Raw genomic sequence first — 112226 nt, forward strand, 5'->3', positions numbered from 1 at the left:
GAGCCAGAACCCGGCATCGCGTCCGAGGACCGGCCCGGGCGCGCCGTCGCGCAGCTCCAGCTGCACCCGCCCACGGGTGACGACGCCGAACGCGTCGTACCACTCAGATGCGATCACCGCGACACGCTCGCCACCGCGCAGCGCGAGCGTCCGCACCGGGACTACTCCGAGCCGTCCGCCCGCAGGCGCTCCGGTAGCCCGAGCCGCGGGAACTGGTCGTCGTGGAACGTGACGATCTCGGTGATCGCCCCGCCGGTGACGCGCAGGACGTCGATCGTCAGCGGCAGGTACGCGCCGTCCTGCTCCCGCCAGTGGTAGAAGGCGACGGCGGGCTGCCGGTTCACGAAGGTGGGTACGGCGCGCAGGCCCGTCATGCCCTCGAAGCCGCTCTCGAGCCAGTCGTGCACCACCGCGTCGCGACCGACGTACAGGCCCGGCGTGGGCGGCATCGAGCAGCGGACGTCATCCCGCAGCAGTGCGGCGACCCCGTCGACGTCGGTGGCGACGCTGGCCTCGGTGTAGCGGCGGACGAGGTCCAGGGTCGCCGGGTCGTCCGCACCGTCCGCCGTCCACTCCCGGCGCTCGGCGGGCAGGTGCTCCCGCATGCCGGCACGGGCCCGCTGCAGCGCGCTGTTCACGGAGTTGACGGAGTCCCCGAGGAGCTCCGCGACGTCCTTCGCCGGCCAGCCGAGCACGTCCCGCAGGATCAGCACGGCCCGCGGGCGCGGCGCGAGGTGCTGGACCGCGACCAGGTAGGCCAGCTCGATCGTCTCCCGCGCGACGGCGACGCTCTCCGGCTCGTCCGCGTCGCCCGCGGGCAGCTCGTCGAGCAACCGGTCCGGGTAGGGCTGCAGCCACAGCACCTCGCCGCCGGTCGCGGGCTCCGGTCGACGCTTGGCGAGCAGGTCCAGGCAGGCGTTGGTGGCGATCCGGTACAGCCAGGCCCGGAACGTCGACCGCCCCTCGAAGCTCTCCCGCCGCCGCCAGGCCCGCAGGAACGTCTCCTGCACGGTGTCCTCGGCGTCCTCGAACGACCCGAGCATCCGGTAGCAGTGCACATGCAGCTCCCGCCGATGCCGCTCCGCCAGCCCCGAGAACGCCGGCTCGTCAACCTCGCCCAGCCCGCTCACACCCAGTTCCTCCAGCCGCAGATCCGCACTCATCACGTCATCCTTCCGCCTCGTCATGTCCGTTCGTAGGTATGACGGGCGCAGACCCGACAACTCATCACTCAGGCGGTGGCCTCGACCTGGAGTCCGGCGGCCAGGCGGTGAGGGTGTCGCCGCGGCGCAGGTTGGGCAGGGACGCAAAGCCCCGGCGGCCGGGGTCGCGAATCATCGCCCCACTCGTGGACGGACGCCGCCAAGCCGTCGAGCGCGGGCGGTAGCCCGCAGGCCGCGGGGCGGCAGCACCGCACACCGCAAACCACGGGGCGACAGCACCGCACACCGCGGGCGGCAGCCCGCAAGACCGCGGGCCGGTAGGCCCGCTCGGCGCCGGCGTAAGCCCGGCCCGGAATGCACCGGCGCTGAGCCGGGGGGTGGGTGGGAGCGGGCGTAGCGGGCTCGACGAGGAGCGGAGCGACGAGGAGGGGCTGCGGAGCACGCGTGGGGTGGACCCACCTACCAGGTGCGGTGGAGGATTTCGGTGGCTTCGGGGAGGCTGAGGCCGGCGCGGTGGGCGGCTCGGGCGAAGACGGTGGCGGCGGCTCGGGTTTCCTCGTCGTCGACGCGGCTGCGGGAGGCCAGGACGAAGGTGCCGTTGCGGCCGCGGGTTTCGACCAGGCGGTCGGCTTCCAGCTCCTTGTACGCGCGCGCCACGGTGTTGACCGCCAGCCCGAGATCGCCGGCCAGCTGCCGCACCGTCGGCAACCGGGCGCCCCGGGCCAGCTCGCCGGCCCGGATGAGCCCGTCGATCTGGTCCTTCACCTGTTCGTACGGCGGTTTCGCGGCAGACGGGTCCACCGAGATGATCACCCCGACCAGCTCCCTCCGAGTCTTTGTAGCAAATGTATTGATACAAAGACTCGGAGGTCAAGCGAAGTCGGCCGCGGTGTACGGCTTCTGCTCGACCAGGACCAGCCAGTTGCCGGAGTTGTCGCGCAGGACCGCCTCCACGCCGTACGGGCGATCGGACGGTTCCTGGATGTACTCGACCCCCTTGGCGACCAGGTCGGCGAAGGTCTTGTGGCAGTCGTCGGTGGCGAGGCCGACGCCGTGCATCGAGCCCTTCGCCATGATCCGCTGGATCCAGCCGGCCGACTCCTCGTCGAGAGGCGGGCCGGGCCGCATCAGCGCCAGTTCGAGCTCGGGGTGGTTGGCCTGGTGCACCGTGCACCAACGGAAGTCCTCGCTGAGCGTGATGTCCTCCCCCAGCACGAACCCGAGCTTCTCGGTGTAGAACGCCTTCGCCTCGTCGATGTCGTTCACATAGACGGTCACCAGGCTGACGTTGGTGATCACGGTTCCTCCTCGTCGTTGTCGCTGGTACGACGGTAGGCCGCGGCCGCTCCCGGTTGCTTCTCCGGAATTGCGGAGTTCAGCCCGAGCATGAAGACGAAGCACCCCGGGATCCGCGCACCTGGCTGGGTCCGCTGGTACTGCGTCGGCGTCATCCCGACCAGCTCGGTGAACCGCTGCGAGAACGACCCCAGGCTGCTGTACCCGACCAGCCCGCACACCTCCGTCACGGTCAGGTTGGTCGCCCGCAGCAGGTCGGTGGCGCGCTCGATCCGCCGCCGGGTGACGTACTGCATCGGCGTCTCGCCGTACTCCGCCGCGAAACACCGCAGGAAGTGGTACTTCGACACCCCGGCGGCCGCCGCCAGCCCGGCCAGGTCGAGCGGCTCGGAATAGTTGCGGTCAGCAACATCCCGGGCTCGCCGCAGGTGCGGCAGCAACTCGACCGGTACGACGCTCGGCACAGTCCGAGCCTAGTCCCCGCGGAGGAACGACTCCACGACCGCGGCGTACCGCTCCGGCTCCTCGACGTTCGGCAGGTGACTGGACTCCGCGAACACCTCCCAGCGGGCATCCGGGATCAGCTCCGCGTACGGCGATACGCACACCGGCTGGGCCTCGTCGTACGCACCGGAGACGACCAGCGTCGGTACGGCGATCCGCGGCAGCCGGTCCACGATCGTCCAGTCCTTCAGGCTCCCCACGACGTGGAACTCACTCGGCCCGTTCATCGTGTAGTAGACGGTCGGGTCTTCCTCGATCGACGCGAACGCCGCGGCCACCTCCGGCGGGTTGGGCACGACCCGGCAGACGTGCCGGTCGTAGAACTCCTTCATCGCGGCCGCGTACTCCGGCGAGTCCGTCGTCTCCGCCACCTCGTGCTTGCGCAGCGTCTCCTCCACCTCCGCCGGCAACTCCGCCCGCAACGACGCCGCCGCCTCGAGCCACAACGGCATCGACGCCGGCGAGTTGGAGATCACCAGGCGCCGCAATCCGGCCGGACGCCGTACGGCGTGTTCCGCCGCCAGCATCCCACCCCACGACTGCCCCAGCAGGTGGTAGTCGTCCGCGATCCCCAGGTGATCCAGCAGATTGTCCAGCTCCTCCAGGAAAAGCTCGACCGTCCAGTACGACGGATCCGCGTCAGGCAGATGGGTCGAGTTCCCACACCCCAACTGGTCGTAATGAATCACGGGCCGGCCGACCGCGAGCGCGGTCAACGACAGCAAGTACTGATGCGTCGCCCCGGGCCCACCGTGGGCGAGCACCAACGGCGTGACGCCACTGCCCAGGTCCCCGGTGATCCGGTACCACGTCTCGCCGTCGGAGAACGGCACCCGGCCTTCACGGGTCGGGGGGAGGATCTCGTACGACTCGGCGCTGCTCATCACAGTGTCCTTTCAGGCATCCAGCCAGTCCCGCACGTGCCGGCGCAGGAAGTCGAGGTCGGCGGGGATGTCGCGAGGTGAGCCCGCGCGATGCCCCCAGATACTCGGGATCTCCACCAGTTCCGCCTTCCGCAACGAGGCCAGCTCGAGCTCGTTGTCCGCGGTCCGGAAGTACAAGTCGGTGGCCGACGGCATCAGCAGCACGCGGGCGGTGATCGCCCCGAGCGCGGCGTCCAGGTCGCCGTCGTACGACGTACCGATGTCGGCCTCGAGCCACGTGAGTGCTTGCGCGTACTGGTCGGCGGCGGCGCCCTCGGCGAAGCGATCCACCCAGTCGGTCTGCAGGAACGAGTCAAGATCCGGCGCCCCCAGCACGGACTCGAACAACCGCTCCCGGTAGAAGTCCTGGCTCAATCCCCAGCCGGCGTACACGTGCGCGAAAGCACGCTTGGCGGCGACCGGCTCCGCCGTGAACCGCCCGTTGCCGGCGTACTCGGGAGCGGCTTCCAGGATCCGCAGCAGACCGGACAGGAAGACCCGGTTGTGCGGCGAGGTTCGCGCGCTCCCGCAGACGACGATCGCGCGCTCGACGAAGTCGGGGTAGAGAGCCGCCCAGTGGTACGCCTGGCCGGCGCCCATCGAGAACCCGTACGCCGCCGCGAGTCGATCGATCCCGAACAGCTCGGTGAGCAGCCGGTACTGCGCGTGCACGTTGTCCGCCATCGTGACGAGCGACGGGAACTCCGGGTCCGTCGACGCGCTCGAGGAGAGCCCGTTGCTGAACATGTCCGGGATGACGACGAACCACCGCTCGGGATCCAGCACACCGTCGGGACCGATCAGCCACTCCTGCGTCTCGTGCGTCGCCCCGTAACTGCACGGGTAGACGATCACGTTGTCGCGCGCCGGGGACAGCGTGCCGTGCGTCTGCCAGGAGAGCTTGGCGTTCCGGATGACACCGCCCTGCTCGAGCTTCAGGTCGCCGAGTTCGAAGCTGCCGGTTGTCATGCGAGGACTCCGGCTGGGAGGAGGGCGTGGACTCCCCAGGTCTGGTTCGCGATCTGGGTGACGCGGAGATCGACGGCGGTGCTGGCAAGTGCCAGGGCGGTGCTCTTGCCGACGTCGAGGATCGCCTGCATCCAGCGCACCATCGCGTCCAGCGCGTCACCGGTCGCGACGTTCAGGTCGGCGTCGAACCCGAAGGTGATCCGGCCGGCCGGGGTCTCCGCGTGGATCGACTCGATCGGGCGCGGTTCGCGGACCAGGTCCACGGCCAGTGTCGTGGTCATCGGGCACTCGATCGCCGTACCGCCGACCTCACCGTCGCCTTGGGCGGCGTGACCGTCGCCGAGGCTCATCATCGCGTCCGCGACCGCGACCGGCAGGTAGAGCGTCGACCCCGCGACCAGGGACTTGCAGTCGATGTTGCCGCCACCGACGGCTCGCGGCGGGATCGTGGAGTGCTCGCCAGCGGCCTCGGGGGCCACGCCGATGACGCCGAGGAACGGTGCGAGGTCACGGGTGAAGCCGCCGTTGCAGCGGCCGGTTCCACCGTCGGGATCGAGATCCCAGAGCAGCCAGGCCGGTTGATCGGTGACGCCCAGCCGCTCGGTGACCGGCGACTTCAGGGCGCCCGCGACGGTCCAGCCCCAAGGGTCGGGGGTCAGCGAGACCAGGTGGATCGCGAGCACGTCCCCAGGCTGCGCACCGCGAACCGCGATCGGCCCGGTCAGGCAGTGGCCGCGCGCCTCGTCGAACATCCTCGGCTGCTGCTCACCGGGGGTGGTCTGCGGTGACAGGTAGCCCGAGGCATCCAGTGAATGGACGGTCAGCGTGTCGCCGGGGTCGATCGTCAGCACCGGAGGCTGCTCGGCGCTGAACACGTCGACGGTGGTCTCGGGGGTTGCGTCGAGCTTGTGGATCATCGTCTACCTCACGGGCGTCAGGACGTGGGTGGTCAGGGGATGGTGGCACGCGACCGCGTGCAGGCCGTCAGAGGGCTTCAGTACCGGGACCTCCGTGGCACAGCGCTCGGTCGCGAGCGGGCACCGCGTCCGGAAGTGGCAGCCGCTCGGCGGATCGATGGCCGACGGCAACTCTCCGCCGAGGCCGGTCGACCGGGCCGCGGCCTCCCGGTTCTTCGCCGACTCCGGCACCGGGATCGCCTTGATCAGCCCGGCCGTGTACGGGTGGCGCGGTGCGCTGTAGACGTCCTCACCGGCTCCGAGCTCGACGAGCCGGCCGAGGTACATCACGCCGATCCGGTCGGCCAGGTACTTCAGTAGCGACAGGTCGTGCGAGATCACGACGTACGTCTGGCCGTACCGCTCCTGCAGCGACCGCATCAGGTTGAGGATCTGCGCCTGGACCGAGACGTCCAGCGCGGACACCGGCTCGTCCGCGACGATCACCTTCGGCCGGAGCGCCAGTGCGCGGGCCATCGCGATCCGCTGCCGCTGACCACCCGAGAACTCGTGCGGGTACCGCTCCGCCGCCTCGGGTGGCAGTCCGACCGCTGCCAGCAGTTCGGCCACGGTACGGCGTCGTTCGCGCCGGGTGCCGACTCCCTGAGCCACCAGCGGCTCCGCGATCAGCGCGGCAACGGTCATCCGTGGATCGAGCGCTGCAGCCGAATCCTGGAACATCATCTGGAGATCACGCCGGCGCTTCCGGAATCCGGTCCGGCTCTGCGCCGACAAGTCCCGGCCGTCGAAGCTGACGGATCCGCTGGTCGGCCGTTCCAGCCCGACCAGCATCCGCCCGAGGGTGGTCTTGCCGCAGCCCGACTCCCCGACGATGCCCAAGGTCTCCCCGGCCGCGATGGTCAGCGTCACGCCCGACACCGCCTGCACCGACCGCGACGCGGCGAACGGCCGCTTCGACCGCACCCCGAATCGCTTGTGTACGTCGAAGAGCTGCACCAGCGAGTCAGAGCCGCCCGGCTCCGCCGCCTGCCGTACGCCGGCAACCGCGGCGGCGGCCGGCGTACGCCCGTCGGCCGGATGCAAGCAGGCGTGCATGTGCTCCCCGCCGACGGGCGACGGATCGGTACGGCGGCAGTCGCCCTGCGCGAACGCACACCGCGGAGCGAACCGGCACCCCGGCGTCAGGTCGAGCAACTTCGGCGGACTGCCGGGAATCGTGGCCAGCTCCGCGTTCCGGTCGAGCTCCAAGGTCGGCATCGCCGCGAGCAACGCCTCGGTGTACCGATGCCGCGGCGCCTCGAACAACTCCCGTACGCCGCTCTGCTCGACCACCTGCCCGCCGTACATGACGGCGACCCGATCGGCGTACTCGGCGATCACCCCCATGTCGTGGGTGATCAGCAGGACGCCCATCGACAGCTGCGACTTCAGGTCGTCGATCAGGGTCAGGATCTGGGCCTGGATCGAGACGTCCAGCGCGGTCGTCGGCTCGTCGGCGATCAGCAGCTTCGGATCGCACATCAGGCCGAGCGCGATCATCACGCGTTGCCGCATCCCGCCGGACAGCTGGTGCGGGTAGTCGTCGAGCCGCTCGCGCGGTCGCGGCATCCCCACCAGTCCGAGCACCTCGGTCGCCCGGGCCGTCGCCGCGGCGCGGCTGCTCTGGACGTGGATCCGGTACGCCTCCCGCAACTGACTGCCGATCGTCCGGACCGGGTTCAGCGAGGTCATCGGGTCCTGGAAGATCATCGCCAGCTCGCTGCCACGCACCTTGCGCATGGCCGGCTCGTCCAGGTCGGTCAGCTCGCGGCCGTCCAGCCGGATCGAGCCGCCGGCGATCGAACCCCCGGGCGGCAGCAGCCTCATGATCGACATCCCGGTCATCGTCTTGCCGGACCCGGACTCCCCCACCACACCAAGGGTCTCCCCGGCCCGGACGGCGAAGCTCACCCCGTCGACAGGACGGATCCGGCCTTGTGCGGTGTCGATCTCGGTCCGCAGCGCGGTCACCTCAAGCAGACTCATGCGCGATGTCACCTCCGTGACGGGACAGCCGGATCGCGAGCCGGCGGAAGCTTCGGCCGAACCTGATCCCGGCCCGTGGATCCAGCACCCGCATCAGGTGATCGCCGGAGAAGTTCGCGAGCAGGATGGTCGCCATGATCGCGAGCCCGGGGAACGTCGACAGCCACCAGGCGTCGGCCAGATTGGTCGCACCCGCGGCCAGGTCACTCCCCCAGTCCGGCGCCGGCAGCCGGACACCGAGACCGAGGAAGCTCAGGGTGGTGGCGGTCAGGATGCCCCAGCCGATCGCGCTGCTGCCGAGCACGACCACCTCGGTCAGCAGGTTGGGCAGCAGGTGCCGCCACGAGGTGCGGAGCGTGGTGGAACCGAACACCCGGGCGGCCTCGACGTACTCGACCTTGCGGAGCCGGCGGACCGAGGACTCGACGACCCGCGCGAAACCGGGGGTGAAGGCGATCCCGATCGCCAGCACGATGCTGCGGACACCCGATCCCGCGGTGGCGATCAGGATCAACGCGATCAGCAGCACCGGCAGGGCGAGGAACACGTCCACCAGCCGCATCACCACGGCGTTCAGCCAGCGCGGAGCCACACCGCCCAGTACGCCGATCGCGACGCCCGCCGCGGTGGCGAGAAGCACGCCCAGGAAACTCGCGATGAGCACCGGGCGCGCGCCATACACTGTGCGGCTGTAGACATCCCGGCCGAGCAGATCCGTGCCGAACAGATGGCTGGCGCTGGGTCCCTCGAGGTGCGCATCGCTCGTCGCGACCGGGTCGACGTGCGCCAGCACGCCGGGCGCGACCAGGAGCAGGAACACCAGCAGGACCGCGACGCTCAGCGCCACCCACTTGAGCCGGCTCATGCCGCCGCCTCCTGCCGGGTGCGTGGGTCGATGGCGCCGACGACCAGGTCCACGCCGAGGTTGATCACCACGTAGGCGATGCCGATCACGACCACGGCGCCCTGGACGACCGGGATGTTCTTGCTGGTGATCGACGTGGCCAGGAAGCTCCCCAGTCCGGCCCGGCCGAAGATCACCTCGGTGATGGCGGCACCGGTCAGGATGTTGCCGAACTGCAGGCCGATCGTCGTCACCGCCGGCACCGAGGAGTTCCGCAGCACGTGCCGCAGGAGCACCCGCCCTTCGGTACTGCCGCGCGCCCGGGCGGACTTCACGTAGTCGCTGCGCATCTCGTCGATCACCCGGCCGCGGACGAGTCTGGTCAGGATCGCCGCGTAGCCCCAGCCCAGCGAGATCGCCGGCAGCACCAGGCTCTTCGCCGTACCGTCGTCGATCGCGGACAGCAGCTGCAGCTTGACGCTGAAGACGAGCACGAGCAGCAGGGCGAGGAAGAAGTACGGCACCGCGACCCCGGCGAACGAGATCCACCGCGCCACGGTGTCCAGGACCGAGCCGGGACGCATCCCCGCGACCAGTCCCAGCGGTACGCCGACCAGCACCGCGACCAGCATCGAGGTCGCCGTCAGGATCAGCGTGCTCGGTGCCCTGGACAACAACTCGTGACTGACCGGCGTCTGGGTCAGGAACGACGTACCCAGGTTGCCGTGGACCAGGTTGACAGCGAAGTCGGCGTACTGGCGCCACAACGGATCGTTGAGTCCGAGTTGCTGGCGCAGCGTCGCGATCTGTTCCGGCGACGCGTTCGCGCCGTACAGGATCACTTTGGCCGGATCACCCGGTACGACGTGCACCAGGACGAACGCGATCAGGGTGATGCCGATGACGACCGGGATCGCCGCGCCCAGCCGTCGCACCACGAACAGCAGCATCAGCCGACCGTGGCGCTGTGGAACGCCAGGTAGCCGTTCAGGGTCTGGTGCAGGTTCTGCACCTTCGGCGACAGCGTGAACGCGCCGGCCACGTCCCACAGCGGCAGGTACATCGAGTCCTGCATCAGCTTCGCGCCGACCTGTTCGTACAGGCTGTTGCGGGTGGCGTCGGCCGCGGTCGCGTTCGCCGTGGCGATCAGCTTGTCCACCGCCGGGTTGGCGTAGTGCGACCAGTTGAAGCCGGACTGGATCGCATTCGAGTTGACCCAGATGTTCAGCAGGTAGGGGTCCGCGCCGTAGTAGCCGAAAGAGCCCAGGTTGTGCGCGCCGGAGTTGAAGCTCGCCTGCGCCGTCGCGAACGGCTGGACACCGGTATTAGCGCTGAACCCGACCTTCTGCAGCTCCGACACCACGAACTGCGTCGGCAACTCCAGGCCGCCACCGCTGAACAGGATGATCTCGAGGCTGAGCTTCTTGCCGTTCTTGGTCCGGGTCCCGCCGTCGCCGACCGTCCAGCCGGCCTGGTCGAGCAGCTTGCCGGCCTTGTCCGGGTCGTAGGAGTAGGTCTTGCTCGCCGCCTCGCTGAAGCCCGGCGTGATCGGGGTGAGCACGTTGTGCGCAGGCTTGTAGACGTCGTACAGGACGTCCTTCACGAGCGCGTCCTGGTCGACGGCGTACATGATCGCCTGCCGCACCAGCGGGTCGTCGGTCGGCGGCTTGGTCACGTTGATCGGCATCCCCAGCGGCGTACCGATGGAGGGCACCAGCAACTGCTGGAACTTGCCGGACTTCTGCGCCGCGGAGATGTTGTTGGGCGGCAGGTTCATGGCGATCTGCAACTGCCCGCTCTGCAAGGCGTTGTAGCGACCGCTGTCGTCGGTGACGATCCGGAAGACCAGCTTGTCCAGCTTGGCCGGGCCGTCGCCCAGGGCCTTCGGACCCCAGGTGTACTTCGGGTTCTTCAGCAGCGTCAGCTGGCTCCCGGCCTGGTAGCTCTGGAAGGTGAACGGCCCGGTCCCGACGGGATTGTTCCCGAAACCGGTCGGCCCGTACTTCGCCAGCGCGGTCGGTGACGAGATGCCGAAGTTGCCGGCCGCCTGCTGGTGCAGGAACGACGCGTTCGGCGCCGTGAAGACGATCTGCACGGTGTAGTCGTCGAGGATCTTGGTCTCCTTGTACGGCCCGAGCGCACCGAGACCACTCTTGGACTTGGTCTTCGGGTCGACCACGTGGTCGTACGTCGCCTTGACCGCCTTCGCGTCGAACGTCGTCCCGTCGTGGAACGTGACGCCCTTGCGCAGCTTGAAGGTGTACACCGAGGCGTCCGGTGAGATCGTCCACGACTCCGCCAGGCCCGGGTGGAAGGCACTGCCACCCTTTCCGTCGGGCAGCCAGTAGACCAGCGGGTCGAACAGCGCGAACGAGATCAGCAGCGTGAGCGCGAGCCCGGTGGCGCCGGGGTCGAGGGTGTCGGGGGTGGCGTTGATCCCCATGGTCAACGTGCCGCCACCGGCCGGGGTGGCCGCGGACGAGGTGCTGTCACCACAGGCGGTGAGCATCGGGGCGAGGCCGATCCCGGCGGCCAGCCCGCCGCCGAGGCCGAGCAGCCTGCGACGGGAGATCTGACCTGGATGCGTGAGGTTCATGCGACGTGCTCCTTGGGCAGGCAGGAGAGGGGTTGTTCCGTATGTTGTATACGGAACTTGCTACGCGCATGTTTCAGGCCAGGCACGCGATGGTTTCAAAAGTGCCGACTCGTATACAGAAACGGTCAGCTCACGCGGAGGCGCGGGGCTCCAGATGCGGGCGGAGCGCGTTGCGGACGCTGAGCACGTGGTGGCGGGCGGCCGCCTCGGCCAGGTCCGGATCAGCCGCGGCGATCGCCGCGATCAGGCCGTGGTGCTCGGCCCAGGCGGCCGGGTTCTGCAACGGGGCGCTCTGCCGCAACAGCCACTGACCACGCTTGACCATCGGGATCGCCATCGCGATCAGGTAGTCGTTCCTGGTCAGTTCGAAGATCAGCGAGTGCAGCTCGGTGTGCAGGGTCGACAGGGCGTCGAGGTCCTGGTCCGGCCCGGACTCGCTGACCAGGTCGAGAATGGCCCACGCCCTTGCGATCAAGGCGGTTTCGGGATTCTCGACCGACGCCGCCAGCCGGGCACCCAGTGGTTCGAGGGCGAGCCGGACGTGGAACAGGTCCTCGGCCTGCTGGGCCGACAGCCTGGCCACGAAGGCACCCCGCCGCGCCGTCACGTCGAGGAATCCCTCGGCCTCGAGCACTCGCATGGCCTCGCGGATCGGGTTGCGCGACACCCCCAGCTGCTGGGCGAGCCGATCCTCGACCAAGCGCTCCCCCGGCGGCAGCGAGCCGGCCAGGATCAGCCGCCGCAACTCCGCGGCCACCACATCGCGCAACGGCCGATGTCCGTCACCCACGAGAGCCGGCTGCGTAGTCACCCGGTTCATCGTATACGAAACCCCCGGGACCGCTCCCGGCCCCGGGGGTTTCGCTCGGGCTCTACTTGTCCTTCGGCTCCGGCTTGGCGTCGACGCCGGCTTCCTTGCGCTGCTCCGGCGTGATCGCGGCCGGGGCGGCGGTCAGCGGGTCGTAGCCGCCGCCGGACTTCGGGAAGGCGATGACGTCGCGGATCGACTCGGTGCCGGCCAGCAGTGCGGTGATCCGGTCCCAGCCGAAGGCGATCCCGCCGTGCGGCGGCGCGCCGAACTTGAACGCGTCGAGCAGGAAGCCGAACTTCTCCGAGGCCTCCTCGTCGGTCAGGCCCATCACCTTGAAGACCCGCTTCTGCACGTCCTCGCGGTGGATACGGATCGACCCGCCGCCGATCTCGTTGCCGTTGCAGACGATGTCGTACGCGTACGCCAGCGCCGACCCCGGATCGGTGTCGAACGTCGCCAGCGAGTCCGGCTTCGGCGACGTGAAGGCATGGTGGACGGCGGTCCACGCGCCCGACCCGACCGCGACATCACCGGCCGCCGTCGCCTCGTCCGCCGGCTCGAACAGCGGCGCGTCGACGACCCACACGAACGACCAGGCCGACTCGTCGATCAGCCCACCGCGGCGGCCGATCTCCAGCCGCGCCGCACCGAGCAGCGCCCGCGACGACTTCACCGGACCAGCCGCGAAGAACACGCAGTCACCCGGCTTGGCACCGACGTGGTCGGCGAGTCCGGCGCGCTCCTCCTCGGACAGGTTCTTCGCGACCGGGCCACCGAGCTCGCCGTCCTGGCCGACCAGCACGTAGGCCAGACCACGCGCGCCACGCTGCTTGGCCCAGTCCTGCCACGCGTCCAGCTGCTTACGCGGCTGGTCCGCCCCACCCGGCATGACCACGGCACCGACGTACGGCGCCTGGAACACTCGGAACGGCGTGTTCTTGAAGTACTCCGTGCACTCGACCAGCTCGAGGCCCATCCGCAGGTCCGGCTTGTCGCTGCCGAACCGCGCCATCGCCTCGGCGTACGTCATCCGCGGGATCGGCGTCTGGACGTCGTACCCGACGAGCTTCCAGAGCGCGGTCAGGACCTCCTCGGACAGCGCGATGATGTCGTCCTGGTCGACGAAGCTCATCTCGATGTCGAGCTGGGTGAACTCCGGCTGCCGGTCGGCGCGGAAGTCCTCGTCGCGGTAGCAGCGCGCGATCTGGAAGTACCGCTCCATGCCGGCCACCATCAGCAGCTGCTTGAACAGCTGCGGCGACTGCGGCAGCGCGTACCAGCTGCCCGGCTGCAGGCGAGCGGGCACCAGGAAGTCGCGCGCGCCCTCCGGCGTGGACCGGGTCAGCGTCGGCGTCTCGATCTCGACGAAGTCGTGCTTGGCCAGCACCTCGCGCGCGGCCTTGTTGACCTCGCTGCGCAGCCGGATCGCCGTACCCGGCCCCTGCCGGCGCAGGTCGAGGTACCGGTACTTCAGCCGGACCTCCTCGTTCACCGGGGTCGCGTGGTGCTCCTCGACCGGGAACGGCAGCGGGGCGGCCTCGTTCAGCACCTCGACCTCTTCGGCGATGACCTCGATCTCGCCGGTCGGCAGGTTCGGGTTCGCGTTGCCCTCGGGGCGCGGGGACACGACGCCGACGATCTTCAGGCAGTACTCCGACCGCAGGCCGTGCGCGGCCTCCTCGTCGCGGATGACCACCTGGACGGTGCCGGAGGAGTCGCGCAGGTCGATGAACGCCACACCGCCGTGATCGCGCCGCCGCGCCACCCAGCCCGCCAGGATCACGGTCTGCTCGGCGTGCTCGGCGCGCAACGAGCCTGCGGAATGGGTACGGATCACGAGTTCTCCTGAGTGGTGTCGATCTGGGGGCGTACGTCGGCCGCCGGAGGCGTCCAGGTGGCCGGGTCGGCGGGCACCTGCTCGCCGCTGCGGATGTCCTTCATCTCGGGACCGTTCTCGGTGCTGAACAGCACGAACGGGATCCCGCGCCGGTCCGCGAACCGGATCTGCTTGCCGAACTTCGCCGCGGCCGGGGCCACCTCGACCGGGATCCCCCGGCTCCGCAGCTGCGCGGCCGTCCGCATCGCCTCGGCGCGGTCCTCCTCGGCGTTCAACGCGACGAGCACGGCGGTCGGCGTACTGCGGCTGCCCTTGAGCAGCCCCTGGCTGACCAGTCGGTGCACGAGCCGGGACACACCGATCGAGATCCCGACACCCGGGTACGTCGTCCTGCCGTCGGACGCGAGCGCGTCGTACCGGCCACCGCCGCCGACCGACCCGAACGACTCCTGGCCGACCAGGTAGATCTCGTAGACCGCGCCGGTGTAGTAGTCCAGGCCGCGGGCGATCCGCAGGTCGGCCATCAGCAGGCCGGGCGCGTGCTCGGCGGCCGCGGACATCACCTGGCTCAGCTGCTCGAGGCCCTCGTCCAGGGTCGGGTGCTCGACACCGAGCGCGCGGACCTGATCGGCGAACGACGTGTCCGTGCTGGAGATGTCGGCCAGCTGCACCGCGAGCCGCGCCTGCTTGTCGGTCGCGCCGGCCTCGACCAGCCGCTCGACCACCTTCTCCGGGCCGATCTTGTCGATCTTGTCGACGATCCGCAGCACTGTGGTCACGTCGTCCAGGCCGAGCCCGAGGTAGAAGCCCTCGGGGATCTTGCGGTTGTTCACCTTGATCACGAACTCCGGCACCGGCAGCTTGCGCAGCGCGTCCGCGATCACCAGCGGGAGCTCGACCTCGTAGTGGTTCGGCAGCGGGCCTGAGTCGATGATGTCGATGTCGGCCTGGGTGAACTCGCGGTAGCGGCCCTCCTGCGGGCGCTCACCCCGCCAGACCTTCTGGATCTGGTAGCGGCGGAACGGGAAGACCAGCTTGCCGCTGTGCTCCAGCACGTAGCGCGCGAACGGCACGGTCAGGTCGAAGTGCAGCCCGAGCGCCGCGTCCTCGTCGGCTCCGGCCGCCAGCCGGCGGACGCCGTAGATCTCCTTGTCGGCGTCCTCGCCCTGGTTGGACAGCCGCTCGACCGGCTCCACCGCGCGCGTCTCGATCGACGCGAACCCGTGCAGCTCGAACGTCTCCCGGATCACGTCGAGGAACCGCTGCTCGACGATCCGGTCCTGCGGAAGGAATTCGGGGAACCCGCTGAGTGGGCTGAGTTTGATCATTTGGCCTTGCTCATATCGGTTGAATCTCCAGGTCCTGCAAGTAGGGGTTGGTCGCCTTCTCCCGGCCGATCGTGGTCTGGCCACCATGACCCGGCAGGACGACGATCTCGTCGCGCATCGGCAGGATCTTGGTGGCCAACGTATGCAGCATCGCCGGATGGTCGCCCCCAGGCAGATCCGTCCGGCCGATCGACCCGGCGAACAACACGTCACCGGAGAAAAGAACCGCGGGCACCTCTTCCGGCCCGTCGTACGGCGTCGTGAACGTGACCGATCCCCGGGTGTGCCCGGGAGTGTGGTCGACGGTGAAGCTCAGCCCGGCCAGCTCCAGGCTCAGGCCGTCCGCGAGCTCGGCGACGTCGTCCGGCTCGGCGAACTCGTGCTTGCCACCCAGCAGCATCCGGGCCGTCTCCGGGCTGATCCCGGCCATGGGGTCGGCCAGCAGGTGCCGGTCGTCCGGGTGGATCCAGGCGGTGGCGTCGTACGTCCCGCAGACCGGGAGTACGGAGAACATGTGGTCGATGTGACCGTGTGTGAGCAGCACGGCGACCGGTTTGAGCTTGTTCTCCCGGACGACCTGCTCAACGCCCGCGGTCGCGTCCTGACCGGGGTCGACGACGATGCACTCCGCGCCCTGGCCGGTGGCGACGACGTAGCAGTTCGTGCCCCACGAACCCGCGGGGAACCCGGCGATGAGCACGACAGACCTTCCTGGAACGGTTCCGGACCACCCAAGGCTACCGGTGCCCACCGGGTGAGTTCGAACCGGATTGTGACGCAACACCGTTGCGCCCGGGCTGGGAGTTTGTGATTGTTCAGGGATAAGCGTCGGGACGGCACCCGACGCGCCCGGGCGGGACCCTGTTCGCGCCAGTGGACCGGGGACTGACCAGAATGGGCACGAGCGCAGTACATACCGCCGGAAGGGGCGAGTTGTGGCCGGAGAGAGCTGGGGCCGGGTAGCTGAGGACGGAACGGTCTTCGTACGGACCAAGGACGGTGAACGCGCGGTCGGCCAGTGGCCCGACGCGAACCCCGAGGAGGCGCTCGCCTTCTACACCCGCCGGTACGACGCACTGGCGTTCGAGGTGGACCTGCTCGAGCAGCGGGTCCAGGCGGGCACGGTGTCACCCGACGACGCCCGGGCCGCGGTGAAGAAGGTGACCAGCTCGATCGACGAGGCCCAGGCGGTCGGCGACCTCGACGGCCTGCGGACCCGGCTGGAGGCGCTCACCCCGCTGGTCGCCCAGCAGCGCGAGAAGCGCAAGGCCGAGCGGGCCGCGAAGGTCGAGGAGGCGCGGTCGGCCAAGACCAAGATCGCCACCGAGGCCGAGACCATCGCCGCCGGCACCGACTGGCGGCACGGCGTGACCCGCCTGCGCGAACTGCTCGACGAGTGGAAGGCGCTCCCCCGGCTCGACAAGTCCAGCGACGACGAGCTGTGGCACCGGTTCTCCTCCGCGCGGACGACGTACACCCGGCACCGCAAGCAGCACTTCGCCGAGCTGTCCTCCAAGCGCGAGGAAGCCGCCGTGGTGAAGGAGCGGCTGGCGGCGGAGGCCGAGACCCTCTCGTCGTCCAGCGACTGGGGCCCGACGTCGGGCCGCTTCCGCGACCTGATGCGGCAGTGGAAGGCCGCCGGCCCCGCGCCGCGCGAGGTCGACGACAAGCTGTGGGCCCGGTTCCGCGCCGCGCAGGACACGTTCTTCGGTGCGCGCGACGCCATCCAGGCCGAGGAGAACGCCGAGCAGGTGGAGAACCTCCAGGCCAAGGAGGCGCTGCTCGTCGAGATCGAGGGCATCCTCCCGGTCGAGGACGCCAAGGTCGCCCGTGAGCAGCTCCGCGACCTGCTCGACCGCTGGGACCAGATCGGCAAGGTCCCGCGCGACTCGATGCGCGCCATCGACTCCCGCCTGCGCGCCGTCGAACAGGCCGTCAAGGCCGCCGAGGACGAGGTCTGGAACCGCAGCAACCCCGAGGCCCGGGCCCGCGCCGAGGCCACGGTCAAGCAGCTCCAGTCCCTGATCTCCGACCTGGAGAAGCAGGCCGCCAAGGCCGAGTCCCAGGGCAACGCCCGCAAGGCCAACGAAGCCAGGGAAGCCATCGCCGCCCGCCGCGAATGGCTCACCCAAGCCCAGAACGCCCTCTCCGACTTCAGCTAGCCCCCTGTGGACAACCCCCAGCAGGACTAGGCCCCTTTCAGCCATCCTGCTGGGATGTTCGAGTACGACCTGCCGTATTACTTCGCCGGCCTTCCGTTCACGGCGCGTCAGGTGCCGCGCAAACTCGCGTGGTTACTGGCGCGCGGTGAGATCCGCCAGTACCTGAAGGGTGTCTACGTCGACGTCCGGGTGCCGGACTCGCCCCGGCTTCGCGCGGACGCCCTACGGCTGGTCGTGCCGCCGGACGCGGTCGTGTGCGGGCGGGCCGCCGCGTGGCTGCACGGGATCGACACCACGGCGCTCGGGGCCGAGGACCTGATGCACGCCCAGTGGACCCGTCAGGCGAACGACGCCGCTGACGTGGTCGAGGTCGACGGTCTCCGGGTCACCAGCCCAGCCGCCACCGGTCTCGCGCTGGCGATGCAACTGCCGCGGCCCTTCGCGCTGTCCGCTGTGGACGCCTTCCTTCGCTCCGGCCGCGCCGACCGCCGGGCGCTGCGCGCCGCCTCCGCCGCCTACGAAGGCCGGCCCGGCTACCGCCAGAGCCAAGACATCCTCCGCTACGCCGACCGCCGCGCGGCCTCTCCCGCGGAGTCCTGGCTGCGACTGCGGCTGATCGACGCCGGCTTCGGTCCTCCTGAGCTGCAGGTGCCGGTGGACGGGCCTACCCGCGTCTACCGCCTCGACCTGGGCTACCCGGATCGTCCGGTGGACGGGCGCCGGCTGGGGCTCGAGTACGACAGCGACCAGTGGCACTCGTCCACCAGACAACAGGTGCGCGACGAGACCCGCCGAACGGAGTTGGACGCGCTGGGCTGGCACATCATCTCCGTTCGCCGCACCGACCTCTGGGGCTCGTACCCGGCGCTGGAGCTCGCCGTAGGCGCCTTTCTCTGTCAGCACCCCCGCCTCCCCCGCCGCTGGTAGACGCGCGGCGTCCGCCGCACCAGAGGGGGACTGTGCGGCGGACGACGCGGTCGGCGGGTCAGGGGGCGGTGGTGGGTGCCGGCTTGCGCTGGGCGCGGCGGTGGAGGGTGACGATTGCTAGGAGCAGGAACGTGGCGGCGGCGGCCGCGATCGGGAGGAGGAAGTCGTTGTAGGTGCGGGTCGGCGCAGGGCTCGGCGCCGCGGCGGCAGTCGTGTCGTAGCCGCCGGCAACGCCGTCGTTGGCGTAGTGGGTGCCGGGAAGTTTGTCGGAGTAGCGCGTGGCTACGAGGTCCTGGTAGGCGGCTACCGAGATGGGCTTGGTGCCGATGGACTTGGTGGCTGATGGGTTGAGGGGGCGGATCTGGCTGTTGGTGAGGGCGTACCAGGCGCCGATCTGGGGTTCGGTGAAGACGAGGGCACCGCGGGCGGCCGTGAACATGCGGGCTTCGGTGTTGCCGCTCGCCACGTTGACCGCTTGCCACTCCCCGGTGGCCGGGTCGGGAGCGGTGAAGACGGTCAGCGCCTGACCACCCTTGGTGGCGGGCGTGGCGGCGTACCAGAAGGTTGCCACCGGCGCCGAAGCGTCCCGGACGAACGCCGGGTTGAGCGCATAGACCGCGTGGGTCTCCGCCGCGACAGTCGGCGCAGCGGCAGCCTTCGCGGATGCGCCCGTGACCTTGCCGAGCAGGCTGAGGGCGGTCGGTGAGTGCGCCGCGGTGGTTGCCTTCGACAACTCGCTGCTCGGCACCGGCTCGGGGCCGGCCGCGTTGGCGGCACCGCCGACGGACAGCGCGAGGCCGAGCGCGGCGATCAGGACGGCGGTGGAGCGGAGCAGGATGTTCTTCGGGCGGGGCATGTCAGGCTCCGATCCGGTACAGGGAGTGGGTCCAGGTGAACTGCGAGTTGGACCGGTACCAGTTGTACGTCGAGTAGTTGTACCGCGGGTCGTCCGGCCAGGGGTTGTAGTACTCGATCGTCGAGTCGGAGGAGTCGTACCCGATGATGTCCATCATGTGCCCGCCACCCGACGTCCAGCCGATCCGCGTCATCACCGGACGCCCGGCGGCGATCTCGGTCACCAGCGTGCCGAAGCTGAGCGTGCCCGAGATGTAGCTGCCGGCACTGATCCCGATCGACCGGAACGCGCGCTGGTCGTTCGCCAGCGTGGCCTGGTTGTTCGGGCACGTCACGTTCTGGCTGTTGCCGAAGGCCAGGTTGCAGAACTGGTTCTGCGAGTACGACTTCCCGTAGAACGCGGCGATGCTGTTGCCGCTGGCGGCCCAGCACCAGTTCGACTTCTGCTGCGCCTGCCCGGAGACGTTGAGGTAGTAGCTGCCGGGCGCGGCCGACGCCGGCGGTGCGAGCGGTACCAGCGTCGCCAGGCCGATCATCGTTGCTAGGAGCAATGACCAGCTGCGGCGGGGGCGGAGCCTGCGCATGGATCCTCCTTCAATGGGGTGGGGTCCATGGTCAGGAGCACGCCAGGCCCCGGCAAGGACCTGCGCACCGCCCGAGCAGCCGGTGTGAACGCGCCCCGAGCGTGAACAGCGCGTGACGAGGCAGTGCCGGACGGTGCTGTGAATGTTTACACTGACCCCGCGGACCCCAAGGAGCGCCCCATGATCGAATCGCCCGTGCCGGTTGTGACCGCGGAGTCGCCGTTCGCCGAGGCGCTGCGGCAGGCGAACGCGCGCCGTGGTCTGGCGCTCAACCGCATCCGCACCCACCTGGCCGACCGTGGTCTGCACGTCGGCGTCGCGACGCTGAGCACCTGGCAGAGCGGCCGCCGGGTCCCGCGGGAAGACTCCCTGGCCGTGATCAGCGCCCTCGAAGAGCTCCTGCACCTCCCGCCCGGCTGGCTCACGGTACGCATCCCGCCCGCCCGCACTGAACCGGCCAGCACGCATCCGTACGCCGTTGTCGATTACGCCGAGACACTGAGCCAACTGCTCGACCGACTCCGCCGCGACGCCCATGGCCGGCTACGCAACGTCACCGTGCTCGACGAGGTCCACCTCGGTCCCGACCGCAGTTCCCACCGCAGACGGGTCACGCAGAGCGTTGTCGCCGTACAGCCCGTGGATCGCCTCATCATCGCGGCCCAGGGCGAACCGGGCGGCGATGTCGACCAGCTCGCCGTGCGCGCGGTCAGCGGCTGCCGGACCGGCCGGGTCGCGCGCGCTCCCGAGGCGAGCGCGCTGCTCGGTGAACTCCTGCTCGACCGCGTCCTCGCCGTCGGTGACACGGCCGTGGTGCACTACGAGATCGAGGACCGTACCGGCCTGCCGACGACGGACTACCAGCGGTTCAACGAGTGGGGCGGCGCCCACTACGTGCTCGAGGTGCAGTTCGACCGGGCCGCCCTACCGGTCCGGGTGAACGAGTTCCGCCGCCGGCAGACGAGCGGTCCCGACCTGCTGCGGCGTGACCTGATGCTCACTCCCGACGGCCGCGCGCACGTCGTCGAGCCGTCGGCCGCACCCGGCACGGTCGGCATCGCGTGGGAGTGGGACTAGGTCTGGAACCCCGCGTGGACGTGGTCGTGGTGGGTCTGGTCGGAGAAGAACGCCGTACCGGACAGCTGGTACGGACCACCGACGTTGTAGGAGCCCAGCGCCTCGGTCGCCCGCATGTACGACGTGATCAGCGAGCGTGACGTGGTCGGCGAGACCACGGCGTGCCCGTCGATCTGCCAGGTGTCGAACGCACGCCCGCGCGGGTGATCGCTCGGCCGGTTGGTCCCGAACACGTTCAGCGGATGACCGGAGCGGATCACGCTGACCCCGATCCGGTAGGTCGTCGCCAGCTGCAGCATCGCGGTGAGCACGCTGTCGTGCACCCGCCCCGACCGGACATCGGCCGCCGATGCGGGCGGCAACGCGATCCGGTCGTTCGCCAGCACCTGCCGCGCCGCCGCAGACAACCGCGCGGCCGCCGCACCAGGCTGGGCCGGATGCATCGACGTGACCCGCCAACTCCCCCGCGTCTTGCTCAGCCGTACGTCGACCGTCGTACCACCGGCGACCGCCCGACCACCGGTGATCGTGTACACCCGGCAAGGCACCAGCACGCTCGCCGAGTCCCCCAAGATCCCGCCGTACTGCGCGTCGATCACCTCAACCACAGACCGCGTTCCGCGCGGCCGCAACAGGTCGACCACCGCCGCCACGGCCACCCTCTTGGCCTCCGGCTGGATCTCCCCCGGTCCCACCGTCCAGCTCCGCACCGATGGCAGCGCCACCGCCGGAGTAGAAGCAGGCGCACTCGGCCTCGCCGATGTCCCCGGCGCACTGGTCCCCGGCGCCGCCGGCGTAGTAGAAGGGCTCGACCCGGCCGGACGACTCGGCTGCTCCTCCGCCGACGACCCACTGCATCCCGCCAGCAACCCAGCACCGGCAATCAGCAGTCCACGTCGCCCAACCGCACCCGAGGAAGCCATACCCGCAGTCTCCCCGGCCTCACAAAATGGCGAGGCCTACTGGGTGACGCGGTAGACGTCGAAAACGCCCTCGACCGAGCGGACCGCCTTCAGGACGTGGCCGAGGTGGGTCGGGTCGCCCATCTCGAAGGTGAAGCGGGACTTGGCGATCCGGTCACGGGTCGTGGTCAGCGCCGCGGACAGGATGTTCACGTGGTAGTCCGACAGCACCCGGGTGATATCCGACAGCAGCCGGGCCCGATCGAGCGCCTCGACCTGGATCGCGACCAGGAACACCGACTGCGCGGTCGGCGCCCACTCGACCTCGACGATCCGCTCGGGCTGGGTCTGCAGGTTCTCCACGTTCGCGCAGTCCGCCCGGTGCACCGAGACGCCCGCGCCCCGCGTGATCCAGCCGATGATCTCGTCGCCGGGCACCGGCGTACAACACCGGGCCAGCTTCGACAGCACGTCCGTCGCGCCCTTGACGATGACACCGGCGTCACCGCGGGCGGCCCGCTTGCGGCGCTCCTTCGTCTGCGGCAGCCGCAACCCCTCGGCGAGGTCCTCGGCCGCCCCTTCCTCACCGCCGTACGTCTCGATCAGACGGCGTACGACGGCCTGCGCGGAGACGTGGCTCTCGCCGACAGCGGCGTACAGACCGGTGACGTCGGGGTAGCGCAGTGAGTTCGCCACCGCGGTCAGGGTCTCGTGCGACAGCAGGCGCTGCAGCGGCAGGCCCTCCTTGCGGAGCTGCTTGGCGATCGCGTCCTTGCCGTGCTCGATCGCCTCGTCGCGGCGCTCCTTGGAGAACCAGTGCTTGATCTTGTTCCGCGCGCGCGGGCTCTTGACGAACGTGAGCCAGTCCCGCGACGGCCCCGCGCCCTGCGCCTTCGAGGTGAAGACCTCGACGACGTCGCCGTTCTCCAGGGTGCTCTCCAGTGGCACGAGCCGGCCGTTGACCCGGGCGCCGATACAGCGGTGCCCGACCTCGGTGTGGATCGCGTACGCGAAGTCGACCGGTGACGACCCGGCCGGCAGCGACATCACGTCACCGCGCGGGGTGAAGACGTAGACCTCGGAGTTGTTGATCTCGAACCGCAGCGAGTCCAGGAACTCCGACGGGTCGGAGGTCTCCCGCTGCCAGTCGACGAGCTGCCGCACCCACGGCATCTCGTTCGGTCCGCCGATCTCGGTGCTGGGCGGGCCGGCCGCGTCCGGCGCGGCGGTGGTCGGGTCCTCCTTGTACTTCCAGTGCGCGGCGATGCCGTACTCCGCCCGGCGGTGCATCGCGAACGACCGGATCTGCAGCTCCACCGGCTTGCCCTGCGGGCCGATCACCGTGGTGTGCAGCGACTGGTACATGTTGAACTTCGGCATCGCGATGTAGTCCTTGAACCGGCCGGGCACCGGGTTCCACCGCGCGTGCAGGATGCCCAGCGCGGCGTAGCAGTCCCGGACCGACTCGACCAGCACGCGGATGCCGACCAGGTCGTAGATGTCGCCGAACTCGCGGCCGCGGACGATCATCTTCTGGTAGATCGAGTAGTAGTGCTTGGGCCGGCCGGTGACGGTCGCCTTCACCTTGGCGGCGCGCAGGTCCTCGTGCACCTGGTCGATCACCGTGGCCAGATACTCGTCCCGCGACGGCGCGCGCTCGGCGACCAGCCGGACGATCTCGTCGTACACCTTCGGGTGCAGGGTCGAGAAGGACAGGTCCTCGAGCTCCCACTTGATCGTGTTCATACCGAGCCGGTGGGCCAGCGGGGCGTAGATCTCCAGGGTCTCGCGGGCGATCCGCTCCTGCTTCTCCTGCCGCAGGAAGCCGAGCGTGCGCATGTTGTGCAGCCGGTCGGCGAGCTTGATCACCAGCACCCGGATGTCCTTGGCCATCGCGACGACCATCTTGCGGATCGTCTCGGCCTGCGCGGACTCGCCGTACTTGACCTTGTCCAGCTTGGTCACGCCGTCGACCAGCATGGCGATCTCTTCGCTGAAGTCGCGGGTCAGCTCCTCGACCGTGTACGGCGTGTCCTCGACGGTGTCGTGGAGCAGCGCGGCGCACAGGGTCGGCGCGGTCATACCGAGCTCGGCAAGGATGGTGGCGACGGCGAGCGGGTGCGTGATGTAGGCGTCACCGCTCTTGCGGAGCTGGCCGGTGTGGTACTTCTCCGCGGTCCGGTAGGCGCGCTCGATCATGCCGAGGTCGGCCTTCGGGTGGGTTGCCCGGACGACCCGGAACAGCGGCTCGAGCATCGGCGCCCGGTTCGGGTGCCGGGTGCCGCCGAGACGGGCGAGCCGGGCCCGCACCCGGGCCGGCGCGATCCGCGGCGGCTGGGCGGCAGGCGGTGACACGGGCGCCGGGCGCACCGGTGCGGGCGCGCGCGGAGGCTCCTGCGGTACCACGTTCGGCACCGCTGATGTCATCGCCGGGTCTTCGCCCACGTTGTGTCCCTCCGCCGACAGACCACCAGTCTAGGGGGCGACGGCCAACGAGGCGGAAACACCCTGTGGACAACACGCCGGGTGGGTCACTGATGTCAAACTGTGACGAGCGCCGTCAACTGCTCGCCCGCCAGCCTCTCACGCCCTGGCAGGAACGACAGCTCCAGCAGGACCGTGGTCCCGAGCACCTCGGCCTCGCAGCGCCGGATCAGGCGCAGACAGGCCTCGACCGTCCCGCCGGTGGCGAGGACGTCGTCGATCACCAGCACTCGGTCACCCGGCGCGAACGCGTCCTGGTGCACCTCGATGGTCGCCTCGCCGTACTCCAGCGCGTACGACTCCTCGTACGTCGCCGCCGGCAGCTTCCCCTTCTTCCGCACCGGCACGAACCCGGCGCCGAGGGCGAGCGCGACCGGGGCGGCCAGGATGAACCCGCGCGCCTCGATCCCGACCACCTTGTCGACCACCGGGTTCCCGTCGTCGTCCTTCCCGGCCGCCGCCATCGCCTCCACCACCTGGGCGAAGCCGCTGTGGTCGGCCAGCAGCGGGGTGATGTCCTTGAACACCACCCCCTGCTGCGGGTAGTCCGGGATGTCGCGGATGCCGTCGGCGAGCACCTGCTCCAGCGACCGCATCACTTACCGCGCTTCGACCGCGGCTTGCGCGTCGGCTGCGGCCGTCCGGCCGCGGTCGCCTTCATCGGCCGGGCCGCCGGCGTCGGCGCCGTACCCACCGGCCGGTCCTTGCGCGGCTTGTCCTGGACGGCGGACCGCGCGGGAGCACCCGCGGTCGCCACCGCGACCGGAGCACCCGCGCTCGCCGCCTGGGCCCGCTTGGCCATGACCCGGCGGCGCAGCGCCTGCATACCCGGCTCACGCTCCTTGAAGACCGCGAGCAGCGCCGGCGCGATGAAGATCGACGAGTACGCACCGACCGCGACACCCACGAACAGCGCCAGCGACAGGTCCTTCAGCGGCCCGGTCCCCAGCACCACCGTTCCGACCACGAGGATCGAGGCGATCGGCAGCAGCGCGGTGATCGTCGTGTTGATCGACCGTACGACGGTCTGGTTGACGGCCAGGTTGGTCGCGTCGGAGTAGGTGTAGCGGGTGTTCCCGGTGATGCCCCGGGTGTTCTCGCGGATCTTGTCGAACACCACGACCGTGTCGTACAGCGAGTAACCGAGGATCGTCAGGACGCCGATCACCGTCGCCGGCGTGACGTCGAACCCGATGATCGCGTACACGCCGACCGTGATCGTGACGTCGTGGATCAGCGCGATGATCGCGGCCGCCGACGCCTTGGGTTCTCGGAAGTAGGCCCAGATGACCAGGAACACCAGGCCGAGGAACACACCCAGCGCCCAGATCGCCTTGTTCGCGATCTGCTGACCCCACGACGCGCCGATCTGCTGAGAGGTGACCTGGTCGATCGAGACCCCGGCCTCCTTGGCGATCGCCGCACGGACCTTCGCGATGTCGTCCTGCGCCAGCGGCTTGGTCTGCACCCGCACCTTGTCGGAGCCGATGGTGGTGACGACCGGGTCGCCGAGATCCTTGGCATTGGTCGCCTTCACCACACTGGTGAAGTCGTCGACGGTATTGCTGGTGACCTTGACGTTCGCCTGGTACTCGACGCCGCCCTTGAACTCGATACCCAGCGCCAGGCCGCGGGTGAAGAGCCCGATCAGCGAGATGGCCACCAGGGCCAGGGAGATCGTGAACCAGAGCTTGCGATGACCGATGAAGTCGTACGAGACCTCACCGCGGTGCAGCTTGGCACCCAGCTGTCCGAGCTTCGACATCAGACCTCCCCTCCAACCGGCTTGGGCTTCGACGACGGCTTGGCCGGCCGGGCCGACGGTTTCATCTGACCCGGCAGCCGCTCCACACCGAGATGTTCGGGATCCAGACCGGACAGCTTGTGGCCGTGACCGAAGAAGTCGGTCCGGGCCAGCAGCGTGACCATCGGCTTGGTGAACATGAACACGATCACCAGGTCGAGCAGCGTGGTCAGGCCGAGCGTGAACGCGAAGCCCTTCACGCTGCCGATCGCCAGGATGTACAGCACCACCGCGGCGAGCAGCGAGATCGAGTCGGCCGCGATGATCGTGTGCTTGGCCCGGGCCCAGCCGGTCTCCACCGAGGAGCGCAGACTGCGGCCCTCGCGCACTTCGTCGCGGAGTCGTTCGAAGTAGATGATGAACGAGTCCGCGGTGATACCGACCGCCACGATCAGACCGGCGATACCGGCCAGGGTCAGGGTGAACCCGATCGCGTGGCCGAGCAGACAGACGAGCTGGTATGTCAGGATGCCCGCGATCCCGAGCGACGCCACCACGACTATCCCCAGCCCCCGGTAGTACAGGAAGCAGAAGACGACGACCAGGACGAGGCCGATGATGCCGGCCCAGATACCCGCGGACAGCTGGTCGCCGCCGAGCTGCGGCGACACGGTCTCGACCGACGAGATGTCGAAGGAGATCGGCAGGGCGCCGTACTTCAGCACGTTCGCCAGGTCCCGCGCCTCGGCCTCGGTGAAGGTACCGGTGATCTGCGCCTGGCCGCCCGGGATCGGGTTCTCCACGCTCGGCGTCGAGATGGTCTCGCCGTCGAGCACGATCGCGAACAGGTTCTGGCCCTGGCCGCGGGCGGAGATGTTCTGGGTGGCCTTGAGGAACTTGTCGCCGCCCTCGCCGGTGAACTTCAGGTTGACCTGCCACTGGAAGCCGCCCTGCGGGATGCCCGCGCTGGCGTCGGCCAGGTCGGTGCCCTTCATGATCGCCGGACCCAGCAGGTACTTGAACTGCTTGTCCCGGTCACAGGAGAACAGCGGCTTGTTCGGGTCGTCGGTCTGCGGGTCACCGCACTTGAACGCCGCGAACGCGGCCTGCGTGGCCGCGTCGGGGACGTAGCTCAGCGGGTCGCCCGGGTTCGTGGCCGGCGTCGTCGGCGTGGTGGTCGGCGCGGTCGGCGTCGTACTCGCCTTCGGCGTCGGGGTCGGCGTCGGCGTGGCTTCGCCGAGCGCGCTGGTCCAGGCCCGACCCTTCGGCGTGGAACTCGGCGTGGTGCTGGCCTTCGGCTTGACCGTCGTACTCGGCTTCGGCGTGGTGCTCGGCAGCGGCGTACCGGTCGGGGTCGGCGTCGGTGTCGCCACCGGCGCGGTCGCCTGGCCGTCGTACACGATCCGGAAGTAGAGCAACGCGGTCTGGCCGACCTGCTTCACCAACGCGTCCTGGGTGGCGCCGGGGACGGCCACGTTGATGTGATTTCCCCCGGACGTGGTGATGTCGGCTTCCGCGACACCCGCACCATTGACCCGCTGCGAGATGATGTTCTTCGCCTCGTTCAGCTGGTCGGCGGTCACCGAGCCACTGCCGGCAGCCGGTTTCGCGGTCAGCGTGATGGTGGTGCCACCGCGCAGGTCCAGGCCGAGCTTGGGCTTCCAGGTGTTGGTCAGCGCCATGATCCCGAACAGCAGGACCACGATGACCGCCAGGGCGATCAGGTTCCGCCAGGGGCGGGATGTCGTCGTCGTTGCCACGTCAGATTCAACCTTTGTGCTTCTGGGCGCGCCGCAACGTCTCGTGGACGCCGGGCGCCGCGCCTCAGGCCGTTGGGACGGAAATCAGTTCTCGGTGTGCGTCGGCGGCAGCTTCGGCGCGTCCTGCACCTTGCCGTCGGCCTTGTCCTGCGCCTTGTCACGGCCCGCGTGGATGGCCGGCTCGTCGGCGGCCTCGACCTCCGCGGCGTCGGCGTCCTCCTCGGCCGGGGTCTCGGCGGCGTCCTCGTCCGGGATGACCCGGCCGACCGCGGCCTTGACCACCTGCACCAGCACGCCCTCGGAGATCTCCAGGGTGACGTACTCGTCGTCGGTCTCCTCGACGATGCCGACCAGGCCGCTGGTGGTGATCACCTTCGTGCCGGGGCTGAGGGAGGCGACGGTGTCTGCTTGCCGCTGACGCTGCTTGCGCTGCGTCCGGCTCATGAACCAGATCATCCCGACGATCAGGATCAGCGGCAGCAGCAGCGTGAAGCCGGAGCCGCCCCCGGAAGAGGCCATCGGTACGGCGAGGAGTTGCATTTGGTCTCAGAATCCTTCGTCGATCGGGAATACGGGCGTCCGGCACGCTCTGCTCAAGCGCGCAGGTCGCAACGGAATGGCCTCAGGTCAGGCCACCGGGGAGTCTAACCCTGAGCAGCAACAACTGCCTCATGACACCGGGTCACGTTTGCGTTACTCGCTACGGAGTGTCCACTCTTCAGTCTTCGTCTGTGTCGAACAGGGTGTCCGCGAAGGTGGCACCCTTCGGGACCTTGAGCCCGATGTGCCGCCAGGCCGCGGGCGTGGCGACGCGGCCGCGGGGCGTACGGGCCAGATAGCCGGACCGGACCAGGAATGGCTCGGCCACTTCCTCCACAGTCTCACGTTCTTCGCCGACCGCAACCGCCAGCGTGGAAAGACCGACCGGTCCCCCGCCGAAACGGCGGCACAGCGCGTCCAGGACGGACCGGTCGAGCCGGTCCAGGCCCATCTTGTCCACCTCGTACAGCTCGAGCGCCGCCTTGGCGAGGGCGAGCGTGACGATGCCGTCCGCCCGTACCTCCGCGTAGTCGCGGACCCGGCGGAGCAGCCGGTTCGCGATCCGCGGCGTACCGCGGGACCGGGACGCGATCTCGGCCGCGCCCTCCGGGGTGATGTCGACCTCGAGCAGCGCGGCCGAGCGGTTGACGATCTTCTCCAGCTCGGCGGCGTCGTAGAACTCCAGATGCCCGGTGAACCCGAACCGGTCCCGCAGCGGCCCCGGCAGCAGCCCGGCCCGGGTGGTCGCGCCGACCAGCGTGAACGGCGGGATCTCCAGCGGGATCGCGGTTGCCCCCGGCCCCTTGCCGACGATCACGTCGACCCGGAAGTCCTCCATCGCCATGTACAGCAACTCTTCGGCGGGCCGTGACATCCGGTGGATCTCGTCGAGGAACAGCACCTCGCCCTCGCTCAGCCCGGACAGGATCGCGGCGAGGTCGCCGGCGTGCTGGATCGCGGGACCGCTGGTCACCCGCAGCGGCGCTGACAGCTCGCTGGCGATGATCATGGCGAGCGTGGTCTTGCCGAGCCCGGGCGGGCCGGACAGCAGCACGTGATCCGGCGCCCGGTTCCGTCCGCGAGCGGCATGGAGCACCAACTCGAGCTGCTCGCTGACCCGGCGCTGGCCGCCGAACTCGGCCAGCGTGCGCGGCCGCAGCGCGGACTCGATCTTGCGTTCCTCGAGATCCACCGCGTCCGCGGACACGAGGGGCCGGACGTTGTCTTCCATGCCTTACGCCTTCGAGAGCACGCGCAGCGCGGCACGCAGCAGGTCGGGGACGGACGGGTTCGGGCTGTCGGCGGCGAGCGGCGAGACCGCGGTGACGGCGTCCTCCGCGTCCCGCGTCGACCAGCCGAGGCCGACGAGGCCGGCGTGCACCTGGTCCCGCCAGGCCTCCTGCGTCTGCAGCGGACGACCGGTCACCGTCTTCGACGGCGCGCCGATCTTGTCCTTCAGCTCCAGCACGATCCGCTGCGCACCCTTCTTACCGATGCCCGGCACCTTCACCAGTACGGCGAGATCCTCGGTCGCAACGGCCTGCCGCAGCTGGTCCGGACTCAGCACCGCCAGGGCCGCCTGGGCGAGCTTCGGCCCGACCCCGGACGCCGTCTGCAGCAACTCGAACAGATTCTTCTCGTCGTCGTCCGAGAACCCGTACAGCGTCAGCGAGTCCTCCCGCACGACCATCGAGGTCGCCACCCGGGCCTCCTGGCCCGGCCGCAACCCCGCGAGCGTGCCGGGATGGCAGAACACCTGCAGGCCCACTCCCCCGACCTCGATCACGGCACTGTCGACACCAATGGCCGCCACGGGCCCCCGCACAAAGGCGATCATCGCCAACCTCCAAGCCCTTCGGCCCTGCTCATCACTTGCTCACCGCTTGCCCTGCTGGGCGGCTACCGCGGCCCGCAGCCTAGCCACTTGCAGGCGGGACTGCGCCTGCGCCAGGGCCTCCAGGTTCGACCGGCTCGCGGCCGCCTCCTGCAACTTGCTCGTCGCACCGCCACGCCAGACCTGGCAGATCGCCAGCGCCAGCGCGTCGGCGGCGTCCGCGGGCGTCGGGCGCTCGGCGAGCTTGAGGATCCGGGTCACCATCGTGGTCACCTGCTCCTTGCCGGCCCGGCCGGAGCCGGTGACCGCAGCCTTCACCTCGCTCGGCGTGTGCAGCGCGACCGGCAGACCACGCCGGGCGGCCACCACCATCGCCACACCGGACGCCTGCGCCGTCCCCATCACGGTACGGACGTTTTGCTGCGCGAACACCCGCTCCACAGCGACCGCATCCGGCCGGTACTCGGTGATCCACTCCTCCAGCTCGGCCTCGATCCGGACCAGCCGCTTGGCCACGTCCAGCTCGGCCGGCGTCCGGATCACCCCGACGGCGACCAGCGCCGGCGGCTTGCCCGGCGTACCCTCGACGACGCCGAGTCCGCACCGGGTCAGCCCCGGGTCGACGCCGAGCACCCGCATGGACCACCTCCGAACGTTTGTTCGACAACCCTAATCGGCGGTGCCGGACGGCACGTCATCGACGCGCCGGATCAGAAGTAGTCGAGCATGTACGACGCGGATCCCGCGAAGGCTGCGTCGACCGCGGCGTCGTCGGTGGTCGGTCCGGTGGCCAGTCCCGCTCCCCGGAGCACGTTGAGCGGCGTACCGGCGTACAGGGCAGCCAGTCCACGTGCGCCGAGCCTGATCGGATCCGCCCCCTGCTGCCCCTGCGTCAGCTCACCCCTGCCTTTTGCCACCGACAGGTGCCAGGCCCCACTGTTCTCCGGTACGTCGGGATCGTCGATGCGGATGTCCACCTCGACGTCGGCACCGAACCCACGTGCCGCGATGGCAGCCGGGGCGTCGAGCAACCGCAGCATCCACCGCTGCTGTTCGGCGTGTTTGGCCGCCTCGGTCTCGATCATGAAGTGGATCGGGTCGCCGGGCGGGAGGTACGCGTGCACGGTCCGGGCGATCGACGAACCGGAACCGACCGTGGCCCACAGCGCCCGCGCGGTCTGCTCCGAGCCGGCGATCAGCTCGTCGACGGACAACTCCTCGTCGCCGGACCAGTTGTAGAGCACGAACCCGTCGTCGGCGAGGAACGCCGTGTTGTCCTCGTCCGCGAGCCACTCCTCGATCTCGTCGAGCGGCCAGATCAGCGGGCCGTTCGACCGGCGGGACTCGTTCACCCGGCCGGCCACCTCGAGGAACCGCCGCGCATCGTCGGGCCCGGCCCGGCGGATGCTGACGTCCTTGCCGCCGAGGCGGCGCAGGTCGGCGGACTGGAAGGAGTACTTGTACCGCGAGCCGCCGAACTCGTACCCGAGGTGCCGGTAGATCACCGTGGTCGCCGGGTACAGCGCCGACAGCGGATAGCCCTTCTCGACCGCGCGCCGCATCACCCCACGCATCAGCTTGCTGCCGACCCCGCGGCCGCGGTACTCCGGTGACACGACGACGCCGGCCACCCCCGCCACCGGGACCCGCCGGCCACTCCACCACTGCTCGTAGTTCCAGAACCGCGCCGCCGCGACGACCTCGTCGCCGTCCGCGACCCCGACGTACCGCCCGTCCTCGAGGAACTTGACGGCGTACTTCCACCACTCGTCCCGATCCCCGGACGCCATCGTCCCGAACGACTGCCTCCGGACCCGCAACACGTCCTCGAGGTGGTCCTCGGTGATGTCCACCAACCGCAGCGCATCAGTCACGCCGCTGACCTTACGTCCTACTTCCGCTCCGTGACCCACAGGTGGATCGTGCCCTCGACAACCACCGTGCCGTCGTCGCGCGTCGCCTTCACCCGCACCGGCACATCCGGCCCCGCCGTCCACGCCTCCGGATCCGTCTCCGCCGAACACGTCAGGTCCGAGGTCGACTTGGCCAGGTAGGCGACCTCCATCCCCTTCGGCAGCCACCTCTTCTCCCGCGGCACAGTCGCCTCCGCCAACGCCCCCATCGCCGCCTCCAACCCGTTGCACACGGCAATCGCATGCACGGTCCCGATGTGGTTCTGCACCGCCCGCCGCTTCGGCAGCACCAACGCCGCGTAGTTAGGACTCACCTGCACGAACCGCGGCCGGATCGACCGGAAGTACGGCGCCTTCCAGGTGAACGCCCGCGAAAACACCCGCTCCCCACCCGGCACTCCCCGCAACCGCTCCCACATCCCCAACACCTGACTACCCATCCCGCCATGTTACCCACCAGTCACATACCTCGTCGAGCATTGGTACGAGGGGGACAACCAAAGGACACCGCTTCGCGGCGGCAGATCCTTTGGCCGCCTCCGGCGGCGTAGCGCGGACCGGAACGCGCACGAACCCAACCGGCGAGCACACCGCCCGCGGCGGCAACTGGGCGGACGACTACAGAGCTAACCGACCGGCGACCGGCGACCGGCGACCGGCGACCGGCGACCGAGTGAAGGTGATCCGGGTGAACGCGATTCGCAACGAGCAGCCAACAGTCAAAAAGGACCGATAGAGATCGCGCGAAGTGTTAGATACGAGCTCCCACAGCGACAGGCATTCATACGCGGCGCGAGAACATCAGGTCCGGCAACCAACCCCGCGGTCCGCCCTGCAGACCTACGCACGACTCGCCGAGTGCCCACCCGGGAGTCGGACTCACTTGCTGTCGGACCACGCCGAGCCGTCAAGACCCTTCGACCCAGCTCGGTCTCGTCGACAGCACCAGAGGAACGGCTACGCGCCTGCCATCAGACAGAACTCCCTCGACTCATCAGGAGTCCGACCCGGAAGCGTTCTGCGTAATTGCAACCGGCCAACAAGTGCCTCGTCGTACCCCACGGCCTGCAGCACATGGCTCAGGCCGACCGCCTCCGGGGACAATCCGAGCGCCGGCAAGCGCGCAGTGATTGTCGCCGTGCACCATGCTCAGGTCGCGCGGTCGGGTCGTGGACTGTTGAATCTGACTGTGCCGGTGGGGTCGACGCGGAAGGTGAACCCGTGGGGCGTACGCCATTCAAGGGTCTTCTGGTCCACGCGGCGGACGCTCCAGCCGTGGCCGTGGGTCTTGATCCTGTGGCTGAAGCGGCCCAGGGGTGCGAGGTTCTGAGTGCTGGTTTGTCCTGGTGGTCCGAGCGGGTCGTACGGCTGGATGTGGTCCAGGTCGATGGTGCGACGGGTTTCGCGGTTGCCGTAGGGGAAGACCTCTACCGGGTGGGTCAGCTTCACGCGTTCACGGATCCGGTCGGGGATTTCGTAGGCGTCGACGCTGACCGCGTCGTTGAGGTCGATGACCGGCTTCACCGTGTACGGGCCGTGGCCAATCAGCTCCTTCAACTGCTCGGCCAGCAGCGGGCCGAGGCCTTCGGCGCGCAGGACGCCAGTACCGGTGGCGAGGGTGTGATCGGTGAGGTGCACATAGATCTCGGTCTGCCCCGGACGCATCCATCCCTTGTGGTCGCCCTTGCCGGCGCTGGTGTCGCCGCCGGTGCCTGTTCCGCGACCGGCTTCGGGGCTGCGACCGGCTTCGGGGCTGCGACCGGCTTCGGCGCCAACGACGATCCCGACGCTCGCGCCGATGCCTGCGTCGGTGTCGGTGTCGGTGGTGCGGCGGGCGCCGGCGTGAGTGGGGTTGGTGTAGGCGTCGTGCTTGATTTGGGCCAGGCGTGCGTACAGGGCACGGCGGGCGGCTGCGGCCATGGGCTGGCCGTCGTTGGGATCGATGCCTTGGTCGGGCTCGGATGAGTCGAAGGGTTCGACCGGATCCTTGGATGGTGCGTCGAGTGGGTCTATGAGGTCGCTGACGCTCGGGTGAGGTGCGTCGCGGTCAGCCTCGTCGTCCAGGCTGGGTTCGTCGCGGCCACCGGTCCAGTTATCGAGGAGTTCGTCGTCACTCGGCCAGGAGCCCGACGCCGCGCCGCGGTCCATCCCAACCCATCCACGTGCATCGGGCTCGGCGGACCTGGCTTGGTCGTGGAGATACCCGTTGTCCGGCGCGATCGCCTTCTGAACAACGGTGTCCGGCCCAGTCGCATCCGGGACCGCGTTGTCCGACCCGCCCAGAGGTGTGGTGGCGCCCGAAGACATGGTGGTACCCGGAGGCGTGGTGATGCGCTGACGCGTGGTGGCGTCGGCAGAAGCGGCGGTGCAGGGAGAGCTTGGGGTGTCCGGAGGTGTGGGGGTGAGGCGGTGGTGGCGGGCTTGGGTTAGGAGTTCTTGGGTGTAGCGGGAGTCGGCGATGATGCCTACTGCTTCGAGGGGGCGGGTGTCGCCGAAGGTCTTCAGGGCCTCGGCGATTGCTGTGATGGTTGCGTCGTTTCTAGCGACGGCGCCGGCGGCGGCCTTGATGTACATGGTCTTTGTGCCGTGTTGGTTCGACTGGCCTACGAAGACGCCTCGTTCGCGGGCCTTCTCGTCGGCCTCGGCTCGGGCTGTGTCGGGGTCGGCGTGCATCTTGGCGGCGGTGACGATTTTGTCCAGGCGGTACGGGGTGATCGAGTCGATGAGGGGTGCGACTCGTTGGTCGACGTAGCGGGCGGCTTCTTCGGAGAGCTTGGAGCACTCCGCCGCTATGCGGCAGGCCTTCCATGGGGTGGCTTCGCCGGCTTGGATCCTTGCCCAGGTGAAGCGGAATCGGTGGCGCAGGGCCAGTGCCTGGCCGATGTAGTCTGCGGCGACTCTTGGCGAGATGCCGAGGAGGACACCGAATTCGGCAATCGCGAACTCCGCGATTGGTGGGCAGCCCTCACCGCCTAGGACCACCGAGCGTTCGCGGCCGTCGCAGGAGCGGCGGCCTGGACGTATCGAGCAGGCGTCGGGGTGGTGGCGGTCGGCGTAGATCTGGGCGTGTTCGAGGAGGCGGGCGTCGCGGTGGTTGACCTCGGCGCGGTGCTCGGCGGCCGACTCCAGGAGGTCGGCCGTCGACAGGGAGGTCAAGTCGCCTTCGAACATGTGTTTGATTCTACGCATAGTCGTCGCATCGCTGCAAGTCGGGTGAGACCTCGAAAGCCCTTATCCACAAGGGAAAGACCACATCGTGGTGAGGCCGTCGAGCGGGTATGCCAGAGACTTCATAGCGGATGCTGAGCACGCCGACGGGATTCGCGGACTCGGTACCCTGGGAGTTCGTCGGCTGCGGCCGAAGGGGCCCTGGCTGCCGCCGAACACGTTCGCCGGATGCGGCAGTAGGGCGCTACCGGCGGCCGGTGGAGGGAATCGCCGGCTGAGGCCGCACGAAGGTGCGCGGGCCGCGGCCGACGGAGGTCGCTGCTCTGGCCGAATGAGGCGCCGGGTGCAGCCCAAGAGGGTCGCCGGATGAGGCCGGAGAGCGCTCTGCCGCAGGCTGCCGTCGGAAGGGTCAGCTCGGCTGCGGCACAAGGGGCGCCTGGCTGCGGCCATCGGGGTCGCCGCCTGCGACGAAGGGAGGTTCGCGGGCTGCGGCGAAGGGGGCGCCGGAGGGTGGCCAGGCTGCGGCAGAAGGGCGCCTGGCTGCGGTCACGGGGGTCGGCGGCTGCCACGACAGAAGGTTCGCGGTCGCCCGCCGCATGGGATTCGCCGACTGCAGTGAGACGAGGGTGCGGCAGCTGCGGCCGAATGAGTGGTGCGGCGGCTGGATCTGAAGGGCAGGTTCGCGATGACAGCGGCGGGCTCATGCTTCACGAGCTCGTCAGGCTCGGGCTGGCTGGATTGGCTGTCGGCTTGACGAACGGGAATGCGGGCGGTGGAGACAGGAGTCGTTCGCTCGTAGCAGATTTGGAACGGCGGGTGTGGGGGTGGCCGTTGGTTGGGGTATGGCGAATTTGACGAGTGCGTATGAAGAGTTGGCGGACGTCTATCACGCGACTGTGGATCCGGATGGGGCTGGGCTGGAGGATCGGGCGTTCGATGGGCTGGTGGGGGACGTGCGGGGGCAGCGGGTGGCTGCGGTTGCTTGTGGGCAGGGGCGGGATGCGCGGCGGCTGGCTGATCTTGGGGCTGAGGTTGTCGGCATAGATGCCTCGGAAGCGTTGCTGGCTCATGCGCGCAGGCTGGAGGAGCGCGTGCCGCGGGGCATCTATTACGTCCATGGCGATGCTCAGGAGCTGCGCGAGATCCGCGACGCCGAGTTCGACGGCGTGGTGTGTTACATGGCGTTGATGGACATCCCGGAGCTCGAGCCGACGGTGCGGTCGGTCGCGCGGATTCTCAAGCCTGGTGGGTGGTTCGTGGCGTCGATCGTGCACCCGTGCTACAAGACGCCGGCGGATGGTGAGCTGATCGACCACGTCGACGGCTCGACGCGGCGCGTCGCCGGGCGGTACTTCGAGGAGGGGCCGTACAACAGCGATACACGGTGGGAGATCCTGCCGCGGGTGGCGTACCACCGGATGCTGTCGACGTACGTCAACACCTTGGCGGCCGCGGGGTTGCCCATCGCCAAGATGGTCGAGCCGGTCGGGGAGCGCCCGGTCTGGCAGTCCGTGCCCGGACTGCTGTACTTCAGATGCCGGAAGACAGCGATTTAGACGATTCAATCGCGCCTGGATAGACTGCGGTGGATGGTGACCGCTGCTGGACGGGGGACGATGGCAACGCCCAGCATCAAGGAGGTCGCACACCGGGCGGGGGTCTCGGTGGGCACGGTCAGCAACGTGCTCAACCGGCCGTGGATCGTGGCGCCGGCGACGAGGCAGCGGGTGCAGGACAGCATTCACGCGCTCGGGTTCGTGCGGAACGAGGCGGCCAGGCATCTGCGGGCCGGGAAGAGCCGGACGGTCGGGCTCGTGGTGCTCGACGTCGCGAACCCGTTCTTCACCGATCTCGCGGAAGGCGCCGAGGCGCTGGCGTACGAGCACGACACCGTCGTGATGCTCTGCAACAGCAAGACCGACCCGGTCCGCGAAGGTCATCACCTCGATCAGCTCGAGCAGCAGCGCGTTCTCGGCATCCTGATCACGCCGTTCGACAGCACCGATCCACGGCTGACCGCTTTGGTGGCCCGCGGTACGCCGGTGGTCCTGGTCGACCGTGCCGCCGATAGAGGGCTGTGCTCGGTCAGCGTCGACGATCAGCTCGGCGGGCGCCTGGCCGGGAATCATCTGATCGAGGCCGGGCATCGCCGGATCGCCTTTATCGGTGGGCCTTTCACCATGCAGCAGGTGTCCGATCGAATGGCCGGCATCACCGCGACCGTCGGGCAGGCGGGCGACGTGGATCTGCAGTACTACGAAGTCGACGTGATGGGCGTGGTCGAGGGCCGCGCGATCGGTGAGCAGGTCGCCGCGATGCCGGCGCGGTCCCGCCCGACCGCGGCCTTCCTCGCCAACGACCTGCTCGCGCTCGGCTTCCTGCAGGCCATGTCCGTGGCCGGTCTGAAGGTGCCGCGGGACATGGCGATCGTCGGGTACGACGACATCGACTTCGCGCGGGCCGCCGCCGTACCGCTGTCGTCGGTGCGGCAGCCGGCCGAGTTGCTCGGCCGGTCCGCGATGGAGCTGCTGCAGGAGGAGGTCGAGGCGGCCGACCGGCATCGCCACCGGCAGGTCATCTTCCAGCCGGATCTGATCGTCCGCGAGTCCAGCGACTACGTCCGCCGCTGATGCTGTACGAGAATCCGCTCGCCTCCGCCGCCGATCTTGAAGGGTTCAAACTCGAGGGTGACGGTGCCGTCTCGTTCCCGCTCGGCCGGTTGCGCCTGGAGAGCACCAGGCCGCCGGAGGATGGGCAGGACGCGAACGTGGTCCTCTGGTGCCCGGAGGATGTCCCGGCAGATATCACCGTGGAGTGGGACTTCTGGCCGATCCGCGAGCCCGGGCTCTGCATCCTGTTCTTCCACGCCAAGGGCCGCCGGGGCGAGGATCTCTTCGAGCTGACCCCGCGGACCGGGCCGTACGAGCAGTACCACCACGGCGACCTGGACACCTATCACGTCTCGTACTTCCGCCGCCGCTGGCCGGCCGAGCGCGCCTTCCACACCTGCAACCTGCGCAAGAGCCACGGCTTCCACCTGGTCGCACAGGGAGCCGATCCGATCCCGGACGTCCAGGACGCCGAAGGTCCTTACAAACTGAGGCTTTCGGTGCACCACGGGCTGATCACGTTCGCGGTCAACGACCTGGTCAGCTTCCAGTGGTACGACGAGCAGCCGTTGACCGGGGGCAAGATCGGCTTCCGGCAGATGGCGCCGCTGATCGGCGAGTACGCGAACCTGCGGATCTCACAGCCCTGAGCACGACCGCCGAGCAGCGCTGAGCACCCCCGCCGAGCAGCCCTGAGCACCGCCTCCGAGCACGCCCCGGCTCGCTCGGCGGACTCCTCTGTGACCACTCCCTGACAAACGCTTTCCGAGGCGTTGACATTGAGACGATTCAACCATATGGTCACATCACTTTTCGCCCGAAACACCCTCGTCACAAGGCAGGGGGACCCCCGTGAAACACCCACCAGACAAGGCCGTCTGCCGGCCTGTGAACGGCCGCCGATGAGCGGCACCGGTTGGTCGATCAAGCTCTACGACGCAGCGGACGAAGTCGTCTGGGCGATCAAGCTGAACGCCCTGTGGATCCTCTTCACCCTGCTCGGCGGAGTAGCGCTGGGTATCGGCCCGGCTACCCTCGCAGCATATTCGCTGGCCAGACGCAGGTCCTCCGGTGAATCGTTTCATGCTTTGCCTGCCTTCAAGGCCGCGTTCCGCCGGGAGTTCCGCCGCGGATCGCTCGTGGTGCTGCCCCTCGTCGCCGTGGCCGTCGTACTGATCGGCAACTACCTGTACTTCGCGTCCCTCGGCGCGAAGGCGTCACTCCCCCGCCTCACCAGCCTGGCCGCGCTCGTCGCGCTCGGAGTGATCGCCGCCTACCTGCTCCCGCTGGCCGTGCACTACGACCTCCGGGCCCGCGAGTTGTTGCCCAAGGCATCGTTGGTCGCGCTCGCGCGGCCGGCGTCGTCGCTGGTCCTGCTCTTCGTCGCGGTGTCCATCGCCTACCTGTCAGCGAAGTTCCCGGTGCTCGGGTTCGTGCTGGCCGCCGGCGCCTGGATTCAGATCGACACCTGGCTCTGCCTGCGCTTCTTCGCCGAGAACGAGGCGCGCCTGCACCTGAAAGGGAACTCATGACCAACTTCTCCCGACGGCGCATCGCCGTCACCCTCGCGCTGTCGACGGCGTTGCTCGCTTCGGCCTGTTCAGGTGGTGGGGAGGACAAAGGAAGCCAGGCCGCCGGCAGCGAGCTCACCGTGATGGCGCCGCTGTTCGGCACCGCGCCGGACCCGAGTGGCGAGCTGCAGCAGGCGGTCGAGAAGCTGATCGGCAAGAAGCTCAAGATCACCTGGGTGCCGAACGCCGAGTACGGCGACAAGTCGAACGTCACGCTCGCCTCGGACAAGATCCCCGACGTGATGGTCGCGAACGAGAAGAGCCCGTCGTTCGTCAAGGCGGCCGAGGCGGGCGCGTTCTGGGACCTGACCGGCAAGCTCGACAAGTACCCGAACCTCAAGCCGGCCAACGAGCAGATCGCCAAGAACTCGATGACCAACGGCAAGACGTACGGCATCTACCGGGTCCGCCCGCTGCTGCGGTCCGGCATCGTGATCCGCAAGGACTGGCTGGCCAAGCTCGGGCTGAAGGAACCGCAGACCACCGACGACCTGTACGCGATCGCGAAGGCGTTCACCGAGCGGGACCCGGACGGCAACGGCAAGAAGGACACCTATGGCCTGATCATCCCGAAGTGGCCCGGCAACTACGCCAGCGCCAGCCCGTACGACGTCATCGAGACCTGGTTCGGCGCCCCGAACGGCTGGGGTGAGCGCGACGGCAAACTGGTCCCGGGCTTCGACACCCCGGAGTTCCTGCAGGCCAACGAGTGGCTGCGCAAGTGGGTCACGGAGGGCCTGGTCAACCCGGACTTCGCCACCCTGGACAGCGCGAACTGGAACGACCCGTTCGTGCAGGGCAAGGGCGGCATGATCATCGACGTCAACGTCCGGGCCACCCAACTGCTCGACCTGTTCAAGGAGAAGAACCCGAAGGACTTCGACAAGGTCACCCTGGTCGGGAACCTGAAGCGTTCCGACGGGCAGAAGTTCTCCTACCCGTTCACCGGCTACAACATGGTGATGGCGGTCTCCAAGCAGCACATCCGGACCGAGGAGCAGCTCGACCAGGTGCTGCAGACGCTGGACAAGCTCGAGTCCAAGGAGGGCTCGATCCTGCTCACCAACGGCATCGAGGGCCGCAACTTCAAGGTCGACGGACAGTACGCCGTACCGATCAACCAGGACGACCCGAAGGTCAAGGCGGACCAGAACGACGTGGACAAGGCCTTCATCCAGCTCGGTACGCGCGCCTCCGTCGGACTCGGCGCGTACGCGCTGCGGCCGAACGACGCGGCCAGCCGGGCGATGCGGGAGAAGTTCGACGTGCTGATGAACGAGGACCTGAAGACCGCGGTCTTCAACCCGGCCCTCAGCGTGATCGCGCCGACCGCGGTGGCCAAGGGCCAGACCCTGGACACGATCATCCCGGACGCGCGGATCAAGTACCTGTCCGGTGCGATCACCGAGGACCAGCTGAAGGCGCAGATCAAGCGCTGGTACGACAGCGGCGGCACGCAGATCGCCCAAGAGGTCAACGACCTGGCCGCCAAGGCCGGCGGCTGAGCGGCGGTCGATTCATGGCCACCGATCTGGTGCCTGAGGTGGTCCAGCCTGCCGCGGACGTCCCGCGGCAGGCCCCACCGGGCAAGAAGCTCCGCCGGGTCCCCCTGTGGAGGGATCTGCTGCGGTACCGCTGGCTGTACCTGCTGTTGCTACCTGGCCTGGTGTACTTCGTCGTCTTCAAGTACCTGCCGATGTACGGCCTGACGATCGCGTTCAAGGACTACGTGCCGTTCCTCGGCTACTCGGGGAGCGAGTGGGTCGGGCTGAAGCACTTCCAGGAGTTGTTCACCGGGCCGGACTTCGGCCGGCTGATGTTCAACACGCTGCTGCTCGCTCTGCTCACGATCGTGTTCGTCTTCCCGGCGCCGATCGTCGTCGCGCTGATGCTGAACGAGTTGCGGATCAACGTGGCGAAGCGGTCCGTGCAGTCGCTGATCTACATCCCGCACTTCCTCTCCTGGACGATCGTCGCGTCGCTGACCTACCTGCTGTTCTCGGTGGACTTCGGCGTGATCGCGAACTGGATCCACGGCCTGATCGGCGGGCAGAAGACCGACTACGTCGCGCAGGCCGACTGGTTCCGGCCCCTGATCGTGCTGCAGTTGCTGTGGAAGCAGACCGGCTGGGGCACGATCATCTATCTGGCCGCGCTGGCCGGTGTGGACTCGCAACTGTACGAGGCGGCCCGGGTGGACGGCGCCGGCCGGTGGCGGCAGTTCTGGCACATCACGCTGCCGGCGATCCGGCCGACCATCGTGGTGATGGCGATCCTGACGTCCGGCAACCTGATGGACTCCGGGTTCGAGCAGATCTGGCTGATGACCACCTCGCTCAACCGCGACGTGGCCGACGTGTTCGACACGTTCGTCTACTACATCGGCATCACGCAGGGCGCGTTCAGCTACGCGACGGCGGTCGGTCTGTTCAAGGGTCTGGTCGGCGTCGTACTGATCTTCGGCTCGAACTTCCTGGCCAAGCGCCTCGGCCAGCGCGGATTGTTCTGAGGAGGCGAGCAGATGCTGAAGAAACAAAGAGTCCGGTACTACGACTCTGTCGGCAGCCGCGTGTTCGACGTACTGAACATCGTCCTGCTGACGGGACTGGCGCTCGTCACCGTGCTGCCGCTGGTCTACGTGCTCGCGGGGTCGTTCGCGTCGGAGTCGGAGATCAGCTCACGGCCGTTCTTCCTGTGGCCGGAGAAGTTCGTCACCGACACGTACCAGTACATCTTCTCGACCGACACGTTCGTCCGCGCGTTGCTGACCACGATCTGCGTGACCGCGGTCGGCACGGTAGTCCAGTTGGTACTGACGCTGACGATGGCGTATCCACTGGCCAAGCGGTTCCTCCCCGGGCGCGCGCTCGTACTCAACCTGGTGGTGTTCACGCTGGTGTTCAGCGGCGGCATGATCCCGACGTACCTGGTGGTGCGTGATCTCGGGCTGCTGGACAGCTATTGGGCCCTGATCCTGCCGCTGGCGATCAACCCGTTCTACCTGATCGTGGTGAAGAGCTTCTTCCAGGAGTTGCCGGAGGCGCTCGAGGAGGCGGCCCGGATCGACGGGTGCAACGAGCTGAACGTGTTCCTGCGGATCGTGCTGCCGCTGTCGAAGCCGATCATCGCGACGTTCTCGCTGTTCTACGCGGTCGGGATCTGGAACGACTACATGTCGCCCTTGCTCTACATCGACGACAGCAAGAAGTGGACCCTGCAGATGATCGTCCGCCAGCTCACGGCGGCCAACGCCGACTCGGCGAACGTGCTGCAGCAACTGGAGACCGTGACCTTCCCGGAGCAGGGCCTGAAGTTCGCGGTCGTGGTGGTGGCGACGCTGCCGATCCTGTTCTTCTACCCGTTCCTGCAGAAACATTTCGCCAAGGGCGTCCTGATCGGATCGGTGAAGGAATGACCACACTGCAATGGCTGGAAACTCCCTGTCGGCAAGGCGTTTCGTGGGGTGTCCCGTGGCCGCGCGGAACGGTTGCCGAAGGCACCGGCTTCGCGCTGTCGGACGGTACGCCGGTGCAGAGCTGGACGACCGCGACCTGGCCGGACGGCTCGGTCAAGTGGTCCGCCCACGCGATCGGCCCGGCGGAGCACCCGGAGTCGTCGTACGAGCTCATCACGGGTTCGCCGACCACGCCGAGTGCGCCGGTCCAGGTCACGCGGTCCGGTGACGAGGTCCGGGTCACCACCGGCGACGTCACGTGGACGCTACGCCCACCGGGACTGATCGCATCGATCGCGTACGGCGACCAGGAGGTCGTGCGCGACGTCCGACTGGTCAGCCTCCGCCAGGACGGGCCGGACGAAGACCTCGGCGGCACCCGGCACCAGACGACGGCGACCGTCGACAATCTTGTTGTCGAACAGGACGGACCAGTGCGGGCCGTGATCAGGCTGGAAGGCAAGCATGGGGACTGGCTGCCGTTCTCGGTCCGGCTCTACTTTTATGCCGGGGCGACCGATGTGCGCGTTGTGCACAGCTTTATCTGGGACGGCGACCCCGACCGCGACTTCCTGGCCGGGCTGGGCCTCAGCGCGGACGTGGTGATGCGCGACGAGCCGCACAACCGCCACATCCGGCTGGCCGGCCCGTCCGGCTTCCTGACCGAGGCGGTCCGCGGGCTGACCGGTCTGCGCCGCGATCCAGGCGACGACGTACGACGTGTGCAGACAGCCGGCCGTGCGATCGAAGAGATCCCCAACCCCGAGGTAGCCGACCGGCTGCACCTCATCCCGCAGTGGAACGACTACACCCTCGACCAGAGCAGCGCGGACGGCTTCACCCTGCGCAAGCGCACTGCACCGGGTCATGCCTGGGTGACTATCCCGGCCGGGACCAGATCGCCGGGCTACGGCTACGTCGGCGGTGTCAGCGGCGGACTGGGCTTCGGACTGCGTGATTTCTGGAAACTGCACCCGACCCGCCTCGACATCCGCTACGCGGCCGGCGACGTCGCCACCGCCACGGTGTGGATGTGGTCACCGAGCGCGCCGGCGATGGACGTGCGCTACTGGCACGACGGCATGGACCAGGACACGTACGCCGAACAGCTCGAAGGACTCGAGGTCACCTACGAGGACTACGAACCGGGCTTCGGCAACGCTCACGGCATCGCGCGTACCCATGAGCTGACGCTGCGGGTCCACGACTCCACACCGCCGGCCGACGAGTTGGCGGAGCACGCCGCCCTGCTCAACTCCCCCGGCCTGCTGACCGTCGCTCCGGCCCGGCTACTCGAGGCAAATGTCTTCGGCAGCTGGAGTCTCCCCACAGCCGACCACCAGGACATCGAGGCCCGGCTGAACTTCCTCTTCCAGTACTACGTCGGCCAACGCGAGCAACGGCGCTGGTACGGGTTCTGGGACTACGGCGACGTCATGCACACCTACGACCGGGATCGGCACACCTGGCGGTACGACATCGGCGGCTTCGCGTGGGACAACTCGGAGCTGTCACCGGATCTCTGGCTCTGGTACCAGTACCTGCGGACAGGGCGGGCAGATGTGTTCCGGTTCGCCGAGGCGATGACCCGGCACACCGGTGAGGTCGACGTCCATCACCTCGGCCGCTGGAAGGGACTCGGGTCCCGGCACAACGTGCAGCACTGGGGGTGCAGCTGCAAGCAGGTCCGCATCTCCAGTGCGATCTACCGGCGCTTCTACTACTACCTGACCGCGGACGAGCGCACCGGTGATCTGATGGACGAGCTGGCGACGCTCGAGGAGGCGTTCCTCAGAGTCGATCCGCAGCGCAAGGTGCGGCCTGACATCTACTCCCCCGACCCGCATGCGCTCTCAATCGAGCTGGGCGTGGACTGGGGTGCGCTCGCCGCGGCCTGGCTCACGCGCTGGGAGCGGCACGGCGACGAGCGGGCGCGTTCACGGCTCGTCGGAACGATGGCCGACATCGCCGCACTGCACTATGGCTTCCTCACCGGCAATGCGCGGATGGACCTGTCCACAGGACGCTTCGACACGAGCCGGCGTGGCATTGCGGTGTCCCACCTGTCCTCGCTCTTCGGGCTCCCCGAGCTCTGTTCCGAGCTGATCGACCTGGACCTCGACGTACCCGGGTTCGAGAAGGCATGGCTCGACTACTGCCGGCTCTATCTGCTGTCGCCCGAGGAGCAGGCCGCTGAGGTCGGTCAGCCGCTGCAGGGCATCTCACTCGTCCAGGCCCACAGCCGGCTCGCGGCGTACGCCGCCGCCCGCAGCGGTGACGCGGAGCTGGCCCGGCTGGCCTGGCGCAAGTTCTTCCTCGACGAAGGCGACCAACTCAACCGCAACGCCATGCAACGCGAGGCGGAGTGGAAGACCACTCACATCGACGGCACCCTGATGCCGGTCGACGAGGCCGCGTTCGTGAGTACCAACGGCGCGTCGCAGTACGCGCTCGCAGCGATCCAGAACCTGTCCCTGATCCCTGAACACCGACCTGATGAAGGTGGAACGGCATGGAGGTCTCCCGACGCACCGTCCTAGCAGCTATGGCCGCCGTACCTGCAGCATCACTGCTCGATACCCGCACCGAGTGGAGCTGATCAGTCAGCTCGTCAACCTGAAGCAGGACAAGATCACCGAGGACGAGGAGGGGGCAGCGTCCGGGAACGCTACGAGGGCGATCAACGGGTGACGACGCGGCTGCAGTACATCCCGGAGTGGGGTGACTACTCGCTGAGTCAGCTGAACGCTGACGGGTTCACAGTGAAGAAGCGGACCAAGCGCGGGTACGGCTGGATCTCGGTGGATCAAGGAAAGCGCGCGTTCGGACTCGGGTACGTGGGTGGGGTGAGTGGCGGATTCGCCTTCGGCCTCAGGGACTTCTGGCAGCGGCACCCCACACAACTGGACATCCGGGGCGCCGCGACCGAGGAGGCCGAGGTCACCGTGTGGCTGTGGTCTCCGGACGCCGGTGCAACGGACACGCGGTTCTATCACGATGGCATGGGGCAGGACAGGTATCCGGAGCAGCTGCAGGGGCTCGAGATTACCTATGAGGACTGCGAGCCCGCGTTCGGGACGCCCTACGGGATCGCTCGGACCAGCGAGCTCACGTTCTGGGCACTGGCCGCGACTCCTTCCGCGGCGCGGCTGGGTGACATGGCGGACCAGGTGCGGACTCCCCCGCAGCTGATCAACCCTGTCGATCAGATCGTCAACACGCGGGTCTTCGGCGGGCTGGTGCGTCCGGTGGACCGGTCGGTGCCGGCGAAGAAGTCGATCGAGGACCATCTGGACTTCTTGTTCGACTTCTACCGCGGTCAGGTCGAGTCACGGCACTGGTACGGGTTCTGGGACTACGGCGACATCATGCACACGTTCGACGACGACCGGCTCGTCTGGCGGTACGACGTGGGCGGGTACGCGTGGGACAACTCGGAGCTCTCGCCGGACCTGTGGCTCTGGTACGCGTTCCTGCGGTCCGGTCGCGCCGACATCTTCCGGCGGTTCTACTACTACCTGACGGCGGACGAGCGTACGGGCGACCTGTTGTCCGAGCTGGTCGACTCGGATCGGACTGGAGTGGTCTGCCGGCCGCGTGGTTGACCGAGTGGGAGCGTCAGGGACCGAAGGCCGACGTAGCTCACGCCAAGTTGCTCGGGACCATGGAGACGATCGGGGCGATGCCGAACGGGTTCGTCACCGGTGGTGGGTTGTACGACCTGGACACCGGTCGCTTCGCGCCGGTGACGGAGAAGACGGTCAGTGTGTCGCACCTGAGCGCGCGATGTTCGGGCAGGTGGAGTGCGGGGCGTACTTCGGCAACCTGATCCTGCGGCAGGGGCACTCCCGGTTGACGGCGTACGCCGCTGTTCGCCTGGATCGCGACGACCTGGCTGCCAGGGCGTGGAAGGAGTTCTAGACCGGCGACGGGTATGGCCCGAACCTGCCTTGGTCGTCGGAGGAGGTGAACTCCACGCTCAACCCGACGCGGGCCGCGAAGTGGGTCTCGACCAACACCACGGCGCTCTACGGTCTGGCCGCCATCCAGGCGCTGGCTCTGGTCGGGGATCAGATCGTCAATCCATGAGATCGCAACCTTTTCACTGCTAGCTGCATCTCTCCAGGTATGTCGCACCGACCGGTGCTGCCCTGGGGGAGAAGACACATGCAGACAACTCGTACGGCCACCGGCGCGATGGTGGCCCTGATGGCCGTTCTCGTCGCCGGCTGCGGCGGATCCGATCCGGCAGCCGGCGACCTGGCGGCCACCACCTCGGCGCCGGCGTCGGCACCGGCTTCCACACCGGCGCCGACACCCACGCCAACACCGAAACCGACGCCGGTCAGCATCGCCGGGCTGTCGACGGCGCAGATCCTCGCGAAGACGCAGGCGGCGGCCAAGGCCGCGAACAGCGTGCACGTGAAGGGTGACCTGGTCGACGGCAAGGAGCGGTTACGGCTGGACGTCCGGCTCGCGCGGGCGGGCGGTGGCGGGTCGATCACGGTGGACGGGGACACCGTCTCGGTCATCGTGGTCGGCAAGACCGCCTACCTGCGGATGAGCGACAGCTTCTGGCGCAGCCAGTCGAAGTCGAAGGTCGAGGCGAACGCGGTGATCGCGTTGATCGGCGGGCGCTGGATCAAGACGGCACTGACCAACAAGGACCTCGGCGAACTGGCCGTCTTCGCCAGCAAGACCGGCTTCTTCGACGGACTCTTCGAGGACCCGGGCACGCTCAAGAAGACCGCGCCGAAGACGGTCGACGGCGTACCGAGCATCGGCCTGAAGAGCAGCGACGGCGGCACCCTCTGGGTCGACGTCACCACGGCCCGCCCGGTCCGCCTGGAGTCCCCGAGCAAAACCACCCCGGAGTCCCTGACCTTCACCGAGTACAACCGGGTCGCACCCCCGAAGACCCCACCCGCCAACCAAACCATCGACGGAAAAGCCCTCGGCATGTGAATCGGACACCGCGGCGCGGCGGCTGTCCGGTTGGCCGCCTCCGTCGTTCGGGCTTACTGGGTCAGCCGACCTCGGCCATGATTTCGTCGGAGACGTCGAAGTTGGCGTAGACGTTCTGGACGTCGTCGCTGTCCTCGAGGGCGTCGATCAGGCGGAAGATCTTGCCGGCGCCGTCGGCGTCGAGTTCGACCGTCATGGACGGGACGAACTGGACGTCGGCGGAGTCGTAGTCGATGCCGGCGTCCTGGAGCGCGGTCCGGGCCGGGACCAGGTCGGTGGCCTCGGTGACGACCTCCCAGGACTCACCGAGGTCGTTGACCTCCTCGGCGCCGGCCTCGAGCACGGCCTCCATCACGTCGTCCTCGGACAGCGACTTCCCGTCCTGCTCCTTGGCGACGACGATCACGCCCTTGCGGTTGAACAGGTACGCGACCGAGTTCGGGTCGGCCAGCGAGCCGCCGTTCCGGGTCATCGCCGTACGGACGTCGGCCGCGGCCCGGTTGCGGTTGTCGGTGAGGCACTCGACCAGCATCGCCACGCCGTTCGGGCCGTAGCCCTCGTACATGATCGTCTGGTACTCCGCGCCGCCGGCCTCGGCACCGGACCCGCGCTTGACCGCGCGGTCGATGTTGTCGTTCGGGACCGAGGACTTCTTCGCCTTCTGGATGGCGTCGTACAGGGTCGGGTTCCCGCCAGGGTCGCCACCGCCCATCCGGGCGGCCACCTCGATGTTCTTGATCAGCTTCGCGAAGAGCTTGCCGCGCTTCGCGTCGATGACGGCCTTCTTGTGCTTCGTGGTGGCCCACTTGGAGTGGCCTGACATGGCGAACCCAACCCTTCTTTCACCGCTACCGACTCAGAGCCCGCGCACCAGCTCGGCGAAGTAGCCGTGCAGCCTCGCGTCCCCGGTCATCTCCGGATGGAACGACGTGGCCAGCAGCCGATCGTGGCGGACCGCGACGATCCTACCCGTGGCGGGGCCCGAGCTCACCGTCGAGAGTACCTCGACGTCCCGCCCGACCCGCTCCACCCACGGTGCCCGGATGAACACGGCGTGGTACGGCGTGCCGAACGCGGCGAACTCCAGATCCGCCTCGAACGAGTCCACCTGCCGCCCGAACGCGTTCCGGCGGACCGTCACGTCCAGTCCGCCGAGCGTCTCCTGGCCCTCGATCCCGCCGGTGATCTCGTTGGCGAGCATGATCATCCCGGCGCAGGTGCCGAACACCGGCATCCCGTCCGCGATCCGCTTCTGCAACGGCTCGAACAGCTCGAACGACCGGGCCAGCTTGTCCATCGTGGTCGACTCGCCGCCCGGCAGCACCATCGCGTCGACCTGCTCCAGCTCGGAGGGACGCCGTACCGGCCGGGCCTCGACGCCGACCTCGGTCAGCATGGCCAGGTGCTCGCGGACGTTCCCCTGCAGCGCGAACACACCGATCACGGTCATAGCGTCACCCTTCGCTGCCAGTCGAGGCTGACCTCGATCCGGCCTTCGTCGAAAACGGCGGGCAGGTCGTTGTGGTGCAACAGCGCGAGTACGTCCTCGAGGAGCGGTTCACCCGGAGCGACGTTGGCGGTGTCGGGGTGCCAGACCTTCAGCTCGAGCATCCCGAAGTCCACGGCGTGCCAGACGTCGGTGTCGGTGAAGAAGACCAGTCCCCGGGGGTCCGCCGCAGCCTCCAGCGCCTGCCGGGCGGCGTGGTGGTCCGACGTGTAGCGGACCACCACGATGCCTCTGGACTCCAGCTCGGCGAGTACGGCGTCCAGCCGGCCCGGATCCGTCTCCGCGGGCCACCCGGCCGCCTCGGCGTTCAGGTCGATGACCGCCTCGCCGATCAGCAGCGGCACCAGGGCGGCCGCGTCCATCGACGGAGCGTCCTCGGAGACCGCCTCGGTCAGCGCGGCGGTGATCGCCGCGTGGTCGGCGTACCCGGACCGCACCAGGACGCGGGCCAGACCCCGCAGCTCCCGGGCGGTCCGCTCGTCGACCGCCAGCAGACCCTCGGGGGTCGTCACCAGCCGCGCTCGGCGAGCCGGTGCGGCTGCGGGATCTCGTCGACGTTGATGCCGACCATGGCCTCGCCCAGACCGCGGGAGACCTTGGCGATCACGTCGGGGTCGTCGTGGAAGGTGGTGGCCTTGACGATCGCCTCGGCGCGCTGGGCCGGGTTGCCGGACTTGAAGATGCCGGAGCCGACGAACACGCCCTCGGCGCCGAGCTGCATCATCATCGCGGCGTCGGCCGGGGTGGCGATGCCGCCCGCGGTGAACAGCACCACCGGGAGCTTGCCGAGCTGGGCGACCTCCTTGACCAGCTCGTACGGCGCCTGCAGCTCCTTGGCGGCGACGTACAGCTCGTCCTCGGGGAGGTTCTGCAGCTTGCGGATCTCCTGGCGGATCTGGCGCATGTGGGTGGTCGCGTTGGACACGTCACCGGTGCCGGCCTCACCCTTGGAGCGGATCATCGCCGCACCCTCGGTGATCCGGCGCAGCGCCTCGCCCAGGTTGGTCGCGCCGCAGACGAACGGCACGGTGAACTGCCACTTGTCGATGTGGTTGGCGTAGTCGGCCGGGGTCAGCACCTCGGACTCGTCGATGTAGTCGACCCCGAGGCTCTGCAGCACCTGCGCCTCGACGAAGTGACCGATCCGGGCCTTGGCCATCACCGGGATCGACACGGCGCCGATGATCGAGTCGATCATGTCCGGGTCGCTCATCCGGGACACGCCGCCCTGCGCGCGGATGTCGGCCGGGACCCGCTCCAGCGCCATCACCGCGACCGCACCGGCGTCCTCGGCGATCTTGGCCTGCTCGGCGGTGACGACGTCCATGATCACGCCGCCCTTGAGCATCTCCGCCATGCCGCGCTTGACCTTCGCGGTCCCGGTCTGGGGAGTCTGGTTCTCGGTCACTGCATCCTCCTGGTCGTGGGGCTCGGTTCCAGGTTAGGGGGCGGGTGGCATCGATCTTCAGTCCACCTCGGATCAAGTGGACTGAGCCAGCGCTTCGCCGAGCCGGGCGACCACCAGCCGGAGCGTGGCCGGCGGCGCGGTGAACGGGATCCGGATGTGCCGGCGGTCCGTGCCCTCCGGCGTGAACAGGTCGCCGGCACCGAGCAGGAGACCGTGTTCGCGGGCTGCCTCGAGCACCCGGCGCGCTCTGGTCTCGGTCAGCTCCAGCCAGAGGGTCATCCCGCCGGTGGGCGTGGGCCAGGCCACACCGTCGAGTGTCTTGAGTCCTGTCTCCAGTGCGGTCAGGTTGGCGCGCAGACGGGTACGGCGGCGGCTGATCACCTTGTCGAGCTTCTGGACGATCGCCTGGGCCAGGAGGTCGTCGAGAGCGCTGGGTGACGCCACGCTGAGCTGCGCGGCGGTGTTGATGCGCCTGCGGAGCTGTTTGCCGGTTCTGACCCAGCCGACGCGCAGTCCGCCCCACACGGTCTTCGAGAGCGAGCCAACACTCACTGTCCGTGGGTAGCGACTCAGCGGCTCGGCCTGCTTCCCACCGGCCAGCCAGAGCGGTCGCATGGTCTCGTCGCTGATCAGTGCGGCGCCGTACCGACGGGCTATCTCGACCACCGCCGTACGACGGTCTGCCGGGAGGCTGAGCCCGGTCGGGTTGTGGTTGTCCGCCTGGAGGTAGATGACCTTCGGGCGGTGGCGCCGGCAGAGGTGTGCGAGCTGGTCGGTGTCCCAGACGCCAGCCGGCCAGCCTGCGACGTCCAGGCGGTGCTTTCTGAGCAGGTCGAAGGCGGCTGGGTACGTCGGTGTTTCGGTGATCGCTACGCCCGGTCCGAGGTCCAGACCGGCCAGTGCGGCATTCAGACCGGCGGCTGCGCCCACGGTGAGGGTCAGCTGATCCGGCTCGGTCGGTACGCCTTCAAGGGTCAGCCGCTCGGCTAGCGCCGTACGGAGCTCCAGAGATCCACCCGGCGGCGGGCCGTCGCCGCCCATGGCCTGCGGTAACCCGTCCTGGACGATCTGGGCCGCCACCTCAGCCACATCATGTGGCGCCGCGGTCGTGGCGAACCGCAGGTCCAGCACCGGCTGGTCTCCCGCCGTCACCGTCGACGCCGGCGCGATCGGGTCCAAGAGCCGATCGAGCGGCCTGACGACCGTCCCGGAGCCTCGCTTGGTCTCCAGTACGCCGTCCGCCCGCAGGTTCTCCAACGCGCGGACGACGGTCACCCGGCTGAGGCCCAGGCGGTCCGCGAGCACTCGCTCCGAGGGCAGCCGGGAGCCGATCGAGAGGTCTCCCCGTTCGATCCGCCGCAGCACGAGCGCCTCGACCTGTTCGGTCTTGGTCCCGTCCGCCGTATCGAGATCGCCCGCCCGCCACATAAGTCCAGTCTGCCACCACTGGCCTGATGCTCCGGGGACTGTCCGTCCCAGGTGCTTGGATGCGGGTATGGACGAGCGGTGGGCGATCGCGCCGGAGGAGGGCGGCGGGGCGGTGCTCGTCGCCCTGCATCCGGACGGGCAGCCCGCCGGTGAGGTGCTGCACGATCCCGACCTCGCGACCGCGGTCGCCTCGCGCCCGCAGGTGACGCGGTGGGTGTGGCGGTCGTCGGCGGAGATCTATCCGCGGTTGCTGGCGAGCGGCGTGCGGGTCGAACGCTGCTACGACATCGAGAACACCGAAGGCCTCCTTCTCGGGCACGAGGGCCGGCTGGGTGAGCCGCGGTCGGCGGCTGCGGCTTGGGCGCGGCTGAGTGGTGGGCCGGTGCCACCCGATCCTCCGCTGCGCGCGGTGGTACCAGGCGAGCAGTCGTCGCTGTTCGACATCGCCGCCGAGCCCGTTGCGTTCGAGGCGCTGCTCCGGGTGTATGCCGACCAGCTGAGGCGGCACGGTCTCACCGAGCATCCGGACCGGATGCGGTTGCTGACGGCGTCGGAATCATCCGGGATGCTGATCGCGGCCGAGATGGATCGCGCGGGCTTGCCGTGGAGCGAGTCGGCGCATCGCGACGTACTCGCGGAGTTGCTCGGCGAACGCTTCGGCGGCACGGGCGAGCCGCGGCGGCTGACCGAGCTCGCGGACGAGGTGTCGGCGGCGTTCGGGCGACGGGTGCGGCCGGATCTGCCGGCCGACGTACTGAAGGCGTTCAAGCAGGCGGGTTATCAACTGAAGTCGACGCGCCGCTGGGAGTTGGAGACGATCGATCATCCGGCGGTCGCGCCATTGGTCGAGTACAAGAAGCTCTACCGGATCTATACCGCGAACGGTTGGAGCTGGTTGCACGACTGGGTCCATGACGGCCGTTTCCGTCCTGGCTTCGTCCCGGGGGGCACTGTCTCCGGTCGCTGGATCACCAACGGTGGTGGCGGGTTGCAGATCCCCAAGGTGATCCGCCGGGCCGTCGTCGCGGATCCGGGATGGCGTCTGGTGGTTGCCGATGCCTCTCAACTCGAGCCGCGCATCCTGGCAGCGATCTCCCGCGATCCGGCGTTGCTGGAGGTGGCCAGCGATCCCGGCGATCTGTACAAGGCCGTTTCGGACAAGGCGTTCTCCGGCGATCGGGCAACAGCGAAGGTCGCCGTACTCGGCGCGATCTACGGCCAGACCTCGGGTGACGGGTTGAAGAACCTCGCCATGCTGCGGAAGCGATTCCCGGCCGCGGTCGCCTATGTGGACGACGCGGCCCGGGCGGGTGAGGAAGGCCGCCTTGTTCGGACTTGGCTGGGCCGGACGTGCCCACCCGCGGGCGCTCCGCTGGACGATGCTCTGCTGGAAGGTCCACCCGCCGACGAGCCACAGACCGACGCCCGCAATGCCAGAGCCCGCGGTCGCTTCACGCGCAACTTCGTCGTCCAAGGATCGGCCGCCGACTGGGCGTTGCTCATGCTCGCGGCGTTGCGGCAATCACTGACGGATCTCAAAGCAGAGCTGGTCTTCTTCCAGCACGACGAGGTCATCGTGCACTGCCCGGCCGACGAAGCCGGCACCGTCGCCGAGGCCATCCAGTCCGCGTCGGATCTGGCCGGCACTCTGACGTTCGGCCGCACGCCCGCGCGCTTCGCGTTCACCACCGCGACAGTCACGACGTACGCCGACGCGAAGTAAGCCGGAACCTACGCGCCGACCCGCGCGTCAGACCGTCCGACGTAACCGAACTGATGCTTTGCACCGGGTATCGGCGTGTTGACCACAGCAGTACATTCGCCGGGTTCGTCAGAAAGCAAGGCACTTCACGGGGGATTCGTCACGACAAAGTGAAGGACGTGAGGCGCATGGCATGGGGCGACAAGAAGGCTCAGCAGCGGCGGGACGCGGTGGAGAACGGCGGCACCCTGTCGGGCCGTCAGGCCAAGAAGGCGACCCGGTCGGGTGGTCTGGGTGACGACGGCAAGGTTCGCGACACCAAGGGCCGGGTGACCGGGGACTTCTCCCGGCGCACGCCCAAGCGCGGCAACGAGCACGGCGTCTGAGTAACCCGCTCCCCGGTGGCGCCTAGCGCGTCACCGGGGAGTGCAGTTCGGCGGGAAGCCCGAAGCGGGCGAAGTCGGTGGTCTCGTAGGCGGTCATCTCGGCGATCAGGCCCTGTTCGATGCGGAAGATGTCCAGGCCGAACAGCCAGAATCCGGAGGTCTTCGGCGGTTGCAGGTAGGCAGCCAGGGTGGGTTGGCGGTTGACCGTGGTCGGCAGGAAGCGCCAGTGACCGCGGTAGGCCGGCGTGAGGTTGGGGACCAGCGAGCGGACGGCGTCCGCGCGGCCCTCGAACCAGAACGGGTACGGCGGCATCGTGATGCGGACGTCCTCGTGCATCAGGGCTGCGAGCGCCGCAGCGTCGGCGGCCTCCCAAGCAGTCAAGTACTTCTTCAAGAGCTCCTGCTCATCCACAGAAGAACACACCGCGGACCATTCGGATCGGTGCGGCGGCAGGTGATCGCGGAGAATCGGGCGAGCCCGCTGCAGAGCTGAGTTGACCGCGGCAACGGTCAGGTCCATGACCGACGCGGTCTCGCGGGCGGGCCAGCCGAGGACGTCGCGGAGGATCAGCACGGCGCGCTGGCGGGGTGGGAGGTGCTGGATCGCGATCAGGAACGCGAGTTCGATCGTCTCCCGCCGGATCGCCACCGCGTCAGGTTCCTCGGCGCGGTCGAGGAGTACGTCGGGGAACGGCTGGAGCCACGGCACATCCTCCCGGGCCGGTAGCGCCGTGGCGGGGAATGATGCCGGCTCGAGCTGGTGCGGGAGGACTCGCTGCGGACGCCGTACGTCGTCGATGCAAGCGTTGGTGGCGATGCGGTAAAGCCAGGCACGCAACGACGACCGGCCGTCGAAGGTGGCGCGGGCACGCCAGGCGCGGAGGTAGGTCTCCTGGACCAGGTCCTCGGCGTCGTCGTACGAGCCGAGCATCCGGTAGCAGTGCACCCGCAGCTCGTGCCGGTACTGCTCGGCCTCCTCCTCGAACGTCAACGCCCGTCCTCCAGTTCGATCGTGCACGGCATCGGCGCGCGGCCGGCCAGCCGGAACCAGGTGACCAGGCGGCGGTGGCGGAGGTCGCGTGCCGACACCACGATGTCGTTGTGGAAGCGGCGTGCCAACTGGACCCGCCGCATCGCCAGGTTCAGCTCGCCGGCCCACGGTTCGACATCGGTGCCGGTGGCACGGATCGCTCGGGTCAGCGCGGACTCCGCCTGCTCGCGCGCCTCCACATCGGCGGACGCATCCAGCGACGCGGTCCGGGCGCGGTGCGCCGCATCGAGCAGCAGCAAGGACGACGCCGGGTCGAGGACGCCGCTGCCGGCCAGTTCGGCGACCATGGCGGAGCGACGGGACAGCTCTGTCTCCAGCGACGCACGCGCGAGGTCCACGCGGTGGTGCAGGCGGTCGAGCCGCCCGGCGGTCCAGCTCGCGTAGGCGCCGAACAGCAGCAGCACCACGCCGATCGCGAGCAGCGCCCAGGAGACCTCCACGGCACCATTCGATCATCGATTACGGAGCGCTGACGGTCCGGCCGAATCCGGTAGTCGCCCCATCGCCCGGCACTAGCGTCGGGATCATGGCTGATATCGGCGTGATCGGTGGCTCCGGCTTCTACTCGTTCCTGTCCGACGCACAGACCGTCGAGATCGACACCCCCTTCGGCCCGCCCAGCGAGCCGCCGGTGGTCGGCGAGCTCGACGGGCGCGCGGTCGCGTTCATCCCCCGGCACGGTGCCGATCACCGGTTCCCGCCGCATCGCGTCAACTACCGGGCCAACCTGTGGGCCTTGCGTGAGCTCGGCGTCCGGCAGGTGCTCGGGCCGTGCGCGGTCGGCTCGCTCAAACCTGAACTGGTCCCCGGCACGTTCGTCGTGCCCGATCAGTACGTCGACCGCACCTGGGGACGCGAGCACACGGTGTACGACGGTCCGCCGGTGGTGCACACGTCCGTCGCCGACCCGTACTGCCCCACCGGCCGGGCGACGGTGATTGCCACCGGCAACGTCGTACCCGAGGGCACGATGGTGGTCGTCAACGGACCACGCTTCTCCACCCGCGCCGAGTCCGCCTGGCATGCGGCGCAGGGCTGGTCGATCGTCGGCATGACGGGAGCGCCCGAGGCGTCGATCGCCCGCGAGCTCGCGCTCTGCTACACGTCGATCGCGCTGGTCACCGACCACGACGCGGGGATCCGGACGGGCGAAGGCGTCACGCAGGCGGAGGTCTTCAAGGTCTTCGGCGAGAGCATCGAGCGCCTCCGGTACCTGCTCACCGAGGTGATCGGTCAGCTGCCGAAACCGGACGCCGACTGCGGGTGCCGCCACGCCCTCGACGGTACGGCGGCCGCCCGGTGAGAGTCCTGCTGACCGGCGGCGCCGGGTTCATCGGACGGCATGTCCACCACCAACTCGTTGCCGAGGGCCACGAAGTCGTCGTGCTCGACTCGTTCCGTCCGGACGTCCACGCGCACCAGCCGGAGCTGCGGTCCGGGCTGATCGTCGGCGACGTCCGCGACGCGGCGACCGTTGCCGCGGCACTGGATGGCATCGACACCGTGATCCATCTCGCCGCCAAGGTCGGGCTCGGCGTCAACCTCGACGATCTGGACGACTACGTGTCGACCAACAGCCTGGGTACGGCGGTCCTGCTCCGGCAACTAGCCCACACCACGATCCGGCACGTCGTCTACGCCAGCTCGATGGTCGTGTACGGCGAGGGCCGCTACGACTGTGATCGGCATGGTCAGGTGGCGCCCGGTCCACGCCGTACCGAGGATCTGGACGCGGGACGCTTCGAACCACCGTGCCCGGTCTGTGGCGCCCAGCTCCGGCCGGGTCTGGTCACCGAGAATGCTCTCCCCGATCCGCGCAACGCCTACGCGGCCAGCAAGCTGAACGGCGAGCACCTGGCCGCGTCCTGGGCCCGCGAGACCGGCGGGAGAGTGAGCGCGCTCCGCTTCCACAACGTCTACGGACCCGGCATGCCGCGGAACACGCCGTACGCCGGGGTTGCGGCGATCTTCCGCTCGATGCTGGAACGCGGTGAGGCGCCGAGGGTGTTTGAGGACGGCCATCAACGGCGCGACTTCATCCACGTCCACGACATCGCGACGGCGGTCACCACCACGGCGGCCGCGCTCCCCCACCAGCCGCCGTTCACGGCGTACAACGTCGGGAGCGGCACCATCAGCACCATCGGCGACGTCGCGACAGCGCTCTCTCGTGCCTACCAAGGGCCGGCCCCGGTCGTCACCGGCCAGTACCGCTTGGGCGACGTCCGCCACATCACCGCATCCTCGGCCCGCCTCCAGGACGAACTCGGCTGGAAGCCCGCCTACGACCTCACGACAGGTCTCGCCGACCTCCTCGGCTCACCCGCCGATTGACTCGGTCGCCGGCTGGACCGGCGGCAGGTCGATCTGGAACGCGCAGCCGCCGTCCACGTTGTTGACGGCGATCTTGCCGTCGTGGGACTCGACGACGCCGCGGGCGATCGCGAGACCGAGTCCGCCACCGGTCGACGAACCGGCGTCGGGCGTGCGCTGCTCGTCGCCCCGCCAGCCGATGTCGAAAACCCGTTCCAGGTCGTCGGCCGGGATGCCGCCGCAGCCGTCGGTGACGGCCAGCCGCACCCGCCCGTCGGATTCGCGGTCGACGGACACCGTGACCGTGCCGCCGGGTGACGTGTGACGGATCGCGTTGCCGACCAGGTTGGTGACCGCGCGGGTCAGCTCGTCCGGATCGCCCTGGACGGCGAGCCGATCGTCGTCCGGCGGCGTCGACACCATCAGCCCGACCCCAGACGACCGTGCGTGCGCACCGTTCTCCCCCACCACGTCCTCCGCCAGCTCCCGCAGGCTGACCGCCGACCGGCGCCGCGGCGGAGGTGCGGCCGACAACCGGGACAGCTCGAAGAGGTCGTCCACCAGCCCCGTCATCCGATCCACCGTCGCCCGCATCTGCCGCAGCGCACCGGGTACGTCGTCGATCACGCCGTCCTCGAGTCCCTCGGACACGGCCCGCAGCCCGGCGAGCGGCGTACGCAAATCGTGCGACATGAAGGCCACCAGCTCCCGCCGGCTCGACTCCAGTGCGCGCTCGCGTTCGTGCGACGCGGCCAGCTTCCGGCGCGTCATCTCCAGCTCGTCGGTCAGCTCCGCCAGCTCGGCCGGCACCGCGCCGGCCAGCGCGACCGGCGCCTCGTACGACGTCCCGAGGTGACGCAACCGCCGTCCGACATCCCGCGACCCCGTGCTGATCCAGTGCCCGAGCAGGACCGACATCCCGAGCCCGAGCAGGGCCGCGAACGCCAGCGTCCAGAGCACCACCCACGAGTCGTGCTCGGAGATGAACATCGCCCGGACGCTCTGCAGCACCGCGGCCAGCGCGGCCGCCATCGGTGCCAGCGCCGCCACGATCATCGTGATCCGTAACGACCGGCGGCGGAACTGCCACAGGATGGCTGCCCCGAGCGCCGCCACGACCAGCGTCCACAGCGTGGTGAGCGCCAGGATCGTGACCATGTCCTTGTTCATTCGGCATCTCCGACGAACCGGTAACCCGTCCGCGGCACCGTGAGGACGAGGCGGGGATCGGACGGGTCGACCTCGATCTTCTCCCGCAACCGCCGTACGTGCACGGTGACGGTCGACGAGTCACCGAAGTCCCAGCCCCAGACCCGCCGCAGCAGCTCGGCCTTCGTGTACGCCTTGCCCGGATGCGACACCAGGAATGCCAGCAGGTCGAACTCGCGATGTGTGAGCGACAGCTCGTCCTCGTTCAGGTACGCACGCCGCGCCGCGGTGTCGATCGTGATCGGACCGGCGCTCAGCTTGGTCGGCGTCAGGTCGAGCCCGGCCAGGCGTTCCTCGCGCCGCAGCATGGCCTGCACCCGCAGCGTGAGCTCCCGCGGGCTGAACGGCTTGACCACGTAGTCGTCCGCGCCGACCTCCAGCCCGACCAGCCGGTCCTCCTCCTCGCCCCGCGCGGATAGCATGATCACCGCGGCGCCGTCGTCGGCCGCGCGCATCCGGCGCAGCACCTCCAGCCCGGACAGGCCGGGCAGCATCACGTCCAGTACGACGACCGACGGTTTCCACTGCTGCCAGACTTCGACCGCGGCGACACCGTCCGCCACCACGCGGGCGTCGTACCCGGCCTTGGTCAGGTACGCCGAGACGACGTTGGACACGGTCGGGTCGTCGTCGACCACGAGCACACGAGTAGCCACGATCAGAGCCTAGATCGTCGGACCGGCCGCACCCCCGGTCCGCAGCGCACCGCGTCGCGACGTAAGCGACCCGTAGTCGCGTCCGGGCCGCTCCGGCGACCGTTGTTCCCTACGGTCGAAGAGTGTCAGTCGATCTCGTCCTGCCGTGCCTGAACGAGGCCGCGGCCCTGCCCTGGGTGCTCGAGCGCCTGCCGGCCGGCGTCCGGGCCGTTGTCGTCGACAACGGTTCGACCGACGGCTCGCCGGAGATCGCCGCTCACTTCGGCGCGACCGTGGTCAGCTGCGCGCTGCGCGGGTACGGCGCAGCCTGTCATGCCGGCCTGGAGGCGGCCGAGGCGGAGGTGGTCGTGTTCATGGACGCCGACGCGTCGCTGGATCCACGCCAACTGGTCCGGGTCACGGCACCGGTGCTGGCCGGGAACGTCGACCTCATGGTCGGGCGGCGACGTCCGGTGTCGCGCGGGGCCTGGCCGTGGCATCTGCGGTTGGCGAATGCCGAGTTGTCCCGGCGGATGTGGCGCCGTACCGGGGTCCGCTTGCACGACCTGGGTCCGATGCGGGCGGCCCGGCGTACCGCTCTCCTCGACCTCGGCCTGCAGGACCGGCGATCTGGATACCCGTTGGAGACCGTGGTCTGCGCGGCCGACGCCGGGTGGCGGATCGCCGAGGTCGATGTCGACTACCTTCCGCGTTCCGGGCGGTCGAAGGTCACCGGTACGCCGCTTGGCGCGGCGCGGGCCGTCCTCGACATGTCGAAGGTGCTGGCTCGATGACTCGCGGGACGCTGATCGTCATCGCGAAGGAGCCGGTTGCGGGGCGGGTGAAGACGCGGTTGCAGACCGAGTTCACCGCTGATGAAGCGGCGGCACTGGCCCGGGCGTCGCTCGTGGACACGCTGAGTGCAGTCCGTGCGGCGCCGGCATCGCGGCGGGTGCTCGCTCTCGACGGTGATCCGGGGCCGTGGCTGCCTGATGGGTTCGAGGTGATCGGGCAGCGCGGAGATGGGTTGGACGAGCGGTTGGCTGCTGCGTTCGAGGATGCGTTCGACGGTACGCCGATGCTCCTCGTCGGCATGGACACACCGCAGCTCGCGCCGTCGCTGCTGGGATTCCAGTGGCCCGGGTACGACGCTGTGCTTGGGCTGACCGATGACGGCGGCTACTGGTGTCTCGGACTCCGGGTGCCGGATCGGCGGGCGTTGATCGGCGTACCGATGTCGACCGATCACACCGGGCGCGACCAACTGCGGCGGCTTCGGGAACTCGGCCTGCGGGTGTTGCTGTTGCCGACGTTGCGGGACATGGACACGCCCCGTGACGCGGCACTGATCGCGGCCGCACATCCGTCCTTGCGGGTGTCGCGGCTTCACCAACGGCTGCGGCATGCGGCTCATCCGGGCTTGCTGTTCGAGCAGGCGCTGGGTGGTACGGCGCGAGTCGTTGCTACCGGCATCGATGGACGGACGGTGCCGTCGCTGTCCGAGCTGGATCGGTGGAAGTCGCCCGCGGACGAGGTCGACCGGCTTGCGCTGAGCCGGTGCGAGGGCCCCGTTCTGGATATCGGGTGCGGGCCGGGGCGGATCGTGACGGCGCTGGCCGAGCGAGGGATTCCGGCCTTGGGTGTCGATGTGTCGCCTCGGGCGGTGTCGCTCACCACGGCCCGCGGTGCGGCGGCATTGCGGCGGCCGGTGCAGGATCGGCTGCCGGCCGAGGGGCGCTGGGGCAGCGTGCTGCTGATGGACGGCAACATCGGGATCGGCGGCGACCCGTCCGACCTGCTCCGCCGCTGCGCCGAACTCGTCCGCCCCGACGGACTCGTCCTGGTCGAGGTCGACCCCGACGACGATCTCGACGACACCGGCCCGATCGTCCTGCGCAGCTCCACCGGCCGCCGCTCCACACCGTTGCCCTGGGCAAGGGTAGGTACCCGCGCCGTCCTCCGCCACGCCCGCCATGCCAACCTCCACCCCACCGAAGACTGGCGAGCCGGCCACCGAGCCTTCCTGACCCTCCGCCGGACCGCCTGATGCGGTCGGTTGCCGGGGGTGTCGTGGCGGTTGGTTGTTGTGGGGCGGTGATCGCGGCCTCGGCGGCGCACGTCTTGCCGAACGTGGTGCTGGTGGTGGGGTGTGTGGTGCTGATGGGGGTGGTGTGGTGGGCCAAGGGGGTGAGTGTGGCCGCCGTGGTGATTGTTGCCGCGTTGTGTCAGGTCCCGGGGCTCACGCAGGCGCCCACTACGAGCACGGATGCTTACCGGTACGTGTGGGACGGTCGCGTGCAGTTGTCGGGGCATTCGCCGTACGCGCGGGCGCCGTTGGACGACAGCCTCGCGAAACTGCGGGATCCCGTGTTGTTTCCGGGGTTGTCGCCGACTGACCGTTCCGGCGTGAGTGGGCTGCCAAAGGACCCGGCAGCGGTCTCCCAGGACGACCCGAGGACGCGGATCAACCGGCCGCGGGTTCCGACCATCTACCCGCCCGTCGCGCAGGCCTACTTCGCCGTGGTCTCGTTCTTCACGCCGTGGTCCGCGGGCACCCTCGGCCTCCAGATCGCAGCAGCATTGATCGCTATCGCACTCACCTGGCTACTCGCAGTGCAGGATCCGCGGTGGGCGGCTCTGTGGGGTTGGTCACCGATCGTCGCCCTGGAGGCCGGCAACGCAGCACACGTCGACGTCCTCGCCGCACTCCTGATCGCAGCCGCGGTCGTCACCGCCACCCGGCGCCCGAAGCTGGCCGCGGCCGCACTCGGCGCGGCGGCGAGCGTGAAGCTCCTGCCGCTCCTGCTGCTCCCGGCCTTCCGGGGCCGCCGGCCGATGGTTGCTCTAGGCACCTTCATCGCCTCCTACCTCCCGCACCTGCTTGCCGTCGGCACCTTGGTGCTCGGCTTCCTGCCCGGCTACCTGACCCAGGAAGGCTTCGACGACGGCAGCTCCCGCTCGGCGATTCTCGCGCTCCTGCTGCCTCCTGAGGCCCGTCAGCTCGTCGCCGCCGCCCTCGCGCTCGGCCTGGCGGTGGCTGCCCTCCGGCGGGCGAAACACGAGCCGATCGCCCTCACCTGCTGCTGGCTGTACGGCGCCGCGCTGCTGATCGCCACCCCGACCTACCCGTGGTACGGCCTCCCGCTGATCGCGCTCGCGGTCCTCGCGCGCCGGCCCGAATGGCTCGCCGTACCCCTGGCGTCGTACCTGGCCTACGCGAGCTTCGGGCACGACACCCGGCAGGGCCTGATCCACCTCACGGCGGCTGTCATCGTTGTCATCGCTCTCACGATCCGTCACCGAACCACTACCGCAATGGCGTTTGACGCGCCGACGTTCGCCACCCAACACTGATCGGCGTGACGAAACGCATCGCCCTCGCGACCTCGGCCGACTTCGCCGGGTTGCACGAGCACGACCTCCCGCTCGTCGACACCCTCCGCGCCGCCGGGCTCGACCCGGTCGCCGAGATCTGGACCGACCCGTCGGTCGACTGGTCCGGGTACGACGCCGTTCTGCTGCGCTCGGTCTGGGACTACCACCGCCGGTACGACGAGTTCACCGAGTGGCTCGCGCTGCTCGACAAGGCCGGCGTACCCGTGCTGAACGACAGCGGTCTCGTCCGCTGGAACGGCGACAAGCGGTACCTGCTCGAGCTGCGTGAGCGCGGGATCGCGATCGTGCCGTCCCAGATCGCGGCCGGCGCGTGCCTGCGCGAGGTGGTCGCCGGGATGACCGGCCAGGAGATCGTCATCAAGCCGACCGTCGGTGCGAGCGCCCTGCACACTGTCCGCGGGGTGGCCGGGTCCCCGGAGCTCGACCGGGCGATGGACAATCTGCCGGACATCGTCTACCTGGTCCAGCCGTTCCAGTCCGAGATCGTGACCGACGGCGAGTGGTCCCTGATGTTCATCGACGGCGAGTACACCCACGCCGTGGTGAAGCGCCCGGCAGCTGGTGACTATCGGGTCCAGGAACACCACGGCGGGCACTCGGTTCTGACCGACCCGGCGCCCGCCGTACTGGACGGCGCCCGGACCGCCCTGGAGGCGGCCGGTCCCGCGCCGGCCTACGCCCGCGTCGACGGCGTCGTCGTCAACGGCCGCTTCCTCCTGATGGAACTCGAACTGATCGAGCCCTACCTGTTCCTCCCCCACTCCCCGGAAGCAACCCACAAACTCGCCACCACGGTCGCGGCCCGCGTCTGACTGACCGCCGCCTCCGTGGCACCCCGATAGGGTCGGGGCATGCCGACGCTCGAGGACATTCGCCAGGCCGCGGAACAGCTGGACGGCCGGATTCACCGCACCCCGATGCTGAGCTCCAGCGCGCTGGACGAGCGGTTCGGCGGTGAGATCGCGTTGAAGGCGGAGCTGTTCCAGAAGACCGGCAGTTTCAAGGTGCGCGGGCTGTTGACCAAGCTGCTCAGGTTGAGTGCCGAGGAGCGCGACCGCGGCGTGATCACGGTCTCGGCCGGGAATGCGGCCGGCGCCCTGGCCTGGGCCGCCGGGAACGCCGGTGTCCCGGCGACCGTGGTGATGGCGAAGACCGCCGTACCGGCCAAGGTGGACGCGGCTCGCGGGTACGGCGCGACCGTCGAGCTGGTCGAGGGTGACCTGATGGCGCAGTACGAGCGGATCCGGGACGAGCGCAAGCTGACCGGCGTTCACCCGTTCGACGACGAGGACGTGATCACCGGCCACGGCAGCCTCGGTCTCGAACTGCTCGAGGATCGCCCCGACCTCGACACCGTGCTCGTCCCGGTCGGCGGCGGCGGACTGATCTCCGGTGTCGCGACGGCGGTCAAGCTGGTGAAGCCGGCGATCCGGGTGATCGGCATCGAGCCCGAGCAGGCCGACGTGGTCAGCCGCAGCCTGGAGGCCGGCGAGCCGCAGAAGCTCCCGACGGCCCGCTCGATCGCCGACGGACTGGCCGCGCCGGTCTGCGGCACCCGCAATCTCCCGCTCATCCAGCAGTACGTCGACACCGTCGTCCGCGTCAGTGAGGACGCCCTGCTCGAGGCGACGCGACTGGTGATGTCGCGGACCAAGCTCGCCCTCGAACCAGCAGCCGCCGCACCTTTCGCCGCCCTGCTCGAGGGCAGCATCCAGCTCGACGGGGTCACCGCCGCGGTCGTCAGCGGCGGCAACCTCGATGTGTCGAAGCTGATGCTCTAGGCGGGAGCCAACCGGGCCCGGGCACCGGATCTGACCCCGTCGCCGGGATCGTCGACCAGATCGCCCTGGCGGACCGGATCGTTCTCCGGCAGCAGGATGTCCCGCGCCACCACCAGCATCAGCCAGAGCGTCCCGGCCATCCGCAGGATCACCGAGAGCCAGTAGATCCGGTCCGGGATCTCCGGATTCCCGGGCGCGAGGAACTGGGCCAGATGCATCCACACCAGCATCCAGTAGAAACACTCGCACGCCTGCCAGATCAGCCAGTCCCGCAACCGCGGCCGGGCCAGCGCCACCAACGGCAGCAGCCAGAGCACGTACTGCGGTGAGTAGACCTTGTTGATCAGCAGGAACGCCGCGACCACCAGGAACGCGAGCTGGGCGAATCTGGGCGGTCTCGGCGCCATCAACCCGAGGATCGCGATCGACAGGCACAGGCCGGCGAAGATCACGATGTTCAGCTGGTTGACGTCCGCGACCTCGTGCTTGGCCAGCTTCAGCACGTACCAGATCGAGCCGTAGTCGCTCTCCCGCTGGTCGTTGAACGTCCAGAACGACATCCACTCGTTCTTCGCCAGCAGGTAGATCGGCGCGTTCACCAGACCCCACGCGACCGCCGCGGCGATCACCGCCTGGAACCACGGCCACAGCTTGCGGCCCCGGATGCACACGATCAGCAGCGGCCCGAGCAGCAGGAACGGATAGAACTTCGCCGCCGTCCCCAACCCGAGCAGTACGCCGAACCAGATCGGTCTCCCGCGTGACCAGGCGAACATCGCCCCGGCCGTGAGCGCGACCGCGAACAAGTCCCAGTTGATCGTCGACGTGAGCGCGAGTACCGGCGCGGCGGCGACGTACAACGCATCCAGTGGCTGGCCCCGGGCCGCACCCGGACGCGATTCGACGCCGCGCGCGGTGGCGACCGTGAAGCCGACGATGAACAGCGCGCAGATGAACAGCAACGCCACGTTGACGACGAAGAACACGCCCGCGGTGGCGCGCTTCTGCTCGACGCTCACGTCCTTCTTCGGGTCGCCGGTGAACAGCCAGGTGATCTTGGCGGCGACCTCCATGAAGCCGCCGGTGAGCACCGGGTACTCCAGGACCGGGTAGTTGCCGGTGTCGAGGAACGGCCGGTTGCCCTCGGCGAACCCGCGCTCCTGGTACAGGAACCCGATGTCGGAGTAGCAGAGCGCCTTGAACGGCCGCCAGCTCTGCCGATCCCAACCGGCCTCCATGCAGGGCGCCTTCTGCAGTACGCCGAGACCGAACGTGATCGTGCACACGGCGAGCGCGATCCGCAGTGGCGTCCACCAGGACGAGCTGAGCCGGGCGAACCGCCCGATCGGCCCACCGAGCCCAACGGTCAGGCCGGCGACAGCCGGATCGACCTCCGTCGGCGGCTGCCGGTCCTGCGCGTCCTGGGTACGTAGTCCGGTCACGGTGGGCATCATCTCCTATCGGCTCACCTGGCGACCAGGAGAGGTTACCCACAGGTGCCTGAGGCCCTGTGCGGGCAGGGCCGCGCGCCGTCACCCAAGGGCATGGGCCGCCACGGCGGTAGTGGTCCGGTCCGGACCCTCCCACCCGAACAGATGCCCGCCGTCGTCGAACAATTCAACCTTCGCTCCCGGCAGGGGACCTCGTCGTACCGGCGGGAGAGGTTCGCCGCACCCCTCCCGCGCCGCATGTAGTCCAGCGCTCAGGTCGTAGATCGACGGCGACGCGTGAGCGCCAGCGCGCCGGCGAGCAGCGCCAGGCCCAGGAGGGCTGTTGCCCCGGCGGCCAGGCCCAGGCGCCCGCCGACGGGCCGATAGACGCACGACACCTCGGAGGCACCGGCTCGAATCGGCACCGCCATCAGTCCCGCGCGCGTACTGGGTGAAGCCGCGGCGCCACCGTCGACCGAGCAGCGCCACCCCTCGATGCGGATCACGCCGATGACCACCGCGCCGGGCGCACCCGGCGTGAGCCGAATGTCGATGCTGTGGCCCCCCACGCTCACCGCGGCCGGCCGACTCTCGTTCAGCCTCCCCGCCGCCGCGGTGAGCAGATCATGGTTCAGACAGCCGAGCGCCGTGGCCGGCAGCCGCGCCGGTCCCCGCACCTGGACGACCAGCTCGACGACGCCGTTCGCGCCGACGGTGCCGATCCGGCGCATCGGCGCCCCGGAGTAGACGCCCGGTCGCTTGGCCTTCGGGTCCAGGTTCGTGACCCATCGGGTCCCGTCGACCTGCACGTCGCCGATGAAGGTCGGCGCCGCGAGGTAGATCTCCGAACCAGGTCGGCACGACGCGACGAACCGCGCCTCGGTGGGCTGCGCAGCGTCGGGAGTGAGCAAGAATCCGCCCTGCCGGTCGGACACGCTGACGCCGGGCGTGACCTCGGCCTTCAGCTTCGGAACCGTGTAGACGTCGGCCCCGAGCGCGGTCTCCTGCAAGCCGAACGGCGCGGGGTCGGACGACGCCCACGCGTTGACCGGACGTACGGTGACCAGCGGCGCCACGTGATCGTTCTTCACCAGCCGCACCGCGTCGCCATCGCCCGTCTCGGAGTCCGAGTCCACGCGCGCTCCGACGGAGAACACCGCATCGACCACCGGGTTCTGCGGATCCACGGTCGCCCGCCCGTACGAGCTGTACCCGAACCCGAGTCCGACCAGTTCCTTCGAGATCGCGTCCGGGATCGTGCTGGAGTAGTACTGCGGTCCCTGTCCCCCGATCAGCATCGGATCGTTCACCGTCAGGGCCGCCCCGGGAGCCGCCCGCTGCTGCGGCCAGTCGTCCGCGGACAGCACCAGCGAACGGATCTCGTCGTGCTCCTGCCCCCAGGGAGCGGCGGCGCTCAGAATCTTGCTACGCGCAACGTCGATCGCGACCGAGGACATCGTCACCTCGACCAGTACGGCGCCGACCAGCAGAGCGACCGCGCCACGACGCGCCCAGTCCGGCAGCGGACGGCGACTGGCCAGCCAGGCCAGCACAGCCACAACAGCCAGGATCGGTACGGCGATGCGCGTGGTCGCCGTGACATAGCGGACATCCCAGGTCACGGCGTACAGGACGAGCACCAGCGCGATCGGTGCCGCGACGGCGACGACCGTCCGCAGGCCTGACGCCGCCGACATCCAGCCGATGATCACCAGCAGTCCGGCGATCACGAAAGCCTGACGGAACGGGCTGCCGTTCGGCGAGTCGAACCCGTGCCACACCTCGTGGGTGATCCGGATCTGCATGCTCAGCAGGGTGAGCAGCACAGTGGCGGACCAGACGATCCGCTCGCGCACCGGGATCGCCCGGTTGAACGGAAAACTCAAGGCCAGCAGCAACATCAACGTACCGACGGCCAACCCCGGACTGGTGCCGACGCCCTCACTGCCAGGAAGCAGCCGGGACAGGAAGTCCATCCACGAGATCGATTGGAACTCGGTCTTCGGGCTCGGCCGCGCCGCCCGGATCGCTTGGAACGTCGGCACCAGCAGGGGCGCCGCGAGTCCGATGCCAAGGGCAACGGCCACCAGGCACCGCGCAGCGCCGGTGAGCCGATCACGCCAGGACACCAAGGCGTCGTACGACAGGATGCGTGCCACGACCACGATGCCCGCGCCGATCGTTGCCATGTACACCGTGTAGAAGTGCGACGTCCACAGCAGCGCAACGACGAACGGCGTCACCAGCATCGACGGCACCGACCGGCGGCGCAGGATCCACTCGCAGAGCAGGCAGAGCACCGGGAAGGCGACCATCCCGTTCAGCCACACGGTCATGTACGCTGCGTCGTCGATCGCCCAGGCGCAGGCGCCGTACGAGACTCCGGCCGCCACCGCGAGCCAGAGGGGTCCGGTCGGCCGCAGCCGACGGAGGTACGCCGTCATCGCGCCGGCGCCGAGCGAGATCGCGGCGACCGCGACGAAGAACAGCGCGAGGTCGATCCGGTCCCGGGGGAGCACGAGAGCGATCCACGACAGGGTCGACCCGACGTACGCCATCAGGTCGCCGAGGAACGGAACGCCGAACCCGCTCGACCAGTTGAAGAGCAGGTCGCCGGGCGCCTGGCCGGTGACGACGTCGCGCAGGTGCGCGTACATCGGGACGAACTGCTGACCGAGGTCGTTGGTGCTCCGGGCGCGGTCGCCGAACGGGTACGTCCCGCGGATGATCCCGCTCGCGACGAACGTCGTACCGGCCGCGGCCGCGGCGACCAGGACCGGCCAGTGACGGCCGAGCCAGGGAAACCTCCTGGTCATACTGCCTGCCGGGACTCGACGGCCGAAGCGGACGGCGCTGGATGCTCGAGATAGGTCAGCCGCGCGGCCTCCTGCCGGCTGCGGCCGACGGCGTCGAGCAGATAACCGAGCACCAGCATCAAGATCCCGATCAGAGCGATCGACGAGGCCAGGATCGCGGTCGGGAACCGCGGCACCAGGCCGGTGTCGAGATACTCCAGTACGACGGGCGCACCGAGGATCAGCGCCACCAGGCCGAACAGTCCGGCCAGGACACCGTGGAAGAGCGTGGGCCGCTCGAGCCGGGTCAGGGTCAGGATCCAGTGCAGGATGCGCACGCCGTCCCGGTAGGTGCGCAGCTTGCTCTCGCCACCGCTGGGGCGTTCCTTGTACCCGACCGGGATCTCCGCGACCGGGACCCGCAGGTGCAGCGAGTGGATGGTCAGCTCGGTCTCGATCTCGAACTCCCGGGACAACGCCGGGAACGACTTGACGTACCGGCGCGAGAAGGCCCGGTAACCGCTGAGCATGTCGGTGATCTCCCGGCCGAACAACAGGCCGGTGGCACCGGTGAGCACACGGTTGCCGAAGGTGTGGCCGGGCCGGTAGGCAGCAACGTTGGAGTGCTTGCGGACGCCGACGACATGGTCGTACGGGCCGGTGAGCAGCACCCGGACCAGCTCGGCCGCGCGCGCGGCCTCATAGGTGTCATCGCCGTCGATCAGCACGTAGACATCGGCCTCGACATCGGCGAAGGCCCGGCGGACGACGTTGCCCTTGCCCTTCCGGGCAACGTGCCGAACCACCGCGCCCGCGGCCTCGGCGATCGCCGCCGTGTCGTCGGTGGAGTTGTTGTCGTACACGTAGATCGTCGCCGTCGGCAACGACGTTCGCAGTTCGGAGACGACCTTCCGGATCGCCGCGGCCTCGTTGTAACAAGGCACGATCACCGCGATCTCGACTCCGGACAGGCCCTGCACGTCGTCCATATCCCCCTCGTTCCCCAGCTGCTGCCCAACCTCGGCTACTCCATAGATGTCGCGAGTCCGTGGGAAAGTTGCATCGCGGGAGGGAAATTCTCATCTAGACCGGTAAAAGCGGCCTTTCCGGATCAGTCCGTGACGCCCTGATGACTGCCCGGAGTCTCGATCCGGGTCAGCCACCCGGCGAGCAATCGCTCCAATTGCTGGGCTTCAGCCGGAGTCAGGGCTTCGTTCAGCAGGCGTTGCTCGTTGGCCATGTGGGCGGCGAAGGCCTTGTCGATCAGGCGGCGGCCGGCCGGGGTGAGCCGGACGACGCGACCACGACCGTCGGCGTCGCTGCGCCGGCGCCGGACCAGACCGGCCTGCTCGAGCCGGTCGACCCGCTTGGTGACCGCGCCGGTGGTCACCATCGTGTGCAGCGCGATCTCCCCCGGAGCCCGCTCGTACGGCGCCCCTGCGCGGCGCAGGGCCGCGAGGACGTCGAACTCCCCCTCGGACAGGCCGTAGTGGGCGTAGAGCAGGGTCAGCTCGCCGGTGAGGTGGTTCGCGATCCGGTGCAGCCGGCCGATCACACCCTGCGGGCCGGTGTCGACGTCCGGCCGCTCGCGCGCCCACTCCGCCTGGATCCTGGCCACCCGGTCCTCGGTCATACCGGTCATACCGGTCACTATATCTTCCCGGGAAGATATAGTAGTTTCCATGGAAAATACTTTGCGCTGGGCGCTGGTCACCGCGATCGCCCCGGTGGCCTGGGGCACGAACTACTTCGTCACCCACGAGTACCTGCCCACCGGCTACCCGCTGTACGGCGCGGTGTTCCGGGCACTGCCGGCCGGCGTACTCCTGCTGTGCCTGGCCCGGCGGCGACCGCGTGGGGTGTGGTGGTGGCGGTCGCTGCTGCTCGGCGTGTGCAACATGGGCGCCTTCTTCGCGCTCATCTACCTCGCATCGCAGCTGCTGCCGGTCAGCCTGGCGTCGACGATCATGTCCGCCTCGCCGCTGACCATGGCGTTGTTCGCCTGGGCGCTGCTCGCGGAACGGCCGACGGCGGTCGTGCTGACCGGCGCCGCGGCCGGGATCGCCGGGGTCGTCCTCCTGCTCGGCGCGGGATCGACCTCGGTCGACCTCCGCGGAGTCGCCGCTTCGGTGGCCGCACTGACGATGTCGTCGTGCGGGTACGTCCTCGCCAAGAAATGGGGCCGGGCCGACGGACCGCTCGCGACGACCTCGTGGCAACTGATCGCGGGCGATCTGGTGCTGATCCCGTTCGCGGTGATCTTCGAAGGCGCGCCGCCGAACCTGGACGGTCCGGCACTCGCCGGTTTCGTGTACGTCGGGTTGGTCGCGACCGCACTCGCGTTCACCGCGTGGTTCACCGGCCTGCGTCATCTGACGGCCGCCACGGTCGGACTGATCGGGCTGCTCAACCCGGTGACCGGCGTACTGCTGGGCGTCCTCGTGTCAGGTGAGGTGCTGACCCTCCGGCAGGTGCTCGGGCTGGCACTGGTGCTCCTCGGAATCACGGTCAGCCAGCTCCCGGCCCGGCTGAGGGTAGTCGAAGCGCTTCGACTGCGGTAGAAAGGGTCAACTACACGAAGGGGTACGACGATGGTCACGATCGGGGACGTTGCTCGGCACGCCGGGGTTGCGGCGAGCACGGTCTCCTACGTGCTCAGTGGGAAGCGGTCGATCTCGTCGGATACCCGTGAGCGCGTCCAGCGCAGTGTCCAGGCGCTGGGCTACCGGCCGAACGCGAGCGCCCGCGCGCTGGCCAGCCAGCGGTCCAACGTGCTCGCGCTGGTGATCCCGCTGCGCACCGGCATGCACGTCCCGGTGATGATGCAGTTCGCCGCCGCGGTCGTGACCACGGCCCGCCGGTACGACCACGACGTCCTGCTGCTGACCGCCGACGAAGGTCCGGACGGGCTCGAGCGGGTCGCGCAGAGTTCGCTGGTGGATGCGCTCGTGGTGATGGATGTCGAGCTGCACGACGAGCGGGTGCCGGTGCTGCGGGAGCTGCCGATGCCGTCGGTGCTGATCGGCTACCCGGACGACGCCGACGGGCTGACCTGCATCGACCTCGACTTCGTTGCCGCGGGCGCGCAATGTGTCGACCACCTCGCCGACCTCGGGCACCGGTCACTCGCCCTGCTCGGTACGCCGTCCGCCGTGTACGAGCGGCAGACCGGCTTCGCGCAGCGCACGCTGACGGGGTTCGCCGAAGCCGCCGCGCGGCGCGGGGTGCTCGGGGTCGAGACGCCCTGTGAGCACACCTTCGACGCGATCCTGCACACCGTCGAGCAGCTTCTCCACGACCACCCGGACATCACCGGCCTCGTCGTCCAGAACGAGCCCATCATCGGCCCACTCCTCGACGTCCTGCGCCGGCTCGGCCGCCGGGTCCCCGAGGACATGTCGCTGGTGGCGATCTGCGCGGACGACGTCGCCGAACGTCAGGTCCCGCAGCTGTCCTCGGTGACCATCCCGGCGGAGCAGATCGGCGATCGGGCGGTCGAGGCGCTGATCGCCAAGCTCGAGGGTGGCGACGTACCCGAGCTGACTCTGCTCCCGCCGGCGCTCACCGCGCGCGCGAGCACCGGCCAGGCCGTCACGACGACTTGACCACCGCATAACCGCCGGGCCGCAGCGGCAGCTCGCCGACGACCACCTCCGCGCCAGCGGCCGGTACGACGACCTCCGCGTCACCGTGGTTGAACAGGAAGGTCCACGTGGTGTCGCCGTCCCGCCGCCGAACGATCTCCACCAGGGACGTCGTCAGCCCCAACAGCGTCGACGCCGTCTCGTCGTCCAGCTCGGTCGACACGTACCACGCGGTGCCCGCGCCCACCTCGCGCCGGGTGATCGCGGGCTTCCCGTCCAGCACTCCCCCGGCGTACCGGTCCACGACCTCGGCCGAGACGGTCCGCACGTCCTCGCTCCACAGCCGCCCTCGCCCGCCGGACGACAACGCGACCTCGCCGTCCGCCGGCAACGGATGGAACTCCTCCACCCGTACGCCGAGCAGCTCAGTGAACACACCCGGATACCCGCCGAGCCGGACCCGCAGGTCGGGATCGACGATGCCGCTGAAGTAGCCGACCACCAACTGCCCACCACTCCGCACGTAGGACGCCAGAGCCGCCGCAACCTCGTCGCTCACCACGTACAGGCTGGGTGCGACGACCATCTGGTACGACGAGAGATCAGCCGTTGGAGCCACGACGTCGGCCGTCACCCCGGCACGCCAGAAGTGACGATGCGCGGACCGCACCGCGGCCAGGTAGTCCAGCGACGACGACGGCAGATGCGTCCCCTGCATGGCCCACCAGCTCTCGGCATCCCACAGGATCGCAACATCCGCGACCACCGTGCTGTCCGCGGCCTCGGCCAACCGCGGCAGCACCGCCCCGAGCTCCACGACCTCCCGGAAGATCCGGGAGTCCGCACCGGCATGCGGAACCATCGCCGAGTGGTACATCTCCGCACCACCGCGCGACGCCCGCCATTGAAAGGACAGCGCGCCCTGCGACCCGCGAGCAATGTGCGACAGACTGTGCCGCGCCATCCGTCCCGGCTCCTTCGCATGCAGCCGCTGCCCGTCGTTGAGCGTCCCTGCCGCCTGCTCCATCAGCAGCCACGGCTTCCCGCCGGCCCACGAGCGCGCGAGATCGGCGCCGAAGGCGGTCTGCTCCTCCGCGCCGATCCCGGTCTGGTCGGGATAGTGGTCGATGGCAACGACATCGACCTCGGCCGCCCAGCGGGCATGGTTCACCGGTACCCAGCCGCCGAAGACGAAGTTGGTGGTGATCGGCAGCTCCGACCGCGCCCGGAGCTCGGCCTTCTGCTCCTGGTACGCCGCGAGCAGCTCGTCGGACCAGAATCGCTTGTAGTCCAGGAACTGCGTCGGATTCACCAGGTACTGCGTCTTCCGCGGCGGCCGGATGTCCTCCCACTCGCCGTACCCCTGACTCCAGAACGCCGTCGTCCACGCCTCGTTCAACCGGTCGAGCGAGCCGTACCGCTCCCGCAACCATGTCCGGAACCGATCCGCCGCCAGCTCGCAATGACACGTGGTCCCGTACTCGTTGTGGACGTGCCACATCGCCAGCGCCGGATGATCGTGATACCGCTCGGCCAGCGCCCGCGCGATCCCACGCGCGGCATCCCGGTACGCCGGTGCACAGGCGCAGTACGTGTCCCGGCTGCCGTGCGTCAGTCGTACGCCGTCCGCCGACACCGGCAACGCCTCCGGATGGAGCCGGCTGAACCACGGCGGCGGTGACGCGGTCGGCGTGGCCAGGTCCACACTCACGCCACCGTCGTGCAGCAGGTCGAGCACGCGATCGAGCCAGCCGAACTCGTACCGCCCTTCGGACGGCTCGAGACTCGACCACGAGAACACCCCGACGGTCACCAGGTTCACGCCGGCCCGACGCATCAGGTCGACGTCCTCGTTCCAGACCGCCGGATCCCACTGCTCCGGGTTGTAGTCCCCGCCGTACCAGAGTCGCGTCATGCTACACAGAGAGCGTGACGGTGTAGTTGTCGCAGATGCCCTCGACCACCTCGGACTCGACCTCGCCGTCGTGGAGGCTGAGTTCGATGGCCGCGGCCACTCCCCCGTGGGCGTCCGGGAGTTCGACGGTTGTCGTCAGGCCCTCGGCCGGGGCGAACCAACGGAGGTCGACGCCGTCGGACCAGTCGTACTCCGGTCGGTCGTCGACGGCTCCGAAGGGGATGACCGCGCCCTCGCGGACGAAGACCGGCAGGCTGTCGAAGCCGTACGTCTGCCGCACCCAGCGTGGACCGGCGATCTCCTCACCGGACAGCAGGTGCGTCCACCGGCCCTCGGGGAGGTAGAACGAGACTTCGCCGTCCCAGCTCATCACCGGCGCGACGAGCAGGTCGGGGCCGAGCATGTACTGGCGATCGAGGTGGGCGACGGCTGGGTCGTCGGGGAACTCCAGGACCATCGGCCGCATCATCGGCACGCCGTCGTGCTGCGCCTCGGCCGCCGCGGTCATCAGGTACGGCATCAACGAGAGCTTCAGCTTGGTGAACTTCCGCAGTACGTCGACCGCCTCGTCGTCGAACGCCCACGGCACCCGGTACGACGACGAGCCGTGCAGGCGCGAGTGCGACGACAGCAGGCCGAACGGGACCCACCGCTTGAAGATCGCCGGGTCGGGCGTGCCCTCGAACCCGCCGATGTCGTGACTCCAGTAGCCGAAGCCGGACGCGGCCAGCGACAGCCCGCCGCGCAACGATTCCGCCATCGCCTCGAACGTCGACTCGCAGTCGCCACCCCAGTGCACCGGGAACTGCTGGCCGCCGGCGGTCGCCGAGCGGGCGAACAGCACGGCCTCGCCGTCGCCGCGGTTCTCCTTCAGGAGGTCGAAGACGGCGGCGTTGTAGAGCTGCGCGTAGTAGTTGTGCATCCGCTCCGGGTCGGAACCGTCGTGCCAGGCGACGTCGGTCGGGATGCGTTCGCCGAAGTCGGTCTTGAAGCAGTCGATGCCCAGGTCGATCAGCGCCTGCAGCTTCGAGCGGTACCACGCGGTCGCGTCCGGGTTGGTGAAGTCGACGATCGCCATGCCGGCCTGCCACATGTCCCACTGCCAGACCGAGCCGTCCGGGCGCTTGAGCAGGTAGCCGAGCCGGCGGCCCTCCTCGAAGAGGATCGAGCGCTGCGCGATGTACGGGTTGATCCACAGGCTGATGCGCAGACCGCGCTCCTTCAGCCGGCTGACCATCCCGGCCGGGTCCGGGAACGCGACCGGGTCCCAGACGAAGTCGCACCAATGGAACTGCCGCATCCAGAAGCAGTCGAAGTGGAACACGCTCAACGGCAGGCCGCGCTCGGCCATCCCGTCGACGAACGCGCTCGTGGTCTCCTCGGTGTAGTCGGTGGTGAACGACGTCGACAGCCACAGCCCCATCGACCAGGCGGGAACGCGGGCGGGCCGGCCGGTGAGGCCGGTGTAGCGGCGCAGGACGTCCTTCGGGGTGGGGCCGGCGAAGACGTAGTACCCGAGCTCCTGGCCTTCGACGCTGAACTGGTTGCGGGAGGTGACCTCGGAGCCGACCTCGAACGAGACCCGGGCCGGGCTGTCGACGAGGACGCCGTACCCGTTGCTGCTCAGGAAGAACGGGACGTTCTTGTAGGCCTGCTCGCTCGACGTGCCGCCGTCCGCGTTCCAGCTGTCGACGATCTGACCGTTCTTCGCCAGCGGGCCGAAGCGCTCGCCGAGGCCGTAGATCGTCTCGCCGACGCCGAGCGCGAGCTGCTCGTGCAGGTACTGCTTGCCGTCCGCGTCGGTGATCAGGCCGACGCTGCGGGCGCCCGAGTTCGTCAGCGGGCGTCCGTCCTGCTCGAACCGCACGTCCCACGGGCCCTCGAGCTGGACCACGACACTCAGCTCACCCGAGGTCAACCGCGCCTCCGCGGCGCCGACGTCGACCTTCACCGGGTGCTCGTCGTCGACGTTCAGCCGGTACGACGGACGCGCGGGCAACCCGCCGAGGTGATGCGCGATCCGGACCCCGATCACGCCCCGGGCCGGCGACGAGAACGTCACCGTGAACATCGGCTGGTTCAGCGTGTCACCGCGCCGCTCGATCCGCCGGGCCGGCGCGAACACGGTCAGCTCCCGCTCCCCCGCCACCACGCTCTCCACCTCGGCGGGACGCAACCGCGTCAACCCCGCCCGCAGCTGCCAATACCCGTCGGTGAACTTCATCTGGGAGCCTCTCTCGGGGGGCATCGAAGCGCTTCGACAACGCTAGGTCGGCGACTTCACGCCGTCAAGTTGGTCCCGGCAGGCGGGCTCTCAGCGGGTTCTCAGCGGGTGGCGGTGAGACTGGGGGCATGCGGGTGCTGATGGTGGAGGACGAGGTACGGCTGGCCGACACGGTCCGCCGGGGTCTCTCCGACGCCGGGTTCGTGGTCGAGCTGGTGCACAACGGCGAGGACGCGGTGTGGGCGGCGACCGAGACCAGCTACGACGTGATCGTGCTGGACATCATGTTGCCGAAGCTGAACGGCTACAAGGTGCTCGAGCAGTTGCGGGAGCGGAAGATCTGGACGCCGGTGCTGATGCTGACCGCGAAGGACGGGGAGTACGACCAGACCGACGCGTTCGACCTGGGTGCGGACGACTATCTGACCAAGCCGTTCAGCTTCCTCGTCCTGGTCGCCAGGCTGCGGGCGCTGATCCGGCGCGGCGGTCCGGAGCGGCCGGTAGTGCTGACCGCCGGCGACCTGACGCTCGATCCGGCCCGGCGGCGGGTCGAACGGGCCGGGCAGGAGGTCACGCTCACGCCGCGGGAGTACGGACTGCTCGAGTACCTGATGCGCCACCGGGGCGACACCGTCAGCAAGCCCGAGATCCTCTCCAACGTCTGGGATCCCGCCTTCGAGGGCGACGAGAACGTGGTCGAGGTCTACATCCGCTACCTGCGGCTCAAGATCGACACGCCCTTCGCCCGCCGCTCCATCGAGACGATCCGCGGCATGGGCTACCGGCTCAACCCCGACGGCGGCTGACGCATGGTGGACTTGCGGCGGGCCAGCGTGCGGAGCAGGTCGACCGCGGCGGCGGTGATCGTCGTGGCCGCGGCGATGGCGCTCGGCGCCGCCGTACTGCTGCTGCTCCTGCAGCGTGCGCTGATCTCCGGAGTGTCGGACGCGGCCGATGGACGGGCGGCCGAGGTGGCCGGCGACGTGAGTACGTCGGGAGTCGCGCGGGATCTGGCCGAGAGCACGCTGCCGAGCCAGCTGATCCAGGTGCTCGACGCGTCCGGCCGGGTGGTCGCCGCGTCGTCGGCGAAGGTCGACGACCAGCCGTTGACGGACCTGCGGCCCGCGGCCGGGGTGCTCGAGCGGGCCGACGTCGGTGAGATGCCGCTGATCGACGACGACCACGAGTACATCATCGTCGCGCAGGGAGCGGCGTACGGCGGGCAGACGTACACCGTGGTCGTCGCGTCGTCGGTGGAGACGCAGCGGGAGACGGTCACCACGGTGGCGAAGTACCTGCTGGTGGGGTTCCCGGTGCTGCTGGTCGTGGTCGGGGTGGCGAGTTGGGTGCTGGTCGGGCGGGCGCTGGGGCCGGTCGAGCGGATCCGGGCGCGGGTGCAGGGCATCGGGTCCGGAGAGCTGGCCGAGCGGGTCCCGGTGCCGGAGACGCGGGACGAGATCGCGCGGCTCGCGGTGACGATGAACGAGATGCTCGATCGGCTGCAGACCGGGCAGGCGATGCAGCGGCGGTTCGTGTCGGATGCGAGTCACGAGCTGCGGTCGCCGCTGGCCACGCTGACCGCGGCCCTGGAGGTCGTGCAGGCGGACACCACCGGGCGGGCCTGGCAGGAGCTGCAGCAGGTGATGGCGGCCGAGACCGATCGGATGCGCCAACTGGTCGAGGATCTGCTCCTGCTGGCGAAGGCCGATGACGCCGGGCTGCGGATGCGGCGTACGGACGTCGACCTCGACGACCTGGTCGCCGCGGAGATCCAGCGCCTGCGGAGCTCGGCCGTCGACCTGACCGTGACGGGCGAGATCCACCCGGTCCGCGTGGTCGGCGACCCGGCCCGGCTCGGTCAGGTCCTCCGGAACCTGGTCGACAACGCCGCCCGCGCCGCCCACACCACCGTCCACCTCGCCACGACCGAGCAGAACGGCTCGGCCGTGATCACCGTGGCCGACGACGGCGACGGCATCCCGGAGGCCGACCGCCTCCGCGTCTTCGAACGCTTCGTCCGCCTCGACACCAGCCGCGCCCGCACCAGCGGCGGCTCCGGCCTAGGCCTGTCCATAGCGCTCGAAATCACCCGAGCCCACCAAGGCACCCTGACCCTCACCCCCACGCCCACCGGCGGAACCATCGCCACCCTCACCCTCCCCCACAGGCTCTGAGGGGTGGTGCGGAGCGGGGGCGGGGGGCAAGCTGGGGGTGGTGGCGGGTGGCGTCGCCTTCCGGGTGATGGAGAGTGTGATGAACGGCGTGAGTGGGTGGGAGCGGTGAAAGCGGCGGCGGGTGACCAAGTAGTTGTCGAAGGCAACCACGTGAGTGCGCACCGGCGGCAGGGCGAGATCGTCGAGGTGCACGATCCGAACGGCGCCCCGCCGTACCTGGTGCACTGGAGCGACACCGACACCGAGTCGCTGTTCTTCCCGGGCCCGGACGCCCACATCATCCCCGCTGGGTGACCGGGTCGAGCCGGCGCAGCGTCCGGTGCCACGGGTTGGCACGCAACTCGGGGTGGAGGAGAGCGGCCGCGACGCAGTACTTGCTGACCTGGATCGGCCGGATCTGAAGGCCTCGGAGCACCAGATCCGCCGCTCCCGCACGCCCGGCCGTCTTGCTCTCGACCAGGACGGCGTCCGGCAGCACGTCGACCGAGGTCGTACCGTCGGCGAACCGCAGATCGATGTCGCAGGTCAGGCGGGCGTGATCGACCGGATCCACCAGGGTGCTCCGCCGGTACGTCGTCGTGAGGGCCGGCCGTAGTCCGTTGTCGGGCCCGACGCCGTACGTCGTCAGTAACTGCTCGGCCAGGAACTCGAACGCCGGGGTGGTGAGCCTGGCCCGGTCCGCGAGGGGATACGGCATCCGCGACTTGACCGTCTCCGACCGATTCCCCTTCAGCTTCACCTCGAAGCTGCACTCTCCGCTGTCGAGATACGACCGCGTGCGGACCTTGTACCGGAACCGCCGCCGCTGCACGTGCTGCCGGTACAACCCGTGTGACGGTGTGTCGAAGTACACCGACTCGTACCGGAAGCTCCGCTGCCCGTCGATCTCCAGCGCCGCGAACCGGTCCCGCAGCCGGGTCACCAGCTCCACGAACGCCCCGATCGGCACCAGGTACTTGCGATCCACGCGCACCTGCAGAGCCGCCTCGGCCAGGACGTCGTCGAGCGTGATCGGCGGCAACTGCGCCAGCGCACCGGTCACCGCCGCCCGCACTCGACTCCCCCGCGTCACGACGCGTACCGCTCGAGCCGCCGTACGCCGTCGGCCACCGGCGCGGCGTCGGTCCGGACCTGGAAGCGGACGTCGACGACCGTGGTGTCGGTGACCAGGTCCAGATCGAGGACGACGAAGTGCCGGATGTCGGCACGCAACAGCCGCTCGAGGGCCGGACCGACGTCGCGCACGTCCGGATACGCCTGGTCGAGCACGACCTTCTGGCGGCGGGACCGATGGGTGAGGCTCGGGTGGTCGACGCCGTACATGAGCGCGACCAGCAGGAAGCTCAGCGCGGGGGCGAGCCAGAACGGGCCGGGATGCAGGCCGTTCACCAGGCCCATCGCGAGCGAGACGAAGTAGTAGGCGACCTCCTCCTGGGTGATCGAGTCCGACCGGAGCCGGATGATCGACAGGATGCCGAACAGGCCGAGCCCGAGTCCCATCCCGGCGCCGCTCCCGGCCAGCATCGCGGTGACCGCGAGCACGCCGACGTTGAGCGCGACGTACGCGAGCAGCAGGTCACGCCGGTGGTAGCGGCGGAAATAGGTGCCATAGGCAAGCAGAGCGACGGCGACCAGATCGGCGGGGACGGCGACAGCCAGACCGGACATGGGTTCCTCCCAGGTGGACGATGGTGACTCCACCCTTTCGGGCGGCCGTGAGAACCTGCTGAGGCTCCGGTGAGAGACCTCTCACGGAACCAGGCGATACCCCATCCCGCGCACAGTCTGGATCCGATCGGCGCCGAGCTTGCGGCGCAGGTAGCGGATGTAGACGTCGACCACGTTGGACCCGGGGTCGAAGTCGAAACCCCAGACCTGCGAGAGGAGTTGCTCGCGCGACAGCACCTGGTCCGGATGCCGGCAGAACACTTCGGCAAGCAGGAACTCGCGGGCGGTCAGCTCGATCGACGCGCCGTCGACGAGGGCGCGCCGCGTCCGCAGGTCGAGGCTCAGCTCCCCGACCTGCAGGATGGTCGCGTCCGGCGTACCTTCGCTGCGCAGCCGCAGACGCACCCGCGCCAGCAGTTCCTCGAAGGCGAAGGGTTTCGCGATGTAGTCGTCGGCGCCGCCCTCGAGCCCGGCGACCGTGTCCCGCACGCTGTCGCGCGCGGTCAGGATCACCACCGGCATCATGACGCGCGCCTCACGCAACCGCCGCAGCACGGTGAATCCGTCCACCCGGGGCAGCCCGATGTCCAGGATCAGCAGGTCATAGTTGCCACTGGCCCCTTCCTGGTACGCCGTCTCGCCGTCGGCCACCACCGTGGTGACGAAGCCGTTGCTGCGCAGACCGCGTTCGACGAAGGAGGCGATCCGCTCCTCGTCCTCGGCGATCAGAATCCGGTTCATCGCGCTACCGCCTCCTCGGCCGGTTCGGTCCGTACCGCCGGCAGGGTCAGGTCGAAGCGGGCCCCCGGACCGGGCCGCAGCCGCACGTCACCACCGTGGGCCTGCGCGATCGAGCGTACGATCGCCAGCCCGAGGCCGGCGCCTTCGGTCCGCCGCTGATCGTTGCCGCGGGCAAATCTCTCGAAGATGCGATCCCGGTCCTCCGGCGGGACACCAGGCCCGGAGTCGGCCACCCACAGGACGACCTCGTTCCCGCTCAGGTGCGACCCGACCGCGATCCGGTCGCCGGTCGCGGTGTGGCGGACCGCGTTGGACACCAGCTGCATCAGCGCCTGGGTCAACCGCTGCCCGTCGGCGACGATCACCGCGTCCGCGGTCTCGTCGACGCGCCATGCCCGGTCCGCCAGTGGTCGCGCCTTCGCGACCACCTCGACGACGAGTTCGGTCAGGTTCACCTCGCCGAGCTCGAGGAAGTCCGGTCGGTCGCTCTTGGCCAGCACGAGCAGGTCGTCGACCATCCGGTTCATCCGGGCCAGCTCGTCCAGGACCAGTGCCTTGGTCTCCGCGCGGTCGCGGGGGTCGTCGCCCATCAGCTCCAGGTGCCCGCGGATCACCGTGATCGGTGTCCGCAGTTCATGCCCGGCGTTGTCGACGAACTCCCGCTGGGTGACGAAGGCGTCGGCCAGCCGGTCCAGCATGGTGTTGAACGTCCGGGCCAGCTGCGCCACGTCATCGTTGCCGACGACATCGATCCGGCGGTTCAGGTCGGTCTCGCTGATCCGCTCGGCGGTGGCGCGCAGTTGCCGGATCGGCGCGAGCACCCGGCCGGTGACCAGCCAGCAGGCCCCGGCGGCCAGCACGAGCGTGATCGCCCCGATGGTCACCAGTGCCCGGGCGGCGTCCATCGACGGCGCCGCGATCACGTCCCGGAACTCGAGCACGACCAGCTGCGCCCGGACCGGCTGGGTCCCGATCCGCACCGGCAGGACGCCGTACCGGACCCGGCCGGCGGCACTCTCGGTCCATCCGTACGACGGTTCGGTCGCGCCGGCGACCCGTCGTACGAAGGCCGCGTCGGTGTCGAGCCGGTCCGGTGGGGTGCCCTGGCTGCGGTGGTACGCGCGGCCGTCGACGATGGTGAAGAAGCCCTCGGAGTCGTCGGGCAGGTTGCTCTGCAGCCAGCGGTCCAGCAGGTCCTCCGCACGGGTGGACGCCGCGGCGGCAGGGGAGGTCGCGAAGGCGCGGAACTTGTTCGCCTCGTGGGTGAGCTCGTCGTCCGCGGCCGCGTCGGCGCGGGCGGCGAGCACCTGCCAGGTGAGGAAGACCAGCGCGGACATCGCCAGGGCCAGCACCCCGAACAGCCAGCCGATGATCCGCACCCGGGCGCTGACCACCGGCCGCCGCCGGCGATCAGCCATCGTCGTCGTCCGGGTCGTCCGCGAGATCGTCGTCATCGTCCGGCCCGGCCGTCCGGGCCGGGGGCGGCGACACCGGCTCGGCGCCCTTCGTGGTCGCCGGCGGCGTGGTCACCGGAGCCGTGGGCGTACCACCTGGTACGACGACGGTCTCGCCGAGCTCAGGCGAGGACCGGTCGGCCAGGTACCGGGGCAGCAGGAACCCGGCCACCACCAGCACGCCGGCGACGAGCCCGTAGACCATCCGTGGAGACCGCATGCTCACAGCCTGCGATCCCTCCCGAAGAACCGCATGAGGCGCACATTACAGATCTCTCATGATGACAAGATCCGCAGACCCGGCGACCGGCAATCCAGTTGCCCGATCATCGCCGGGACCAGCAGGATCGACCTATGACCGTCCCCACGTCGCAACGTCCCGTCGCCCTCGTCACCGGAGTCGGCCGCACCGTCGGCATCGGCGCCGGGCTGGCCCGCCGGCTGGCGGCGTCCGGGTGGGACATCGCGTTCACCTACTGGACGCCGTACGACGACCGGATGGAGTGGGGGGTCGAGTCCGGGGCGACGGCCGAGATCACCAAGGAGCTCACCGAGCTCGGCGCGACCGCGGTCCCGATCGAGGCGGACCTGGTCGACCCGGCGGCGCCGGAGCGGATCTTCACCGCGGCGGAGGAGCAGTTGGGCAACGTCACCGCCTTGGTGATGTGCCACTGCGAATCCGTCGACTCCGGAATTCTCGACACGACCGTCGAGAGCTTCGACCGCCACTTCGCGGTGAACGCACGGGCGACCTGGCTGCTGATCCGCGAGTACGGGCGCCGCTTCACCGGACCGCGCGGCACCGGCCGGATCATCGCGCTGACCAGCGATCACACCGTCAACAACCTCCCGTACGGCGCGAGCAAGGGCGCCCTGGACCGGATCACGCTGGCGGCCGCGCACGAGCTGGCCCATCTCGGGATCAGCGCGAACGTCGTCAACCCCGGCCCGATCGACACCGGCTGGATGAACGACGAGATCCGCGCCAGCGGCATCCGGCAGACTCCGCTCGGCCGGCTCGGTACGCCGGAGGACACCGCCAACCTGGTCGAGTTCCTCTGCTCACCGCGTGGCGAATGGATCAACGGCCAGCTGCTGCTCAGCAACGGCGGCTTCGCCTGAGCCCGCCGGCCGGTAGAGCTCCGCGGCTCCGGCGGCCAGGGTCAGCGAGAGGATCAGGAAGCCGCCGTGGAGCACCCACGGATTGACCGGATCCGCGCGCGTGGTGACCCACAGTGCGGCCTGGGAGAGCGCGATCCCGACGACCCCGGCCAGCCGCGTCCAGAGGTGCGGCAGGTACAGCAGGCCGCCGAGCAGGAAGGCGGGGAGGAAGATCATCCCCGGACTGGCGAAGGTCGGCAGACAAAAGATCGCCAGCACCCGCCACCAGCGTGACCGGCCGGTACGGCGCAGGCCGTACAACAGACCGAGGACCAGGCCGGACAGCCCGGTCAGCACGACGATCATCGCGGTCCCGGTCCAGCTGAACTCGGGTTCGGTGGAGATCAGCCGCATCCAGATCCGGGCGGCGATCCCCCAGCCCACTCCGAGCCCGAGCCCGGCCGCCGTCGTGGTCAGCACTCGTACTGTCATCTCTCCCCCTCGGCGTCCATGCTGGGAGCACGGATCACTACGACAGACGAGCCACCGCCGCGGCGCGGGTGACAGCGAAAGATCTCTGATCGCCTTGTCACCCGGTCCGGCGAGTCGTTCGTCCGTAGGGGTGATGGGGGCTATGGATGCGGCTGCGGAGCTGTCCGCCGACGGGGTGCGACCGGACGGCGCGCGACCGGCTGCGGACGCGCTGGTGATCGCGCTGTTCCGGACCGAGGCGGCACGCCTGGTGCAGCTCGCGCGCTGGTTCGTCGACGACCGGACCGCGGCCGAGGACCTGGTCCAGGAGGCGTTCCTGCGGCTGGCCCGCAACCACCACCGGATCCACGACCAGGACCGGGCGGCGGCGTACCTGCGGTCGATCGTGATCAACCTGGCCCGCGACCACAACCGCCGCGGCCTGGTCTCGCTGCGGCACCGCCTCCCGGCCGAGCCCGACGACCGCTCGGCCGAGGACCACGCGACCGAGAGCGAGAGCCGGCAGGCGGTCATCGCGGCACTGCGCGCACTCCCCCGGCGCCAGCGGGACTGTGTCGTCCTGCGCTACTACCTCGAACTGCCGATCGCCGACATCGCCGACACCCTCGGCCTGTCGCCGAACTCGGTCAAGACCCACCTGCAACGCGGCCTGCGCGCGCTGAAAACCGATCTGGAGGTCCAGGGATGACCCAGCGACCCAGCACTCCCGGCGACGAGCCGTCCGAGGTCGAGCGCCGCCTGTACGACGCGCTGGACCCGGCGGCGACGCGGCCGCCCGCACCCGACCTGTTCGACCGGGTCCTCGGCAGTATCGCCGACGACCGGATCCGGCGGCGCCGCATCACCCGGGCCGCGCTCGGACTGGTCATCGGCATCTCGTTGCTGACGGCCATCGTTCTGCTCGTCACACCGCGGGCGGCGAACGGTGACCTGGTGATGGACTGGTGGATCCTCGAGCTGTTCACCGACCTGCTGCTGATCGGGCTGGCGCTCTGGCTCGGGCCGTTCATCAAGCGGTTCGGCCGCGCGTACGCGGCGGATGTCTTCCACGACAACCCGCAGACCGGCAAGAGCTACATCGTGCTGACCGACATCGTGTACTACCTGATCTTCTCCGCCTACATCCTGTTCACGGTCAGCTTCGAACCACGGGACAACTGGGGCCTCGGCGTCCTGCCGGCCCAGGTCGCCTTCGAGGCCGGCCGGATCGGCGGGATCCTGCTCGTCATCGGCGTACTGCACGGCCTCAACATCGTGCTGATGCCGGTGCTCGGACGGCTGTTCTCCCTCAACCGCAGGATCTCCGGGCGATGACGCTCAGGCCCGGATGGTCGCCGCGGCGGCGCGAAGGTTGGTGAGGGTGGTGCGGACAGCCTGGCGGGCGGTGCGTTCGGGGCGGTGGAGTACGTCGATATGACGGCGGGCGTGGACTCCGCGGAGGGGCCGGAGTACGACGTCCGGGTGGCGGCGGGCGGTCCAGCGAGGGATCAGGGCGATCCCCGCGCCGGCCGCCACCAGTTCGGTGACGACGGTGAACTCGTTGACCCGGTGGACCAGGTCCAGGCGCTGGTTGGCAGCGGCGCCGATCGCCTCGATCGTGGCCATCAACGGGAAGCCGTCGTGGACGGTGATCCACGGTTCGCCGGCGACGTCGCGCGGGGTCAGCGATCGCTTGGCCGCGAGCGGATGGCCGGCGGGTACGGCGACGTCCAGCGGCTCGTGCAGCAACGGGGTGACGGCGACCGTGCGCGGCCAGGCGGCGCCGTGGTCGAGGCGGTGCGCCAGCACCAGGTCGTACTCACGGGTCAGCGGCGGGAACTCGTCCTGCGGCACGTCCTCGTCGTGCAGGCTGAGTTGCGGCGCGGCCTCGGCTTGTAACAACAAGGGGAAGAAGGTCGCAGCCGCGCTGTGGAAGGCGGCGACGGAGACCGAACCGTCAGGCTGCTCGACGAACTCGTCCACGGTGTGCCGCGCGCGGGCGAGCGCCGACTCAACATCGGCCGCCGCACCGGCGAGCGCCCGCCCGGCCGCGGTGAGGACCACCCGCCGGCCGTCGCGCTCGGTCAGCGGGACCGGGATCGATCGCTGGAGCAACCGCAACTGCTGCGAGACCGCCGACGGCGTGACCAGCAAGGCCTCCGCGGCCGCGGTCACACTCCCCAGCTCACCGACTTCCCGCAGCACCCGCAACTGGCGTTCGTCCATCTCCACACTGTAGGCGCTCTACAGGGTTGCTTTAGAAACTGGTTCTTGGCTACAACGTCCTGACCCGGCACGGTGGAGCCGTGCCCGGATCCCGCCGTACCGATGTCGTCCTGTTGCTGGTCGCCGTGGTCTGGGGTTCGAGCTACCTGGCGGCCAAGACCGCGACCGGCAGCGTGCCGGTGCTGACCGTGCTCTTCGTCCGCTACGGCATCTCCGCGATCGCCCTGCTGCTCTTCGTCCGGCGCATCAGCCGCGACGAGCTGAGGGTCGGCGGCCTGCTCGGGCTCACGCAGGCGGCCGTCCTGGTGCTGGAGACGTACGGCGTCACGCACACCAGCGCGGCGAACGCCGGGCTGATCATCAGCCTCACGCTCGTCCTCACCCCGCTGATGGATCGCCACCGGGTCCCACCGCGGTTCTACCTGGCGGCCGGGGTCTGCGTCGTCGCGGTCGGCCTGCTGATGTCGGGCAACGGGCTGCACACCCCGGGCATCGGCGACCTGCTCATGCTCGCGGCGGCCGTCGTCCGCGCTGTGCACGTGGCTCTGGTCGGCCGCCTCACCACCGGCTTGCGCCCGCTGCAGGTGACCACGGTCCAGACCCTTGTCGGTACGGCGCTCTTCGCGGCACCCGCCGTACCTCAGCTGCCGGCGATCACCGGCACCACGACGTGGCTGCAGCTGGTCTATCTCGCCTTGTTCTGCAGTGTGTTCGCCTTCCTGGCGCAGACCTGGGCCGTGCAGCGAACCTCCGCCAGCCGAGCCAGCCTTCTCCTCGGCACCGAGCCCATCTGGGCCGTTGCCATCGGCATCCTCCTCGGCGGCGAACACCTCACCCTCCCCGCCGCGATCGGCGCCGCCCTGATGCTCACCGGCACCACCTGGGGCCAATCCATAGAACGCACCCACCGCGAGGCCCTCGCCGTGCGGGCGAGGACCTCGTCGGTCGGGGCCGTCTGAGGTCCTGTTAGGAGCGGGTCCATTTCAGGTCGTTGGAGCCGTTGCAGGGGGAGGTGGTGATGGCAGCGCCGTTGCCGGTGCCGGCGGCGGTGAGGCAGAGCGTGGGAGTGGCGACGCTGGTGACCGTCTGGTCGGCGTTGAGCTCCCAGGTCTGGTTGGCGGCACCGGTGCAGGTCTCGATGGTGGTGGCCGAGGTGCCGGCGGTCATGCACTTGTCGGCGTACACGGTGAGCTGCTTGTCAGCGGTGTAGTTCCACGACTGGTTGCCGCCGTTGTTGCAGTCCCACAGGTCGAGCGCCGTACCAGGAGTGGTCGAGAAGCCGGGGACGTCCACGCACCGGCCGCTGGCGACACCGCGCAGAGGCTCGCCCGGAGGTGCGGGCGGGAGGGTGTTGGTCGGCTCCGTCTTCAGCAGACCCCAGCCCCACCACAGCTGCGCGCGACCGCTCTGGCTGTTGACCTGCAGATCCTTCGGGCCGACCTGCGTGGTCATCGAGTACGAGTCGCCGGTCCGCAGACCCGGCCAGTAGACGATGCCCATCTTCTGCTCGCGCGCCACCTGCGTGAGCGCACCGAGGTACGCCGTGTAGACGTTGCCCTCGTGGTTGCCGTAGTTCAGCCCGATCGTCATCGGCGAGCCGGCCTCGTCGATGATCGTGCGCCAGCCGTACGTCCCGATCCGCGGCCGCAGGTTCGCCAGCCAGGCGGCCTCGGTCGTGTCGGACGCCCAGAAGCCGTAGAAGTGCAGCGACAGCAGCGTGCCCTGCAGCTCGGGCGCCGCGCCCACACCGGTGACGTTGTCGTTGTAGCCCGTGCCGGAGATGACGATCCGGCTGCGCGGGACGGTGCTGTGCCGGGCGATCCAGGACGAGGTCAGCGACACCCACTCGGTCAGCGAGTAGCCGAACGGCTCGTTCATCGGCTCGAAGTAGACGTGCGGGTTCTTGCCGTAGGCCTTCACCACGGTGTCCCACATCGCGGCGTACGCGGCCGGGTCGTCGACGCGCCCGTCCTTGGCGTTGTCGGCCTCCCAGTAGCTGAGGATGACCTTGAACCCGCTCGCGACCGACGCGTCGATCGCCCCGCGGTAAGAACTCCACCAGGTGGTCCCCACGCTCGACGGGTTGATCGGCAGCCGGATCGTGTTGGCCTTCAGCTCGGTGCGGAACTCGCCGGCGATCCCGGTGGCCTTCCGGTACGTCGTGCGGTAGTCGTCGGCGGTGCTCAGTCCGGACGGGACCACCTCGTCGTCGGCGTAGTTGTCCCGCGGATCGGCCCAGTTCACCCCCCGGAAGTCGTTGGTCCCGGCCGGGCCGCCCGTCGGCGCGACGGCGGCGGATCCGGTCGTCGCGGTGGGCGACGCCTCGGCCTGGATGGTGATGGCAGCTGCGATGGCGGTGGCAGCGAGTGCTGCGGCGGCGATACGGCGAACTGTTGATCTCACGCGGCGATGTTCACGTAAACATGCGAGCCCGTCAATGCCTCATGTTTGCGTCAACATGAGATGTGACCGGGGTCACATCATGAGTATGAGCTCCAGCTGGAGCCACTGCGCCAGGTCGCGCAACTCGCGGTGCACGGCGGCGCTGAGCGCCTTCGAGAACGGCACGTCCTCGTGGATCGCGTCGACCCGGAACACGCCCGCCTTGCGGTCCGACGTGGCGTCGACCTTCCCGACCAGGCGGTCGCCGTGCAGGATCGGGAGCGCGAAGTAGCCCCACTTGCGCTGCGCGACCGGCTTGTACATCTCCAGCTGGTAGTCGAACTCGAACAGCTCGGCTATCCGCTTGCGGTCGTACACCAAACGGTCCAGTGGCGAGAGCAGCGCCGTACGCCCGGAGAAGGGCCGGCCGAGCAGGTCGGGGTCGACGCGCCACTCACCCCGGACGCCGTCGACGACGGCCCGCTCCCCCGCCACACCGGCATCCAGCGGCTCCACCGGGCACTCCGCACCCCGAGGTCGCGCGATGCCGAGGGAGTGCAGGCGCTGCCGGTCGCGAAGGCGCTCCGCCTCGTCGACCGGGGGCACCGGCTCGTCGGGATAGACCCGCGTGGCCAGATCCCACAGCCGATCCCGGCCCTGCCGACCGGCGACCGCGACCTCACCGCGTTGCAGCATGAACTCGAGCAGCTGCGAGACGTTCCGGTTGTTCGTCCAGCCGGAGGACTTCCAGGGGACCACGCAGGTGTCCGGCAGCTCGCGCATCACCAGCGGTCCGTCCTGCCGGAGCCGCTCGAGCAGGTCGAGCCGGCACCCCTCGTTGGCCATCACCCAGTCGCGCCGGTACGCCTGCCAGTCGGACAGCTTCCCGGTCCCGGGCCACTGCGCCATCTCGGCCCGGAACAGCGCCACACTCTCGGGCGGCCGGACGAAACCCTGCAGCTCCACCAACGCCTGCGTCTCCAGCGCCTCGGTCAGCTCCTTCGGCGAGTACGACGAGCCGATCCGGCTCCACGCGACCAGATCCGCGTTCGGCGCGACCGCGGCCGTCTGGTCGTACTGCACCGCCGTCAGCCCCCGGATGACCTCGAACAGATCGCCCGGGCGCTCCTTCTCCAGCAGCTGAGCCCGCACCGCAAGCCGGCGCGCATCCCGCCGCGAAAGCTCAAGCACAGTCGTCACACCGCGAGGCTAAGCCACACCACAGACAATTAGGCCGAGAAGAGCAGCAGCAGATGACCGACCACCACCGCCCCGACCTGCACCGAAGCGATCGCCGTGGCGTGATTCGCAATGCCGGCGTTGACCCCGAGCAGTCCGGTGCCGAACACGTTCCAGCCGTTGCTCAGTGGGTCACTGAGCAGGATCAGCGTGCGCTGCCCTTCCAGCACGAGCAAGGTGAAGTAGTGCGCGACGACGTACCCGAGCACGATCGGCACGACCGAATGCGCGAATAACCCCGGCAGTCTGGTCCGGGAGCTGTCCGACAGCCGCCCCGCGAGCAGCTTGGCCATCAGGGTCGCCCGGTCCGGTGCGACCAGCTCCAGCCAGGCGAAGGCCACGATCCCGACGGCCGCCCGGCTGCGGCGCCCCGGTACTTCGGCGTACGCCAGGCGACGGTCAGGATCACGAAGGACAGCGCGATCGCGATCCCGGCACCCGTCACCGCGAAGTCGAGCGGGATCGGCAGGTCCTGACGCCCGCCGATCCCGTGCAGCGGGAGTTGCATCAGGAGACCTGCAGCTTGAAGACGAGCTTGCCGGTCTCGTGGGTCTCGACCTCGAAGATGCCCTTGGTGCTGGTGGTGAACTCGACCGAGGCGGGCTTGCCCGGCTTCAGGTCGAGGGTCTTGTCGTAGCCGTGCACGTGGAGCGAGTCGGCGACGTCGCTGGTGCCGTTGATGCGGACCTGCTGGCCCGGCTTGGCCTTCACGACGGCGTGGCCGCCGGCGGAGACCTTCCCGTTGGCGATGGTCACGTCGACGATGACGTCTGCCGTGCTGACCGGCGCCGACGATGTGGGTACGGCGGACGGCGTGATCGTCGGCATGGTCGAAGGAGTGGCCGAAGGGGTGGTCGACGGAGTCACAGACGGGGACGGCGCAGCGGGGGTGTCAGTGCTGCCACAGGCGGTGAGGGCAAGCAGGAATGCAGCGGCGAAGGCGCCGCGAAGTGAGAGCCGCACGAGGGCTTCCTTCCGGAGAAACGCGAATGTGTGAGGTGAGCTGTGACCACAGCCCGCCTCACGTCCGGAGGATGCAGAGTTTCGTGAGTTCCGGTGGCGCGAATTCGCTCGGCCGTTGGAGTGGTACGAACGTCTGCTTGAGCAAGCGCCCGTCAGCGAAGCGCCACCGCGGCAGGACCACGCCCACGACCACGAGCAGCAGCATCAGCAGAACCGCGGACGGCATCACCGGGTGGTGATCCGACAGGTCGACCACGAGGGTGAAGGGCGCTGCCGTCGCAACCCGCTCGAGCCGCTCGCTCACGCCGTGCGGATCGACCTCCAGCGGGGCGATGACCTGCGCGATCGGAGCCAGAGCCGACTCGACGCGGGACTGCTGCAGGCTCAGGCCGTGCAACGCGAACACGCCGAGCAGCGCGCCCAGGATCACCAGGGAGCGCACCATCCTCGACCGGGCCGCGTCCATCGCCGCACAGCGTAACGGGTGTGACCCAAGATCGCCCAAGCGTTGTCCAGCTACTCCGCGTGATGCGAGACTGGAACCGAACCGGGTAGGCGGGGACCTGAGAGCCCGGTGGTGTGGGGGTTCATTGTGGCGGAACGTGGTCGGGCGCTCAGGCCCTTGGTAGTACTGATCGTGGCGGTCACGGCCGCTGCCTGTTCGAGCGCCGAAGGCGCGGGTGGCACCGACGGCGGGACGACCGTCGTGCCGACCCCTTCGATCGTCGTGCCGGGGACGCAACCGGCACCCAAGGCCGTCGCGGACTGCTCGAAGTCCAAGGTCCCACTGGTGCCGGAGTCCGAGGCGGACGGCGTCCAGCTGGAGGTCAGCACCGACCCGAGCCTGACGTCGTTGCTGCTGAAGAACACGGGCACCCTGTCGGTGATCGTCATCCCCGACTCGGGCTTCACCACCCGGCTGCTCGCGGCGCCGTACGCGAGCCCCAGCGACGAGGCGTCGAAGGCGGCGCTGGGCGCGACCGTCGTGGCCGGGAACACGGACGTCGATCGCGGGCTGCCGTCGTACCTGCCGAAGTCGCAGGTGTTCGTCGTACCGCCGCAGTGGGCGGTCTGCGGACTCACGGACGACGTACGCCGTTCCGCCGGGGTGCGGTATCTGCGGGACAAGGGGTCGAGTGCGGAGTACGCCGTGGCGAAGGGGCTGGCCGACCAGCTGCTGACCCAGCGCGACGCGAAGAAGGTGCGTCCGACGCTGGACCGGTGCACGAAGGCCACGTTGCAGCTGCTGAAGGAGCGTAAGGACCTGGAGGGCGTCGAGTTCTACGCCGAGATCCTGAGTCCGGACTCCGCGTGCCGCGACAGCTACAAGGCGCTGCTCGGCAACGACGAGCGAGCGACCCAGCGCACCGACACCGCGGTCCTGAACCTGCTGGAACGGACCGGGCGGCTGCTGGAGAACAGCCAGCTCTTCGAGGCGCTCGCCCAGAACTGACCAGGGTCGGCTCCGGGTGCGATCAGGGTCAACTCCCCTGCCCCCGGCCTCCGCCGGGCCGGACACTGGAGAGCAGACACCCTTGGCTCTCGGAGGCACAGAACATGATCGGCTTCATCGTCGCCGGACTCATCATCGGAGCGCTGGCACGGCTCTTCACGCCCGGCAAGCAGCGGCTCGGCCTGCTCGCCACGCTGCTGCTCGGCCTGGCCGGCTCGGTGATCGGCGGCACGATCGCCAGCGTGCTCGGCACCGGCGGCATCTTCGAGCTGAACGTGCTCGGCTTCGTCGTCGCCGTGATCTCCTCGGTCCTGCTGGTCGGCACCGCGGAGTCCCTGTCGGCCCGCACCAAGCACCAGGCCATCAAGAACTAGGAACCAGGCTCAGCTGTCCCGTTCGTTGCTGGCCATCGCCGCCCGCGGTTCGCGGCCCGGTGGCTGCGGCGGCCGGGGCAGCAACGGCCGCCGCTTGTCCAGCGTCCGGATCACCGGCTGGTCGGCGGTGACCGTGACCTCCTCCCCCGCGTGCCGGAGCGTCACCGCGGCGCCCTCGCCGTTGTGCACCGAGTACTTCACCGAGACCGGATCGATCTCGACCCGCAACCGGGCCCCGCGCCAGCGGATCGCGAAGCTCAGACCGGACAGGCCCTGCGGCAGTGCGGGATCGAAGCACAGACAGTCTTCCCGTTCCCGCAGGCCGCCGAAGCCGGCGACCAGGGCACTCCAGGCACCACCCAGCGACGCCATGTGCAGACCGTCGCCGGTGTTGTGATGCAGGTTCCGCATGTCGATCAGCGCGGCCTCGTAGGCGTAGTCGTAGGCCAGGTCCAGGTGACCCACCTCCGCCGCCATGACGGCCTGCACGCACGCCGACAGGGATGAGTCCCGCACCGTCAGCCGCTCGTAGTAGTCGAAGTTCCGCGCCTTCTCCTCCGGCGTGAAGGCGTCGCCACACCAGTACGTCGCCAGCATCAGGTCCGCCTGCTTGACCACCTGCATCCGGTACAGCTGGAAGTACGGCGCGTGCAGCAGCAACGGGTACCTGTCCTTGTACGCCTCGAAGTCCCACACGGTGTATCCGGTGAAGCCCTCCGACTGCGGGTGGACGCCGAGGTCCTCGTCGTACGGCACATACACCGCGGCGGCCGCGTCCCGCCAGGCGGCTTCCTCCTCCGCGTCGACACCGAGCTCGCGGGCCATGGTCGGCAGCCGCGCCGCGGTCTCCGCCGCGGAGCGCAGGTTGCGCGCCGCCATCAGGTTGGTGAAGACGTTGTCGTCGGCAACGGCGCTGTACTCGTCCGGTCCGGTCACGCCGGGCAGGTGCCAGCGGCCGTTGCGGTCATGGTGGCCCAGGGACATCCACAACCGCGCTGTCTCGACGAGCAGTTCCAGTCCGACCTCCTGGAGGAACTGGTCGTCGCCGGTCGCCCGGTGGTACCTCATCACCGCTTCGGCGATGTCCGCGTTGACGTGGAAGGCCGCCGTACCGGCAGGCCAGTAGCCGGAGCACTCCTGTCCCCGGATCGTTCGCCAGGGGAAGGCCGCGCCGCGCAGGCCGAGTACTTCGGCACGCTCGCGGGCCATCCCGAGGGTCGAATGTCGCCAGCGCAAGGCATCACCGGCCGCTTGGGGCATGGTGTAGGTCAGCACCGGGAGGACGAACCCCTCGGTGTCCCAGAAGGTGTGCCCGTCGTATCCGGCACCGGTGAGTCCCTTCGACGGGATCGCCCGTCGCTCCGCCCGCGCACCGGCCTGCAGGATGTGGAAGAGCGCGAAGCGGACCGCCTGCTGCAACTCCGGGTGGCCCTGCACCTCGACGTCGGCGCCGTCCCAGAAGTCGTCCAGGAAGTCGACCTGCTGTTTGGTCAGCCCGTCCCAGCCGGAGAACCGGGCACTCGCCAGCGCGGCCGTCACCTGGTCCCGGATGGCGGTCTCGGACCGCAGGCTGGACCAGCCGTAGGACAGGTACTTGACCACGCGCAGACTCTCGCCCGGCTGGAGCTGGCAGATCACCGTGGTGCGGGCCCAGTCGTCGCGGACGTCCAGGTCCATCGCGTAGCGGACCGAGGTGTCCACCTCGTGGCCCATCGCGGCCGCCATCAGCTGGCGGCTGCGTGTGGTCCGGTGGATCAGGACGACGCCGTTCTCACCGCCGTCGTGGCTGACCGGCTTCAACGGGTTGTCGAGTACGGCGGCCACCCGCGGATCGTCGGACAGCTTCGGCTGTGCCTCGTTCGCGACCAGCTCGGACTGGACCACGAACCGGGCCGGCTGATCCACCGGCTCGACGACGTACTCGATCGCGGCGACGGCCCGCTGGGTGAGCGACACCAGCCGGCGGCTGCGGACCCGGATCCGCTTGCCACCCGGCGACGTCCAGTCCACGTCCCGCTCCAGGATCCCGGTGCGGAAGTCCAGGGACCGCTCGTGCTTGCTCAGGTAGCCGTAGCGGATGTCGAACGGCGAATCGTCCACAAGTAAGCGGATCAGCTTGCCGTTGGTGACGTCGACGAGCGTCTGACCGGACTCCGGGTAGCCATAGCCGGCTTCGGCGTACGGGAGGGGCCGCTGCTCGTAGAACGAGTTCAGGTAGGTGCCGGGGATCGCGTACGGCTCGCCCTCGTCGAGGTTGCCGCGCAGTCCGATGTGACCGTTCGACAACGCGAACAGCGACTCCGACTGGGCCAGCTTGTCGAGCGCGAGCCGGGTCTCCCGCAACCGCCATGGCTCGATCGGATGATGCCCGCGGTCGATCATTCGCCCTCCAGCAGGTCGGCCAGGTCGCTGACCACGATGTCGGCGCCGTGGATCTTCAGCTCATCCGCCTGCCCGACGCGGTCCACCCCAATCACATGCCCGAAGTGCCCCGACCGCCCTGCCGCCACGCCGACCAGTGCGTCCTCGAAAACCGCTGCCTCGGCCGGATCGACCCCGAAACCCCTGGCCGCGGCCAGGAACGTGTCCGGCGCCGGTTTCCCGTGCAGCCCCTCGGTCCGGATCGTCACTCCGTCCACGATCTGCTCGACGTACTGCGCGAGTCCGGTGACGTCCAGTACTTCGCGAGTGTTGGCGCTCGACGACACGACGGCCCGCCGGAGCCCGGCCTTCTCGGCGGCCTGCAGGTAGCGCCGCGAGCCCTCGAACACGTGCACACCCTCGGTCCGGATCCGCCGCTGAACGGCCTCGTTCTTCCGGTTCCCGAGGCCGTTCACCGTCATCGCGGCCGGCGGATCGTCCGGCGTACCGTCGGGCAGCGTGATCCCCCGCGCGGTCAGGAAGTCCCGCACCCCGCTGGCCCGCGGCTTGCCGTCGACGTACGCGTCGTACTCCGCACGCGCGTCGAACGGCACGAACGGGGTCCCGTGCTGCCCGGAGTAGTCCCGGAGGAACTGGTCGAACATCTCTTTCCACGCGGCGGCGTGGACGGCAGCGGTATCGGTGAGCACACCATCCAGGTCGAACAGACAGGCCCGGATCCCCGCAGGTAGTCCCAGCATGTCTCCAGACTAGGTCCTGTCTGGTGATCCCGCGCCGTAGCGAGCAGGTGCTCGGTGCGGTGCATCGGCGCACGGGAGCGAAGGTCTCGATGCGGAGCATCGTGGCCTTCGCTCCCGTGCGGCGAGGTGCCGTGCCGAGTGCCGCGCAGTAGGCGCGGGATCGCCAGACAGGACCTTAGGTCGTCAGGTGGTCGGGAAGGCCAAAGGCCGGGAAACGGGAGTAGCCGAAGGTGATGATCTCGACGATCTTGCCGTCGCTGACCCGCAGCACGTCGAGCTTGAACGCGCGCCACACCGTGTCTCCCGGACGGAGCAGGTACGACGCAGCCGCGGGCAACCGGTTCGCCGACGTCGGGACCAGCCGCCACTCGCCGTCGCGCTCCGGCCCGAAGGCTCGCTCGAAGAGTGGGATGCACGCACTGAGCCCCGCGAACGAGAGCCGGTCCGGCGGCATCGACACCCGCAGCTCCTCGGCCGCGATCGCAATCGCAGCGGCCGCGTCACACCGCTGGTGTGCGTCGATGAACCGATCCAGCACGTCCCGCTCCTCCGCGGTCGGCCGCGGTGCGCTCCAGTCCGACCGACGAGCCGGCAGTCGCTGCTGCATCGTCGCTCGGGCCCGCTGCAGCGCACTGTTCGCCGCGGCCACGCTGGTCTCGAGCAGTACGGCGGTGTCCGCGGCCGACCACCCGAGTACGTCGCGGGCGATCAGTGCGGCTCGCTGCCGGGCCGGCAACGCCTGCAGCGCGACCAGGAACGCCAACTCGATCGTCTCCCGATCTACGGCGACCGCGTCCGGCTGGTCGGCCGGCGGGGCGATCTCGTCGAGGAGCTGGTCCGGGTACGGCTGCAACCAGACCATGTCCCCGGGTGACGCCGTACGCCGGGTGTGCCGCCGTACGACGTCCAGGCAGACGTTGGTCGCGATCCGGTAGAGCCACGCCCGGAAGTACGTCCGCCCGTCGAAGGAGTCCCGGCCGCGCCAGGCCCGCAACAACGTCTCCTGGACGGCGTCCTCCGCATCGTCGAAGGACGCCAGCATCCGGTAGCAGTGCACGTGCAACTCACGCCGGTGCCGCCCGGCGAGGTCGGCGAACGCGGTCTCGTCACCCGCGAACGCCGCCTCCTCGAGCGTGGTCACGCCGGCGTCCTCCCCACCTCCTGGACCGTCCAGCCGTTGCCGTCCGGGTCCGCGAAGGTGAGGAAGGTTTCGTAGTCGGCCCGTTTCGGGCTCACGCCGGTCTGCTGCCCCTCGGCGGTGAAGTGGAACGGCTCGCTGACGTCCACACCCCGCTCGACCAGCTCGGCCCGCGCGGCCTCGATGTCGTTCACCACCAGGTGCGTGCCCTGGTACGTGCCGGGCTCGGCCTTGGTCAGCCCGGTGCCGATCGTGATCGAGCAGGCCGACCCCGGTGGGGTCAGCTGCACGACCCGGAACGCGTCCCCGGCACTGTGGTCGACGTCCTCGTGGAACCCGAGCTGCTCAACGTAGAACTTCTTCGCCCTGTCGACGTCCGACACCGGGACGATGACGAGTTCGAGCTTCCAGTCCATTGACGGCCTCCTGCGGTCGGGTCGGTCTCAGTCTGACCGACGCTGTTGACCGTGTAACGCCACCCGGACCACAAACTCATCGGTCCGCCGATGACTCCTTCGCGGCGAAGACGTTCGCGAACCAGTCGAGCTGGGCGAGCTGCTGATAGGTCTGGCCGCCCTCGTGCTCGTTGTAGCTGTAGACCTCGATGTCCTTGGCCGCGCTGCCGTAGTGGTTGAAGGCGGCGAAGACGGTCGACGGCGGGCAGGTCGCGTCCATCAGAGCGACCGAGAACAGCGCCGGCGCGGTGGCCAGGCGGCCCAGGTTGACGCCGTCGAAGTAGCCCAGGGTGCGCAGCGCCGCGTCGACGTCGTGACGGAACCCCTTCAGGTACCGGGTGATCTCGGCGTACGGCTCCTTGTTGGTGATCTCCAGCGCCCGCTGGAAGTGACACAGGAACGGTACGTCGGGTGCGCAGCCGAGCAACTCGATCCCGGCCAGCCCGGCCAGACCCGCCGCGGCGATCGCGATGCCACCGCCCTGGCTGGCGCCGGTGACGATGATCTTGTCCGGGTCGACCAGCGGGGACGCCTTGGCCGCGTCGAGGGCACGGACCGCGTCGATGAAGACCCGGCGGTAGTAGTAGGTCTCCGGGTCGGTGATACCCGCCGTCATGAAGCCCGGGGTGTGGTTGAGACCGGCGTACGCGCTGTCGTCCGGCGTACCGCTGGTGCCGCCGGCGCTGTAGCCCTGGCCGCGGGTGTCCATCACGAAGTGGGCGTAGCCGGCCTGCGCCCAGAGGTTCGTCGCGTGCGGGAAGCCGCGTCCACCGGAGTAGCCGAAGTACTGCACGACCGTCGGCAGCGGACCACTGGCTCCGGCCGGCACGTGCAGCCAGCCCTTGACCGGCGTACCACCGAAGCCGGCGAACGTGACGTCGTAGGTGTCGATGACGGCGAGCTTGTTGTCGATCGCCGTGAACGAGGCGGACAGGTCGTCGGTGCGCGCCTTCTCGATGGAACGGCGCCAGAACTCGACCAGGTCGGCGGGCGCGGCCACGTCGGGCCGGTACTCGCGGAGCTTGTCGAGGGAAAGGTCGAACATGGCCATGAGCAACAAACCTACGCCCACCCGGCCGATCCCGGTAAGCGATATCCCATGCTGGACACCTTCCCGCTAGGGTGAGGTGATGCCTGGTCCGAACATCGTCTTCGTCCTGTCCGACGACCACGCCGCGCACGCGATCTCGGCGTACGGGAGCAAGGTCAACAGCACCCCACACCTGGACCGGCTGGCCCGGGACGGGGTGCGGATGGATGCGACGTACTGCACGAACTCGATCTGCTCGCCGTCGCGGGCGTCGATCCTCACCGGCACCTACAGCCACGTCAACGGGGTGGCGTCGATCTACACCGAGATCGACTACCGGGTGCCGACGTTCACGGAGGTACTGAAAGGCGTCGGCTACCAGACCGCGCTGTTCGGCAAGTGGCACCTGGGTGAGCGGCCGGAGTCGGCGCCGCGGCACTTCGACTCCTGGCGGGTCTTCCCCGGTCAAGGGGACTATGTCGATCCGCTGATGATCGGACCGGACGGCGCCGGGACCGTGTCCGGCTACGCGACGGACATCGTCACCGATCAGAGCATCGACTGGATCCGGCAGCGCGATCCGGACCGGCCGTTCCTGCTGCTCGTTCACCACAAGGCGCCGCACCGGCCATGGGTGCCGGACGAGAAGCACAAGCACCTCTACCCGGTCGGATCGATCCCGGAGCCGGCCACACTGCTCGACGACTACTCCACCCGGAGCCAGGCGGTCCGGGCCGTGCGGATGTCGGTGGCGGACGACCTCGGTGCGGACGAGCTCGGCGAGCAGCTGCCGGCCGAGCTGCGCGGCCCGGAGAACCGGGATGCGCGGATGCGGTGGAACTACCAGCGCTACCTACGGGACTACCTGCAGTGCGTGCAGTCGATCGACGACAACGTCGGCCGGTTGCTCGACGCATTGGATGACGAGGGGCTCCGCGACGACACGGTCGTCGTGTACACCTCCGACCAGGGGTTCTTCCTCGGCGACCACGGGTGGTACGACAAGCGGCTGATGTTCGACGAGTCCCTGCAGATGCCGATGATGATCCGCTGGCCGTCGGAGATCCCGCCCGGCAGCAGCTGCGACGCGATGGTGACCAACGTGGACTTCGCCGCGACGTTCCTCGACCTGGCCGGGCTGGACCCCGCGGTCGCTCTGCCGACGTCACAGGGCCGGAGCTTCCTGCCGTTGCTGCGCGGAGCGGACGTCCCGGACTGGCCGTCCGCGATCTACTACCGGTACTGGGAGCACGACGACCCCAGTCACCACGCTCCGGCGCACTACGGCGTACGCACGAAGGAGTTCAAGCTCATCCACTACTACGGCGCGGGCCTCGGCGTGCCGGGGTCGTCGGAGCGGATCTTCGATGCGGAGTGGGAGCTGTACGACCTGCGCTCCGATCCGGCGGAGCTGGTCAACGTTGCGGACGATCCGGCGTACGCCGAGACCCGTGCGGCGTTGACCGACCAGCTTGCCGAGCTGCAGCGGCACTACGCGGACACGCCGTACGCCGGCCCGTCGACGCCGCATCCGGTGTGGCCGTGGAGCTAACGCGGTAGGACTTGGTCCAGTTGGCTGCGGGAGGTGATTCCGAGTTTCGGGAAGACCTTGCGGAGGTGGTACTGGACTGTGCGGGCGCTGATGAAGAGGCGGGTGGCGATCTCGGGGTTGGACAGGCCGTCGCGGGCCATCCGGGCGATCTGCGCTTCCTGGGCGGTGAGCTCGCTCTGGGCCGGGACGACGCGCTTGCGGGCGGTGCCGCCGGCGGCCTGCAGTTCGCGGCGGGCGCGGTCGGCGAAACCGGCCATGCCCATCGACTCGAAGCTGGAGTACGCCGTCCGGAGGTACTCGCGGGCGTCCGTACGGCGTCGCTCCCGACGGAGCCACTCACCGTAGAGCAGGTGGGCACGGGCGAGGTCGACCTTGAGCCGGGTCTTCTCCAGGTGCGCGATCGCCTCCCGGTAGAGGCGCTCGGCGGTCTCACCGGCACTGAGCAGCGCCTGGCAGCGGGCGTGCACCCCGAGAGCCCAGTCCGTGCCGGTCGCCGTGGCCATCTCGCGGAGCGCCTGGCCGGCGCGGTGCGCGGTGTCGATCGCCCCGGTCCGCACCGCGGCCTCGACCAGCTCACTCGGCACCAGCATCATCGACAGCGCGTCCCGCGGATCCGCACCCGCACGTGCGGCCGCGTCGGCCGCGTCCTGGTAGCGGCCGAGCCCGTTGTCGAGTAAGGCGCTCGCCCACTCGGCGAACGCGATCCCGATCCCCTCACCGCGCCGGGTCCCGTCCTGCTTGGTCGCCTCGACCAGTGCGAGAGTCTCGGCCCGATCACCACTGAAGGCCGCCAGCACCAGCCGGCCGTACGGCGCCAGCTTGCCGCCGGTCACCTCGTTGGCTGCCTGAACCTCATCGGTCAACGTCGCCGCTGCGGCCAGGTCACCCGCGAACACGGAGACATAGGCGAGCGATGTCAGTGCAAGCGCGACATTGCTCAGCACTCCGGTCTCGCGGGCGAGCTGAAGGTGCCGCCGGGACAGCTGCTCCCAGCGATCCGCGTCCCAGAGTCGCAGCGACGTCGTCGTCGCCATCCACAGCAGCTGCAGCTCCTCCTCGACGGACACGCCGGTGCCGAACTCGGCCAGCGCCTTGTGCAACAGCGGTGCGCCCGCCGCGTACCCGTCCCGGTAGTACAGCGCGCTCCCGTCCAGTAGCAGATCCGACGAGCGCTCTACCGCAGGTCGCGGTGCAGCGGCGGCCTCACGCGCCACGGCGACCACGTCACCGCCCGGCGTGGCCAGACTGCTGGCGAAGATCGCGGCCGACAAGGCCTCCAGGTACGTCGCCCGCGACAACCCCACGTCGACGGACTCGAGTCGCTTGGCCGCCTTGAGCATCAGCTGCGGCGCGTCGTTGCCCCGGTTGGTGACGAACGCGAGCTGGGCGCGGACGAGCTCGACGCGGGCACGCTGCAACTCCGTGAGCTGCCCCGACTCGGCCATGACGAGCAGCTCGGCCGCCGAGTCGAAGGCACCGGCCTGCATCTCGGCCTGGGCCGCCGCGAGCGCTCGAGCCGCACGCTTCGCCGGGTCGACGGTCAGAGCGGCCGAGCGTTGGAAGAACGCAGCCGTCGCGGCGTACCCACTGCGGGCGCGCGCTCTCCCGGCCGACTGCTCGAGTTCCTCGGCGACCTCCTCGTCCGGCCCCGCCGCGGCCTGGGCCCGGTGCCATGCGCGCCGGTCCGGATCGACCTCAGCGTCGGTCACCTCGGCCAGCACCTGGTGCACCTGACGTCGTTCCGCGGCCGACGCCGAGCGGTACGCCGCCGACCGCACCAGCGGATGCCGGAACCGGATCCGGGGCGCGAACTCCGCCAGTCCCGCGTCGTCGGCCGGTGCGGCCGCGTCCGGATGGATCCCGAGCCGCTCGGCGGCACGGCGTACCAAGGCGTCATCGCCGGACGGGTCGGCCGCGGCGAGCACCAGGAGCCGGCGGGTCTCGTCCGGCATGGCGGCGACCCGGCGTACGAAGCTCTCCTCGATGGTGCCGAGACCGGGCAGTCCGAACCCGCCGGCCAGCTGCGCGGGACTCAAGCCGCGCGGTAGCTCCAGCAACGCGAGCGGATTGCCATGCGCCTCGGCCACCAACTGGTCCCGCACCTGCGCGTCGATCGGTCCGGTGAGTACGGCGTCCAGCAGCAGCCGGGCATCGGCGTCACGCAGACCGGTGACCGGGAGTTCGGGCACTCCCGCGAGGACGTCGCCGACGTTCCGGGTCGCGAAGATCAACCCGACCGACTCGGCCCCCAGCCGGCGCGCCACGAAGGCGAGGATCTGCGCCGAGCACCGATCGAGCCACTGCTGGTCGTCGACCAGACACACCAGCGGCTGCCGCTCCGCGGCCTCGGACAGCAGGCTCAGCACCGACAGGCCGATCAGGAACATGTCCGGCGGCGGTCCGGCGCTGATCCCGAACACTGTCCGCAGTGCCTCACACTGTGGCGCGGGCAGCCGCCCGAGGCGGTCCAGCGCCGGCGCACACAACTGGTGCAGGCCGGCGAACGCCAGTTCCATCTCGGACTGGACAGCGGACACCCGCGTCACCTGGATGCCCTCCGCCCGCGCGGCCAAGTGGTCCAGCAGTGCGGTCTTGCCGACCCCGGCCTCGCCGTGGAGCACCAGCGCCTGGCTCTCGCCCGACCGGACCGACCCGATCACCTGGTCGAGGACGTCGCACTCCAGATGGCGGCCAGTCAGTTCCGGCGCACGCCGCCAACCGAGCAGATCCGCAGGCCCATGCACGTGCTCACGCTAACGCTTGGCCAGTGGCTGGCGGAGGTGGCCAGCCACTGGCGGATGCGAACCCATCAGGCGCCGGCGCACGCTCATCTGGTGCTCGTCGGCCGCCCCGGACACCCGGTGCAGCCGTTCGGGTTCCGTAATCGCCCGAGCCTCGGAAGGACCGCTTCATGACCGGAACGCTCAAGGACAAGACCGTGCTCGTCGTCGGCCGCGGCGGCGGGATCGGGCGGGCGGTGACGCTGGCCGCGCGCGAGGCCGGGGCACAGGTCGTCACCGCGGACCGGAACCAGGAGAAGCTCGCCGAGACGTACGCCGACGAGCCGGGGATCACCACCGAGTCCGTCGACCTCACCGACGAGGCCTCGATCGCCGCGCTCGGTGAACGGCTCGGCAGCCTGGACCACATCGTCTCGACCGCGTCGGCCCGGGCCCGCGGCCGGATCGCCGACCTGGACCGGGACGCGGTCCGGCTGGCCTTCGACACCAAGGTGATCGGCCCGCTGATGCTGGCCAAGCACCTCGCGCCGCGGATCACCGAGGGCGGCTCGATCACGCTCTTCTCCGGCGTCGCCGCGGCCAAGATCGCGGTCGGCACCCTGGCGGTCGCGATCACCAACGGCGCGGCCGACGTACTGGCGCGGTCGCTCGCGCTGGAGCTCGCACCGATCCGGGTGAACGCCGTCTCGCCCGGGGTGATCGACACCGGCGCGTGGGACGCGTTCGGCGACGAAGGCAAGGCGGAGTACTTCCGCGAGATGAGCTCCCGCAATCCGGCGGCGAACCACTGAGTTGAGAGGAACCGAGTCATGGGTCTGTCCTGGCAGCAAGGGCCGCTCGCCACCGGCGGGATCGGCAAGTTCCTGGTTCCGGAGCCGTTGCCCGAGCGGCTGCTGTTCGCCGAGCCACTGCGCAGGCGGATGCGGGTCCGGTTCGGCGACACCTGGATCGCCGACAGTGAGGACGTCGTACTGCTGCACGAGCCCGCGCGGTATCCGGTGGCGTACTTCCCGCTGGGTGACGTCGTGGCCGACGTACTCGAGGCCGCGGAGCACACCACGCGCCACCGCGATCTCGGCGAGACCACGTGGTACACGGTGACCGCCGGTGAGAGCCGCAAGGCCCGCGCGGCCTGGCAGCACACCGCGCTGCCGGACCACGCCGGTGAGCTGAAGGGACGAGTCGCGTTCGCGTGGCGGGCGATGGACGCGTTCTACGAGGAGGACGAGCGGATCGTCGGCCATGCCGCCGACGCCTACCACCGGATCGACATCCGGCAGACCAGCCGTCATCTCGTCGTCCGCGACGGCGACCGGGTCGTTGCGGACTCCTCACGCCCGCTGGTGCTCTACGAATCGGGGTTCGCGCCCCGCTGGTACGTGCCGCGCGAGGACGTGGACGAGGACGCGCTGACTCCGGCCGAGGGCCAGACGTTCTGTCCGTACAAGGGACTGTGCAGCTACTGGGACATCGGCGACGCGCGCGGGGCGGCGTGGGGTTACGAGGACGCCTGGACCGAGGTACGCCGGATCTCCGGCATGGTCTCGTTCGAGCCGGACAAGATCGAGGTGGAACTCGACGGACGGCGGCTGCGGCAGGAACCTGGTCAGAGTGTGATCTCGCACGGCATCGACCGTGATCTGACCGTGGAGGAGCTGTCCGGATGACCAGTGCCACTTTGCTGTCCGTGAACGTCGGCCTGCCGAAGAACGTCTCGTGGAACGGCAAGACCGTCTTCACCGGCGTCTGGAAGGAGCAGGTCGACGGACCGGTGATGGCCCGGCGGCTGAACCTCGACGGGGACGGCCAGGGTGACACCGCGGGCCACGGGGGTGAGCAGCGGGCGGTGTTCGTGTACCAGATCGACTCGTACCGGCACTGGGAACAGCACTTCGGCCGGGACGACTTCGTCTACGGACAGTTCGGGGAGAACCTGACGGTGGACGGGTTGCCGGACGACGAGGTGTGCATCGGCGACCGGTACCGGATCGGTGAGGCCGAGTTCGAGGTGACGCAGCCGCGGGTCACCTGCTACCGGGTCGGTCTGCGGATGGGCGAGCCGGAGCTGCCGGCGCTGCTCGTCGCCCATCACCGGCCGGGGTTCTACTTCCGGGTGATCACCGAAGGACACGTCGAAGCCGGTGACGCGATCGTCAAGACGAGAACCGGTCCGGGCGCGTTGAGCGTCTCCGACATCGACGCACTGCTCTATCTCCCGCATCGTGATCTCGACGCGGTACGCCGGGCGCTGGAGATCCCGGCGCTGAGTCCGGGCTGGCAGGGGTCGTTCCGTGAACTCCTGGAGGCCGACGCGACCGGCGCGGGCACCTTCACGGCGGGAGGAACGACAGCCGCGGCACCACCTGCCTGGGACGGCTTCCGTCCGTTGCGGGTGACCGATGTGGTCTCCGAGACCCCGACCGTGTCGTCGATCCGCTTGGCAGCCGTCGACGGTATGGACCTGCCGGCGGCCCAGCCCGGTCAGTACCTGACGTTCCGGTTGCCGGACGCCGGTCAGCCGGTCCCGGTGCGCAGCTACTCGCTGTCCTCCTCCCCCGGGACCGGCAGCTACCGGATCAGCGTCAAGCACGAGCCGCACGGGATCGCCAGCGGCTACCTGACCAGCCGGCTGGCGGTGGGCGCCGTACTCGAGGTAGCCGCGCCGCGCGGTGAGTTCGTGCTCGAGGACGGCACCGAGCCGGTCGTGCTCGTGTCGGCCGGCATCGGGGTCACTCCGGTGATGGCGATGCTGCATTCGCTGGCGGCACAGCGCAGTACGCGCGACGTGTGGTGGATCCACACCGCTCGCGGACCGGCGGAACACGCGTTGGCCGCTGAGGCCCACGAAGTGCTGGGGACGCTGCCGCACGCGCATGAACACATCTACTACAGCTCTGGTAGGCGACTCACCAAGGACAAGCTGGTCGACCTGGAGCTCCCTGCGGATGCGTCGGCGTACATCTGCGGTCCGGTCGGCTTCATGACGGACATGCGCGAGGCGCTGACGGCGGTGGGCATCCAGCGGGTGCACACCGAGCTGTTCAGTGCGTTGCCGTCGACCAACCCGGGCATCGTCGACCACACCGTGCGTCCGCCTCACCAACCTGACACTCCGGGCAACGGACCGCTGGTGACCTTCGCGCGCAGCGGGATCTCGACGCGCTTCGGCGACGGCAGTCTGCTCGACCTGGCCGATGCGTGCGACGTCCCGACGCGCTTCAGCTGCCGGACCGGCGTCTGCCAGACGTGCGTGACGCCGTTGCTGTCCGGAGAGATCAGCTACTCCCCCAGCCCGCTCGAGCCGCCTCCGGGCGGTCAGATCCTCATCTGCTGTGCCCGCCCGACCACCGATCTAGTTCTGGACATGTGATGGATCTCAAGCTCGAAGTCATGACTCTGGCCGTCCGCGATGTCGACACCGCGCTGGCCTTCTACACCTCGCTCGGCTTCCACCTCGACGTCGACTATCACCCGCGCGACGGTTTCCGCGTCGTCCAGCTGACCCCGCCCGGGTCGGCCTGCTCGATCCAGTTCGGCGACGGGCTGACCGACGCGGCCCCGGGGTCGGCGCGGGCCAACTACCTGGTCGTCGAGGATCTCGCCGCCGTCCACGGCGAATTGGTTGCCCGCGGCATCAAGGTCGGCGACATCCGGCACAAGTCGCCGGTCGCCGAGTGGGCCGGTGAGTACGCCCCCGGACCCGATCCGGAGCGCCGCGCGTACGCGAGCCTGGCCGACTTCGCGGACCCGGACGGCAACACCTGGCCGGCAAGGACAGTTCTGGGAGATGCACGACCTGCTGCTGCTCAACCAGAACAACCTCGAACTCGACGACGTCCTGTCCTACGCCTCGACCTTGGGACTCGACCTGGAGCGCTTCCGGGCACGCCATCGAGCAGACGTTGGCTACGGCAACTTGATACCGAACCCCGGCTGCTCCGAGAGGGCGACGTACCCGTCGGCCAGGGTGTAGCCGTCGCCGTCGGTGCCCTCGGTGTGGCCGGGGATGCCTTCGACGATCGGGATGTTGCCGAGCCCGGCGGCCAGGTGAGCGGCGTACAAGGTCTTGAGCGGCAGGCCCCAGGCGTGCGGGGACGCTTCGGTGGACGCCTCGACGAGGCGTGGCATCGTCCGCCGCCAGGCAGTCAGGCCGTGGCCGGTGACGTCCATCAACGCCACGTCCAGCAGCCCTTCCTGAGCGAGCTTCACGATGTACTCCTCGTCGGGGTCGAACTCGCCGTCGGCGATCTTCGTCCCGCCCTTGCCGAGGCGCTCACGCAGGAACCGGAAGTCCTCCCAGCGCTCGGCGAACGGCTCCTCGATCCAGTAGAGCCCGCAGTCCTCGACCGCCTCGAGATAGGCCAGCAACGTGTTCACCGAGAAGCCGTCGTTCGCGTCCACCAGGACTTCGGCGTCCGGATACAGCTCGCGGGCCAGCCGGGTCACCTCGATGTCCCGCGCGAGCCCGGCCTGCGGATCCATCCACCGATAGCCCCGTCCGATCTTCAGCTTGAAGTCGCGGAACCCGAATTCGTTGTCCTGGTGGAGGTTCGCGCGGACCGCGTCGATCCCGCCCTCGAGGTCGTCGAAGTAGATGCCGCCGCTGTAGCACCGCACCTCGGGCGTGCCCGCGGACCCGAGCATCGCGTAGACCGGGACCTCCAGGATCCGCGCCGCCAGATCGTGCAGCGGATAGTCGAGGAACTCGGCCGCCGGATCGATCACGCCGCGCTCCGGATCGATCAACTCAGTCAGGTTCCGTCCGACCAGCGGCGCCGGATCCCCGTGCCGGAGGGGCAGCCCCCACCCATGGGCGCCGCGATCCGTCTCCACGACGTACACCGTCGTCGTCCCGCCGCTCCCGTGCTCGCCCCGGAACGAGTTGCGCCCCACCGGCCGGAGATACCGGTACCCGATCTCAGCCGTCGTGACAGAGGTGATCACATGCCGCGAGAGAGTCATCGCTCAACGATATCCGGCGGCGGTGGGTCGGACCTCCCGTCTAGAGTGGCGCGCGTGATGACGGCTTCGCATGTGGTGTGGGACTGGAACGGGACGTTGCTGGACGACAACCGGATCGTGCTCGCGGCAGTCAACGAGGTGTGCGCCGGGTTCGGCCGGGCGGATCTGACCTGGGCCGAGTGGCAGACGGCGTACGCGCGGCCGATGCGGCTGTCGTACGAACAGATCCTGGCCCGGGCACTCGACGACGAGGAGTGGGCGCGCGTCGACAAGCTCTACCACGAGCGGTACGACGCTCTCCTGCACAGCTGTGGTCTCGCGGCCGGAGTGCCGGACGTCCTGCGGCAGTGGACCGACAGCGGGCGTACTCAATCGCTGCTGTCGATGTGGTTCCACAGCCGGCTCACCCCGACCATCGAGCAGTTCGGCCTCACCCGGTACTTCACCCGTATCGACGGCCTGGCCGCCGAGGTCGGTGGCGGCTCCAAGGCGGACAGCCTGATCCAGCACCTGGAGGCCCAGAACCTCGACCCCGCCGAGGTCGTGCTGATCGGCGACGTCGTCGACGACGCCATGGCCGCCCGAGCCGCCGGCGCCGACTGCATCCTCGTCTCCACCGGCGCCATGAACCACGCCGCCCTCCAGTCCACCGGCGCCCCCGTCACCGACTCCATCACCGAGGCTCTCGACCTGCTCACCTGAGCCCGGCGGGGCAGGGCTGGACTTTCGGGGGGTTCGGCAGTTCCCTGGAGGGGTGGATTCCGTCGACCGGTGGCTGCACCGCCGACACGAGGAGTTCCTCGAAGGTGGGGGCCGGAACGTGCGGGGGCTGGTCGCGGCCTCGTGGGGGCGGTCGATCGCCGCCGGGCTCCAGTCCGACGCGGCGGCTCCGTTCGCGTTCGAGGCCGACGAACTGGCGGCGTACCGGGCCGAACATCCACTCTCCGCAGTCTTCCCGATGCTGTACGACGTCCTCGGCCGCGCCGCCGAGGACAGCGACTTCGTGATGGCCGTCGGCGACAGTGACGGCCGGTTGCTGTGGGTGTGCGGACGTCCCACCGTCCTGCGCGCCGCGGACGGCATCCACTTCGCCGAAGGCGCCTGGTGGGCGGAGCGACAGGTCGGCACCAACGCCCTCGGCACCTCGCTGGAGGTGGCCGGACCGGTGCAGATCCGGTCCGCGGAGCACTTCACCCTGCTCGTGCAGCCGTGGTCCTGTGCCGCCGCGCCCATCTACGACCCGGAGACCCAGCGGGTGCTCGGGGTCGTCGACATCACCGGCACCGCCGACGCCAGCTCACCCCAATCCCTCGTGATGGTGCGGGCCGCCGCCCGGATGGCCGAGGCCGAACTGGGCCGGCTGATGACCCTCCGCAAGGTCATGAGCGACTCGACCCGCCGCATGCGGATCTCCGCGCTGGGCCGGCCGGATGCCGCCGTACGCATCGACGGCCGGGACCTCCGGCTCAGCCGGCGGCACAGCGACATCGTCGTCCTCCTGGCCGAGCACCCCGAGGGCCTCAGCGCCGAAGAGCTTTCGGACGCGCTGTACGGCGCAGACGACCACCGATCCTCACTGCGCGGTGAGGTCACCCGCCTCCGCGCGCTGCTCGGTGCCGACATCCTCGAATCGCGTCCGTACCGCCTGCACCCGGACATCGCCGCGGACTGGCTCGAGACCGCCGACGACCTCGACTCACACCTGCTGTCGTCGGCCCTGCGCCGCTATGCGGGCCCGTTGCTGCCACAGTCCGACGCACCCGGCGTGGTCGCCTCCCGGAACCGCCTCGAGAACCGGATCCGGGCCGCCGTCCTGCAGACGTACGACGTCGACCTGGTCGCGGCCTGGACCCGCTCGTACGCCGGAGTCAACGACCTGGCCGCGTGGGAACGCCAACTGACCCTGCTCTCCCCGACGTCCCCGCTCTGGCCGGCGGCCCAGTCCGAAGTACGCCGGCTGCGCGCCGACTACGGACTGGACCCGGCCGGGACCGAGGGCTGAACTCAGAACACCCGGATCGCGATCTCCGCCGGCGCCGAGAGCAGACGGTCGATCTCGTCGTCGAGCTTGACCAGCGTGACCGAGGCACCGGCCATGTCGAGGGACGTGCAGTACTCCCCGACGTAGTTCCGCCGGATGTTGATCCCCCGATCGGTGAGCACCTTGTGCGCACGGCCGTACAGCAGGTAGAGCTCGCTGATCGGCGTACCGCCCAGCCCGTTGATCATCAGCGCGACGTCGTCACCGGACTCGTACGGCAGATCGGACCGGACCGCCTCCAGCATCTGGTCGATGATCTCGTTGGCCGAGGCAAGCTTCTCCCGGCTGCGGCCCGGCTCGCCGTGGATGCCGACGCCCATCTCCATCTCGTCCTCGCCGAGCTCGAACAGCGGAGATCCCTTGGCGGGCGGCGTACAGGCGGTCAGCGCCATGCCCATCGTCCGGGTGACCGAGTTGACCTTCTCCCCGATCCGCACCAGCTCGTCGAGGTCGGCCCCTTGCTCGCTCGCCGCGCCGACCGCCTTCATCACGAAGAAGTTCCCCGCCACACCGCGCCGGCCGACCGTGTACGTCGAGTCCTTCACCGACACGTCGTCGTCGATGATCAGCGTGCGGACGTTCAGCCCGTCGGCCTGGCTCATCTCCTGCGACATGTCGAACGCCATCCGGTCACCGGTGTAGTTGTTGACCAGCAGGAGCACGCCCTTCTCGGAGGCGAGCAGCTTGGTGGTCTCGTACACGTACTCCATCGGCGGCGCGGCGAAGACGTCACCCGGGCAGGCGGCGTCGAGCATGCCCTTGCCGACGGTCATCACGTGCGCGGGCTCGTGGCCGGACCCCGAGCCCTGGACGACGGAGACCTTGTCGTCGCGCGGCGCGTCGGTCCGCATGATCAGGTTGTACTCCGGCACGTACTTCAGCGTGTCCGGGTTGGCCAGCGCGATGCCCTGCAGCATCTCCGGCACGTAGTTCTTCGGGTCGTTGACGAACTTCTTCATCGGGACTCCCTTGTCTTCCAGACCACTGCGATCTGCTCGATGAGCACGGCGACGGCGGTGGCACCGGCGTCGACCGATCCACGGCTCCGCTCGCCGGTGTAGGCGGCGCGGCCGCGCTTCGCGACCAGGTCCACCGTCGCGTCGGCCGCCGACCGGGCCGCGGCAGCGGCGCGATCGACGACCTCGTCACTGCTTGCCCCGGAGGCGAGGGCTTCCTCGATGGCGTCCGTCATCGGGACCAGCGCGTCGAGCAGGGTCTTGTCCCCCAGCTCCGCGCCACCACGGGCCTGGATCCCGGCCACCGCCGAGCGCAGCATCGCCACCACGGTGGCTCCGTCCAGGGAGGTGGTCGCGCCGGCGGTCATTCCGGCGCGCATGAACCCGGTCCCCCAGATCGGTCCCGACGTACCCCCGATCCGGGACGTCACCAGCATCCCCACCTTCTTCAGGAACGTGCCGATGTCGGTCCGGTCGAGGTCGCCGTACTGGTCCCGGAGCTTCTCGAAACCGCGGGCCAGTGAGTAGCCGAAGTCGCCGTCGCCGACCACCGAGTCCAGGTCGCCGAAGTACTTCTCGTTGTCGAGGCAGGTGGTGATGATCGTGGTGAGGACGAGGTCGACCTCGCCCCAGCTGTCCGTCATGACTGACCTCCTTGCGTGGGTCGTGGTGCGGCCGCGGCCAGCCGGGAGAGGTCGGCCAGGGCGAGCTCGTCCACCGGGCCGATTCCGCAGGGGTCCGCGAGGACCTCGAGCCGCTCGCCGTCGGCGTCGCCCAGACTGGTGAGGACCAGGGCGGCCTCGGTGAAGTCCTCGTCACGGGTGTAGCCGCTGACGGTCACCACTGTCGCCAGCCCGGCACCGGTGGCGGCGAGGAGTCCGTTGCGCGAGTCCTCGACGACGAGCGTGCCGGCCGGATCCAGCGCGAGCTTCTCGAGCGTCAGTTCGTACACCGCCGGATCGGGCTTCTTCCGCGGTACGACGTCGCCCGCGAACACCGGGATCGTCGCCGCGACCTCCGCGCCGACCGCTCCGGCGAGCACCGCCCGCACCGACGGTTCCGCCGAGGTCGACGCGACGGCGACCGTCCAGCCCTCCCGCAATGCGTCGGTGATTACCCGCCGTACGCCGGGACGTGGCGGAATGACCCCGGCTGCGACCAGGTCGGTGAACGTCTTCGTCTTGGCCCGGTGCCAGGTCGCCACCACCTCGGCGCGCTCCTCGGGCGTCGCCGGTGAACCCGCGGCCCGCCACACGTCCGGATCGTCGAGCACGGTGGCCAGCCGTTCCTTGCCCCCGCCGATCCGGAGCAGGCGGCCGTAGTCCTCGACCGACCACCGGACCGGAAGCCCGAACTGTTCGAAGGTCGCGTTGAACGCCGGCAGGTGCCCGTCGCGCTCGGTGTCGCCCAGCACACCGTCGCAGTCGAAGATCAGGGCGGTCATGCCCGGCCGCCGC

The 112226-nt window shown here is 69.4% G+C and carries 107 protein-coding genes and 3 pseudogenes (2 of these 110 only partly in view); 41 read left to right on the top strand and 69 right to left on the bottom strand.

Annotated elements, in window-relative coordinates; all coding sequences use genetic code 11:
• The 16 genes from ACZ6O0_RS05995 to ACZ6O0_RS06070 all read right to left on the bottom strand — a co-directional run.
• Window positions 1-117 carry the start of a hypothetical protein gene (locus tag ACZ6O0_RS05995; protein WP_465763695.1) on the bottom strand. 123 nt of this gene lie to the left of the window's left edge, so only the first 117 of its 240 coding nucleotides appear in the window; it begins with the start codon at window positions 115-117; the stop codon falls past the left edge of the window.
• Window positions 118-161: 44 nt separating this feature from the next.
• Window positions 162-1163, bottom strand: a complete 1002-nt coding sequence (locus tag ACZ6O0_RS06000) for an RNA polymerase subunit sigma-70 (RefSeq protein ID WP_465763696.1) — start codon at window positions 1161-1163, stop codon at window positions 162-164.
• Window positions 1164-1622: 459 nt separating this feature from the next.
• Window positions 1623-1976 carry a GntR family transcriptional regulator gene (locus ACZ6O0_RS06005; protein ID WP_465763697.1) on the bottom strand — a complete coding sequence of 118 codons (354 nt, stop codon included), beginning with the start codon at window positions 1974-1976 and terminating at the stop codon, window positions 1623-1625.
• 57 nt (window positions 1977-2033) lie between these two features.
• Complete coding sequence (locus tag ACZ6O0_RS06010; RefSeq protein ID WP_465763698.1) at window positions 2034-2462, bottom strand: VOC family protein; 429 nt, start codon at window positions 2460-2462, stop codon at window positions 2034-2036.
• Entirely contained in the window at window positions 2459-2923 is a 465-nt protein-coding gene (locus ACZ6O0_RS06015; RefSeq protein WP_465763699.1) for a helix-turn-helix transcriptional regulator, read from the bottom strand. Before ACZ6O0_RS06015 ends, ACZ6O0_RS06010 begins: the two co-directional genes overlap by 4 nt.
• Before the next feature lie 9 nt (window positions 2924-2932).
• Window positions 2933-3847 (bottom strand): proline iminopeptidase-family hydrolase, encoded by a 915-nt coding sequence (locus tag ACZ6O0_RS06020; RefSeq protein WP_465763700.1) that lies wholly within the window; start codon window positions 3845-3847, stop codon window positions 2933-2935.
• 12 nt (window positions 3848-3859) lie between these two features.
• Entirely contained in the window at window positions 3860-4855 is a 996-nt protein-coding gene (locus ACZ6O0_RS06025) for an alpha/beta fold hydrolase (RefSeq protein ID WP_465763701.1), read from the bottom strand.
• Window positions 4852-5772: an acetamidase/formamidase family protein gene (locus tag ACZ6O0_RS06030; RefSeq protein WP_465763702.1), complete on the bottom strand. Its 921-nt coding sequence runs from the start codon at window positions 5770-5772 to the stop codon at window positions 4852-4854. The genes ACZ6O0_RS06025 and ACZ6O0_RS06030 overlap by 4 nt, the downstream gene beginning before the upstream one ends.
• 3 nt (window positions 5773-5775) lie before the next feature.
• The gene (locus ACZ6O0_RS06035; protein ID WP_465763703.1) at window positions 5776-7797 is read right to left on the bottom strand and encodes an ABC transporter ATP-binding protein; all 2022 of its coding nucleotides are present in this window, start codon (window positions 7795-7797) and stop codon (window positions 5776-5778) included.
• Window positions 7784-8662, bottom strand: coding sequence for an ABC transporter permease (locus ACZ6O0_RS06040; protein ID WP_465763704.1), 879 nt, complete (start codon window positions 8660-8662; stop codon window positions 7784-7786). The genes ACZ6O0_RS06035 and ACZ6O0_RS06040 overlap by 14 nt, the downstream gene beginning before the upstream one ends.
• Window positions 8659-9591: an ABC transporter permease gene (locus ACZ6O0_RS06045; RefSeq protein ID WP_465763705.1), complete on the bottom strand. Its 933-nt coding sequence runs from the start codon at window positions 9589-9591 to the stop codon at window positions 8659-8661. The genes ACZ6O0_RS06040 and ACZ6O0_RS06045 overlap by 4 nt, the downstream gene beginning before the upstream one ends.
• Window positions 9591-11237 (bottom strand): ABC transporter substrate-binding protein, encoded by a 1647-nt coding sequence (locus ACZ6O0_RS06050; RefSeq protein ID WP_465763706.1) that lies wholly within the window; start codon window positions 11235-11237, stop codon window positions 9591-9593. The genes ACZ6O0_RS06045 and ACZ6O0_RS06050 overlap by 1 nt, the downstream gene beginning before the upstream one ends.
• Before the next feature lie 130 nt (window positions 11238-11367).
• The gene (locus tag ACZ6O0_RS06055; protein ID WP_465763707.1) at window positions 11368-12048 is read right to left on the bottom strand and encodes a GntR family transcriptional regulator; all 681 of its coding nucleotides are present in this window, start codon (window positions 12046-12048) and stop codon (window positions 11368-11370) included.
• Between the two features lie 61 nt (window positions 12049-12109).
• Complete coding sequence (aspS, locus tag ACZ6O0_RS06060) at window positions 12110-13885, bottom strand: aspartate--tRNA ligase (RefSeq protein ID WP_465763708.1); 1776 nt, start codon at window positions 13883-13885, stop codon at window positions 12110-12112.
• Entirely contained in the window at window positions 13882-15213 is a 1332-nt protein-coding gene (gene hisS, locus ACZ6O0_RS06065; protein ID WP_465763709.1) for a histidine--tRNA ligase, read from the bottom strand. Before hisS ends, aspS begins: the two co-directional genes overlap by 4 nt.
• A gap of 10 nt (window positions 15214-15223) precedes the next feature.
• Window positions 15224-15913 (bottom strand): MBL fold metallo-hydrolase, encoded by a 690-nt coding sequence (locus tag ACZ6O0_RS06070; protein ID WP_465763710.1) that lies wholly within the window; start codon window positions 15911-15913, stop codon window positions 15224-15226.
• 235 nt (window positions 15914-16148) lie between these two features.
• Here ACZ6O0_RS06070 and ACZ6O0_RS06075 point away from each other — a divergent pair, with 235 nt between their 5' ends.
• Window positions 16149-17375, top strand: coding sequence for a DUF349 domain-containing protein (locus tag ACZ6O0_RS06075; RefSeq protein WP_465763711.1), 1227 nt, complete (start codon window positions 16149-16151; stop codon window positions 17373-17375).
• Window positions 17376-17429: 54 nt separating this feature from the next.
• The gene (locus ACZ6O0_RS06080) at window positions 17430-18302 is read left to right on the top strand and encodes a hypothetical protein (protein ID WP_465763712.1); all 873 of its coding nucleotides are present in this window, start codon (window positions 17430-17432) and stop codon (window positions 18300-18302) included.
• A 58-nt stretch (window positions 18303-18360) separates the two neighbouring features.
• Here the strand turns inward: ACZ6O0_RS06080 and ACZ6O0_RS06085 are convergent, their stop codons facing one another.
• Together ACZ6O0_RS06085 and ACZ6O0_RS06090 are read right to left on the bottom strand one after the other, a co-directional pair.
• The gene (locus ACZ6O0_RS06085; RefSeq protein ID WP_465763713.1) at window positions 18361-19158 is read right to left on the bottom strand and encodes a hypothetical protein; all 798 of its coding nucleotides are present in this window, start codon (window positions 19156-19158) and stop codon (window positions 18361-18363) included.
• A gap of 1 nt (window position 19159) precedes the next feature.
• A complete protein-coding gene (locus ACZ6O0_RS06090) occupies window positions 19160-19741 on the bottom strand; it encodes a papain-like cysteine protease family protein (RefSeq protein WP_465763714.1) in 582 nt (193 codons plus the stop codon).
• Window positions 19742-19921: 180 nt separating this feature from the next.
• On the opposite strand from ACZ6O0_RS06090, the gene ACZ6O0_RS06095 reads away from it, so the two are divergent.
• On the top strand, window positions 19922-20818 hold the full coding sequence (locus ACZ6O0_RS06095) for a hypothetical protein (protein ID WP_465763715.1): 897 nt from the start codon (window positions 19922-19924) through the stop codon (window positions 20816-20818).
• Here ACZ6O0_RS06095 and ACZ6O0_RS06100 read toward each other — a convergent pair.
• The 12 genes from ACZ6O0_RS06100 to ACZ6O0_RS06155 all read right to left on the bottom strand — a co-directional run bounded on the left by ACZ6O0_RS06100 (window position 20815) and on the right by ACZ6O0_RS06155 (window position 35166).
• On the bottom strand, window positions 20815-21543 hold the full coding sequence (locus ACZ6O0_RS06100) for a hypothetical protein (RefSeq protein ID WP_465763716.1): 729 nt from the start codon (window positions 21541-21543) through the stop codon (window positions 20815-20817). The genes ACZ6O0_RS06095 and ACZ6O0_RS06100 overlap by 4 nt on opposite strands.
• A gap of 234 nt (window positions 21544-21777) precedes the next feature.
• Window positions 21778-24147: a RelA/SpoT family protein gene (locus ACZ6O0_RS06105; RefSeq protein WP_465763717.1), complete on the bottom strand. Its 2370-nt coding sequence runs from the start codon at window positions 24145-24147 to the stop codon at window positions 21778-21780.
• A 113-nt stretch (window positions 24148-24260) separates the two neighbouring features.
• Window positions 24261-24800 carry an adenine phosphoribosyltransferase gene (locus tag ACZ6O0_RS06110; protein ID WP_465764067.1) on the bottom strand — a complete coding sequence of 180 codons (540 nt, stop codon included), beginning with the start codon at window positions 24798-24800 and terminating at the stop codon, window positions 24261-24263.
• Window positions 24800-25969, bottom strand: a complete 1170-nt coding sequence (secF, locus tag ACZ6O0_RS06115; protein ID WP_465763718.1) for a protein translocase subunit SecF — start codon at window positions 25967-25969, stop codon at window positions 24800-24802. The genes ACZ6O0_RS06110 and secF overlap by 1 nt, the downstream gene beginning before the upstream one ends.
• Entirely contained in the window at window positions 25969-27708 is a 1740-nt protein-coding gene (secD, locus tag ACZ6O0_RS06120) for a protein translocase subunit SecD (protein ID WP_465763719.1), read from the bottom strand. The genes secF and secD overlap by 1 nt, the downstream gene beginning before the upstream one ends.
• A gap of 84 nt (window positions 27709-27792) precedes the next feature.
• Window positions 27793-28248, bottom strand: coding sequence for a preprotein translocase subunit YajC (yajC, locus tag ACZ6O0_RS06125; protein ID WP_465763720.1), 456 nt, complete (start codon window positions 28246-28248; stop codon window positions 27793-27795).
• A 178-nt stretch (window positions 28249-28426) separates the two neighbouring features.
• Window positions 28427-29479, bottom strand: coding sequence for a Holliday junction branch migration DNA helicase RuvB (gene ruvB / locus ACZ6O0_RS06130; RefSeq protein WP_465763721.1), 1053 nt, complete (start codon window positions 29477-29479; stop codon window positions 28427-28429).
• 3 nt (window positions 29480-29482) lie between these two features.
• Window positions 29483-30085: a Holliday junction branch migration protein RuvA gene (gene ruvA / locus ACZ6O0_RS06135; RefSeq protein WP_465763722.1), complete on the bottom strand. Its 603-nt coding sequence runs from the start codon at window positions 30083-30085 to the stop codon at window positions 29483-29485.
• Window positions 30086-30124: 39 nt separating this feature from the next.
• Window positions 30125-30721, bottom strand: coding sequence for a crossover junction endodeoxyribonuclease RuvC (ruvC, locus tag ACZ6O0_RS06140; RefSeq protein WP_465763723.1), 597 nt, complete (start codon window positions 30719-30721; stop codon window positions 30125-30127).
• A 71-nt stretch (window positions 30722-30792) separates the two neighbouring features.
• Window positions 30793-31956 carry a GNAT family N-acetyltransferase gene (locus tag ACZ6O0_RS06145; protein WP_465763724.1) on the bottom strand — a complete coding sequence of 388 codons (1164 nt, stop codon included), beginning with the start codon at window positions 31954-31956 and terminating at the stop codon, window positions 30793-30795.
• A 17-nt stretch (window positions 31957-31973) separates the two neighbouring features.
• A complete protein-coding gene (locus ACZ6O0_RS06150; protein ID WP_465763725.1) occupies window positions 31974-32435 on the bottom strand; it encodes a hotdog fold domain-containing protein in 462 nt (153 codons plus the stop codon).
• Between the two features lie 709 nt (window positions 32436-33144).
• Window positions 33145-35166 carry a hypothetical protein gene (locus ACZ6O0_RS06155; protein ID WP_465763726.1) on the bottom strand — a complete coding sequence of 674 codons (2022 nt, stop codon included), beginning with the start codon at window positions 35164-35166 and terminating at the stop codon, window positions 33145-33147.
• A gap of 839 nt (window positions 35167-36005) precedes the next feature.
• Between ACZ6O0_RS06155 and ACZ6O0_RS06160 the strand changes: the two genes are divergently transcribed.
• From ACZ6O0_RS06160 to ACZ6O0_RS06210, 11 genes and pseudogenes are all read left to right on the top strand, one after another.
• A complete protein-coding gene (locus tag ACZ6O0_RS06160; protein WP_465763727.1) occupies window positions 36006-36719 on the top strand; it encodes a class I SAM-dependent methyltransferase in 714 nt (237 codons plus the stop codon).
• A gap of 33 nt (window positions 36720-36752) precedes the next feature.
• Window positions 36753-37793 carry a LacI family DNA-binding transcriptional regulator gene (locus ACZ6O0_RS06165; RefSeq protein ID WP_465763728.1) on the top strand — a complete coding sequence of 347 codons (1041 nt, stop codon included), beginning with the start codon at window positions 36753-36755 and terminating at the stop codon, window positions 37791-37793.
• The gene (locus ACZ6O0_RS06170; RefSeq protein ID WP_465763729.1) at window positions 37793-38422 is read left to right on the top strand and encodes a DUF1961 family protein; all 630 of its coding nucleotides are present in this window, start codon (window positions 37793-37795) and stop codon (window positions 38420-38422) included. The genes ACZ6O0_RS06165 and ACZ6O0_RS06170 overlap by 1 nt, the downstream gene beginning before the upstream one ends.
• Before the next feature lie 252 nt (window positions 38423-38674).
• Window positions 38675-39304 (top strand): YesL family protein, encoded by a 630-nt coding sequence (locus ACZ6O0_RS06175; RefSeq protein ID WP_465763730.1) that lies wholly within the window; start codon window positions 38675-38677, stop codon window positions 39302-39304.
• A complete protein-coding gene (locus ACZ6O0_RS06180) occupies window positions 39301-40848 on the top strand; it encodes an extracellular solute-binding protein (RefSeq protein ID WP_465763731.1) in 1548 nt (515 codons plus the stop codon). The genes ACZ6O0_RS06175 and ACZ6O0_RS06180 overlap by 4 nt, the downstream gene beginning before the upstream one ends.
• Window positions 40849-40862: 14 nt before the next feature.
• The gene (locus tag ACZ6O0_RS06185; RefSeq protein ID WP_465763732.1) at window positions 40863-41852 is read left to right on the top strand and encodes an ABC transporter permease; all 990 of its coding nucleotides are present in this window, start codon (window positions 40863-40865) and stop codon (window positions 41850-41852) included.
• A gap of 12 nt (window positions 41853-41864) precedes the next feature.
• Window positions 41865-42758 carry a carbohydrate ABC transporter permease gene (locus ACZ6O0_RS06190; protein WP_465763733.1) on the top strand — a complete coding sequence of 298 codons (894 nt, stop codon included), beginning with the start codon at window positions 41865-41867 and terminating at the stop codon, window positions 42756-42758.
• Window positions 42755-45337, top strand: a complete 2583-nt coding sequence (locus tag ACZ6O0_RS06195; RefSeq protein ID WP_465763734.1) for an exo-rhamnogalacturonan lyase family protein — start codon at window positions 42755-42757, stop codon at window positions 45335-45337. Before ACZ6O0_RS06190 ends, ACZ6O0_RS06195 begins: the two co-directional genes overlap by 4 nt.
• A 147-nt stretch (window positions 45338-45484) precedes the next feature.
• Window positions 45485-46626: pseudogene (locus ACZ6O0_RS06200) on the top strand (exo-rhamnogalacturonan lyase family protein).
• Window positions 46584-46886, top strand: a pseudogene (locus ACZ6O0_RS06205) (exo-rhamnogalacturonan lyase family protein). Before ACZ6O0_RS06200 ends, ACZ6O0_RS06205 begins: the two co-directional pseudogenes overlap by 43 nt.
• A gap of 78 nt (window positions 46887-46964) precedes the next feature.
• Window positions 46965-47762 (top strand): hypothetical protein, encoded by a 798-nt coding sequence (locus tag ACZ6O0_RS06210; RefSeq protein ID WP_465763735.1) that lies wholly within the window; start codon window positions 46965-46967, stop codon window positions 47760-47762.
• Window positions 47763-47823: 61 nt separating this feature from the next.
• Here ACZ6O0_RS06210 and ACZ6O0_RS06215 read toward each other — a convergent pair whose 3' ends face one another.
• The 5 genes from ACZ6O0_RS06215 to ACZ6O0_RS06235 all read right to left on the bottom strand — a co-directional run bounded on the left by ACZ6O0_RS06215 (window position 47824) and on the right by ACZ6O0_RS06235 (window position 52105).
• Window positions 47824-48585, bottom strand: a complete 762-nt coding sequence (locus tag ACZ6O0_RS06215; RefSeq protein WP_465763736.1) for a YebC/PmpR family DNA-binding transcriptional regulator — start codon at window positions 48583-48585, stop codon at window positions 47824-47826.
• 33 nt (window positions 48586-48618) lie between these two features.
• On the bottom strand, window positions 48619-49212 hold the full coding sequence (gene pdxT / locus ACZ6O0_RS06220; protein WP_465763737.1) for a pyridoxal 5'-phosphate synthase glutaminase subunit PdxT: 594 nt from the start codon (window positions 49210-49212) through the stop codon (window positions 48619-48621).
• Complete coding sequence (locus tag ACZ6O0_RS06225) at window positions 49209-49781, bottom strand: DUF6891 domain-containing protein (RefSeq protein ID WP_465763738.1); 573 nt, start codon at window positions 49779-49781, stop codon at window positions 49209-49211. The genes pdxT and ACZ6O0_RS06225 overlap by 4 nt, the downstream gene beginning before the upstream one ends.
• Window positions 49778-50677 carry a pyridoxal 5'-phosphate synthase lyase subunit PdxS gene (gene pdxS / locus ACZ6O0_RS06230; protein ID WP_465763739.1) on the bottom strand — a complete coding sequence of 300 codons (900 nt, stop codon included), beginning with the start codon at window positions 50675-50677 and terminating at the stop codon, window positions 49778-49780. Before pdxS ends, ACZ6O0_RS06225 begins: the two co-directional genes overlap by 4 nt.
• Before the next feature lie 72 nt (window positions 50678-50749).
• The gene (locus ACZ6O0_RS06235) at window positions 50750-52105 is read right to left on the bottom strand and encodes an aminotransferase-like domain-containing protein (RefSeq protein WP_465763740.1); all 1356 of its coding nucleotides are present in this window, start codon (window positions 52103-52105) and stop codon (window positions 50750-50752) included.
• 67 nt (window positions 52106-52172) lie between these two features.
• Here ACZ6O0_RS06235 and ACZ6O0_RS06240 point away from each other — a divergent pair, with 67 nt between their 5' ends.
• Window positions 52173-53828, top strand: coding sequence for a bifunctional 3'-5' exonuclease/DNA polymerase (locus ACZ6O0_RS06240; protein WP_465763741.1), 1656 nt, complete (start codon window positions 52173-52175; stop codon window positions 53826-53828).
• A gap of 158 nt (window positions 53829-53986) precedes the next feature.
• Complete coding sequence (locus tag ACZ6O0_RS06245; protein WP_465691878.1) at window positions 53987-54193, top strand: hypothetical protein; 207 nt, start codon at window positions 53987-53989, stop codon at window positions 54191-54193.
• A gap of 22 nt (window positions 54194-54215) precedes the next feature.
• Here ACZ6O0_RS06245 and ACZ6O0_RS06250 read toward each other — a convergent pair whose 3' ends face one another.
• Window positions 54216-55184, bottom strand: a complete 969-nt coding sequence (locus ACZ6O0_RS06250) for an RNA polymerase subunit sigma-70 (protein ID WP_465763742.1) — start codon at window positions 55182-55184, stop codon at window positions 54216-54218.
• Window positions 55181-55684, bottom strand: a complete 504-nt coding sequence (locus ACZ6O0_RS06255; protein WP_465763743.1) for a hypothetical protein — start codon at window positions 55682-55684, stop codon at window positions 55181-55183. The genes ACZ6O0_RS06250 and ACZ6O0_RS06255 overlap by 4 nt, the downstream gene beginning before the upstream one ends.
• 86 nt (window positions 55685-55770) lie before the next feature.
• On the opposite strand from ACZ6O0_RS06255, the gene ACZ6O0_RS06260 reads away from it, so the two are divergent.
• Window positions 55771-56547 carry an S-methyl-5'-thioadenosine phosphorylase gene (locus tag ACZ6O0_RS06260; RefSeq protein WP_465763744.1) on the top strand — a complete coding sequence of 259 codons (777 nt, stop codon included), beginning with the start codon at window positions 55771-55773 and terminating at the stop codon, window positions 56545-56547.
• Entirely contained in the window at window positions 56544-57578 is a 1035-nt protein-coding gene (locus ACZ6O0_RS06265; protein ID WP_465763745.1) for an NAD-dependent epimerase/dehydratase family protein, read from the top strand. The genes ACZ6O0_RS06260 and ACZ6O0_RS06265 overlap by 4 nt, the downstream gene beginning before the upstream one ends.
• Here ACZ6O0_RS06265 and ACZ6O0_RS06270 read toward each other — a convergent pair.
• Complete coding sequence (locus ACZ6O0_RS06270; RefSeq protein WP_465763746.1) at window positions 57564-58727, bottom strand: sensor histidine kinase; 1164 nt, start codon at window positions 58725-58727, stop codon at window positions 57564-57566. The two genes, ACZ6O0_RS06265 and ACZ6O0_RS06270, sit on opposite strands and share 15 nt — an antisense overlap.
• On the bottom strand, window positions 58724-59422 hold the full coding sequence (locus tag ACZ6O0_RS06275) for a response regulator transcription factor (protein ID WP_465763747.1): 699 nt from the start codon (window positions 59420-59422) through the stop codon (window positions 58724-58726). The genes ACZ6O0_RS06270 and ACZ6O0_RS06275 overlap by 4 nt, the downstream gene beginning before the upstream one ends.
• Before the next feature lie 122 nt (window positions 59423-59544).
• On the opposite strand from ACZ6O0_RS06275, the gene ACZ6O0_RS06280 reads away from it, so the two are divergent.
• Genes ACZ6O0_RS06280 through ACZ6O0_RS06300 form a run of 5 tightly spaced genes read left to right on the top strand, consistent with a single transcriptional unit; the run spans window position 59545 to window position 64578 of the window.
• On the top strand, window positions 59545-60195 hold the full coding sequence (locus tag ACZ6O0_RS06280; RefSeq protein ID WP_465763748.1) for a glycosyltransferase family 2 protein: 651 nt from the start codon (window positions 59545-59547) through the stop codon (window positions 60193-60195).
• Window positions 60192-61448, top strand: coding sequence for a DUF2064 domain-containing protein (locus ACZ6O0_RS06285; RefSeq protein ID WP_465763749.1), 1257 nt, complete (start codon window positions 60192-60194; stop codon window positions 61446-61448). Before ACZ6O0_RS06280 ends, ACZ6O0_RS06285 begins: the two co-directional genes overlap by 4 nt.
• Window positions 61449-61495: 47 nt before the next feature.
• Window positions 61496-62755 (top strand): MptA/MptB family glycosyltransferase, encoded by a 1260-nt coding sequence (locus tag ACZ6O0_RS06290; RefSeq protein WP_465763750.1) that lies wholly within the window; start codon window positions 61496-61498, stop codon window positions 62753-62755.
• Between the two features lie 5 nt (window positions 62756-62760).
• Window positions 62761-63609 carry an ATP-grasp domain-containing protein gene (locus ACZ6O0_RS06295; RefSeq protein ID WP_465763751.1) on the top strand — a complete coding sequence of 283 codons (849 nt, stop codon included), beginning with the start codon at window positions 62761-62763 and terminating at the stop codon, window positions 63607-63609.
• 39 nt (window positions 63610-63648) lie between these two features.
• Window positions 63649-64578 (top strand): threonine ammonia-lyase, encoded by a 930-nt coding sequence (locus tag ACZ6O0_RS06300; RefSeq protein WP_465763752.1) that lies wholly within the window; start codon window positions 63649-63651, stop codon window positions 64576-64578.
• Here the strand turns inward: ACZ6O0_RS06300 and ACZ6O0_RS06305 are convergent.
• The 4 genes from ACZ6O0_RS06305 to ACZ6O0_RS06320 all read right to left on the bottom strand — a co-directional run bounded on the left by ACZ6O0_RS06305 (window position 64575) and on the right by ACZ6O0_RS06320 (window position 70445).
• Window positions 64575-66029, bottom strand: coding sequence for a glycosyltransferase family 87 protein (locus tag ACZ6O0_RS06305; protein ID WP_465764068.1), 1455 nt, complete (start codon window positions 66027-66029; stop codon window positions 64575-64577). The genes ACZ6O0_RS06300 and ACZ6O0_RS06305 overlap by 4 nt on opposite strands.
• A 251-nt stretch (window positions 66030-66280) precedes the next feature.
• On the bottom strand, window positions 66281-68824 hold the full coding sequence (locus ACZ6O0_RS06310) for a YfhO family protein (protein WP_465763753.1): 2544 nt from the start codon (window positions 68822-68824) through the stop codon (window positions 66281-66283).
• The gene (locus ACZ6O0_RS06315) at window positions 68821-69792 is read right to left on the bottom strand and encodes a glycosyltransferase (RefSeq protein WP_465763754.1); all 972 of its coding nucleotides are present in this window, start codon (window positions 69790-69792) and stop codon (window positions 68821-68823) included. The genes ACZ6O0_RS06310 and ACZ6O0_RS06315 overlap by 4 nt, the downstream gene beginning before the upstream one ends.
• A gap of 122 nt (window positions 69793-69914) precedes the next feature.
• A complete protein-coding gene (locus ACZ6O0_RS06320; RefSeq protein ID WP_465763755.1) occupies window positions 69915-70445 on the bottom strand; it encodes a MarR family winged helix-turn-helix transcriptional regulator in 531 nt (176 codons plus the stop codon).
• A 40-nt stretch (window positions 70446-70485) separates the two neighbouring features.
• On the opposite strand from ACZ6O0_RS06320, the gene ACZ6O0_RS06325 reads away from it, so the two are divergent.
• Window positions 70486-71364 carry an EamA family transporter gene (locus tag ACZ6O0_RS06325; protein WP_465763756.1) on the top strand — a complete coding sequence of 293 codons (879 nt, stop codon included), beginning with the start codon at window positions 70486-70488 and terminating at the stop codon, window positions 71362-71364.
• A gap of 30 nt (window positions 71365-71394) precedes the next feature.
• Entirely contained in the window at window positions 71395-72408 is a 1014-nt protein-coding gene (locus tag ACZ6O0_RS06330; protein WP_465763757.1) for a LacI family DNA-binding transcriptional regulator, read from the top strand.
• On the opposite strand, the gene ACZ6O0_RS06335 is transcribed toward ACZ6O0_RS06330, so the two are convergent.
• The gene (locus tag ACZ6O0_RS06335) at window positions 72395-74302 is read right to left on the bottom strand and encodes a beta-galactosidase (RefSeq protein ID WP_465763758.1); all 1908 of its coding nucleotides are present in this window, start codon (window positions 74300-74302) and stop codon (window positions 72395-72397) included. The two genes, ACZ6O0_RS06330 and ACZ6O0_RS06335, sit on opposite strands and share 14 nt — an antisense overlap.
• Window position 74303: 1 nt before the next feature.
• Window positions 74304-76526, bottom strand: coding sequence for an alpha-xylosidase (yicI, locus tag ACZ6O0_RS06340; protein ID WP_465763759.1), 2223 nt, complete (start codon window positions 76524-76526; stop codon window positions 74304-74306).
• Window positions 76527-76654: 128 nt separating this feature from the next.
• On the opposite strand from yicI, the gene ACZ6O0_RS06345 reads away from it, so the two are divergent.
• The 3 genes from ACZ6O0_RS06345 to ACZ6O0_RS06355 all read left to right on the top strand — a co-directional run bounded on the left by ACZ6O0_RS06345 (window position 76655) and on the right by ACZ6O0_RS06355 (window position 78994).
• Window positions 76655-77332 carry a response regulator transcription factor gene (locus ACZ6O0_RS06345; protein ID WP_465763760.1) on the top strand — a complete coding sequence of 226 codons (678 nt, stop codon included), beginning with the start codon at window positions 76655-76657 and terminating at the stop codon, window positions 77330-77332.
• A gap of 3 nt (window positions 77333-77335) precedes the next feature.
• Window positions 77336-78700: a sensor histidine kinase gene (locus ACZ6O0_RS06350; protein ID WP_465763761.1), complete on the top strand. Its 1365-nt coding sequence runs from the start codon at window positions 77336-77338 to the stop codon at window positions 78698-78700.
• A 105-nt stretch (window positions 78701-78805) separates the two neighbouring features.
• Window positions 78806-78994, top strand: coding sequence for a DUF1918 domain-containing protein (locus ACZ6O0_RS06355; RefSeq protein WP_465763762.1), 189 nt, complete (start codon window positions 78806-78808; stop codon window positions 78992-78994).
• Here ACZ6O0_RS06355 and ACZ6O0_RS06360 read toward each other — a convergent pair.
• From ACZ6O0_RS06360 to ACZ6O0_RS06380, 5 genes are all read right to left on the bottom strand, one after another.
• Window positions 78978-79772, bottom strand: a complete 795-nt coding sequence (locus ACZ6O0_RS06360) for a polyphosphate polymerase domain-containing protein (RefSeq protein WP_465763763.1) — start codon at window positions 79770-79772, stop codon at window positions 78978-78980. The two genes, ACZ6O0_RS06355 and ACZ6O0_RS06360, sit on opposite strands and share 17 nt — an antisense overlap.
• The gene (locus ACZ6O0_RS06365; protein ID WP_465763764.1) at window positions 79769-80368 is read right to left on the bottom strand and encodes a DUF4956 domain-containing protein; all 600 of its coding nucleotides are present in this window, start codon (window positions 80366-80368) and stop codon (window positions 79769-79771) included. The genes ACZ6O0_RS06360 and ACZ6O0_RS06365 overlap by 4 nt, the downstream gene beginning before the upstream one ends.
• Window positions 80369-80449: 81 nt before the next feature.
• Window positions 80450-81109 (bottom strand): response regulator transcription factor, encoded by a 660-nt coding sequence (locus ACZ6O0_RS06370; protein ID WP_465763765.1) that lies wholly within the window; start codon window positions 81107-81109, stop codon window positions 80450-80452.
• Entirely contained in the window at window positions 81106-82563 is a 1458-nt protein-coding gene (locus ACZ6O0_RS06375) for a sensor histidine kinase (RefSeq protein ID WP_465763766.1), read from the bottom strand. Before ACZ6O0_RS06375 ends, ACZ6O0_RS06370 begins: the two co-directional genes overlap by 4 nt.
• Window positions 82520-82783 carry a hypothetical protein gene (locus ACZ6O0_RS06380; RefSeq protein ID WP_465763767.1) on the bottom strand — a complete coding sequence of 88 codons (264 nt, stop codon included), beginning with the start codon at window positions 82781-82783 and terminating at the stop codon, window positions 82520-82522. The genes ACZ6O0_RS06375 and ACZ6O0_RS06380 overlap by 44 nt, the downstream gene beginning before the upstream one ends.
• A 134-nt stretch (window positions 82784-82917) precedes the next feature.
• Here ACZ6O0_RS06380 and ACZ6O0_RS06385 point away from each other — a divergent pair, with 134 nt between their 5' ends.
• Window positions 82918-83685: an SDR family oxidoreductase gene (locus ACZ6O0_RS06385; RefSeq protein ID WP_465763768.1), complete on the top strand. Its 768-nt coding sequence runs from the start codon at window positions 82918-82920 to the stop codon at window positions 83683-83685.
• Here the strand turns inward: ACZ6O0_RS06385 and ACZ6O0_RS06390 are convergent.
• Window positions 83626-84156, bottom strand: coding sequence for a hypothetical protein (locus ACZ6O0_RS06390; protein ID WP_465763769.1), 531 nt, complete (start codon window positions 84154-84156; stop codon window positions 83626-83628). The two genes, ACZ6O0_RS06385 and ACZ6O0_RS06390, sit on opposite strands and share 60 nt — an antisense overlap.
• Window positions 84157-84298: 142 nt before the next feature.
• Between ACZ6O0_RS06390 and ACZ6O0_RS06395 the strand changes: the two genes are divergently transcribed.
• Window positions 84299-84844, top strand: coding sequence for an RNA polymerase sigma factor (locus ACZ6O0_RS06395; RefSeq protein WP_465763770.1), 546 nt, complete (start codon window positions 84299-84301; stop codon window positions 84842-84844).
• Window positions 84841-85470 carry a hypothetical protein gene (locus ACZ6O0_RS06400; protein WP_465763771.1) on the top strand — a complete coding sequence of 210 codons (630 nt, stop codon included), beginning with the start codon at window positions 84841-84843 and terminating at the stop codon, window positions 85468-85470. The genes ACZ6O0_RS06395 and ACZ6O0_RS06400 overlap by 4 nt, the downstream gene beginning before the upstream one ends.
• Window positions 85471-85473: 3 nt before the next feature.
• Here ACZ6O0_RS06400 and ACZ6O0_RS06405 read toward each other — a convergent pair whose 3' ends face one another.
• Window positions 85474-86361: a LysR family transcriptional regulator gene (locus tag ACZ6O0_RS06405; protein WP_465763772.1), complete on the bottom strand. Its 888-nt coding sequence runs from the start codon at window positions 86359-86361 to the stop codon at window positions 85474-85476.
• 80 nt (window positions 86362-86441) lie between these two features.
• Between ACZ6O0_RS06405 and ACZ6O0_RS06410 the strand changes: the two genes are divergently transcribed.
• Window positions 86442-87320, top strand: coding sequence for a DMT family transporter (locus tag ACZ6O0_RS06410; protein WP_465763773.1), 879 nt, complete (start codon window positions 86442-86444; stop codon window positions 87318-87320).
• Between the two features lie 7 nt (window positions 87321-87327).
• On the opposite strand, the gene ACZ6O0_RS06415 is transcribed toward ACZ6O0_RS06410, so the two are convergent.
• The 6 genes from ACZ6O0_RS06415 to ACZ6O0_RS06440 all read right to left on the bottom strand — a co-directional run bounded on the left by ACZ6O0_RS06415 (window position 87328) and on the right by ACZ6O0_RS06440 (window position 91411).
• On the bottom strand, window positions 87328-88764 hold the full coding sequence (locus tag ACZ6O0_RS06415) for a ricin-type beta-trefoil lectin domain protein (protein WP_465763774.1): 1437 nt from the start codon (window positions 88762-88764) through the stop codon (window positions 87328-87330).
• Between the two features lie 72 nt (window positions 88765-88836).
• Window positions 88837-89943 (bottom strand): DNA glycosylase AlkZ-like family protein, encoded by a 1107-nt coding sequence (locus ACZ6O0_RS06420; RefSeq protein ID WP_465763775.1) that lies wholly within the window; start codon window positions 89941-89943, stop codon window positions 88837-88839.
• A gap of 29 nt (window positions 89944-89972) precedes the next feature.
• Window positions 89973-90323, bottom strand: a complete 351-nt coding sequence (locus tag ACZ6O0_RS06425; RefSeq protein ID WP_465763776.1) for a hypothetical protein — start codon at window positions 90321-90323, stop codon at window positions 89973-89975.
• A complete protein-coding gene (locus tag ACZ6O0_RS06430) occupies window positions 90275-90490 on the bottom strand; it encodes a hypothetical protein (protein WP_465763777.1) in 216 nt (71 codons plus the stop codon). The genes ACZ6O0_RS06425 and ACZ6O0_RS06430 overlap by 49 nt, the downstream gene beginning before the upstream one ends.
• Entirely contained in the window at window positions 90490-90810 is a 321-nt protein-coding gene (locus tag ACZ6O0_RS06435) for a hypothetical protein (protein WP_465763778.1), read from the bottom strand. The genes ACZ6O0_RS06430 and ACZ6O0_RS06435 overlap by 1 nt, the downstream gene beginning before the upstream one ends.
• Window positions 90811-91003: 193 nt before the next feature.
• Window positions 91004-91411, bottom strand: a complete 408-nt coding sequence (locus ACZ6O0_RS06440; protein WP_465763779.1) for a hypothetical protein — start codon at window positions 91409-91411, stop codon at window positions 91004-91006.
• Window positions 91412-91537: 126 nt separating this feature from the next.
• Here ACZ6O0_RS06440 and ACZ6O0_RS06445 point away from each other — a divergent pair, with 126 nt between their 5' ends.
• The gene (locus ACZ6O0_RS06445; protein WP_465763780.1) at window positions 91538-92398 is read left to right on the top strand and encodes a hypothetical protein; all 861 of its coding nucleotides are present in this window, start codon (window positions 91538-91540) and stop codon (window positions 92396-92398) included.
• Between the two features lie 104 nt (window positions 92399-92502).
• Window positions 92503-92772 (top strand): GlsB/YeaQ/YmgE family stress response membrane protein, encoded by a 270-nt coding sequence (locus ACZ6O0_RS06450; RefSeq protein ID WP_465763781.1) that lies wholly within the window; start codon window positions 92503-92505, stop codon window positions 92770-92772.
• Between the two features lie 9 nt (window positions 92773-92781).
• Here the strand turns inward: ACZ6O0_RS06450 and ACZ6O0_RS06455 are convergent, their stop codons facing one another.
• The 5 genes from ACZ6O0_RS06455 to ACZ6O0_RS06475 form a co-directional block, all read right to left on the bottom strand.
• A complete protein-coding gene (locus ACZ6O0_RS06455) occupies window positions 92782-95154 on the bottom strand; it encodes a glycoside hydrolase family 65 protein (protein WP_465763782.1) in 2373 nt (790 codons plus the stop codon).
• Window positions 95151-95894 (bottom strand): beta-phosphoglucomutase family hydrolase, encoded by a 744-nt coding sequence (locus ACZ6O0_RS06460; protein ID WP_465763783.1) that lies wholly within the window; start codon window positions 95892-95894, stop codon window positions 95151-95153. Before ACZ6O0_RS06460 ends, ACZ6O0_RS06455 begins: the two co-directional genes overlap by 4 nt.
• A 175-nt stretch (window positions 95895-96069) precedes the next feature.
• Window positions 96070-97035, bottom strand: coding sequence for an RNA polymerase subunit sigma-70 (locus ACZ6O0_RS06465; RefSeq protein ID WP_465763784.1), 966 nt, complete (start codon window positions 97033-97035; stop codon window positions 96070-96072).
• A complete protein-coding gene (locus ACZ6O0_RS06470) occupies window positions 97032-97448 on the bottom strand; it encodes a VOC family protein (protein ID WP_465763785.1) in 417 nt (138 codons plus the stop codon). The genes ACZ6O0_RS06465 and ACZ6O0_RS06470 overlap by 4 nt, the downstream gene beginning before the upstream one ends.
• A gap of 76 nt (window positions 97449-97524) precedes the next feature.
• On the bottom strand, window positions 97525-98538 hold the full coding sequence (locus ACZ6O0_RS06475) for an acetylxylan esterase (RefSeq protein WP_465763786.1): 1014 nt from the start codon (window positions 98536-98538) through the stop codon (window positions 97525-97527).
• Between the two features lie 79 nt (window positions 98539-98617).
• Between ACZ6O0_RS06475 and ACZ6O0_RS06480 the strand changes: the two genes are divergently transcribed.
• On the top strand, window positions 98618-100069 hold the full coding sequence (locus ACZ6O0_RS06480; protein WP_465763787.1) for a sulfatase family protein: 1452 nt from the start codon (window positions 98618-98620) through the stop codon (window positions 100067-100069).
• On the opposite strand, the gene ACZ6O0_RS06485 is transcribed toward ACZ6O0_RS06480, so the two are convergent.
• Entirely contained in the window at window positions 100066-102813 is a 2748-nt protein-coding gene (locus ACZ6O0_RS06485; protein WP_465763788.1) for a helix-turn-helix transcriptional regulator, read from the bottom strand. The genes ACZ6O0_RS06480 and ACZ6O0_RS06485 overlap by 4 nt on opposite strands.
• Before the next feature lie 167 nt (window positions 102814-102980).
• Here ACZ6O0_RS06485 and ACZ6O0_RS06490 point away from each other — a divergent pair, with 167 nt between their 5' ends.
• The 4 genes and pseudogenes from ACZ6O0_RS06490 to ACZ6O0_RS06505 form a co-directional block, all read left to right on the top strand.
• Window positions 102981-103601: an SDR family oxidoreductase gene (locus ACZ6O0_RS06490; protein WP_465763789.1), complete on the top strand. Its 621-nt coding sequence runs from the start codon at window positions 102981-102983 to the stop codon at window positions 103599-103601.
• Between the two features lie 18 nt (window positions 103602-103619).
• On the top strand, window positions 103620-104477 hold the full coding sequence (locus tag ACZ6O0_RS06495) for a DUF427 domain-containing protein (protein ID WP_465763790.1): 858 nt from the start codon (window positions 103620-103622) through the stop codon (window positions 104475-104477).
• Window positions 104474-106180: an MOSC domain-containing protein gene (locus ACZ6O0_RS06500; protein ID WP_465763791.1), complete on the top strand. Its 1707-nt coding sequence runs from the start codon at window positions 104474-104476 to the stop codon at window positions 106178-106180. The genes ACZ6O0_RS06495 and ACZ6O0_RS06500 overlap by 4 nt, the downstream gene beginning before the upstream one ends.
• 20 nt (window positions 106181-106200) lie before the next feature.
• A pseudogene (locus ACZ6O0_RS06505) lies at window positions 106201-106515 on the top strand (VOC family protein); the annotation flags it as partial.
• A gap of 201 nt (window positions 106516-106716) precedes the next feature.
• On the opposite strand, the gene ACZ6O0_RS06510 reads toward ACZ6O0_RS06505, so the two are convergent.
• Window positions 106717-107772, bottom strand: a complete 1056-nt coding sequence (locus ACZ6O0_RS06510; RefSeq protein WP_465763792.1) for a mandelate racemase/muconate lactonizing enzyme family protein — start codon at window positions 107770-107772, stop codon at window positions 106717-106719.
• A 57-nt stretch (window positions 107773-107829) separates the two neighbouring features.
• Here ACZ6O0_RS06510 and ACZ6O0_RS06515 point away from each other — a divergent pair, with 57 nt between their 5' ends.
• Both ACZ6O0_RS06515 and ACZ6O0_RS06520 read left to right on the top strand, forming a co-directional pair.
• Window positions 107830-108474 (top strand): HAD family hydrolase, encoded by a 645-nt coding sequence (locus ACZ6O0_RS06515; RefSeq protein WP_465764069.1) that lies wholly within the window; start codon window positions 107830-107832, stop codon window positions 108472-108474.
• Between the two features lie 52 nt (window positions 108475-108526).
• Window positions 108527-109774, top strand: a complete 1248-nt coding sequence (locus tag ACZ6O0_RS06520; RefSeq protein WP_465763793.1) for an AfsR/SARP family transcriptional regulator — start codon at window positions 108527-108529, stop codon at window positions 109772-109774.
• Between the two features lie 2 nt (window positions 109775-109776).
• On the opposite strand, the gene dhaK is transcribed toward ACZ6O0_RS06520, so the two are convergent.
• The 4 genes in view from dhaK to ACZ6O0_RS06540 are tightly spaced (each overlapping or abutting the next) and all read right to left on the bottom strand, a layout consistent with a single transcriptional unit that may run on beyond the window.
• The gene (gene dhaK / locus ACZ6O0_RS06525; RefSeq protein ID WP_465763794.1) at window positions 109777-110772 is read right to left on the bottom strand and encodes a dihydroxyacetone kinase subunit DhaK; all 996 of its coding nucleotides are present in this window, start codon (window positions 110770-110772) and stop codon (window positions 109777-109779) included.
• Entirely contained in the window at window positions 110769-111413 is a 645-nt protein-coding gene (dhaL, locus tag ACZ6O0_RS06530; RefSeq protein WP_465763795.1) for a dihydroxyacetone kinase subunit DhaL, read from the bottom strand. The genes dhaK and dhaL overlap by 4 nt, the downstream gene beginning before the upstream one ends.
• Window positions 111410-112213: an HAD-IA family hydrolase gene (locus ACZ6O0_RS06535; protein WP_465763796.1), complete on the bottom strand. Its 804-nt coding sequence runs from the start codon at window positions 112211-112213 to the stop codon at window positions 111410-111412. The genes dhaL and ACZ6O0_RS06535 overlap by 4 nt, the downstream gene beginning before the upstream one ends.
• Window positions 112210-112226, bottom strand: partial view of a class II fructose-bisphosphate aldolase gene (locus tag ACZ6O0_RS06540; protein ID WP_465763797.1) — the 3' portion only. The gene runs 841 nt beyond the window's last position; only the last 17 of its 858 coding nucleotides appear in the window; its start codon lies beyond the right edge, outside the window; the stop codon is at window positions 112210-112212. Before ACZ6O0_RS06540 ends, ACZ6O0_RS06535 begins: the two co-directional genes overlap by 4 nt.

This window comes from Kribbella sp. NPDC048837, from assembly GCF_055586945.1.

Excerpts from the sequence above, each read along its gene's own strand:
- ACZ6O0_RS06000 (WP_465763696.1), bottom strand. The coding sequence starts at position 1,163 with ATGAGTGCGGATCTGCGGCTGGAGGAACTGGGTGTGAGCGGGCTGGGC.
- ACZ6O0_RS06020 (WP_465763700.1), bottom strand. The coding sequence starts at position 3,847 with ATGAGCAGCGCCGAGTCGTACGAGATCCTCCCCCCGACCCGTGAAGGC.
- ACZ6O0_RS06025 (WP_465763701.1), bottom strand. The coding sequence starts at position 4,855 with ATGACAACCGGCAGCTTCGAACTCGGCGACCTGAAGCTCGAGCAGGGC.
- ACZ6O0_RS06030 (WP_465763702.1), bottom strand. The coding sequence starts at position 5,772 with ATGATCCACAAGCTCGACGCAACCCCCGAGACCACCGTCGACGTGTTC.
- ACZ6O0_RS06035 (WP_465763703.1), bottom strand. The coding sequence starts at position 7,797 with ATGAGTCTGCTTGAGGTGACCGCGCTGCGGACCGAGATCGACACCGCA.
- ACZ6O0_RS06040 (WP_465763704.1), bottom strand. The coding sequence starts at position 8,662 with ATGAGCCGGCTCAAGTGGGTGGCGCTGAGCGTCGCGGTCCTGCTGGTG.
- ACZ6O0_RS06045 (WP_465763705.1), bottom strand. The coding sequence starts at position 9,591 with ATGCTGCTGTTCGTGGTGCGACGGCTGGGCGCGGCGATCCCGGTCGTC.
- ACZ6O0_RS06050 (WP_465763706.1), bottom strand. The coding sequence starts at position 11,237 with ATGAACCTCACGCATCCAGGTCAGATCTCCCGTCGCAGGCTGCTCGGC.
- hisS (WP_465763709.1), bottom strand. The coding sequence starts at position 15,213 with ATGATCAAACTCAGCCCACTCAGCGGGTTCCCCGAATTCCTTCCGCAG.
- ACZ6O0_RS06080 (WP_465763712.1), top strand. The coding sequence starts at position 17,430 with ATGTTCGAGTACGACCTGCCGTATTACTTCGCCGGCCTTCCGTTCACG.
- ACZ6O0_RS06085 (WP_465763713.1), bottom strand. The coding sequence starts at position 19,158 with ATGCCCCGCCCGAAGAACATCCTGCTCCGCTCCACCGCCGTCCTGATC.
- ACZ6O0_RS06090 (WP_465763714.1), bottom strand. The coding sequence starts at position 19,741 with ATGCGCAGGCTCCGCCCCCGCCGCAGCTGGTCATTGCTCCTAGCAACG.
- ACZ6O0_RS06095 (WP_465763715.1), top strand. The coding sequence starts at position 19,922 with ATGATCGAATCGCCCGTGCCGGTTGTGACCGCGGAGTCGCCGTTCGCC.
- ACZ6O0_RS06105 (WP_465763717.1), bottom strand. The coding sequence starts at position 24,147 with ATGACATCAGCGGTGCCGAACGTGGTACCGCAGGAGCCTCCGCGCGCG.
- ACZ6O0_RS06110 (WP_465764067.1), bottom strand. The coding sequence starts at position 24,800 with ATGCGGTCGCTGGAGCAGGTGCTCGCCGACGGCATCCGCGACATCCCG.
- secF (WP_465763718.1), bottom strand. The coding sequence starts at position 25,969 with ATGTCGAAGCTCGGACAGCTGGGTGCCAAGCTGCACCGCGGTGAGGTC.
- yajC (WP_465763720.1), bottom strand. The coding sequence starts at position 28,248 with ATGCAACTCCTCGCCGTACCGATGGCCTCTTCCGGGGGCGGCTCCGGC.
- ruvB (WP_465763721.1), bottom strand. The coding sequence starts at position 29,479 with ATGGAAGACAACGTCCGGCCCCTCGTGTCCGCGGACGCGGTGGATCTC.
- ruvA (WP_465763722.1), bottom strand. The coding sequence starts at position 30,085 with ATGATCGCCTTTGTGCGGGGGCCCGTGGCGGCCATTGGTGTCGACAGT.
- ruvC (WP_465763723.1), bottom strand. The coding sequence starts at position 30,721 with ATGCGGGTGCTCGGCGTCGACCCGGGGCTGACCCGGTGCGGACTCGGC.
- ACZ6O0_RS06150 (WP_465763725.1), bottom strand. The coding sequence starts at position 32,435 with ATGGGTAGTCAGGTGTTGGGGATGTGGGAGCGGTTGCGGGGAGTGCCG.
- ACZ6O0_RS06155 (WP_465763726.1), bottom strand. The coding sequence starts at position 35,166 with ATGTTCGAAGGCGACTTGACCTCCCTGTCGACGGCCGACCTCCTGGAG.
- ACZ6O0_RS06160 (WP_465763727.1), top strand. The coding sequence starts at position 36,006 with ATGGCGAATTTGACGAGTGCGTATGAAGAGTTGGCGGACGTCTATCAC.
- ACZ6O0_RS06165 (WP_465763728.1), top strand. The coding sequence starts at position 36,753 with ATGGTGACCGCTGCTGGACGGGGGACGATGGCAACGCCCAGCATCAAG.
- ACZ6O0_RS06170 (WP_465763729.1), top strand. The coding sequence starts at position 37,793 with ATGCTGTACGAGAATCCGCTCGCCTCCGCCGCCGATCTTGAAGGGTTC.
- ACZ6O0_RS06175 (WP_465763730.1), top strand. The coding sequence starts at position 38,675 with ATGAGCGGCACCGGTTGGTCGATCAAGCTCTACGACGCAGCGGACGAA.
- ACZ6O0_RS06180 (WP_465763731.1), top strand. The coding sequence starts at position 39,301 with ATGACCAACTTCTCCCGACGGCGCATCGCCGTCACCCTCGCGCTGTCG.
- ACZ6O0_RS06185 (WP_465763732.1), top strand. The coding sequence starts at position 40,863 with ATGGCCACCGATCTGGTGCCTGAGGTGGTCCAGCCTGCCGCGGACGTC.
- ACZ6O0_RS06190 (WP_465763733.1), top strand. The coding sequence starts at position 41,865 with ATGCTGAAGAAACAAAGAGTCCGGTACTACGACTCTGTCGGCAGCCGC.
- ACZ6O0_RS06195 (WP_465763734.1), top strand. The coding sequence starts at position 42,755 with ATGACCACACTGCAATGGCTGGAAACTCCCTGTCGGCAAGGCGTTTCG.
- ACZ6O0_RS06210 (WP_465763735.1), top strand. The coding sequence starts at position 46,965 with ATGCAGACAACTCGTACGGCCACCGGCGCGATGGTGGCCCTGATGGCC.
- ACZ6O0_RS06215 (WP_465763736.1), bottom strand. The coding sequence starts at position 48,585 with ATGTCAGGCCACTCCAAGTGGGCCACCACGAAGCACAAGAAGGCCGTC.
- pdxT (WP_465763737.1), bottom strand. The coding sequence starts at position 49,212 with ATGACCGTGATCGGTGTGTTCGCGCTGCAGGGGAACGTCCGCGAGCAC.
- ACZ6O0_RS06235 (WP_465763740.1), bottom strand. The coding sequence starts at position 52,105 with ATGTGGCGGGCGGGCGATCTCGATACGGCGGACGGGACCAAGACCGAA.
- ACZ6O0_RS06240 (WP_465763741.1), top strand. The coding sequence starts at position 52,173 with ATGGACGAGCGGTGGGCGATCGCGCCGGAGGAGGGCGGCGGGGCGGTG.
- ACZ6O0_RS06260 (WP_465763744.1), top strand. The coding sequence starts at position 55,771 with ATGGCTGATATCGGCGTGATCGGTGGCTCCGGCTTCTACTCGTTCCTG.
- ACZ6O0_RS06270 (WP_465763746.1), bottom strand. The coding sequence starts at position 58,727 with ATGAACAAGGACATGGTCACGATCCTGGCGCTCACCACGCTGTGGACG.
- ACZ6O0_RS06285 (WP_465763749.1), top strand. The coding sequence starts at position 60,192 with ATGACTCGCGGGACGCTGATCGTCATCGCGAAGGAGCCGGTTGCGGGG.
- ACZ6O0_RS06300 (WP_465763752.1), top strand. The coding sequence starts at position 63,649 with ATGCCGACGCTCGAGGACATTCGCCAGGCCGCGGAACAGCTGGACGGC.
- ACZ6O0_RS06305 (WP_465764068.1), bottom strand. The coding sequence starts at position 66,029 with ATGCCCACCGTGACCGGACTACGTACCCAGGACGCGCAGGACCGGCAG.
- ACZ6O0_RS06310 (WP_465763753.1), bottom strand. The coding sequence starts at position 68,824 with ATGACCAGGAGGTTTCCCTGGCTCGGCCGTCACTGGCCGGTCCTGGTC.
- ACZ6O0_RS06315 (WP_465763754.1), bottom strand. The coding sequence starts at position 69,792 with ATGGACGACGTGCAGGGCCTGTCCGGAGTCGAGATCGCGGTGATCGTG.
- ACZ6O0_RS06320 (WP_465763755.1), bottom strand. The coding sequence starts at position 70,445 with ATGACCGGTATGACCGAGGACCGGGTGGCCAGGATCCAGGCGGAGTGG.
- ACZ6O0_RS06325 (WP_465763756.1), top strand. The coding sequence starts at position 70,486 with ATGGAAAATACTTTGCGCTGGGCGCTGGTCACCGCGATCGCCCCGGTG.
- ACZ6O0_RS06330 (WP_465763757.1), top strand. The coding sequence starts at position 71,395 with ATGGTCACGATCGGGGACGTTGCTCGGCACGCCGGGGTTGCGGCGAGC.
- ACZ6O0_RS06335 (WP_465763758.1), bottom strand. The coding sequence starts at position 74,302 with ATGACGCGACTCTGGTACGGCGGGGACTACAACCCGGAGCAGTGGGAT.
- yicI (WP_465763759.1), bottom strand. The coding sequence starts at position 76,526 with ATGAAGTTCACCGACGGGTATTGGCAGCTGCGGGCGGGGTTGACGCGG.
- ACZ6O0_RS06345 (WP_465763760.1), top strand. The coding sequence starts at position 76,655 with ATGCGGGTGCTGATGGTGGAGGACGAGGTACGGCTGGCCGACACGGTC.
- ACZ6O0_RS06350 (WP_465763761.1), top strand. The coding sequence starts at position 77,336 with ATGGTGGACTTGCGGCGGGCCAGCGTGCGGAGCAGGTCGACCGCGGCG.
- ACZ6O0_RS06365 (WP_465763764.1), bottom strand. The coding sequence starts at position 80,368 with ATGTCCGGTCTGGCTGTCGCCGTCCCCGCCGATCTGGTCGCCGTCGCT.
- ACZ6O0_RS06370 (WP_465763765.1), bottom strand. The coding sequence starts at position 81,109 with ATGAACCGGATTCTGATCGCCGAGGACGAGGAGCGGATCGCCTCCTTC.
- ACZ6O0_RS06375 (WP_465763766.1), bottom strand. The coding sequence starts at position 82,563 with ATGACGACGATCTCGCGGACGACCCGGACGACGACGATGGCTGATCGC.
- ACZ6O0_RS06380 (WP_465763767.1), bottom strand. The coding sequence starts at position 82,783 with ATGCGGTCTCCACGGATGGTCTACGGGCTCGTCGCCGGCGTGCTGGTG.
- ACZ6O0_RS06385 (WP_465763768.1), top strand. The coding sequence starts at position 82,918 with ATGACCGTCCCCACGTCGCAACGTCCCGTCGCCCTCGTCACCGGAGTC.
- ACZ6O0_RS06390 (WP_465763769.1), bottom strand. The coding sequence starts at position 84,156 with ATGACAGTACGAGTGCTGACCACGACGGCGGCCGGGCTCGGGCTCGGA.
- ACZ6O0_RS06395 (WP_465763770.1), top strand. The coding sequence starts at position 84,299 with ATGGATGCGGCTGCGGAGCTGTCCGCCGACGGGGTGCGACCGGACGGC.
- ACZ6O0_RS06400 (WP_465763771.1), top strand. The coding sequence starts at position 84,841 with ATGACCCAGCGACCCAGCACTCCCGGCGACGAGCCGTCCGAGGTCGAG.
- ACZ6O0_RS06405 (WP_465763772.1), bottom strand. The coding sequence starts at position 86,361 with ATGGACGAACGCCAGTTGCGGGTGCTGCGGGAAGTCGGTGAGCTGGGG.
- ACZ6O0_RS06430 (WP_465763777.1), bottom strand. The coding sequence starts at position 90,490 with ATGCAACTCCCGCTGCACGGGATCGGCGGGCGTCAGGACCTGCCGATC.
- ACZ6O0_RS06435 (WP_465763778.1), bottom strand. The coding sequence starts at position 90,810 with ATGCCGACGATCACGCCGTCCGCCGTACCCACATCGTCGGCGCCGGTC.
- ACZ6O0_RS06440 (WP_465763779.1), bottom strand. The coding sequence starts at position 91,411 with ATGGACGCGGCCCGGTCGAGGATGGTGCGCTCCCTGGTGATCCTGGGC.
- ACZ6O0_RS06450 (WP_465763781.1), top strand. The coding sequence starts at position 92,503 with ATGATCGGCTTCATCGTCGCCGGACTCATCATCGGAGCGCTGGCACGG.
- ACZ6O0_RS06455 (WP_465763782.1), bottom strand. The coding sequence starts at position 95,154 with ATGATCGACCGCGGGCATCATCCGATCGAGCCATGGCGGTTGCGGGAG.
- ACZ6O0_RS06460 (WP_465763783.1), bottom strand. The coding sequence starts at position 95,894 with ATGCTGGGACTACCTGCGGGGATCCGGGCCTGTCTGTTCGACCTGGAT.
- ACZ6O0_RS06470 (WP_465763785.1), bottom strand. The coding sequence starts at position 97,448 with ATGGACTGGAAGCTCGAACTCGTCATCGTCCCGGTGTCGGACGTCGAC.
- ACZ6O0_RS06475 (WP_465763786.1), bottom strand. The coding sequence starts at position 98,538 with ATGGCCATGTTCGACCTTTCCCTCGACAAGCTCCGCGAGTACCGGCCC.
- ACZ6O0_RS06480 (WP_465763787.1), top strand. The coding sequence starts at position 98,618 with ATGCCTGGTCCGAACATCGTCTTCGTCCTGTCCGACGACCACGCCGCG.
- ACZ6O0_RS06490 (WP_465763789.1), top strand. The coding sequence starts at position 102,981 with ATGACCGGAACGCTCAAGGACAAGACCGTGCTCGTCGTCGGCCGCGGC.
- ACZ6O0_RS06495 (WP_465763790.1), top strand. The coding sequence starts at position 103,620 with ATGGGTCTGTCCTGGCAGCAAGGGCCGCTCGCCACCGGCGGGATCGGC.
- ACZ6O0_RS06500 (WP_465763791.1), top strand. The coding sequence starts at position 104,474 with ATGACCAGTGCCACTTTGCTGTCCGTGAACGTCGGCCTGCCGAAGAAC.
- ACZ6O0_RS06510 (WP_465763792.1), bottom strand. The coding sequence starts at position 107,772 with ATGACTCTCTCGCGGCATGTGATCACCTCTGTCACGACGGCTGAGATC.
- ACZ6O0_RS06515 (WP_465764069.1), top strand. The coding sequence starts at position 107,830 with ATGACGGCTTCGCATGTGGTGTGGGACTGGAACGGGACGTTGCTGGAC.
- dhaK (WP_465763794.1), bottom strand. The coding sequence starts at position 110,772 with ATGAAGAAGTTCGTCAACGACCCGAAGAACTACGTGCCGGAGATGCTG.
- dhaL (WP_465763795.1), bottom strand. The coding sequence starts at position 111,413 with ATGACGGACAGCTGGGGCGAGGTCGACCTCGTCCTCACCACGATCATC.
- ACZ6O0_RS06535 (WP_465763796.1), bottom strand. The coding sequence starts at position 112,213 with ATGACCGCCCTGATCTTCGACTGCGACGGTGTGCTGGGCGACACCGAG.